The 115,343-nt window shown below is 55.7% G+C and carries 108 protein-coding genes, 1 tRNA gene and 5 pseudogenes (2 of these 114 only partly in view); 86 read left to right on the forward strand and 28 right to left on the reverse strand.

Annotated features, from left to right (window positions below; translation table 11 throughout):
• On the forward strand, nt 1–489 hold the 3' portion of the coding sequence (gene rplJ / locus KI236_RS00800) for a 50S ribosomal protein L10 (RefSeq protein WP_212818499.1). 27 nt of this gene lie to the left of the window's left edge; only the last 489 of its 516 coding nucleotides appear in the window; its start codon lies beyond the left edge, outside the window; it ends in the stop codon at nt 487–489.
• A gap of 47 nt (nt 490–536) precedes the next feature.
• A complete protein-coding gene (gene rplL / locus KI236_RS00805) occupies nt 537–908 on the forward strand; it encodes a 50S ribosomal protein L7/L12 (RefSeq protein ID WP_212818501.1) in 372 nt (123 codons plus the stop codon).
• A gap of 585 nt (nt 909–1,493) precedes the next feature.
• Here rplL and KI236_RS00810 read toward each other — a convergent pair.
• Genes KI236_RS00810 through yedE form a run of 3 tightly spaced genes read right to left on the reverse strand, consistent with a single transcriptional unit; the run spans nt 1,494 to nt 3,074 of the window.
• A complete protein-coding gene (locus KI236_RS00810) occupies nt 1,494–1,724 on the reverse strand; it encodes a DUF3343 domain-containing protein (protein WP_212818503.1) in 231 nt (76 codons plus the stop codon).
• Nucleotides 1,725–1,752: 28 nt separating this feature from the next.
• On the reverse strand, nt 1,753–1,965 hold the full coding sequence (locus KI236_RS00815) for a sulfurtransferase TusA family protein (protein ID WP_212818505.1): 213 nt from the start codon (nt 1,963–1,965) through the stop codon (nt 1,753–1,755).
• Nucleotides 1,966–1,967: 2 nt separating this feature from the next.
• Nucleotides 1,968–3,074: a YedE family putative selenium transporter gene (gene yedE, locus KI236_RS00820; RefSeq protein WP_212818507.1), complete on the reverse strand. Its 1,107-nt coding sequence runs from the start codon at nt 3,072–3,074 to the stop codon at nt 1,968–1,970.
• A gap of 198 nt (nt 3,075–3,272) precedes the next feature.
• Between yedE and KI236_RS00825 the strand changes: the two genes are divergently transcribed.
• A complete protein-coding gene (locus tag KI236_RS00825) occupies nt 3,273–4,187 on the forward strand; it encodes a selenium metabolism-associated LysR family transcriptional regulator (RefSeq protein ID WP_212818509.1) in 915 nt (304 codons plus the stop codon).
• A 358-nt stretch (nt 4,188–4,545) separates the two neighbouring features.
• Here KI236_RS00825 and KI236_RS00830 read toward each other — a convergent pair whose 3' ends face one another.
• From KI236_RS00830 to KI236_RS00905, 16 genes are all read right to left on the reverse strand, one after another.
• Nucleotides 4,546–5,367, reverse strand: coding sequence for a purine-nucleoside phosphorylase (locus tag KI236_RS00830; protein WP_212818511.1), 822 nt, complete (start codon nt 5,365–5,367; stop codon nt 4,546–4,548).
• Nucleotides 5,368–5,745: 378 nt separating this feature from the next.
• Nucleotides 5,746–6,213, reverse strand: coding sequence for a nucleoside deaminase (locus KI236_RS00835; RefSeq protein ID WP_212818513.1), 468 nt, complete (start codon nt 6,211–6,213; stop codon nt 5,746–5,748).
• 12 nt (nt 6,214–6,225) lie between these two features.
• Nucleotides 6,226–6,798 (reverse strand): HD domain-containing protein, encoded by a 573-nt coding sequence (locus tag KI236_RS00840; RefSeq protein ID WP_212818515.1) that lies wholly within the window; start codon nt 6,796–6,798, stop codon nt 6,226–6,228.
• A complete protein-coding gene (locus KI236_RS00845) occupies nt 6,788–7,372 on the reverse strand; it encodes an NAD(P)H-dependent oxidoreductase (protein WP_212818516.1) in 585 nt (194 codons plus the stop codon). The genes KI236_RS00840 and KI236_RS00845 overlap by 11 nt, the downstream gene beginning before the upstream one ends.
• 18 nt (nt 7,373–7,390) lie before the next feature.
• Nucleotides 7,391–8,191 (reverse strand): MBL fold metallo-hydrolase, encoded by an 801-nt coding sequence (locus KI236_RS00850; protein WP_212818518.1) that lies wholly within the window; start codon nt 8,189–8,191, stop codon nt 7,391–7,393.
• 347 nt (nt 8,192–8,538) lie between these two features.
• Nucleotides 8,539–11,031 (reverse strand): ferrous iron transport protein B, encoded by a 2,493-nt coding sequence (feoB, locus tag KI236_RS00855; RefSeq protein WP_212818520.1) that lies wholly within the window; start codon nt 11,029–11,031, stop codon nt 8,539–8,541.
• 193 nt (nt 11,032–11,224) lie between these two features.
• Nucleotides 11,225–11,446 carry a FeoA family protein gene (locus KI236_RS00860; protein WP_212818522.1) on the reverse strand — a complete coding sequence of 74 codons (222 nt, stop codon included), beginning with the start codon at nt 11,444–11,446 and terminating at the stop codon, nt 11,225–11,227.
• A 12-nt stretch (nt 11,447–11,458) separates the two neighbouring features.
• The gene (locus KI236_RS00865; RefSeq protein ID WP_212818524.1) at nt 11,459–11,671 is read right to left on the reverse strand and encodes a FeoA family protein; all 213 of its coding nucleotides are present in this window, start codon (nt 11,669–11,671) and stop codon (nt 11,459–11,461) included.
• A 617-nt stretch (nt 11,672–12,288) separates the two neighbouring features.
• Nucleotides 12,289–13,395: a PTS transporter subunit IIC gene (locus KI236_RS00870; RefSeq protein WP_212818526.1), complete on the reverse strand. Its 1,107-nt coding sequence runs from the start codon at nt 13,393–13,395 to the stop codon at nt 12,289–12,291.
• 79 nt (nt 13,396–13,474) lie between these two features.
• Entirely contained in the window at nt 13,475–13,984 is a 510-nt protein-coding gene (locus KI236_RS00875; protein ID WP_212818528.1) for a transcription repressor NadR, read from the reverse strand.
• 119 nt (nt 13,985–14,103) lie between these two features.
• Entirely contained in the window at nt 14,104–14,988 is an 885-nt protein-coding gene (locus tag KI236_RS00880; RefSeq protein ID WP_212818530.1) for an energy-coupling factor transporter transmembrane component T, read from the reverse strand.
• 4 nt (nt 14,989–14,992) lie between these two features.
• Nucleotides 14,993–15,727, reverse strand: a complete 735-nt coding sequence (locus tag KI236_RS00885) for an ECF transporter S component (protein WP_212818531.1) — start codon at nt 15,725–15,727, stop codon at nt 14,993–14,995.
• A complete protein-coding gene (locus tag KI236_RS00890) occupies nt 15,724–17,397 on the reverse strand; it encodes an ABC transporter ATP-binding protein (protein ID WP_212818533.1) in 1,674 nt (557 codons plus the stop codon). The genes KI236_RS00885 and KI236_RS00890 overlap by 4 nt, the downstream gene beginning before the upstream one ends.
• Nucleotides 17,370–18,269, reverse strand: a complete 900-nt coding sequence (locus KI236_RS00895; RefSeq protein WP_212818535.1) for an energy-coupling factor transporter transmembrane component T — start codon at nt 18,267–18,269, stop codon at nt 17,370–17,372. The genes KI236_RS00890 and KI236_RS00895 overlap by 28 nt, the downstream gene beginning before the upstream one ends.
• A 36-nt stretch (nt 18,270–18,305) precedes the next feature.
• Entirely contained in the window at nt 18,306–19,502 is a 1,197-nt protein-coding gene (locus KI236_RS00900; RefSeq protein WP_228738061.1) for a DUF4430 domain-containing protein, read from the reverse strand.
• 276 nt (nt 19,503–19,778) lie between these two features.
• On the reverse strand, nt 19,779–20,504 hold the full coding sequence (locus KI236_RS00905) for a TVP38/TMEM64 family protein (RefSeq protein WP_212818537.1): 726 nt from the start codon (nt 20,502–20,504) through the stop codon (nt 19,779–19,781).
• 203 nt (nt 20,505–20,707) lie between these two features.
• On the opposite strand from KI236_RS00905, the gene KI236_RS00910 reads away from it, so the two are divergent.
• Both KI236_RS00910 and KI236_RS00915 read left to right on the forward strand, forming a co-directional pair.
• Entirely contained in the window at nt 20,708–21,892 is a 1,185-nt protein-coding gene (locus KI236_RS00910) for an aminotransferase class I/II-fold pyridoxal phosphate-dependent enzyme (protein ID WP_212818539.1), read from the forward strand.
• A complete protein-coding gene (locus tag KI236_RS00915; RefSeq protein ID WP_212818541.1) occupies nt 21,885–22,676 on the forward strand; it encodes an SDR family oxidoreductase in 792 nt (263 codons plus the stop codon). The genes KI236_RS00910 and KI236_RS00915 overlap by 8 nt, the downstream gene beginning before the upstream one ends.
• Nucleotides 22,677–22,795: 119 nt before the next feature.
• Here KI236_RS00915 and KI236_RS00920 read toward each other — a convergent pair whose 3' ends face one another.
• The gene (locus KI236_RS00920; protein WP_212818542.1) at nt 22,796–23,689 is read right to left on the reverse strand and encodes an MBL fold metallo-hydrolase; all 894 of its coding nucleotides are present in this window, start codon (nt 23,687–23,689) and stop codon (nt 22,796–22,798) included.
• A gap of 488 nt (nt 23,690–24,177) precedes the next feature.
• Between KI236_RS00920 and pyrH the strand changes: the two genes are divergently transcribed.
• The 14 genes from pyrH to KI236_RS00990 all read left to right on the forward strand — a co-directional run bounded on the left by pyrH (nt 24,178) and on the right by KI236_RS00990 (nt 40,389).
• The gene (pyrH, locus tag KI236_RS00925; RefSeq protein ID WP_212818544.1) at nt 24,178–24,897 is read left to right on the forward strand and encodes a UMP kinase; all 720 of its coding nucleotides are present in this window, start codon (nt 24,178–24,180) and stop codon (nt 24,895–24,897) included.
• 4 nt (nt 24,898–24,901) lie between these two features.
• The gene (gene frr / locus KI236_RS00930; RefSeq protein WP_212818546.1) at nt 24,902–25,459 is read left to right on the forward strand and encodes a ribosome recycling factor; all 558 of its coding nucleotides are present in this window, start codon (nt 24,902–24,904) and stop codon (nt 25,457–25,459) included.
• A complete protein-coding gene (gene uppS / locus KI236_RS00935) occupies nt 25,459–26,190 on the forward strand; it encodes a polyprenyl diphosphate synthase (protein WP_212818548.1) in 732 nt (243 codons plus the stop codon). The genes frr and uppS overlap by 1 nt, the downstream gene beginning before the upstream one ends.
• Before the next feature lie 25 nt (nt 26,191–26,215).
• Complete coding sequence (locus tag KI236_RS00940) at nt 26,216–27,052, forward strand: phosphatidate cytidylyltransferase (protein WP_212818550.1); 837 nt, start codon at nt 26,216–26,218, stop codon at nt 27,050–27,052.
• A 6-nt stretch (nt 27,053–27,058) separates the two neighbouring features.
• Nucleotides 27,059–28,195, forward strand: a complete 1,137-nt coding sequence (locus tag KI236_RS00945; RefSeq protein WP_212818552.1) for a 1-deoxy-D-xylulose-5-phosphate reductoisomerase — start codon at nt 27,059–27,061, stop codon at nt 28,193–28,195.
• Nucleotides 28,196–28,449: 254 nt separating this feature from the next.
• Nucleotides 28,450–29,514, forward strand: a complete 1,065-nt coding sequence (locus KI236_RS00950; protein WP_212818554.1) for a M50 family metallopeptidase — start codon at nt 28,450–28,452, stop codon at nt 29,512–29,514.
• Nucleotides 29,515–29,577: 63 nt separating this feature from the next.
• Complete coding sequence (gene ispG / locus KI236_RS00955; RefSeq protein ID WP_212818556.1) at nt 29,578–30,615, forward strand: flavodoxin-dependent (E)-4-hydroxy-3-methylbut-2-enyl-diphosphate synthase; 1,038 nt, start codon at nt 29,578–29,580, stop codon at nt 30,613–30,615.
• A 2-nt stretch (nt 30,616–30,617) separates the two neighbouring features.
• Complete coding sequence (locus KI236_RS00960) at nt 30,618–34,565, forward strand: PolC-type DNA polymerase III (RefSeq protein ID WP_228738062.1); 3,948 nt, start codon at nt 30,618–30,620, stop codon at nt 34,563–34,565.
• A 421-nt stretch (nt 34,566–34,986) separates the two neighbouring features.
• Entirely contained in the window at nt 34,987–35,559 is a 573-nt protein-coding gene (gene infC / locus KI236_RS00965; protein WP_212818558.1) for a translation initiation factor IF-3, read from the forward strand.
• 48 nt (nt 35,560–35,607) lie between these two features.
• On the forward strand, nt 35,608–35,805 hold the full coding sequence (gene rpmI, locus KI236_RS00970) for a 50S ribosomal protein L35 (protein WP_021859480.1): 198 nt from the start codon (nt 35,608–35,610) through the stop codon (nt 35,803–35,805).
• Nucleotides 35,806–35,839: 34 nt separating this feature from the next.
• A complete protein-coding gene (gene rplT / locus KI236_RS00975) occupies nt 35,840–36,190 on the forward strand; it encodes a 50S ribosomal protein L20 (RefSeq protein WP_212818560.1) in 351 nt (116 codons plus the stop codon).
• 313 nt (nt 36,191–36,503) lie between these two features.
• A complete protein-coding gene (locus KI236_RS00980; protein WP_212818562.1) occupies nt 36,504–37,844 on the forward strand; it encodes an oxygen-binding di-iron domain-containing protein in 1,341 nt (446 codons plus the stop codon).
• Between the two features lie 143 nt (nt 37,845–37,987).
• Nucleotides 37,988–39,511: a cardiolipin synthase gene (cls, locus tag KI236_RS00985; RefSeq protein WP_212818564.1), complete on the forward strand. Its 1,524-nt coding sequence runs from the start codon at nt 37,988–37,990 to the stop codon at nt 39,509–39,511.
• A 224-nt stretch (nt 39,512–39,735) separates the two neighbouring features.
• A complete protein-coding gene (locus tag KI236_RS00990; RefSeq protein ID WP_212818566.1) occupies nt 39,736–40,389 on the forward strand; it encodes a lysoplasmalogenase family protein in 654 nt (217 codons plus the stop codon).
• Between the two features lie 297 nt (nt 40,390–40,686).
• Here the strand turns inward: KI236_RS00990 and trmB are convergent, their stop codons facing one another.
• Entirely contained in the window at nt 40,687–41,475 is a 789-nt protein-coding gene (gene trmB, locus KI236_RS00995) for a tRNA (guanosine(46)-N7)-methyltransferase TrmB (RefSeq protein ID WP_228738063.1), read from the reverse strand.
• Between the two features lie 252 nt (nt 41,476–41,727).
• Here trmB and KI236_RS01000 point away from each other — a divergent pair, with 252 nt between their 5' ends.
• The 5 genes from KI236_RS01000 (at nt 41,728) to acrA (ending at nt 46,556) form a co-directional block, all read left to right on the forward strand.
• Complete coding sequence (locus tag KI236_RS01000) at nt 41,728–42,507, forward strand: enoyl-CoA hydratase-related protein (RefSeq protein ID WP_228738064.1); 780 nt, start codon at nt 41,728–41,730, stop codon at nt 42,505–42,507.
• Nucleotides 42,508–42,573: 66 nt separating this feature from the next.
• Entirely contained in the window at nt 42,574–43,410 is an 837-nt protein-coding gene (locus tag KI236_RS01005) for a 3-hydroxyacyl-CoA dehydrogenase family protein (protein WP_212818570.1), read from the forward strand.
• Between the two features lie 23 nt (nt 43,411–43,433).
• Complete coding sequence (locus tag KI236_RS01010) at nt 43,434–44,597, forward strand: acyl-CoA dehydrogenase (RefSeq protein ID WP_212818572.1); 1,164 nt, start codon at nt 43,434–43,436, stop codon at nt 44,595–44,597.
• 20 nt (nt 44,598–44,617) lie between these two features.
• Nucleotides 44,618–45,418, forward strand: coding sequence for an acryloyl-CoA reductase electron transfer subunit gamma (gene acrB / locus KI236_RS01015; protein ID WP_212818574.1), 801 nt, complete (start codon nt 44,618–44,620; stop codon nt 45,416–45,418).
• Between the two features lie 16 nt (nt 45,419–45,434).
• Nucleotides 45,435–46,556 (forward strand): acryloyl-CoA reductase electron transfer subunit beta, encoded by a 1,122-nt coding sequence (gene acrA / locus KI236_RS01020; RefSeq protein WP_212818576.1) that lies wholly within the window; start codon nt 45,435–45,437, stop codon nt 46,554–46,556.
• 507 nt (nt 46,557–47,063) lie between these two features.
• On the opposite strand, the gene KI236_RS01025 is transcribed toward acrA, so the two are convergent.
• Nucleotides 47,064–48,956 (reverse strand): C69 family dipeptidase, encoded by a 1,893-nt coding sequence (locus KI236_RS01025; RefSeq protein WP_212818578.1) that lies wholly within the window; start codon nt 48,954–48,956, stop codon nt 47,064–47,066.
• 288 nt (nt 48,957–49,244) lie between these two features.
• Between KI236_RS01025 and KI236_RS01030 the strand changes: the two genes are divergently transcribed.
• The gene (locus KI236_RS01030; RefSeq protein WP_212818580.1) at nt 49,245–49,448 is read left to right on the forward strand and encodes a hypothetical protein; all 204 of its coding nucleotides are present in this window, start codon (nt 49,245–49,247) and stop codon (nt 49,446–49,448) included.
• Nucleotides 49,449–50,001: 553 nt separating this feature from the next.
• Here KI236_RS01030 and KI236_RS01035 read toward each other — a convergent pair.
• A complete protein-coding gene (locus KI236_RS01035; protein WP_228738065.1) occupies nt 50,002–50,604 on the reverse strand; it encodes a TIGR01440 family protein in 603 nt (200 codons plus the stop codon).
• An 85-nt stretch (nt 50,605–50,689) separates the two neighbouring features.
• A complete protein-coding gene (locus KI236_RS01040; protein WP_212818581.1) occupies nt 50,690–51,202 on the reverse strand; it encodes an ECF transporter S component in 513 nt (170 codons plus the stop codon).
• A gap of 104 nt (nt 51,203–51,306) precedes the next feature.
• On the opposite strand from KI236_RS01040, the gene pdxR reads away from it, so the two are divergent.
• The 7 genes from pdxR to KI236_RS01075 all read left to right on the forward strand — a co-directional run bounded on the left by pdxR (nt 51,307) and on the right by KI236_RS01075 (nt 58,964).
• A complete protein-coding gene (pdxR, locus tag KI236_RS01045; RefSeq protein ID WP_212818583.1) occupies nt 51,307–52,782 on the forward strand; it encodes a MocR-like pyridoxine biosynthesis transcription factor PdxR in 1,476 nt (491 codons plus the stop codon).
• Nucleotides 52,767–53,270 carry a GreA/GreB family elongation factor gene (locus KI236_RS01050; protein WP_212818585.1) on the forward strand — a complete coding sequence of 168 codons (504 nt, stop codon included), beginning with the start codon at nt 52,767–52,769 and terminating at the stop codon, nt 53,268–53,270. The genes pdxR and KI236_RS01050 overlap by 16 nt, the downstream gene beginning before the upstream one ends.
• Before the next feature lie 15 nt (nt 53,271–53,285).
• Nucleotides 53,286–53,900: a thiamine diphosphokinase gene (locus tag KI236_RS01055; RefSeq protein WP_212818587.1), complete on the forward strand. Its 615-nt coding sequence runs from the start codon at nt 53,286–53,288 to the stop codon at nt 53,898–53,900.
• 818 nt (nt 53,901–54,718) lie between these two features.
• Nucleotides 54,719–55,741 (forward strand): stage V sporulation protein AD, encoded by a 1,023-nt coding sequence (gene spoVAD / locus KI236_RS01060; protein WP_212818589.1) that lies wholly within the window; start codon nt 54,719–54,721, stop codon nt 55,739–55,741.
• A 1-nt stretch (nt 55,742) separates the two neighbouring features.
• Nucleotides 55,743–56,099 carry a stage V sporulation protein AE gene (gene spoVAE / locus KI236_RS01065; RefSeq protein ID WP_212818591.1) on the forward strand — a complete coding sequence of 119 codons (357 nt, stop codon included), beginning with the start codon at nt 55,743–55,745 and terminating at the stop codon, nt 56,097–56,099.
• A gap of 58 nt (nt 56,100–56,157) precedes the next feature.
• On the forward strand, nt 56,158–56,463 hold the full coding sequence (locus KI236_RS01070) for a metal-sensing transcriptional repressor (RefSeq protein ID WP_212818593.1): 306 nt from the start codon (nt 56,158–56,160) through the stop codon (nt 56,461–56,463).
• A gap of 11 nt (nt 56,464–56,474) precedes the next feature.
• Nucleotides 56,475–58,964 (forward strand): heavy metal translocating P-type ATPase, encoded by a 2,490-nt coding sequence (locus tag KI236_RS01075; RefSeq protein WP_212818595.1) that lies wholly within the window; start codon nt 56,475–56,477, stop codon nt 58,962–58,964.
• A 337-nt stretch (nt 58,965–59,301) separates the two neighbouring features.
• On the opposite strand, the gene KI236_RS01080 is transcribed toward KI236_RS01075, so the two are convergent.
• Nucleotides 59,302–59,934, reverse strand: a complete 633-nt coding sequence (locus KI236_RS01080) for a metallophosphoesterase (RefSeq protein WP_212818597.1) — start codon at nt 59,932–59,934, stop codon at nt 59,302–59,304.
• Nucleotides 59,935–60,198: 264 nt separating this feature from the next.
• Here KI236_RS01080 and KI236_RS01085 point away from each other — a divergent pair.
• Nucleotides 60,199–60,275 (forward strand) — tRNA-Arg (locus KI236_RS01085).
• Nucleotides 60,276–60,391: 116 nt separating this feature from the next.
• Here the strand turns inward: KI236_RS01085 and KI236_RS01090 are convergent.
• Nucleotides 60,392–61,543, reverse strand: a complete 1,152-nt coding sequence (locus KI236_RS01090; RefSeq protein ID WP_212818599.1) for a tyrosine-type recombinase/integrase — start codon at nt 61,541–61,543, stop codon at nt 60,392–60,394.
• A 1,255-nt stretch (nt 61,544–62,798) separates the two neighbouring features.
• Here KI236_RS01090 and KI236_RS01095 point away from each other — a divergent pair.
• Complete coding sequence (locus tag KI236_RS01095) at nt 62,799–68,117, forward strand: terpene cyclase/mutase family protein (protein ID WP_212818601.1); 5,319 nt, start codon at nt 62,799–62,801, stop codon at nt 68,115–68,117.
• A gap of 709 nt (nt 68,118–68,826) precedes the next feature.
• Here KI236_RS01095 and KI236_RS01100 read toward each other — a convergent pair.
• A pseudogene (locus KI236_RS01100) lies at nt 68,827–68,997 on the reverse strand (tyrosine-type recombinase/integrase); the annotation flags it as partial.
• A gap of 261 nt (nt 68,998–69,258) precedes the next feature.
• On the opposite strand from KI236_RS01100, the gene KI236_RS01105 reads away from it, so the two are divergent.
• The 24 genes and pseudogenes from KI236_RS01105 (at nt 69,259) to KI236_RS01220 (ending at nt 89,213) form a co-directional block, all read left to right on the forward strand.
• A complete protein-coding gene (locus KI236_RS01105; protein WP_212818605.1) occupies nt 69,259–70,173 on the forward strand; it encodes a ParB/RepB/Spo0J family partition protein in 915 nt (304 codons plus the stop codon).
• 51 nt (nt 70,174–70,224) lie between these two features.
• The gene (locus tag KI236_RS01110; protein WP_116705169.1) at nt 70,225–70,839 is read left to right on the forward strand and encodes a hypothetical protein; all 615 of its coding nucleotides are present in this window, start codon (nt 70,225–70,227) and stop codon (nt 70,837–70,839) included.
• Entirely contained in the window at nt 70,829–71,092 is a 264-nt protein-coding gene (locus KI236_RS01115; protein WP_212818607.1) for a DUF5720 family protein, read from the forward strand. Before KI236_RS01110 ends, KI236_RS01115 begins: the two co-directional genes overlap by 11 nt.
• 19 nt (nt 71,093–71,111) lie before the next feature.
• Nucleotides 71,112–71,615, forward strand: coding sequence for a hypothetical protein (locus KI236_RS01120; protein ID WP_212818609.1), 504 nt, complete (start codon nt 71,112–71,114; stop codon nt 71,613–71,615).
• Between the two features lie 34 nt (nt 71,616–71,649).
• On the forward strand, nt 71,650–72,432 hold the full coding sequence (locus KI236_RS01125) for a phosphoadenosine phosphosulfate reductase domain-containing protein (RefSeq protein ID WP_212818611.1): 783 nt from the start codon (nt 71,650–71,652) through the stop codon (nt 72,430–72,432).
• Nucleotides 72,433–72,459: 27 nt separating this feature from the next.
• On the forward strand, nt 72,460–73,296 hold the full coding sequence (locus tag KI236_RS01130) for a DUF6017 domain-containing protein (protein ID WP_212818613.1): 837 nt from the start codon (nt 72,460–72,462) through the stop codon (nt 73,294–73,296).
• Between the two features lie 48 nt (nt 73,297–73,344).
• The gene (locus KI236_RS01135) at nt 73,345–73,692 is read left to right on the forward strand and encodes a DUF7768 domain-containing protein (RefSeq protein ID WP_120151307.1); all 348 of its coding nucleotides are present in this window, start codon (nt 73,345–73,347) and stop codon (nt 73,690–73,692) included.
• Between the two features lie 118 nt (nt 73,693–73,810).
• A pseudogene (locus KI236_RS01140) lies at nt 73,811–74,152 on the forward strand (PcfB family protein); the annotation flags it as partial.
• The gene (locus KI236_RS01145) at nt 74,047–75,555 is read left to right on the forward strand and encodes a VirD4-like conjugal transfer protein, CD1115 family (RefSeq protein ID WP_228738107.1); all 1,509 of its coding nucleotides are present in this window, start codon (nt 74,047–74,049) and stop codon (nt 75,553–75,555) included. The pseudogene KI236_RS01140 and the gene KI236_RS01145, both read left to right, overlap by 106 nt.
• Nucleotides 75,556–75,648: 93 nt before the next feature.
• Nucleotides 75,649–75,777: pseudogene (locus KI236_RS01150) on the forward strand (Maff2 family mobile element protein); the annotation flags it as partial.
• Between the two features lie 1,475 nt (nt 75,778–77,252).
• Complete coding sequence (tet(W), locus tag KI236_RS01155; RefSeq protein WP_212818617.1) at nt 77,253–79,172, forward strand: tetracycline resistance ribosomal protection protein Tet(W); 1,920 nt, start codon at nt 77,253–77,255, stop codon at nt 79,170–79,172.
• Between the two features lie 50 nt (nt 79,173–79,222).
• Nucleotides 79,223–80,443: a tetracycline efflux MFS transporter Tet(40) gene (gene tet(40), locus KI236_RS01160; RefSeq protein ID WP_212818619.1), complete on the forward strand. Its 1,221-nt coding sequence runs from the start codon at nt 79,223–79,225 to the stop codon at nt 80,441–80,443.
• 33 nt (nt 80,444–80,476) lie between these two features.
• Nucleotides 80,477–80,623 carry a hypothetical protein gene (locus tag KI236_RS01165; protein WP_434059933.1) on the forward strand — a complete coding sequence of 49 codons (147 nt, stop codon included), beginning with the start codon at nt 80,477–80,479 and terminating at the stop codon, nt 80,621–80,623.
• Nucleotides 80,613–80,816 carry a helix-turn-helix domain-containing protein gene (locus KI236_RS01170; RefSeq protein ID WP_003505336.1) on the forward strand — a complete coding sequence of 68 codons (204 nt, stop codon included), beginning with the start codon at nt 80,613–80,615 and terminating at the stop codon, nt 80,814–80,816. Before KI236_RS01165 ends, KI236_RS01170 begins: the two co-directional genes overlap by 11 nt.
• A 624-nt stretch (nt 80,817–81,440) precedes the next feature.
• Nucleotides 81,441–81,839, forward strand: coding sequence for a plasmid mobilization protein (locus tag KI236_RS01175; RefSeq protein WP_002569238.1), 399 nt, complete (start codon nt 81,441–81,443; stop codon nt 81,837–81,839).
• Complete coding sequence (locus KI236_RS01180; protein WP_002569237.1) at nt 81,811–83,433, forward strand: relaxase/mobilization nuclease domain-containing protein; 1,623 nt, start codon at nt 81,811–81,813, stop codon at nt 83,431–83,433. The genes KI236_RS01175 and KI236_RS01180 overlap by 29 nt, the downstream gene beginning before the upstream one ends.
• Before the next feature lie 185 nt (nt 83,434–83,618).
• Complete coding sequence (locus tag KI236_RS01185; protein WP_002569236.1) at nt 83,619–83,831, forward strand: hypothetical protein; 213 nt, start codon at nt 83,619–83,621, stop codon at nt 83,829–83,831.
• Nucleotides 83,821–84,570 (forward strand): phage replisome organizer N-terminal domain-containing protein, encoded by a 750-nt coding sequence (locus KI236_RS01190; protein WP_002569235.1) that lies wholly within the window; start codon nt 83,821–83,823, stop codon nt 84,568–84,570. The genes KI236_RS01185 and KI236_RS01190 overlap by 11 nt, the downstream gene beginning before the upstream one ends.
• On the forward strand, nt 84,567–85,421 hold the full coding sequence (locus tag KI236_RS01195; protein WP_002569234.1) for an ATP-binding protein: 855 nt from the start codon (nt 84,567–84,569) through the stop codon (nt 85,419–85,421). Before KI236_RS01190 ends, KI236_RS01195 begins: the two co-directional genes overlap by 4 nt.
• Nucleotides 85,418–85,606, forward strand: a complete 189-nt coding sequence (locus tag KI236_RS01200) for a transposon-encoded TnpW family protein (RefSeq protein WP_002569233.1) — start codon at nt 85,418–85,420, stop codon at nt 85,604–85,606. The genes KI236_RS01195 and KI236_RS01200 overlap by 4 nt, the downstream gene beginning before the upstream one ends.
• 111 nt (nt 85,607–85,717) lie before the next feature.
• Nucleotides 85,718–87,328 (forward strand): recombinase family protein, encoded by a 1,611-nt coding sequence (locus KI236_RS01205; protein ID WP_002569232.1) that lies wholly within the window; start codon nt 85,718–85,720, stop codon nt 87,326–87,328.
• A gap of 283 nt (nt 87,329–87,611) precedes the next feature.
• Entirely contained in the window at nt 87,612–87,884 is a 273-nt protein-coding gene (locus KI236_RS01210; RefSeq protein ID WP_002593556.1) for a helix-turn-helix domain-containing protein, read from the forward strand.
• Nucleotides 87,844–88,221, forward strand: coding sequence for a TnpV protein (locus KI236_RS01215; protein WP_212818621.1), 378 nt, complete (start codon nt 87,844–87,846; stop codon nt 88,219–88,221). Before KI236_RS01210 ends, KI236_RS01215 begins: the two co-directional genes overlap by 41 nt.
• A 29-nt stretch (nt 88,222–88,250) precedes the next feature.
• Nucleotides 88,251–89,213 (forward strand): DUF3658 domain-containing protein, encoded by a 963-nt coding sequence (locus KI236_RS01220; RefSeq protein ID WP_005927687.1) that lies wholly within the window; start codon nt 88,251–88,253, stop codon nt 89,211–89,213.
• 61 nt (nt 89,214–89,274) lie between these two features.
• On the opposite strand, the gene KI236_RS01225 is transcribed toward KI236_RS01220, so the two are convergent.
• On the reverse strand, nt 89,275–90,081 hold the full coding sequence (locus tag KI236_RS01225; RefSeq protein WP_005924756.1) for a helix-turn-helix domain-containing protein: 807 nt from the start codon (nt 90,079–90,081) through the stop codon (nt 89,275–89,277).
• Nucleotides 90,082–90,564: 483 nt separating this feature from the next.
• Between KI236_RS01225 and KI236_RS01230 the strand changes: the two genes are divergently transcribed.
• The 28 genes and pseudogenes from KI236_RS01230 to KI236_RS01365 all read left to right on the forward strand — a co-directional run.
• A complete protein-coding gene (locus KI236_RS01230; protein ID WP_005927683.1) occupies nt 90,565–90,753 on the forward strand; it encodes a hypothetical protein in 189 nt (62 codons plus the stop codon).
• Nucleotides 90,750–91,091, forward strand: a complete 342-nt coding sequence (locus KI236_RS01235) for a DeoR family transcriptional regulator (RefSeq protein ID WP_005927681.1) — start codon at nt 90,750–90,752, stop codon at nt 91,089–91,091. Before KI236_RS01230 ends, KI236_RS01235 begins: the two co-directional genes overlap by 4 nt.
• The gene (locus tag KI236_RS01240) at nt 91,084–91,380 is read left to right on the forward strand and encodes a DUF3847 domain-containing protein (protein WP_005927679.1); all 297 of its coding nucleotides are present in this window, start codon (nt 91,084–91,086) and stop codon (nt 91,378–91,380) included. The genes KI236_RS01235 and KI236_RS01240 overlap by 8 nt, the downstream gene beginning before the upstream one ends.
• A gap of 525 nt (nt 91,381–91,905) precedes the next feature.
• Nucleotides 91,906–92,244, forward strand: a complete 339-nt coding sequence (locus tag KI236_RS01245; RefSeq protein WP_003509323.1) for a helix-turn-helix domain-containing protein — start codon at nt 91,906–91,908, stop codon at nt 92,242–92,244.
• Between the two features lie 186 nt (nt 92,245–92,430).
• Nucleotides 92,431–94,005 carry a MobQ family relaxase gene (gene mobQ, locus KI236_RS01250; RefSeq protein ID WP_212818624.1) on the forward strand — a complete coding sequence of 525 codons (1,575 nt, stop codon included), beginning with the start codon at nt 92,431–92,433 and terminating at the stop codon, nt 94,003–94,005.
• 66 nt (nt 94,006–94,071) lie between these two features.
• Nucleotides 94,072–94,716, forward strand: coding sequence for a CHC2 zinc finger domain-containing protein (locus KI236_RS01255; protein ID WP_025544160.1), 645 nt, complete (start codon nt 94,072–94,074; stop codon nt 94,714–94,716).
• Nucleotides 94,685–96,022 carry a virulence-associated E family protein gene (locus KI236_RS01260; protein WP_008394605.1) on the forward strand — a complete coding sequence of 446 codons (1,338 nt, stop codon included), beginning with the start codon at nt 94,685–94,687 and terminating at the stop codon, nt 96,020–96,022. The genes KI236_RS01255 and KI236_RS01260 overlap by 32 nt, the downstream gene beginning before the upstream one ends.
• Before the next feature lie 242 nt (nt 96,023–96,264).
• A complete protein-coding gene (locus tag KI236_RS01265) occupies nt 96,265–96,462 on the forward strand; it encodes a hypothetical protein (protein ID WP_002595176.1) in 198 nt (65 codons plus the stop codon).
• On the forward strand, nt 96,463–98,133 hold the full coding sequence (locus KI236_RS01270; RefSeq protein WP_008394601.1) for a recombinase family protein: 1,671 nt from the start codon (nt 96,463–96,465) through the stop codon (nt 98,131–98,133).
• A gap of 90 nt (nt 98,134–98,223) precedes the next feature.
• Nucleotides 98,224–98,307: pseudogene (locus tag KI236_RS01275) on the forward strand (Maff2 family mobile element protein); the annotation flags it as partial.
• 80 nt (nt 98,308–98,387) lie between these two features.
• Nucleotides 98,388–99,257 (forward strand): VirB6/TrbL-like conjugal transfer protein, CD1112 family, encoded by an 870-nt coding sequence (locus KI236_RS01280; protein WP_021633196.1) that lies wholly within the window; start codon nt 98,388–98,390, stop codon nt 99,255–99,257.
• A 13-nt stretch (nt 99,258–99,270) separates the two neighbouring features.
• Complete coding sequence (locus tag KI236_RS01285; RefSeq protein ID WP_044927047.1) at nt 99,271–99,711, forward strand: XF1762 family protein; 441 nt, start codon at nt 99,271–99,273, stop codon at nt 99,709–99,711.
• 12 nt (nt 99,712–99,723) lie between these two features.
• Nucleotides 99,724–100,155, forward strand: coding sequence for a PrgI family protein (locus KI236_RS01290; RefSeq protein WP_007883202.1), 432 nt, complete (start codon nt 99,724–99,726; stop codon nt 100,153–100,155).
• Nucleotides 100,076–102,481 (forward strand): VirB4-like conjugal transfer ATPase, CD1110 family, encoded by a 2,406-nt coding sequence (locus KI236_RS01295; protein ID WP_212818625.1) that lies wholly within the window; start codon nt 100,076–100,078, stop codon nt 102,479–102,481. Before KI236_RS01290 ends, KI236_RS01295 begins: the two co-directional genes overlap by 80 nt.
• The gene (locus KI236_RS01300; RefSeq protein WP_212818627.1) at nt 102,478–104,187 is read left to right on the forward strand and encodes a C40 family peptidase; all 1,710 of its coding nucleotides are present in this window, start codon (nt 102,478–102,480) and stop codon (nt 104,185–104,187) included. Before KI236_RS01295 ends, KI236_RS01300 begins: the two co-directional genes overlap by 4 nt.
• A gap of 15 nt (nt 104,188–104,202) precedes the next feature.
• The gene (locus KI236_RS01305) at nt 104,203–104,442 is read left to right on the forward strand and encodes a DUF4315 family protein (RefSeq protein ID WP_007883194.1); all 240 of its coding nucleotides are present in this window, start codon (nt 104,203–104,205) and stop codon (nt 104,440–104,442) included.
• Nucleotides 104,435–105,403 carry a CD1107 family mobile element protein gene (locus KI236_RS01310; RefSeq protein ID WP_212818629.1) on the forward strand — a complete coding sequence of 323 codons (969 nt, stop codon included), beginning with the start codon at nt 104,435–104,437 and terminating at the stop codon, nt 105,401–105,403. Before KI236_RS01305 ends, KI236_RS01310 begins: the two co-directional genes overlap by 8 nt.
• Nucleotides 105,400–105,588, forward strand: a complete 189-nt coding sequence (locus tag KI236_RS01315) for a hypothetical protein (RefSeq protein WP_212818632.1) — start codon at nt 105,400–105,402, stop codon at nt 105,586–105,588. The genes KI236_RS01310 and KI236_RS01315 overlap by 4 nt, the downstream gene beginning before the upstream one ends.
• Nucleotides 105,576–106,994, forward strand: a pseudogene (locus KI236_RS01320) (DNA topoisomerase); the annotation flags it as partial. The gene KI236_RS01315 and the pseudogene KI236_RS01320, both read left to right, overlap by 13 nt.
• An 11-nt stretch (nt 106,995–107,005) precedes the next feature.
• On the forward strand, nt 107,006–108,928 hold the full coding sequence (locus KI236_RS01325) for a recombinase family protein (RefSeq protein WP_173738886.1): 1,923 nt from the start codon (nt 107,006–107,008) through the stop codon (nt 108,926–108,928).
• A complete protein-coding gene (locus tag KI236_RS01330; protein ID WP_008371551.1) occupies nt 108,925–109,308 on the forward strand; it encodes a TnpV protein in 384 nt (127 codons plus the stop codon). Before KI236_RS01325 ends, KI236_RS01330 begins: the two co-directional genes overlap by 4 nt.
• 109 nt (nt 109,309–109,417) lie before the next feature.
• Nucleotides 109,418–109,666 (forward strand): hypothetical protein, encoded by a 249-nt coding sequence (locus KI236_RS01335; protein ID WP_005930789.1) that lies wholly within the window; start codon nt 109,418–109,420, stop codon nt 109,664–109,666.
• Nucleotides 109,644–109,952 (forward strand): molecular chaperone, encoded by a 309-nt coding sequence (locus KI236_RS01340; RefSeq protein ID WP_117992063.1) that lies wholly within the window; start codon nt 109,644–109,646, stop codon nt 109,950–109,952. Before KI236_RS01335 ends, KI236_RS01340 begins: the two co-directional genes overlap by 23 nt.
• 247 nt (nt 109,953–110,199) lie before the next feature.
• Nucleotides 110,200–110,769, forward strand: a complete 570-nt coding sequence (locus tag KI236_RS01345) for a DUF6560 family protein (RefSeq protein ID WP_117962074.1) — start codon at nt 110,200–110,202, stop codon at nt 110,767–110,769.
• Between the two features lie 286 nt (nt 110,770–111,055).
• A complete protein-coding gene (locus KI236_RS01350; RefSeq protein ID WP_008371563.1) occupies nt 111,056–111,805 on the forward strand; it encodes a hypothetical protein in 750 nt (249 codons plus the stop codon).
• 387 nt (nt 111,806–112,192) lie between these two features.
• On the forward strand, nt 112,193–113,425 hold the full coding sequence (locus tag KI236_RS01355) for a hypothetical protein (protein ID WP_044998853.1): 1,233 nt from the start codon (nt 112,193–112,195) through the stop codon (nt 113,423–113,425).
• 62 nt (nt 113,426–113,487) lie between these two features.
• Nucleotides 113,488–114,126 (forward strand): CHC2 zinc finger domain-containing protein, encoded by a 639-nt coding sequence (locus KI236_RS01360; protein ID WP_008371567.1) that lies wholly within the window; start codon nt 113,488–113,490, stop codon nt 114,124–114,126.
• Nucleotides 114,050–115,343, forward strand: the 5' portion of a protein-coding gene (locus KI236_RS01365) for a virulence-associated E family protein (protein WP_029677266.1). It continues 71 nt past the right edge of the window; only the first 1,294 of its 1,365 coding nucleotides appear in the window; its start codon is at nt 114,050–114,052; its stop codon lies beyond the right edge, outside the window. Before KI236_RS01360 ends, KI236_RS01365 begins: the two co-directional genes overlap by 77 nt.

Consider the following 115,343-nt stretch of genomic DNA (forward strand, 5'->3'; position numbering starts at 1 on the left):
AAGCAGGCAATCGTGGCCGCGCTGACCGAGAAGATCCAGAATTCCGGCGCCGGCGTCATCGTGGACTACAAGGGCATCACCGTGGCAGAGGATACCGCTCTGCGCGCTGAGTGCCGCAAAAACGATGTGGAGTATTCCGTCATCAAGAACACCCTGCTGCGCTTTGCATTCAACAACTGCGGTCTCAACGAACTGGACGAGCAGCTCAACGGCACCACTTCTCTGGCTATCGCCGCTGACCCTGTGGCTCCCGCTCGCGTGATTGCTGAGTTTGCAAAGAAGCTCAATGGCCGGTTCGAGATCAAGGGCGGCTTCCTGGAGGGCAAGGCCGTGCCCATGGAGACCGTGAATGCTCTGGCATCCATCCCCGCACTGCCCGTGCTGCAGGCTCAGGTCCTGGGTACCATGCTGGCTCCCATTTCCGCTCTGGCTTGCGTCATTAAGCAGATCGCCGAGAAGCAGGGCGCTCCTGCTGAGGCCGCTGAATAATTCAGCCACTGACTACAAAAATATCTTATAATTAGGAGGCTAATACAATGTCTGAGAAAGTTACTGCTATGATCGAAGAGATCAAGGGTTTGACCGTTCTGGAGCTGAGCGAGCTGGTACACGCTCTGGAGGAAGAGTTCGGCGTTTCCGCCGCCGCTATGGCTGCTCCCGCTGCCGGCGCTGCTGCTCCCGCTGCTGAGGAGAAGACCGAGTTTGATGTGGTTCTGGTTGGCTTCGACGCCGCTCAGAAGATCAAGGTCATCAAGTCCGTCCGCGAGATCACCGGCCTGGGCCTGGCTGAGGCCAAGAAGGCTGTTGAGGAGACTCCCACCACTCTGAAGGAAGCCCTGTCCAAGGACGACGCAGAGAACATGAAGAAGGAGCTGGAGGAAGTCGGCGCCAAGATCGAGCTGAAGTAATTCTCCAACGATTCAATTGTGTAAAAAAGAGGATGCCGAGAGGCGTCCTCTTTTTTTGCGTGGAGAAGGGGACGGGGGATGCGGATTGCCACGGGCGCGGAGCGCCCTCGCAATGACAGGGGTTTTTGTAAGGGGTGCGGGGGCGGCGGGCCGATGTGGGGAACGAACTGAGCGCTGCCGGTGGCAGAGGAAGCGAGGTGAGCGAGTGGCCGCGGTCAAAATTTCCAGCGTCCGCCGTAAGGCAGCGCAGAAATTTTGGGCACCGCAACAGGATCATCGGCCCCTACGAAATGGTTTGTAGGGGCGGATGACTCTGTCCGCCCGGGATGGCACACAATATTTTTGTAGGGCAGGGCCCGTGTGCCCTGCCGGGAGTGCGGTACAAGGCCGGGCGGCGGGGGGAGGGCACCCCGCCCTACGGGGGCACAAGAAGCACGGCAAAACGGGGCGTCGAGGACGCCGCCCCCTACGGATGGGGAACGCGTGCCACCGTGAGGATTGCCCCTACGGAGGGGGTGTAAGGGGTAAATGGGCGTAAAAAAGCCGACCTCGGGGGAGGTCGGCGGATGGGGTGGAATGAATGGGTCAAATTTCCAGTTCATATATGCCCATGACTTCGTTGGGATCGGCCAGAGGGACTACCTGCTGACGCAGAGAGGGCTCACACCGCCAGGCCATGCCGCAGTCGGCGGTGATGGACCGGGGCACGGGAACGATGCGCCCCGGCAGACCGGCCTGGGTGCAGGTGCGCTCCAGGGCCATGACACCGGCTGTGGTGTAAAAGGTCAGCAGGAGCCATTTCCTTTTTTCCAGCATTGGTTTCCTCCTATGGCGGGGCCGTATCTTACTTCTTGCGCAGGGTCAGCGTCCACTCGTCGCCATTTTCCAGGGCAGCAAAATCATAACCGTTGTGATGGGCGAAGCGCTGAATATTTTCCACGGCGCAGGGAGCGTCGGTGAGCACCGCCAGCTGGGCGGGATCGGTCTTTTTGATCTCCTCCTGCACCATCAGCAGGGGAACCGGGCAGGAAAAGCCTCTTGTATCTACCGTTACCATAATCAGGCCTCCTTCTTGCGCAGGATGTTGCACAGGGAGATCACCAGCAGCACCACAAAGGCGATGGCCACGGCCACCTTGGCGTTGGTGGTGACGGCGTACTTCACATACGCACCGGCCTCGTTGACACCGGGATCGGCGCCGCTGGCCAGCTTCAGATTATGGGCCAGAGCGGCACCGCCCATCATACCCAGAACGGTGACGGCGCTGTCGCCATTGCCGGAGCCGGCCAAAACCAGCTGACGCAGGGGGCAGCCGCCCAGGAGCACGGAGCCCCAGCCGACGATGACCATGCCCAGCAGGTTCCAGATGTGGTTGGAGTGGGCAATGGGCTGGGACAGGAAGGAGAAGGCGGTGAAGTTGCCCATGATCAGGTTACCCACCAGCACCACCACAAAGATGGCCACGGAGCCCCAAAGCAGGTGGGGATCCTTCAGCATAACGGTGTCACGCACGCCGCCGGCCATGCACAGACGGGAGCGCTGGGCCAGGGCACCAACCACCAGAGCTACGGCGAAGGCTACCAGCACAGGGGCGTGCATGGAGCCAGGGCCCTTCTCGGAGGCATTGAACAGGGTGGGGACCAGCAGAGCCAGGGCAAACAGCACCAGCATGATGACCGGCAGGACAAAGCCCTCGGTCTTCTTGGCCTGGTAGGCACGGCCCAGGTTGAAGCCCTTCTTCAGGAACACGGTGCCGATAATGGCGCCGATGACGAAGCCCAGAAGACCCACGAAGGCGTTGAGGTCGCCGCCGCCCATACGCAGCAGCATACGAAGGGGACAGCCCAGGAACACCAGAGCACCGATCATCACCAGGGCGCCCACGGCGAAACGGGTGGCGGGGGAGGAACCGGCCTGGGCGCGGAATTCCTTGCCGATAAGGGCCATGATGCAGGAGCCCAGGACAATGCCGATGACCTCGGGACGGACATACTGCACCACGGCTGCGCTGTGCAGACCCAGGGCACCGGCAATGTCACGCTCGAAGCAGGCAATGCAGAAGCCCATGTTCTTGGGGTTGCCCAGAGCCTGCAGAAGCAGGGCGGCCAGGCCCACCACAACGCCCGTGACGATTACGAGCCAGTTCTCTTTGAAAAACCTTTTCATTTTATAATGGATCCTTTCTCTCTTTACAGAATGCTTACAAGGCCCATTATATAAGGCGCTTTTTCTCCCGTCCAACGGTCTTTTTCAATGAAATTTTCTATTTATTCAAAAAATCAATAACAATCGGCTGAAATCGTCTGCCTTGACAGAGAATTACGGTTTTTATATAATAAAACTGAAAAAAAGGGGGAGAGAACCATGGTCGAATACACTTTGCGGCAGTTGGAGGTGTTTGCGGCGGCGGCGGAGCAGGAGAGCCTGACCCGGGCTGCGGAGCTGCTGCACCTGACCCAGTCCACTGCCAGCACACATTTGCGCACGCTGGAGCAGTGCCTGGGGGTGCCGCTGCTGCTGCGCCGGGGCCAGGGGGGTGTGACCCTTACGGAGGACGGGCATCGGCTCTATCCTATGGTGAAGAAGATCCTCTCCCAATGCCAAACACTGGAGGCGGCGGCCCGGGACCCGGAGCGTCAGACGGCGCTGCCCCTTTTGCTGGGGGCGTCTACGGTGCCGGGGCAGTATATGCTGCCGGAGCTGATGGCCGCATTTTTGCAGAGACACCCGACCTACCGCTATGAGCTGCGCCATGGCGACTCCGCGCAGGTCCACAAGCTGCTCCAAAGCGGGCAGGTGCGGTTTGGCTTTGTGGGGTCCCGGTCCGAGGGGGATGCCATGGTCTACTATCCCCTGCAGGAGGACGAGCTGGTGATGGTGACGCCCAACACGGCCCGCTATCAGGCGCTGCTGCGTCGGGGAGCCTGGGGACGGGAGCTTTTGGGCGAGCCCACTATTGCCCGGGAGCAGGGGTCCGGCACAGATCGGACCCTGCAGCGGTATATGGCCCGAATGGGATACGATCCCCGGGATCTGCACATTGTGGCGCGGCTGGACGATCCGGAGACCATTAAGCGCATGGTGACCCAGGGAGCCGGGGTGTCGGTGCTGTCGGCCCTGTCGGTGCGGCAGGAGCGGAAGGACGGACGGGCGCTGGTATTCCCCATGGACGGGGAGGGCTTGCGGCGAACCATTTATTTGGCCCATCGGCAAAATTTGGCCTGCACGGCAGGGGAGAAGCAGTTTTTGAGTTTTGTGCAAGGGTATTATCAAAAGTAACCATCAGTTGACAAGGGCAGACATGGTTTTGACGGGCAGAAATACGCCCATACCGCGTCAAGCCCCTTGGAAATACGACAAGTATTCCCTGCGGATCTTTCCTTGTCCGGACAAATTTCTGCGCGGCAAAACTGCTTCGCACCTGCCAGCGATGGATTTCCGAGCGATTTTTGGCTTTTGAGCCGCAGGCGGGCTGGCGCCCGCCAAGGTGAGAAGGGCAAAAAGCGCCGCAAAGGCGCACTGGCAGGCGTGTTTGCCTTTGTCAACCGATGGTAACGAGCAAACAGAAAAAAAGCCCTCCCGTAGGAGGGCTTTTTTGATGCTTGCTGGTTGCCTCGGGCAATGAAACCGTATGGCCTTAGAGGCGGGCAATGACAGACTCGACCAGCTGCCGGAGATGGTGGCTGCTGCGGTTGGCGGCGGCCAGGACCTCCTGGTGGGAGTGCTTCTTTTCGGCGATGCCGGTGGCCATGTTGGTAATGCAGGCGATGCCCAGGACCTCCAGGCCCAGGTAGTTGGCGGCGATGGCCTCGGGGACGGTGGACATGCCGATGGCATCGGCCCCCAGGGCGCGATAGGCGCGAATTTCAGCGGCGGTCTCATAGCAGGGGCCGGGGAAAATAGCGTACACGCCCTCCTTGCAGGGAATGCCCAGCTCCCGGGCGGCGGCCTTAGCCAGATCGCGCAGGCGGAGGGAGTAAACCTCGGTCATATCCGGGAAGCGGGGGCCGAAGCGCTCGTCATTTTCGCCGATAAGAGAATTGGCTCCCAGCATATTGATGTGGTCCGTCAGAAGCATCAGGTCACCGGGCTGGAGGGTGCGGTCGATGCCGCCGCAGGCGTTGGTGAGGAGCAGTGTCTGGACGCCCAGGAGCTTCAGCACATACATGGGGTAGGTGACCTGACGCATGGTAAAGCCCTCGTAGTAGTGGAAGCGGCCCTGAAGGGCGGCTACCGTTTGCCCTGCCAGGCGGCCAATGACCAGGTTCCCGGCATGGCCCGCCACAGTGGAGCGGGGGAAATGGGGAATGTCGGCATAGGGGAGGACGGTTTTATCCTCCATGGAATCCACCAGGCCGCCCAGGCCGCTGCCCAGGACCACACCGCAGGTGGGCCGCAGGGGGCAGTGGGAGAGGATGTAGTCGGCGGAGCTTTGAACGGTTTCGTAAAAATTGGACATGAGTGAGCCTCCTTTGATTGAGATAGAGAAAAGATGAAAGTGGAAAGGAAAAAGATGGGCTTTGAAAAACGGGTTGCATTGTCGGGGCGGAGACTCTGTCCGCCCGCCGGGATTGCACCGCATTTCTTATAATGTGTCATTGCGAACCAGTGACCGATGTCACTGGTGTGGCAATCCGTGCCCCCGTCCCTAAGGCCCCCTTGCCTAAAGGGTTTTTGCAAGAAATGCGGTGTGCGGGCCGATGTGGGCATCGGCCCCTACGGCATGTAAGGGGTGCGTAGGGCGGGCTGCCCTCAGCCCGCTACCTGATAGCCACCGCACCAGCACGGCGGCGTGAGGGCACGCCGCCCTACGGGCGAGTTACAAGGGGTGCGGTGGTCAGCCTTTTTTATGGCTGGCGAAGTAGTTTTCCAGCACTTGCAGGCTCTCCTGGCGGAGGACACCGGGGGTGACCTGGGGGTGCCAGAAGGAATTTTCAAAGACCAGGGCAGAGCAGTTACAGCCCTTATTGCCAAGGATGGTCTCCAGGTCGTCGTTGCTGGCGCCGTAGACCAGGCGGCCCAGCTTCACCCACACCAGAGCACCGCTGCACATGAAGCAGGGCTCGCAGCTGGCGTACATGGTGTACTCGTGCAGATCGGTGATGCCCGTTTGGGCGCAGAACTCCCGAATGAGACCCGCTTCGCCGTGAAAACTGGGATCGTGGCGGGTATAAATTTGATTTTCGTTTTCAAAAACGATCTCGCCGTCCTTTACCAGCACCGCGCCGAAGGGCTCGTTGCCGTGGGCCACGGCGGATTTGGAAAGCGCAATGGCCCGGCGCATGAAAAAATCATCGTTATGCATGCGTTTGCCTCCTTACTTGATTTTCTTTTCCCGGTCGATTTTCTCCTCCGTCTCCCGGCGGATGGCCTGGCGGAGGGCGGTGAGGTAGGGGGAGAAGGCCACATTGCCCTGGGCGTAGGTGAGGTTCAGGCTGTATTCGTTCTCCGTCCAGGTGGAGAGATCGGACTCGTTGTGCTGGATGACCGCCTCCAGCTTGTCCAGGGCCTTGTAGATTTTGGCTTCCTCTGTTTCCAGGGCGGCCATTTCCCGGTACAGCGTGCGCATTTCGGCGGCGTAGGGGGCGGGGAGGGCGTCTACCCACGCATGCAGCAGGCGCTCCTCCCGGGCCTCATCGGCAGGGGTTTTGCTGAAGCTGGGGATGTCGCCGGTGAAGCACTCCCCTAAATCGTGAATCAGGCACATCCGCAGGACCTTGTCCATATCCGCCCGGGGAAATTCATCCCGGAGAAAGAAGGCCATGAGAGCCAGACGCCAGCTGTGCTCGGCCACACTCTCCCGGCGGCCGCCGGAGGTGCAGCAGTGGCGGGTGATGTCCTTCAGCTTTTCTGCGGTGTGCAGTATGAGGAGCAGTTCGTCAGGTTGCATGGCCGTCCTCCTTATCCGTCGTTTCCGTAAGACCGTAGGCTGCCATGGCTTTATGCAAAATGGCCTCGGGGTCACAGCCGTCTATATCCAGCAGCTCCGCCTTCACAAGCTCCGCCTCGGGGATACCGAAATTCTCCGTGGCCATGGCCCGAAGCTGGTCGAAGCCGAAGCGGGGGTCGTAGGGGCCGCCGGAGGTGGAGACATAGTAGAGCTTTTTCGCCCGACACAGGCCCACGGGCAGGCCCGCTTCGCTGTAACGGGTGACGATGCCGGTGACGAAGATGTTTTCCAGGTAAATTTTGAGCTGGGCAGGGAAGGACAGATCCCACAGAGGGGCGGACAGGACGATCTGCTCTGCGGCGGCGAACTGCCGGGCGTAGCGGAACATCTCTGCGCCGTAGTCCTTTTGGGAGAGCAAGGCGTCCCGCAGGGCGATGCGATGGGCATCCATGGGGCGCAGGGGCTCGTCATAGAGCCGCAGCTCCTCATAGGGGCCTAATTTTTGCAGCAGGGCCCGGGCCAGCCGATCCGTGCGGGAGTCGGGCCGGGCGCAGGCATTTACATACAGGATCACGGGTCTGCACCTCCGTTTTTAGAGTTGGATGCGCTCCAGGTCATCGGGGATATAGAGCCCGCCGGCGAAGTATTCGCGGCCCTCCCGGGTGTAGAGCTCCTTGCGCCGGGGGAGATTTTTGTCCTCGGTATGGTAGAGCACCAGATTCTCCACCCCCAGCTCCCGGGCCAGGCGGCAGGCATCGGCCACGGTGGAGTGGTGCTTTTCATAGGGATGGAATACATCAGCCTGGCTGTGCAGGCAGAAGGCCTCGTGGAGGAGCCAGGTACTGCCGCGGACATAGGATTCCTCGCAGTCATGGTAGGGCTCATCGCCGCAGCAGGTGAGCTTTTTTCCGCCGCCTAAATCCATGGAAAAGCCGAACTGGCGGTCCTTGGTGGAGCCGATGTCGAAAAAAGTGGTGCTTCGGCCTATAAGCTCCCGGCTTTCCCCGTCCTCCACCGCCACCAGGTGCAGGCCCTTGTCCAAAAAGCGAAGATGGTTTTCCTGGAGCAGTCCCCGGGCCAGGGTGCGCAGCAGGTCAATGACCTGACTGTGGGCGTAGATGGTGGCCTCCCCTTCGTAGGTGCCCTGGGCCATATTTTGGCAGATCAGGCGCATCATCCAGGCGATGCCGAGGATGTGGTCGATGTGCTTGTGGGTGACGAAAATGGTGCGCAGGTCCCGCCAGTCGATGTGGGCCTCCTGCAGGCGGCGCAGGAGGGTATTGCCTCCGCCTCCGTCCACCAGCAGGTGCTGCTCGCCGCTGCGGAGGACGAAGCAGGTGTTATAGCACCGGGTGACCATGGCACTGCCCGTGCCCAGCATGATAAGTTCCATAGGAGTTGTCCTTTCTGCGTCATTGCAAACATTATAACGCGGATGGGCGAATGGGGCAATAAAAAAATTGTTACCGGGGGACGGATTGCCATAGACGGCGGGCGGGGTAGAACCCCGCTCCGCCGCCCCGGACCACCGGCCTACCTGTTTTGCGTAGGGGAGGGGCTCTGCCCCTCCCGCGGGCGGGGTAGAACCCCGCCCCTACGGATCGTATCAAGAAAAGATTTGCGCCCTCGCAATGACGGTTTTTGCCATAATATAAAAAGGTGCCACGCCGGGGGCTGCGGTCCCCGGCGTGGCGGTTAAAGGAGATATGCGTCTGTTTGCTTATCAGATTTTTGGACTTATCAGATCTTGGCGGAGAGCTTGGTGGCTTCCTTGTAGGGGCGCACCAGCATATAGACCAGGAATACCAGGGCGGCCACGGCAAAGATGAGACCGATGATATTCATGCTGCCGGTAAACAGGCCGCCGAACTGGTTGATCATCAGACCGATGACATAGGCGAAGCCGCACTGATAGCCGATGGCAAACCAGGTCCACTTGTGGTTGTTCATCTCCCGCTTGATGGCGCCGATGGCGGCGAAGCAGGGAGCGCACAGCAGGTTAAAGACCAGGAAGCTGTAGCCGCTGATGCCGTTGAAGGCCTGGGCGATGTTCTGGTACACGGTTCCGTCGCCGCCGCCATAGAGGATACCCAGAGTACCCACGATGTTCTCCTTGGCCACAAGGCCGGTGATGGAGGCCACGGCGGCCTGCCAGGTGCCCCAGCCCAGGGGCTTGAAGATCCAGGCGATGACACCGCCGATGGCAGCCAAAATGGAGGAGTCGATCTCACTCTCATCCAGCATACGGAAGGTGCCGTCCACCCAGCCGAAGTAGGTGGTGAACCAAACAAAGATGGTGGAGAGCAGGATGATGGTACCGGCCTTCTTAATGAAGGACCAGCCGCGCTCCCACATGCTGCGCAGGACATTGCCCAGGGTGGGCCAGTGGTAGGCGGGCAGCTCCATAACGAAAGGAGCGGGGTCGCCGGCGAACATCTTCGTCTTTTTCAGCATGATGCCGGAGACGATGATGGCGGCCATGCCGATGAAGTAGGCGGAGGTGGAGACCCATGCGCTGCCGCCGAACAGAGCGCCGGCGATCATGGCGATGAAGGGCACCTTAGCGCCGCAGGGGATAAAGGTGGTGGTCATAATGGTCATACGGCGATCCCGTTCGTTTTCTATGGTACGGGAGGCCATGATGCCGGGCACGCCGCAGCCCACGCCGATGAGCATGGGGATGAAGGATTTGCCGGACAGACCGAACTTGCGGAACACACGGTCCAGAACGAAGGCGATACGGGCCATGTAGCCGCAGGCCTCCAGGAAGGCCAGCATCAGGAACAGCACCAGCATCTGAGGCACGAAGCCCAGCACGGCACCCACACCGGCTACGATACCGTCCAGGATCAGGCCACTGAGCCAGGGAGCGGTGTCGGCCGCATCCAGGGCATCACCGATCAGCACAGGGATACCCGGGACCCACACGCCGTAGTCGGCGGGATCCGGGGCCTCAAAGCCGTTCTTCTCCAGGTAGGCCACGGCGTCCACATAGGTCATTTGGACCACATCGTCCATCTTGTCGGCGCCCTCGGGCAGAGCGTTATAGTAGGCGGTCATGGTGTTGATGGCCAAGGTCTCCTCATCCTCCACATCCACGGTGGCGGTGGTGGAATCGGGGGTGAAGGCCTTCATATCGGCCAGGGCGGCGCTTGCGTCAAAGTCCTCGGCCTCCGTGTCCAGACCCAGGAAGGCATCCACGGCCTGGATGGCGGCGGTGTACTCATCATTGACCTCGTTATACTCCTTGGAGCCGATGCCCAGCAGGTGCCAGCCGTCACCGAACACGCCGTCATTGGCCCAGTCGGTAGCGGGGGCGCCTACGGCTACCATGGCGATCCAGTATACCAGGAACATCACCGCGGCAAAGATGGGCAGACCCAGCCAGCGGTTGGTGACGATCTTGTCGATCTTGTCGGAGGCGGAGAGGGTGCCCGCATTCTTTTTCTTGTAGCAGCCCTTGATGAGCTCGGCGATATAGACATAGCGCTCACCGGTGATGATGCTCTCGGCGTCATCGTCCAGCTCCTTCTCGGCGGCCTTGATGTCCTCCTCGATATGGGCCATGACATCGGCGGGAATGCTCAGCTGGGAGAGAACCTTGTCATCACGCTCGAAGATCTTGATGGCGTACCAGCGCTGCTGCTCCTCGGGCATGGTATGTACGGCGGCCTCCTCAATGTGGGCAATGGCGTGCTCCACGGGGCCGGAGAAGGTGTGCATGGGGACGGTCCTTCCGCCGTTGGCGGCCCGGACGGCCTCCTCGGCGGCCAGCATGACGCCGGTGCCCTTCAGAGCGGAGATCTCCACCACCTTGCAGCCCAGCTCCCGGGCCAGCTCCTGGGTGTTGATGCTGTCACCGTTCTTCTTCACCACATCCATCATGTTGATGGCCACCACAACGGGAATGCCCAGCTCGGTGAGCTGCGTGGTGAGGTAGAGGTTGCGCTCCAGGTTGGTGCCGTCGATGATATTCAGGATGGCATCGGGACGCTCCTTGATCAGATAGTTACGGGCTACCACCTCCTCCAGCGTGTAGGGGGACAGGGAGTAGATGCCGGGCAGGTCCATGATCACCACATCGTCGTGCTTCTTCAGCTTGCCCTCTTTCTTCTCCACCGTGACGCCGGGCCAGTTACCAACGAACTGATTGGAGCCGGTGAGAGCGTTGAAAAGGGTGGTCTTGCCGCAGTTGGGGTTGCCCGCCAACGCGATCTTGATTTGTTTTTCCATTTGACTCTCCTTTCGGTTAGTGAAGCCTAACCAGTACTTAAAAAATAAAAATAGGGGCCTGAAAAGGGCGGTGCAAAAGCCTCGCAGAGTTTGCGCCCGCAGGCGAAAAAAATGAAATCATTTTTCACCGCCACCTGCGCGCAGCAGACTGCAAGCCCTTTTCCGGAAAATTCTAAAAATTTTCCGGCAGGTTTTATTCTACCTCGATCATCTCGATGTCAGCCTTGCGCAGGCTCAGCTCGTAGCCCCGGACCGTGACCTCCACGGGGTCACCCAAGGGAGCTACCTTGCGCACATAGACCTCCACGCCTTTGGTGATGCCCATGTCCATGATGCGGCGCTTGACAGGCCCCTCACCGTGGAGCTTTACCACCCTGGCGGTCTCGCCGATCTTAACATCCTTCAGTGTTTTCATAGTGCTTTCTCCTTATATCATAATTTTTCTTGCCATTTCTTCGCTGATGGCCACCCGGGACTCCTTCACCTTCACGATGAGGTTGCCACCCAGTGAGGAGACCACCGTGGCGCTGCCCCCGGCTACAAAACCCAGATCCTCCAGGTGCTTGCGGACCTCCGGGCTGCCACCGATGCGGCGAATGATATTTTCCGTACCCATATCTGCCAATGCAAGCGGCATCATTGTTATCCCTCCCAAGGTTTGAGCTATCTAACTATTAAACGAAAAAGAAAAAGGTTAATCACCTTTAACTGCGGATAGTTTAATATCTTTAACCGCATTTGTCAAGACCCTGCATTCAAAAAATATTAAAAATTAGCAGGGTGTCCAAATCTACCGCATGGGGGGGCGGAAATCATCGTTAACGATGTCAAAAAGCCGGGAGGGAGAAAAGTGTAAAGCGGAAAGATGGGGGGTAGGGGCGACCCTTGGGGTCGCCCACCTCACCAGCTACCAAGCTATCCGTAGGGGGCGGCGTCCCCGACGGCCCATTTTACCGCACCTCTTGTAACGGACGCGGGGCGATGTGGGCATCGCCCCCTACAAAATCCTATCGGTAAACACTCCGTAGGGGCGGGGTTCTACCCCGCCCGCCCGGGCATCCACCACACTCCATGGAAACCCTGTCATTGCGAGGCAGTGCGCACACTGGCCGTGGCAATCCGCAACCCCCGTCCTCTTGGCCCCCTTGCCTAAAGGGGGCTGGCACGGCAAAGCCGTGACTGGGGGATTCCCGCAAAAAGAGACCACCCTCTCGGGTGGCCTCAGCGTGGATGCACCTTAACTATAACTATATTGCGTCACAGGTCCAGCTTCAGGTCGTTTTCACCGATCCAGCCCCAGTTGCGCAGAGGCAGGGCGATGAGCCAGCTCAGGATAGCCGGGAGGACGAAGCAGATCAGCACCAGGCCCAGCCAGTCGGTGGCGGTGATGGCGGCCTTGGTCCCGGCCTCAATATCCGCCAGCCAGCCGGTATATACGCCGATCTGACCCACCAGGCCGCAGGTGCCCATGCCGCTGGACACCGCCGCACCGTTCATCTCCATGCGGAAGATACAGGTGGCGATGGGGCCGGTGATGGCGGAGGCCAGAGTGGGAGGGATCCAAATACGGGGGTTGCGGACAATGTTGCCCATTTGCAGCATACTGGTGCCCAGGCCCTGAGCGGCCAGACCGCCCCAGCGATTTTCCCGGAAGCTCATAACGGCGAAGCCCACCATCTGGGCGCAGCAGCCCGCTACGGCGGCACCTCCGGCCAGACCCGTGAGGCCCAGGGCGGCGCAGATGGCAGCGGAGGAGATGGGGAGCGTCAGGGCGATGCCGATGACCACGGAGACGATAATGCCCATGAAGAAGGGCTGCAGCTCCGTGGCCCACATGATGGCCTTGCCCACGGCGCTGGCAGCGGTGCCGATGGGGGCGGCGATCAGGGCCGCCGCGCCGATACCGCTGAGAATGGTGACAATAGGTGTCACCAAAATGTCGATTTTCGTCTCTTTACTGACGGCCTTGCCGATCTCCGCGGCAATGATGGCTACGAACAGCACCGCCAAGGGGCCGCCGGCCCCGCCCATGGCATTGGTGGCAAAGCCCACGGGAATGAGGGAAAAGAGGACCATGGGTGGGGCATTCAGCGCCTGCCCGATGGCCACGGCCATACCCGGGCCCACCATGGCCGAGCACAGGCCGCCGATGGTGTAGCGCACCGCGCCGTCGCCCTTACCCAGGGTGACGATGATGTCCGTTAAAAATCCGATATGGAGCTGGGTGCCCAGCGTGTTGAGAATGGTGCCCACCAGCAGCGTGCAGAACAGGCCCTGGGCCATGGCGCTCATAGCGTCGATGAAATAGCGCTTGGGGGAGAAAACAATGTCCTTGCGGCGCAGGAAGGCCGATACCTTTTCCATAAGTACACCTCGAATAAAAACAGAGTAGTCAGGTGTCTTGACACCGGACTACTCTATTATATAGATTTTTTTGGTTTTGTCAATCCTCCAGGAGCATTCTCTTGCTGCGCAGCACCGCCAGCACCCGGGCAAAGGCATCTTCACCGGGGGCCGAGAGCCGATGGGCATGGATGCCATCAGTTAAAAGGCTCAGGGGTTGGGCGCCGTTTTCCTGCATTTTGCGCACGAACTCGTCTACATCGTAGCGGCAGGAGAGCTGCAGGGGAGCGGTGATCTCGCCGTAGACCGGGTGCTCCACCGTCACATCCAGCACGGTGCAGCCGCCGTCTACCATGGCATAGAGCTCCTCTTGGGTCTGATGGGGGGTGTGCTGGCAGACCACCTGGCGCACCAGGCCCTCCTCCGGAGGGATCAGGTAGCCTCGGGAGGTGGACACGATCTGCACGCCGCCGGCCCGCAGCAGGGCCACATCCCCCACAATTACCTGCCGGCTCACGCCCAGAAGGCCCGCCAGGGCTGTGGCACTGAGAGGGGATTTTCCCCTTTGCAGATGGGATAAAATGGCGTTTCGCCGCTCTTGGGCTGTCATAGTAAAGCTCCTTTCGGTGCAGTTTGGGCGCGGGCGGGGCATCAAGGACGCCGCCCCTACACGGTCACACTATTATACTATATCCAAAACTGCGATACAATAGGGGCCTCAAGAAAAAGTCACAGCGCCGCCTGCTGCAGATGGCGGAACCGACGCGCACCCAGGAGCTCCAGCACCGGGGGCAGCAGGCACAGGGCCGCCCAGGCCGCGTAGAACAGGCAGGACATGGGCGTAATGGGCATCATCACCACCTGGGGGGCAAAGCGGATCATGGTCTGGTCCAGCAGCAGGGCCATCAGCAGCACGCATATCAGGGAGCAAAGACCGATGACAAAGGAGCGGTCCCGGCCATCGAAGCGGTACAGCGAGTAAGCGGTGCGGCCCCGGAGGGAGCAGCCCCGGCAGCGCATGGAGTCGGAGGTGGTCACGATGCCTTCAATGAGCCAGGTGAGGAGGATGCTGCCTCGGCGGAGGGCGTTGCGCATTCTTTGGAAGATATTTCCCTGGCCTTTGCCCCGGCCAATACCCCGCTGGGCCAGCTCAATGCGCTGACGCTGTTTGTTCAGCCGGGGAACCGTGCGCAGGAGGATGGATAAATACAGGGACAAATGGGGGGACACGCGGCCCAGAAGATAGACGATCTTATCCGTGGTGAACACCGCGTGGACGCAGCCCATCCACAGCACCGCCGCCACACAGACCATGGCCCAGGTGCCGCCGCAGAGAAAGGACTCCAGAGTCACCTGGTTGCCGATGAAGTTCACCCCCAGCACGGTGAGGCCGAAGTGGTGGTACGACCCGTACCACAGGGCATACAGCAGAGCAAGGGGCAGCAGGCCCAGCCCCGGAATCAGGGCCCGTAGGCCCCGGAGCTTCAGCAGGTACAGAAAGGCGCACACATAGCTGAGGCACAGAAAAACCGGCTGGCGGAACAGGATGGTCCCCGTAAGCACCGCCGTGAAATACAGGAGATTGATGGCCGGATGATAGCGTGCAAATTCCATGGCGTCAGGGCTCCATCATGCCGTATTTGATCTGGATGCGGCGCAGGCGATCCAGCAGGGGCTTTCCGAACAGGAGCATGGTCAGGGCTACCGCCGAGCCGTGGACGCAGTTAACGGGCACACCCGCCAGATAGATGGCCAGAGGGGAGGAGGCGCTGAATCCGGCCATGAAGAAGGTGGAGGTGTCCAGCAGGGGCCCTACCACCAGGAGAATGCACAAAAAGCCGAATACCGTCAGACCCAGGATGTCCCGCCAGCCGCCGTCACGCCAGGCCCGGGGGGATTTTTTCAGAATGCCGCACAGGGCAAACAGGCCCGCCAGCATCCCGCCGATGCCGTAGGCAAACATCTGCCACGGGGTCCAGGGCCCCTGGCCGAAGATGAAGTTGCTGGCAAAGCCGCTGATGGCTCCGCAGAGAAAGCCCGCCTCCGGGCCGAAGGCAATGCCCGTGAGCATGACAATGGCCAGCATGGGCTTAAAGTGGGGCACAAAGCCGAAGGCTGCCCGACTGGCTACCGCCAGGGCGCACAGCACCGCCAGGAGCACCAGCTCCCGGGCCTGGGGCTTGCGGCTTTCAAAGTGCAGGAAGAAGGCGGCAATGGTCAGGACGATGATGGTCAGGCCCGAGAGATAAAAGCTCTGCTTCAGCCGGGTAAACAGCACCACCGCCAGGGGTACCAGAAGCACCATAATGACCAGGCTCAGCCAAAAGCGCCAGTTTGTTTTTCGCGTGTTCATGTTAAATCGTTCTCCTTCATCAGGGACACCACATCCTCCGCCGTCACCGCCTGGGGGAACAGGTGGCGGCTCATGCGGTTGGCCGCGGTGGTGTAGAAGCTGTTTTGGGCAAAGAAGCGCCGGGGGGTGTTGGTGGTGAGAAGCTGGCCGTCAAAAAACATGGAGACGCTGCTTGCGTACTCTGCGCAGAACTCCACATCGTGACTGACCATGACGATGGTCACGCCCTGCTCCGCCATAAGGCGGTGCAAAAGCCCCGCCAGCTGGCGCTTGAAGAAGCTGTCCAGGCCCTTGGTGGGCTCGTCCAAAAGCAGCAGCTTCGGCTCCGTCAGCAGGACCTTGGCCAGGGCGGAGCGCTGCTGCTCGCCGCCGGAGAGGTCGTAGGGATGATGGTCCAGCAGGGCGGTGATGTCGCAAAGCCGGGCCATGTCCTCAATGCGCCGAGCCTTATCCGGGCAGGAGGCGGGGAGCATCTCCTCCAGGTCCTCCCGGACGGTTTTCTTTACGAACAGACACTGGGGATCCTGGGGCAGCATAGCCAGCTTTCCGTGGAAAAGATCCTTACACTTGGCCGTGTCCTGCCCGTCTACACGGACCTTGCCCCGGTAGGGCTTGCAGATGCCGCACACGGCCTTGAGGGTGGTGGATTTGCCGGTCCCGTTGCCGCCTACGATGGAAAAGAGCGTCCCCTTGGGCACCCGGAAGCTGACGCCCTTGAGAATGTCGGGGCTGTCCTTTTCATAGCGATACCATATTTCCTTCACCTCCAGGGCCGGGTCCTTGATCTCCTCCGGCAGCTCCGGCTGGGGGGGCAGGGTGTCGCGCACTTCCTTCCCGGCGGCCTTTTCCGTAAGCCAGCTGCGGCCCTCCCGCACCGTCAGGGGGGAGGCGGCACCGGTCTCCCCTGCGCCGTAGAAAATGCGTACCGGGGCGGGCATAGCGGTGAACATATCGCTCTTTTGGGTGTAGAGGAGCTGGCCCACCTTTTTGGGCGCATCGTCAGCCAAAATCCGACCGTTTTCCATGACCACGCAGCGGTCGGCGGCGTGGAAGATGTCCTCCAGGCGATGCTCGGTGATAAGCACGGTGGTGCCCAGCTCCCGGTTGATTTTCTTCACGGTGTTGAGAAAATCCGAGGCGGCAATGGGATCAAGCTGGCTGGTGGGCTCGTCCAGGATCAGGACCTTGGGCTGCATGGCCATGATAGAGGCCAGGTTCAGCAGCTGCTTCTGCCCGCCGGAAAGCTCCGCCACATCCCGGTGAAACCAGCCCTGTATGCCGAAATAGCTGGCCATCTCCGCCACACGCAGGCGCATGGTTTTCTGGTCGCAGCCCAGGCTCTCCAGGCCGAAGGCCAGCTCGTGCCAGACCTTATCGGTAACGATCTGACTGTCCGGGTTTTGCATGACGAAGCCGATTTCCGAGGACTGCTTGCGCAGGTCCGCCCGGTCCAGGGGCGCACCGTCGTAGAGGATGGTCCCCTCCCGGTTTCCGTGGGGGGTGAGGACGGTTTTCAGGTGCCGCAGGAGGGTGGTTTTGCCGCTGCCGGACTTACCGCACAGGGCAATATATTCCCCCTGCTCCACTTGCAGGGAAACACCCCGCAGAGAGGGATGCTCCGGGTCTGTGGGGTAGGAAAAGGTCAGATTTTCGATCGCAAACTGTGCCATAGGATAGCCTCCCGAATGGAATAAAAGGTGGGGATCAGTAATAAAACGGCGTAGGCCGCCAGGCCCAAAACAGGCCGAAAACCCCTGACCGGGGCCAGGGAAAGGGCCGGGAAGAAGGCCGCCCGGGCGCTGCCGCCGGCAGCGGCATAAACGGTGGCGGCCAGGGCTGCCAGGATAAGGGCGGCAATCAGCCGGTCCCGGCCGGTGAAGCGGTAGATTTGAAAGGTGGTGCGTCTGCCCTCGGCGCCGTAGCCCCGGCAGCGCATGGAGTCGGCGGTGACGACGCTGCCCTCCAGGGCCCAGCCGGAGAGGGCTGTCAGCACATCCATGCCGCCCTGAATTTTCTCTTTCCGGGTTCCGGCGGCGCTGCGGCCGATGCACTTGCGGGCCCCGGCGATTTGCCTGCCCTTGCGCCAGTAGCCGGGGATCAGGCGCAGGACCATCACCAGCACCAGGGAGATGGATGGGATCATCGCGCCGAAAAGACTGGTGAATTTATCGGAGGTCATGACAATGCCGCCGCAGAGAAACCACAGGCTCACCGCCGCAAACATGAGCCCCGAGCAGAGGCCGTAGCACAGGGCCTGCCAGGTATAGGGGCGGCCAAAGAGGGTGAATAGGACGGTATCCCCCAGGGTGTTAAAAATCGGGTTTACCGCCGCTACCAGCACCAGCGCCAGCAGCAAAAAGCCCAGGGTCTTACCGCAGCGGCTCCGGCGCAGGGCAGCGTAGTAAGCTCCGCCGCACACCAGAGACACCAGCAGATACGCCGGGTGGAACAGCACCACCGTCAGCACGATGGCCGCTGCAAAAAACAGGAAATTCACCGCCGGGTGGCAGCGGGAAAACACATCATACTCTTGCAGGGCCATCGCCTCCTTTGCTTATGATTTTGCAGGTATGGGGGATTACCCCATAAAGTCGGGAGCGCCTACATCGGTGCCCAGGCCCTTGCAGGTGTAGGCCCACACAATGGTGTCGCCGGCCTCCAGCTTGTAGCTGGAGCAGCCGTAGTTGGGGAACCAGCCGTTGACCTTGTACATCCAGCCGGACTGCTGGCCGCAGTCAAACTCATACAGGTTGTTGATGCCCTCGACATAGTAGCTGCCGTACATGGGCGTGTAGCTATACTCGATTTGAATGCCCCGCGCATCGCAGATGCGCTTAAGTACATCGAACACGGTCTCCCCCTCGGTAAAGGTGACGGTGGTGGTGGGGAGGATGGTGCCGCTGTCGGGCACATAGACATCCAGACCCGGCCTCAGATCCTGCTTATTACTGAGGATCGTATCACAGCGGATCTCAATGGTGCAGGAGTAGGTGGGCTTTTCCGCGGGCTTGGTCGTTTCGTCGGGCTTCGCGGAGCTGTCGGGTTCGGGTGTTGTGTCGGTGGAGGTATCCGCCTCGGGCTGGGTGGGCTCGGAGGTAGCATTGCGGCTATCCAATACGGACTTCACCTCGTCGGCATGGCAGACCATGTCCTCCTGACTGTCCAAAATGCACTCCAGGGCAAAGGAGCTGAGGGCCTTGAGATCCAGATCCTGTACGGAGAGCTCTGTACCCACATAGCTGCCGGTCTTTCCGGCGTCAAAGGTGTTGGACCCGTCGCTGACAGAGCCGCCCAGCACATACAGGGTCTCCGACCCCGTGCGGACGGTACACACCAGCACGGCGCTCCGGAGCTTGGTGCTGTGGGCGCCGTAGTGCAGGGTCACGGCGGCATCGCCGGCCTGACAGAAGGCCTCGCCCGTCACCAGGCGCACCTGCATATCCTCCGGCTTCGCGGAGAGGATCTCCAGCTTGGCGCCCTGAGAGAGCGTCAGGCTGCAGCCCCCGACCTTGGCGGACACATAGCCGCTGGTAACAGAGACGGTGTCCCCCTTACGGAGCCGGGTCTCACCGGTGATCTCCGAGGCGATACCGCCGCGGGTGAGATTGGACAGGCCCTTTTGCACCGTGGCGGTGATGGCGGTGGCCTCGCCCTCCGGGGCGGACTTATCGAACCAGCCCAGATGCCGCCCGGCGAAAAACACGGCCAGGGCCGCGATGACGGCGATGGCGGCGATCATCAGGATGTTATAAAGGGTTTTCTTTTTCAGCTTCATTTTTCTCCTCTCCGGGGCAATAGAAAAAGCCCCCAAAACGGGGGCGTAGTATTTCCGTATCGACCGCGGGGCACCCCCCAAGAGCCGCGGGCCGCCTGAACTGGGGAATGTATTCCGGCTCCGAACGCCCGATGCCAAAGCCTTCTCGGAGCTGCGCCCCAATGGCGATGGCGGCCTATGTCCGTCTACGGCGGCTTGGTACCGCTGGGATTGTCCCATTCCGTTCCGTCAGTTCTAAGTAAATATTATAGCATAGTTCACTCCGGGGCGCAACCGTCAATCTTCGGGCTCTTCCGGGTTTTTCCGGGCTTTTTCGTGGTGGCGGCATACGCCCCGGTAAATCAGCAGACCCACCAGGGACAGAAGCAGCGTTCCGCCGAACACCAGGGCCGCAAAAAGGTAGCTTTTTCCACCCAGGGCGCTGCCGCCTACGGTGGAGGTGAGTACCGAGGGAAGCCGCCCTGCGGTACACAGCAGCAGCCAGGTGCCCCAGCGGAGGTCCGTAAGCCCGGCGAAGTAGCACAGCAGGTCCTTGGGGGTGCCGGGGATGGTGAAAATGAGCCAAAAGAGGAAGTTGCGCTTGGGGGAGCTTTTGAGAAAATGCAGCTTATCCAGCTTCTCCGGCGGGAAAAAGATCTCCACTATGGGCTGACCCAGGCGGCGCACCAGCCAAAAGACGGCAACGCTGCCTAAAAACAGACCCAGCATACACAGAATGCTGCCCCATACGCCGCCGAAGGCATAGCCGCCGCAAATCTCCAGGGGCTCTCCGGGGATGATAGCCACCACCACCTGGAGCATACACATGCCCACATACACGGCCTTGCCCCACAGCCCCAGGCCGGCGATCCACTGGCGGAACAGCTCCGGCTCCTTGGCAAAGCGCACCATGGGGCGGCCAACGAACCAAAACACCGCCAGGGACAGGAGAATAAAGAGGAGGAGGATGGCCAGGGCGGCGGCTTTTTTCTGTTTTTGGGTGAGGGTGGGCTTGTTAGGCATAGTTGCCTCCTTGCGGCTTTTTCAAACGGTTTTCCTTAGTATACCATGGATTACCACAGAAATATAAATATTTCGTGAATAAATTGGGAAATTCATGTCACATTTCCGGGTCGGGAAACATTTTATTTGACAAATGCCAGATAGTCTTATTATAATACCATCGGTTGACATAAGACGAAACACCCCCCGAAAAGGAGAAGTATATGGATATTTTTGAAAAGTGCTATGCCCCCTCTCTTGCCACCGACCTGCAGGAAAAGGGCGTGTATCCCTACTTCCGGGCCCTGCAGTCCCGGCAGGATGTAGAGGTGATGATGGAGGGCAAGCGCCGCATCATGCTGGGGTCCAACAACTATCTGGGCCTCACCACCGATCCGGAGGTCATCGAGGCAGGCGTGCGCACCATGGAAAAGTTCGGCACCGGCTGCAGCGGCTCCCGGTTTCTCAACGGCACCCTGGAGCTGCACCTGGAGCTGGAGGAGGCTTTGGCCAGCTTTCTGCATAAAGAAGGGGTCATCACCTTCGGCACGGGCTTTCAGTCCAATGTGGGCATCATCAGCGCCCTGGTGGGCCGGCACGACTATGTGATCTGCGATAGGGAAAACCACGCCTCTATTTATGCCGGCTGCCAGATGAGCTACGGCAAAATGCTGCGCTACCGCCACAGCGACATGGAGGACCTGGAAAAGCAGCTTAGGCGGGTGCCGGAGCAGAACGGCGCCCTCATCGTCACCGACGGCGTGTTCTCCATGGGCGGGGACATTGCAAAGCTGCCGGAGATCTGCGCCCTGGCGAAGAAGTACGGGGCCCGGGTCATGGTGGACGATGCCCACGGCCTGGGCGTTCTGGGCCCCGGCGGCCGGGGCACCGCCAGCCACTTCGGCCTGGAGGATCAGGTGGATGTGTATATGGGTACTTTTTCCAAGTCCCTGGCATCTCTGGGCGGCTACATGGCGGCCGATAAGGCGGTGACGGAGTATGTGCGCCACACCTCCCGGCCCTTTATTTTCTCCGCCTCCATCCCTCCTGCCAACTGCGCCACGGCCCTGGCGGCCCTCCGTAAGCTGGAGCGGCATCCGGAGCTGCCGGAGCGTCTGCGGGATCTGAGCCTGTACGCCCGGAAGGGCTTCACGGACCGGGGCCTTAAAATTCGCGAGTCGGCCCTGTCCGCGCCTACGCCCATCATCCCCATATATACCTATGAGACCATGCATACCCTGGACGCGGCCCAGAAGATTTACGACCGGGGCGTGTATGTAAATCCCACCCTGCCCCCGGCCACTCCGGAGGGGGAGGCCCTGCTGCGCACCAGCTACATGGCCACCCACACCGAGGCCCTGCTGGACGAGGCTATGGACATTATGGCGGAGGTGCTGCTTCATGAGTAAGATCGCTGTTATCACCGGCGGGACCTCCGGCATTGGCCGGGAAACGGCCCTGTACCTGGCAAAAAACGGCTGCACGGTGTATGAGCTGAGCCGCCGTGAAGAGGGCGTGGAGGGCCTTAAGCACATCCGGGCCGATGTGACGGACGAGGACTCCGTCCGCCGGGCGGTGGAGCAGATCCTGCAGGAGGCCGGGCATATTGACATCCTGGTGAATAATGCGGGCTTCGGCATCAGCGGGGCTGTGGAGTTTACGGACACGGAGGAGGCCCAGCGCCAGTTTCAGGTGAATTTCTTCGGCATGGTGCGTATGAACCGGGCGGTCATTGCCGCCATGCGCAGCCGGGGCAGCGGCCGCATTGTGAATCTCAGCTCCGTGGCGGCCCCGGTGCCCATCCCCTTCCAGACCTATTATTCCGCGTCCAAGGCGGCCATCAATTCTTATACCATGGCCCTGGGCAATGAGCTGCGGCCCTTCGGCATCACCGTCTGCGCCGTAATGCCCGGGGACATCCATACCGGCTTTACCGCCGCTCGCCACAAGGTGGGCCAGGGGGACGAGATTTACGCCGGGCGCATCAGCCGCTCCGTAAAGCGCATGGAGCACGACGAGCAGACGGGCATGGACCCGGCCAAGGCCGGTGCCTTTGTGGGAAAGGTGGCCCTGAAAACCAGCCACAAGCCCCTGTACACCATCGGCTTTGCCTATAAAGCGGCGGTGCTCCTGACCAAAATTCTCCCCGCCCGGGCGCTGAACTGGCTTATCGGCAAAATCTACGCCTCTTAAAAGAGCATAAAAGAGCTTGTCTCCGCAGATGCAGGGGACAAGCTCTTTTTGTCTGCCGCAAGGCATTTTCACCCCGCCGGGGCCCGGCGCAGAGGGACGGCTGCGGTGCTTTTCGGGGGTTAGGTACGGTAATATTTTCTGGCGCAGAATTCCCGGCGGATCTCCACCAGACCCTCGTCCTCCATCCAGGCGGTGAAGTTGGAAAAATTGCGCTCCACGATGCTGAACTTCAGCTGATTGTGGGTGCGGACATTCTCCTTTTTGCAGAATTCATAGATCCACTGGTCGAAGGTCATGCCGTCCTGCAGGCAGGAGAGCATTTCCCGGGCCTTATCCCGGATGAAGCGGATGTTTTCTCCAATGAGTTCGGTGATGTCCGTCAGCACCTCCTTGTGGGCCACAATGTAGGCAGGGTAGCGGAGGGAGTAGAGGCTTTGCTTGCTCTCTAAGTCCCGGGCGATGAACATGGAGGTGGGGAGCTTGGCGCCTTCTATTTCCGAGCGGCTGATAAGACAGTCCCCCAGGTAGGCTACCCCGTCGGGGGTGACGATGCCGATGTGACCGGCGCTGTGGCCGGGGAGCTGAAGGATGCCGAACCTCGCGCCGCAGAAGGTCAGCTCTGTGGCGTCTGCGGGGATAATGACATCGGCGGTGAAGCACTCCTCCAGGAAATAGGCCCGGCTGCGGCCATAGGTGAGGGCCACATAGTTGGCCCGATAGGCGTCGGGATTTACGGAGATGCCCGCCTCAATGAGCTGGGCGGCGGCCAAGGCCCCATAGCGCTGCTGCAGATAGCGGACATTGCCGGTGTGATCGAAATGGGCGTGGGAGCAGAGAATGCCCTTGAGATGAAAGCCGTTATCGTCCAGCAGATGGGTCAGGGCGCTGCGGTCTAACTTGGCATAGCCGGTGTCCAGAAGAATAATGTCGGTGCTGTTTAGCTTATAAATGGGCAGCAGGGCGGTGGCGCCATCGGCCACATAGGTGCTGCCTAAAACGGGGCGAAGCTCCATGATGGTTTTTCTCCTTTTTTGAAAAATTTGCTTTTGTAGGAATACGGATTGCCACACCAGTGACATCGGTCACTGGCATCGCAATGACACCGTTAATGCATCCGTAGGGGCGGACGCCTCTGTCCGCCCGCCGACAACGCACCGCACTCCCGGCAGGGCACGCGGGCCCTGCCCTACAAAAACGCTTGTAGGGCGGGACACATGGGTCCCGCCGCACACCGCACTCCTTGCAATGTGTCATTGCCAAGCCAGTGCGCACACTGGCTGTGGCAATCCGCGTCCCCCGTCCCCTCGGCCCCCTTGCCTAAAGGGGGCTGGCACGGCGAAGCCGTGACTGGGGGATACATCGGCTTTACAAGAATAGCCTCAATAATTTTATTATATCCCATGGGCTGAGAAAAACAAGACGGAGCATTTACGAAAATTTCATTTACAAAGGGCGGGAAATATTGTAGAATACTATGAAGAATAAATGAGGGAGGATTCGTATGGACGAGCCGAAATATAAAAGGGTGCTGCTGAAAATCAGCGGCGAGGCCCTGGCGGGAGAAAAGCACTTTGGCCTGGACTTCGGCGTTATGGGTCAGGTGGCGGATGTGATCAAGGAATGCGTGGAGATGGGCGTGCAGGTGGGCATCGTCATCGGCGGCGGCAACTTTTGGCGCGGCGTGAAGAACGGCGAGGGCTACATCGAGCGCACCCGGGCCGACCACATGGGCATGCTGGCCACGGCTATGAACTGCATGGCTATGGCCGATGTGCTGGAGCAGAAGGGCGTAGATGTGCGGGTGCAGACCGCCCTGGAGATTAAAGAAGTGGCGGAGCCCTATATCCGGGCCCGGGCCATTCGGCACCTGGAAAAGGGGCGGGTGGTCATCTTCGGCTGCGGCATCGGCAGTCCCTTCTTCTCCACGGACACCGCGGCGGTGCTGCGGGCAGCGGAGATCGGCGCGGATGTCATCCTGCTGGCCAAGAACATTGACGGCGTTTACAACTGCGACCCGGCTAAGTTTGCCGATGCCAAGAAATTCGACTCCATCACCTATGACGATGTGCTGGCCCAGCATCTGTCCGTTATGGACAGCACCGCCACCAGCCTGTCTATGGATAACCACATCCCTGTTTTGGTATTTGCCCTGAAGGACCCCTACAACATCATCCGCGCCCTGCGCGGAGAAAAAATCGGTACGATCGTAAAGGAGGCTTAACCCCATGCTGAAAGATGAATACAAGATTTACGAAGAGAAAATGAAAAAGAGCATCGAGTCCGTTAAAAACGACTTCGCCGCCGTGCGGGCGGGCCGGGCCAATGCCGCCGTGCTCAACCGTATTTCCGTGGACTATTACGGCACCCCCACGCCCATCCAGCAGGTGGGCAGCGTTGCCTCTCCGGACCCCCGGACCCTGGTCATCACCCCCTGGGACGGGTCCCTGCTGCGGGCCATTGAAAAGGCCATTTTGGAGTCTGACCTGGGCATCAATCCCCAGAACGACGGCAAGTGCATCCGCCTGTCCTTCCCCCAGCTCACCGAGGAGCGCCGCAAGGAGCTGGTAAAGCAGATCCACAAGTACTCCGAAAACGGCAAGGTGGCCGTGCGCAACATCCGCCGGGACGCTATGGACAGGTTTAAGAAGATGCAGAAGGCATCCGAGATCACCGAGGACGAGCTGAAAATGGCGGAAAAGGACCTGCAGAAGATCACCGACGACAACTGCAAGGAGCTGGATAAGCTCCTGGACATCAAGGAAAAGGAACTGATGTCGGTCTGATGGGACTGTTTTCTAAAAAAGTCTCTCATAAGGCGGGGCAGGTGGATAAAAGCCGCCTTCCCCGCCACATCGCTATCATTATGGACGGCAACGGTCGTTGGGCGAAGAAGCGCGGGCTTCCTCGTACTGCCGGACATAAGGTCGGCGCGGAGACATTTCGCAAAATTGCCCTGCAGTGCAAAGCACTGGGCGTGGAATACCTGACCATTTACGCCTTCTCCACGGAGAACTGGAAGCGGCCCGCCGAGGAGGTAAGCACGCTGATGAGCCTGCTTAAAAAGTATATGCAGGAGGCCATTGACACCATGGAGCGGGATAAGATGAAGCTCCGCTTTTTCGGTGATCTCTCGGCTCTGAGCCCGGAGCTGCAGGACCTGGCCTGCCGGGCAAACGCCGTGGCCGACCGGGTGGAGGGCTTCCAGGCAAACCTGTGCATCAACTACGGCGGACGGGATGAGATCCTCCATGCGGCCAAGCTCTGCGCGGCGGCGGGGGAGGAGATGACGGAGGAGAATCTGGAAAAGCACCTCTACTCCGCCGGTATCCCCGACCCGGAGCTTATCATTCGCCCCGGCGGGGAGCTGCGGCTGAGCAATTTCCTGCTGTGGCAGTGCGCGTATTCGGAGTTTTACTTCTGTGATACCCTGTGGCCGGATTTCGGCGAAAGGGACCTGGATGAGGCCATTGTAGCCTACCAGCAGCGGGACCGGCGGTTCGGCGGCGTGAAGTAAGAGATACAAGCGAGGAATTTAAGCTATGAAACAGAGAATTCTGGTGGCGGTGGTGGGTATACCGCTGCTGCTTTTGGTGCTGTGCTGGGCCCCCCACTGGGCTACGGCGGCGTTGCTGGCGGCCCTGGGCATCATCGGAGCCCATGAGCTTTTGGCGGCGGTGTGCGGCCCGGAAAAAACCAAGCAGCTTTGGGTGCTGGCGGGGGCTTTGGCCGTGCTGACGGTGTTTTCCACCTACGCGGGTATGGATGAATATAAGAAAACCGTCCTGGCGGCGGCCCCCTGGCTGCTGTGCGCCGGCGTGGCGCTGCTGTTTTTCCTGGCGGTGCGGTGGTATGGCCGGGAGAATGCCATTGCGTTTCAGGACATCTGCGCGGTGCTGCTGGGCGGTGTGGCCATCCCTCTGGCCATGAGCTGCCTGCTGCGGCTGCGGCTGCTTACCTACGGCGGCGGGCTGGTGCTGATGCCCCTGGTGGCGGCCTTTATGAGTGACTCGGCGGCCCTGTTTACGGGCATGGCCTGCGGCAAGCACAAGCTGGCTCCCAAGGCCAGCCCCAAAAAGACCGTGGAGGGCGCTGTGGGCGGCCTGGCAGGCGGCGTGCTGGGGATGATCGTGTTCCGCATCGTGTTCTTTTTTGTCACGGTGGAGCCGCTGCCAATCGGTTGGTGCATGGTCATCGGCCTGGTGGGGGCGTTTATGGGCCAGCTGGGTGATTTGAGCTTTTCCATTATCAAGCGCCAGTTCGGCATCAAGGACTACGGACGGCTGCTGCCGGGACACGGCGGCGTGCTGGATCGGTTTGACAGCGTTATTTTCGCCGCCCCGGTGGTGTGGATGATCGCTGTGAGCGTGGGAATGTGAGAAAAAATGAGTAAGTGTATTTCCGTTTTAGGCAGCACCGGCTCCATTGGCCGGCAGACGCTGCAGGTGGCGGAGGAGCTGGGCCTGCGGGTGGCGGCCCTCACCGCCGGAAGACAGATCGATTTATTGGAGCAGCAGGCACGGCAGTTTCGCCCGTGCCTTGCTGCCGTGTATGAGGAGGCGGCGGCCCGGGAGCTGCGGGAGCGACTGAAGGATCTGCCCATCCAGGTCATGAGCGGCATGGAGGGCCTTTTAGCGGCGGCGGAGCTGGCGGATGCCGACACCGTGGTCACGGCGGTCATGGGCAGCGTGGGCCTGGAGCCGACGCTCGCGGCCATCCGAAAGAAAAAGCGTATCGCCCTGGCCAATAAGGAGACCCTGGTGTGCGCCGGGGAGCTGGTGATGGCCGAGGCGAAAAAATACGGCGCGGAGATCGTGCCGGTGGACTCGGAGCATTCGGCTATATTTCAGAGCCTTCAGGGCTGCCGGGACAGAAGCGAAATTAAGCGCCTGCTGCTCACCTGCTCCGGAGGGCCGTTTTTCGGCAAGAGCTTTGCAGAGCTGGAGCATATGACGGCGGGAGACGCCCTGCGCCACCCCAACTGGACCATGGGCGCAAAAATCACCATCGACTCCGCTACCCTGATGAATAAGGGCCTGGAGATCATCGAGGCCATGCGGCTTTACGGGCTGCCTCTTTCTCAGGTGGAGGCGGTGATCCACCGCCAGAGCATTGTGCACTCCCTGGTGGAGTTCCGGGACGGGGCCATGCTGGCCCAGCTGGGTACGCCGGATATGAAGCTGCCCATCCGCTATGCCCTGACCTATCCCTACCGGGCCGAGACCCCGGATAGAACCTTGGACCTGCTCTCCTGCGGGCCCCTGACCTTCAGCGCCCCGGATGAGACGGCCTTTCCCTGCCTGCGCATCGCCAAGCAGTGCGCCGCCGCCGGGGGCACCGCCTGCGCCATTATGAACGGGGCCAATGAAGTGGCCGTGGCGCAGTTTTTGCGGGGTGAGATAGGGTTTAACGATATTTCCCGCCGGGTGGAGCAGGCTCTTTCCCGGGTAGCGGTGAAATATCAGCCGAGCCTTGCGGATATACTGGAGGCAGACCGGTTGGGCCGGGAGGCCGCCGGGTAAATCACCGACGCCCGGGGCGTCACAGCGTGTCAAAAAAGCCTCGCAGAGTTTGCCGCCCGCAGGCGGCAAAGAAATAAAATCATTTTCTCTCGCGACATGTGCGTGAGAGAAAATACCGCTCGGGCTGCCAGTGTGGAATTTGTCCGTCACAGACGGGCAAATTATGCGCGCAGCAGACCGCAAACCTTTTGTCGGAAAAACCCGGAGGGTTTTTCGACAGTCACCGGCGCCCGGGGCGTCAGATGGGAGTGACTATGTCCACTGTTGTATATATTTTAATCGCGGTGCTGGTGTTCGGCGTGCTCATCGCCGTACACGAGCTGGGGCATTTTATGGCCGCCAAGGCCTGCGGCGTGCGGGTGAATGAGTTCTCCGTCGGCATGGGCCCGGCTATTTGCAAGAAGCAAAAGGGGGAGACTCTGTACGCCCTGCGGTGCCTTCCCTTCGGCGGATTCTGCGCCATGGAGGGGGAGGACGAGGCCTCCAGCGATCCCCGGGCCCTGGAAAACAAGGGCTTTTGGGCGAAGCTGCTGATCTTTGCCGCCGGGGCGGGGATGAATTTCCTTGCGGGCCTGCTTATTATCCTGTGCCTCAATAGCGGCGTGAAAACCATGGTCCAGCCCGTTATCGGGAGCTTTGCCGACGGCTGCCCCCTGCAGGAGACCCTGCAGGTGGGGGACCGCATCGCGGCCATCGACGGGGAAAAAATCTATGTGTACAGCGACCTGTCGCTGCTGCTGAACCTGAACCAAACGGGGCAGTACGACCTGACCGTGGTGCGGGACGGGAAAAAAGTGGAGCTTTCGGGGGTTTCCATGGAGTGCCGGGAGTACACCGACCAAAACGGCAAGGCCTACACCGGCTACGGGCTGAACTTCACCGTGAAGAAGACCACCCTGGGAGACCGGCTGCAAATGAGCTTTGCCAATGCCGCGGACTTCGTGCGCATGGTGCGCCTGTCGCTGCAGATGCTGGTGACGGGCCAGGCCGGGGTCAAGGACATCAGCGGCCCGGTGGGCATTGTGACGGTCATCACCGATGTGGGCCAGAATAGCGGCTCCACCGCCGCCGCCGTGCGGAATATTGCGTATCTGGCGGCTATGATCGCGGTAAACCTGGCGGTAATGAACCTGCTGCCCCTGCCGGCCCTGGACGGGGGGAAGATTTTCTTCCTGGTCATCAACGCCCTGTGTATGCTGCTTGTACACAAGCGTATTCCGCAGAAATTCGAGAGCTATGTCCACATTGCCGGGTTTGTGCTGCTGATGCTGCTGATGCTGGCGGTGACCTTCCAGGATGTGTGGAAAATTTTCCAATAACGGGCGGTGAATTCTGCGAGGCTTTTTGCGCTTTAGGCGCGGGAGAAAGGAGCGTATGAGAACATGAGTAAGCAAATTCAGGTGGGCAGCGTGGCCGTGGGCGGCGGCGCCCCCGTGAGCATACAGTCCATGTGCAACACGCCTACCCGGGATGTGGAGGCCACGGTGGGCCAAATCCTCCGTCTGGAGGAGGCCGGGTGCGAGATCATCCGGGTGGCCGTGCCGGATGTGGAGGCAGCCCGGGCCGTGGGGGAGATCAGACGGCACATCCACATCCCCCTGGTGTGCGACATCCATTTTGACTATAAGCTGGCCCTTATGTGCGCGGAGCAGGGGGCGGATAAAATTCGCATCAACCCCGGAAACATCGGGTCCAGGGATCGGGTGCGTGCCGTGGCGGACGCCTGTAAGGAGCGGGGCATCCCCATCCGCATCGGCGTCAACGGGGGGTCTCTGGAAAAGGAGCTGCTGGCCAAGCACGGCGGCGTTACGGCCCAGGCCCTGGTGGAGAGCGCCCTGGGCCATGTGCGTCTTTTAAATGACTGTAATTTTGACAACATCTGCATCTCCGTGAAATGCTCGAATGTGCCGGTGAATATGCGGGCCTACCAGCTTCTGCGGGCCCAGACGGACTATCCCCTGCACCTGGGCGTCACCGAGGCGGGTACGCCCACCATGGGTATTTTGAAGTCCGCCATGGGTATCGGGGGCCTTTTGTGCCTGGGCATCGGCGACACCGTGCGGGTGAGCCTCACGGCAGACCCGGTGGAGGAGGTACGGGCGGCGAAACAAATTCTCTCTGCCGCCGGGGTGCGGCGCTTCGGGCCGAATCTGGTCTCCTGTCCCACCTGCGGGCGGACGCAGTACGACATGATCCCCATTGCCCGGGAGGTGGAGCGGCGGCTGGAGAGCTGCGATAAAAACATCACCGTGGCGGTGATGGGCTGCGTGGTCAACGGGCCCGGAGAGGCCGCTGCCGCCGATGTGGGCATCGCCGGAGGAAAGGGCGAGGGCCTGGTATTCCGCCGGGGCGAGATTCTGTATAAGGTGCCGGAGGAGAAGCTGGTGGATGCACTGATGGAAGAGATCGAGAAGCTGTAAGTATGGAGAAAATCGGATTTTTTGACTTTTTTGGGAGCTTCTTGCCGCCCCAGGAGTTTCGGTCTATGCTGACGGGGGCCAAGGTGGTGAGCGGTGAGGTGAATCGGGAGAGCCGCGCCCTGGAGGCGGAGGTGGAGTGCCAGCATTCGGTGCCGGAGGCCGCCGTGACCGCCCTGGAGCAGCTTTTGCAGACCCACTACGACCTGCGCCAGATACGGCTGCGCTTCGTGTCTGCCAGCGGAAAAAAGAGCGCGGAGCAGGTGCTGCTGGGCAAGCCCATCAAGGGTCGACCCATCTCCATGGAGGGGCTGAACCCTAAGATGGGCACCGTGGTGGTGGAGGGCAAGGTATTCTTCTTTGACTGCCACGAGACCCGGCGGCCCGGGGTGTGGGTCCTGACCTTTGACATAACGGATAACCAAAACTCCGTCACCGTCCGCAAGTATATGCAGACCAAGGAGCTGGGCAGCCTGCAAAGCGCCATCGCCCCGGGTATGTGGCTGCGGGTCCAGGGGATCATGGAGCTGACCAGGGACGGAAAGGATATGCAGCTGGCCCCCTTCAACATCGTGAAGATCGGCCACGAGGCCCGGAAGGATACGGCCAGGGAGAAGCGGGTGGAGTTGCACCTGCACACCCGTATGTCCAACATGGACGCCCTAACAGACCCGGCGGCGGTGATCAAGGAGGCCATTTCCTGGGGCCACCCGGCCATTGCCCTCACCGACCACGGGGTGTGCCAGGCCTTTCCCGATGCCTGGCACACGGCCAAGGGAAAGATTAAAATTCTCTATGGCGTAGAGGGGTACTTTATCAACAATCTGGACGATCGGGTGGTGGTACACGGCCCGGCGGACCAGGATCTTGACGATGAGATCGTCTGCTTCGACATTGAGACCACGGGCCTGCAGGTGATGAAGGAGGCCATCACGGAGATCGGCGCGGTGGTGCTGAAAAACGGGGAAATTGTGGACCGCTTTCAGACCTTTGTAAACCCCGGCCGCCGGCTGACCCCGGAAATTATCGGCCTCACGGGCATCACCGACGCTATGCTCAAGGACGCGCCCCAGCCCAAAGAGGCCTTGGAGGCGTTCCTGAAATTCGTAGATGGGCGGCCCCTGGCGGCCCACAACGCGGAGTTTGACATAGGCTTCATTCGGGAGGGGTGCCGCCGGGCGGGACTGGATTTTTCTCCCACCTATGTGGACTCCCTGATTCTGGCCCAAAATCTGCTGCCGGAGCTGAATAAATTTAAGCTGGATGTGGTGGCGGAGCACCTGGATCTGCCCGCCTTTAATCACCACCGCGCCTCGGACGATGCAGGCATGGTGGGCTATATGCTTATCCCCTTTTTCGAGAAAATGCGCCGGGAGCTGGGCATCAGCCGCCTGCAGGAAATAAACGAAAAAATGCTGGAGCTGCGGCCCTTGGGCAATAAGAACCACCGCAGACCCAAGCACATTATTATTTTGGCGAAAAACAAGCTGGGGCTCAAGCACCTGTATCAGCTGGTGTCGGCCTCCAACCTGAAGTATTTTAAGCGCTTCCCCATCATTCCCAAGACCGAGCTGGCGGCCCACCGGGAGGGGCTTATCATCGGCTCCGCCTGCGAGGCCGGGGAGCTTTTCCGGGCGGTGGTGGAGCACAAGGACTGGGACGAGCTGAAGCGCATCGCCTCCTTTTACGACTACCTGGAAATCCAGCCCCTGTGCAACAACGCCTTCATGCTGCGCAGCGGCGAGGCCCGGGACGAGGAGGAGCTGCGGGACTTCAACCGCACCATCGTCCGCCTGGGCGCAGAGCTTCATAAGCCCGTCTGCGCCACCGGAGATGTGCATTTCATGGAGCCGGAGGACGAGATTTTCCGCCATGTGCTCCTGGCCAGTAAAAAATTCCCCGACGCGGACAAGAGCCTGCCCATTTACTTCAAGACCACCGACGAAATGCTGGAGGAATTTTCCTATCTGGGAGAGGAGACCGCCTACGAGGTGGTGGTGAAAAATACCCGGGCCATTGCAGATCTGGTGGAGGAGATCGAGCTGCTGCCTCCGGGACAGCTTTTCCCGCCGCGACTGGAAAATTCCGAGCAGGAGCTTCACGACATGGTGTGGAGCAAGTGCCATGAGCTCTACGGGGAAAATCCGCCCCAGCTCATCGTGGACCGGCTGAATGTGGAGCTGGGCGGCATTTTGGGCAAGTACGATGTGGTGTATATGTCGGCCCAGAAGCTGGTGCAGCGGAGCCTGGAAAACGGGTATCTGGTGGGCTCCCGAGGGTCCGTGGGGTCGTCGCTGGTCGCCTATATGGCGGGCATCACAGAGGTAAACTCCCTGCCGCCCCACTACCGCTGCCCCCGGTGCAAGCACACGGAGTTCATCACCGACGGCAGCTACGGCTGCGGCGCGGATATGCCGGATAAAATCTGCCCCCAGTGCGGGGAAAAGCTGGTCAAGGACGGCTTTGACATCCCCTTTGAGACCTTCCTGGGCTACGGCGGCGGCAAGGTGCCGGATATTGACCTGAACTTCTCCGGGGAATACCAGGCCCGAGCCCACCGCCACGCGGTGGAGATGTTCGGCGAGACCCAGGTGTTCCGGGCCGGGACCATCGGTACCCTGGCGGAAAAGACCGCCTACGGCTTTGTGCGAAAATATCTGGAGGAGCGGGACATCACCGCCGGAAACGCGGAGATGAACCGCCTGACCCTGGGCTGCGTGGGCGTGCGGCGCACCACGGGCCAGCACCCCGGCGGCCTGGTGGTGGTGCCGGACGATATGGATGTGGAGGATTTCACCGCCGTGCAGCACCCGGCAGATGCCGAGGATGCCGAGACCATCACCACCCATTTTGAATACCACTGCATGGAGGACAACCTCCTGAAGCTGGATATGCTGGGCCACGATGACCCGTCCATGATCCGTATGCTGGAGGACCTCACCGGGGTCAATGCCCGGGCTATTCCCCTGGACGACCCGGATACCATGAGCATTTTTACCTCCTCTAAGGTGCTGGGCTTTGAAAATGACGAGCTTCTGGGCCCCACCGGCGCCGTGGCCATCCCGGAGTTCAATACCCGTTTCACCCGGCAGATGCTCATAGATACCCAGCCCAAGGATTTTAACACCCTGGTGCGGCTTTCGGGCTTTTCCCACGGCACGGATGTGTGGCTTGGAAACGCCCGGGAGCTGATCGTGGGCGGTACGGCCTCGGTTCTGCAGACCGTGGGCTGCCGTGACGACATTATGCTCTATCTCATCTCCATGGGTCTGGACCCGAAAATGAGCTTTAAGATCATGGAGGCCGTGCGAAAGGGCAAGGTGAAAAAGGGCGGCTTCCAGGAGGGCTGGGTGGAGGCCATGGAGGAGCACGGGGTGCCCCAGTGGTACATCGAGTCCCTGGCCAAGATCGGCTATCTTTTCCCCAAGGCCCACGCCGTGGCCTATGTGATGATGGCCTTCCGCATCGCCTGGTTCAAGGTCCATGAGCCCTTGGCCTTCTATGCAACCTTCTTCACCATCCGGGCCAAGGCCTTTGACGCGGAGTTTTGCTGCGCCGGAAAGGAGGCCGTGGAGCGAAAAATTCACGAGATCGAGAACAACAAGGACGCCACCGCCGTGGAGCAGAACCTCCTGGTGACCCTGGAGGTGTGCTACGAGTTTTATCTCCGGGGCTTCCACTTTGATACCATCGACATTTACCGGTCCGATGCCTCGAAATTCATCATCACCGAGGGCGGGCTGCTGCCGCCGCTGATCTCCGTCCATGGACTGGGGGAGGCCGCCGCCCAGGACACGGTGGAAAAGCGCAAGGGCAAGACCTTCATCTCTGTGGAGGAGTTTTCCATGTGCTGCAGCAAGCTGTCCAAGACCCATATCGAGCAGCTGAAGGCCCTGGGGGCCTTTGCGGGGATGGCGGACACCAGCCAGGTGAATTTGTTTGACGGCTTGTAAGAAAATTATGTAATCGGACAGCGGGGAAAAGAGCCTCGCAGAGACGGTCCGGGAGCCCATGCTTTCAAGAGGGGAAAGCACGGGCTCCCGGTCGGCTGACTCAGTTGCACTCCTTGGCCTGCTTGTTTTGCTCCTGGTTCTCATTTTTGCCGTTTTTGTTCTGATTCTGATTCTGGTTCTTGTTCTGGTTGTTCTTAGCCATGCTGAGCACCTCCTTTTCCGAACTGTGTACGCCCTTAGTGTGCCATGACCCCGGTGAAATATACAAAATTTTCTCAAAAAAATATTGACATTGCCCCGCCCGGGTGCTACAATACCATAGGAAAAACAAAGAAGGCTGGATGCATCCGCCTCACCTCCCGCCACAGGCAAAGAGGTCAATAGCGCAGCGCCCTCCCGATTTTGGGGCGGTGTTTAGGCTATGCGGGTGCTTTCGGCATCCGTGTTTTTATTTTTGAATGGAGGTGTTTCGGCCATTAGCAAGCTGCAGCATGAATTGAACGAGGAGATCCGCGATAAGGAGATCCGCCTCATCGGTGAGACCGGCGAACAGATGGGCATTGTTTCCGCGGAGGAGGCCCTGCACATCGCAGACGAGCGCGGTTTGGACCTGGTAAAGATCTCTCCGCAGGCTGTGCCCCCTGTGTGCAAGCTGATGAACTACGGCAAGTACAAGTTTGAGCAGAGCAAGCGCGAGAAGGAAGCCAGAAAAAATCAGCATGTGGTGGAGATCAAGGAGATCCGGATGTCCCCGGGCATTGATGTGGGCGATTTCAACACCAAGCTAAAAAACGCCCAGAAGTTCCTGGCAGACGGCAACCGGGTCAAGGTGTCTGTCCGCTTCCGTGGCCGTGAAATGGCCCACACGGATATCGGCCGGGATCTGCTGAACAAGTTTGCCGAGCAGTGCGCCGACACAGCAACATTGGAAAAGGCTGCCAAGATGGAGGGACGGAATATGTTCATTTTCCTCTCCCCTAAAGCAGGCAAGTAATTTATCTTTCCGCCACCGGGCGGAGAGCATACGGAAGGAGTATTTATCATGCCTAAACTGAAGACCCATAGCGGCGCAAAGAAGCGCTTCAATCTGACGAAGTCCGGCAAGGTCAAGAGAGCCCACGCTTTCAAGAGCCACATCCTGACCAAGAAGGACACCAAGCGTGGCCGTCGCCTGCGCTCCGGCACTTATGCCGACTGCACCAACGAGGCGACCATCCGCAAGATGATCCCTTACAAATAATCGACGGAATCGTTAGAATAGGAGGCAAGTACAAATGGCAAGAGTTAAAGGCGCAATGATGGCGCGTAAAAGAAGAAATAAGACCCTGAAGCTGGCCAAGGGTTACTGGGGTGCCAAGTCCAAGCACTTTAAGATGGCCAATGAGCAGGTCATGAAGTCCCTGACCTACGCCTATGTAGGTCGCCGGCTGAAGAAGCGCGACTTCCGTCAGCTGTGGATCACCCGTATCTCCGCTGCCTGCAAGCAGAACGGCATGAACTACTCCACCTTTATGCACGGCCTGAAGGTGGCCGGCATCCAGATCAACCGCAAGATGCTGTCCGAAATGGCTATCAACGACGCCGTGGCGTTCACCGCCTTGTGCGACATCGCTAAGAAGGCCTAAGACTATATTGTATCCGCAAAAAAGTGCAGTCTCCGGGCTGCACTTTTTTTGCTGTCGGAAAATTCCGAAGGAATTTTCCGACAAAAGGTTTGCAGCCTGCTGCGCGCATAATTTTTGCGCCGGGCGCAAAAATTCCACACTTGCAGTCTGAGAGGTATTTTTCCCCACGCACATGTCGCGGTGAAAAATGATTTTAATTTTTTGCCGCCTGCGGGCGGCAAACTCTGCGAGGCTTTTTTCTTTTCTATCTGCCCTTGTCAATCAAAATTTTTTGCAGTATAATAACAAAAAAATATACCGGGAGGGAACCTGTATGTATTGTGTTCGCAAAGTCAATGATGATTACACCTGGATCGGAGCCGACAGCCGCCGCTTGGCGGTGTTCGAGGGCGTGTTCGGCGTGCCGGAGGGCGTTTCCTATAACAGTTATTTGCTTCTGGACGAAAAGACCGTCCTGTTTGACACGGTGGATGCCCAGGTGATCCACCAGTTCCGGGAAAATCTGTACCACGCCCTGGATGGCCGCACCCTGGACTATATCGTGGTCCACCACATGGAGCCGGACCACACCGCCGAGCTGGAGGACATGGTGCTGCGCTTCCCGAATGTGCAGATCCTCTGCACCGCCATGGCCAAGACCATGATCGGCCAGTTCTTCGGTCATGTCTACGACGACCGCATCCGCGTGTGCAAGGAGGGGGACACCCTCTGCACCGGCCGCCATACGCTGCAATTTGTGGCGGCGCCCATGGTCCATTGGCCCGAGGTGATGATGACCTACGACCGTACGGACAAGCTCCTGCTGTCGGCGGACGCCTTCGGCTGCTTCGGCGCTCTCAATGGCCACCTCTTTGCCGACGAGGTGGACTTTGACCGGGACTGCCTGGACGAGTGCCGCCGCTACTACACCAACATCGTGGGTAAGTACGGTCCCCAGGTGAAGGCGGTGCTGGACAAGGCGGCAAAGCTGGACATTGCCATGCTCCTGCCTCTTCACGGCTTCGTGTGGCGCAAGGATCTGGATTACATTCTTCATAAGCATCTGCTGTGGAGCACTTATCAGCCGGAGGTCCAGGGCGTGCTTATCGCCTACGCCTCCATTTATGGCGACACGGAGAGCGCTGCCAATATCCTGGCCTGCCGTCTGGCGGAGCAGGGCGTTCCCGTCACCATGCGCGATACCTCTGTGGTCCCCCTCAGCAGCATTGTGTCCGACGCCTTTAAGTACAGCCACATTGTTTTGGCCTCTGCCACCTATAATATGGGCGTGTTCATCTGCATGGAGCAGCTTCTCCACGATTTGGCGGCCCACAAGCTGGCAAACCGCCGCTACGCCATCCTGGAAAACGGCTCCTGGTCTCCCGCTGCCGGAAAGGGTATGGAGCAGATCATTGAGCCCCTGCACTGGGAGAAGGTCAGCGACACCCTCACGGTAAAGTCTGCCCTGCGCCCCGACCAGGTGCTGCAGCTGGATACCCTGGCTGACCTGCTGGCCAAGGATGTCCGCCGGGCCGAGGAAAAAGAGGAAAAGCCCGCCGGCGGCAAGCGCTATGTCTGCAAGGTCTGCGGCTATGTTTACGAGGGCGATACCCTCCCCGAGGACTATAAATGCCCCCTCTGCGGCGCCGGCCCCCAGTATTTCGCAGAGCAGTAAAAAGGGCAAAGAGACTTTTTTAAGACGCTGAAATGCTGTATTGAAGCACGGCCCTGAGGTGAAAGGTGTATGAAATCCATCTATCTTTTGACAACACACAATGAAAACTACCTTTTTGCGCGGCAGGAGTGGGGAGGCAGCCTATGAAGCGGAGCTATAAACGGATCATCGGCAGCCGCCTGATCGTTACGGCCCTTGCAGTCCTGATACAGCTCACCTGGCTTTGGGGACTGCTGGAATTTCTCGCGCCCTATGCGCTGCCTATCAATATCGTACTCACCGTTTTGGCGGTGCTGTTTGTCCTCTATGTGGCGTCCAAGCGCGACGAACCGGCCTATAAGATCCTGTGGCTGATCTGCATACTTGCCTTTCCCCTGTTCGGCGCGATCTTATATCTGGGCTTCGGTGATAAAAAAACCAGCCGCCCGCTGCACCGCCGCCTGGAAAAGGCCGTTGCCGAGATCGGGCCGCCCAAGGCAGAGGCAGACGCGGCCCACGAACTGGAGCAGGAATCACCTCATATGGCACAGATATTCCACTACGCCTCCCGGCTGAGCCGTTATCCGGTCCAAAGAAACCGGGACGCCCGGTACTATCCGTCGGGAGAGGCGATGTTCCCGGTGATGCTAAGGGCGCTGGAGCAGGCGGAAAAGTATATCTATCTGGAGTATTTCATTATTTCAGAGGGCAAAATGTGGCAGTCCATGCTCGCCACATTGGTTCAAAAGGCTGCCTGCGGCGTGGATGTTCGGATCATTTATGACGATCTCGGCAGCCTGACCACGCTGCCGCCGGGATATGCAGAGTATCTGCGGCGCAGGAACATCAAGTGCGTTTCCTTTAACCCAATGCGGCTTTTCCTTTCCGGAACGCTGAATAACCGGGACCATCGTAAAATTCTGGTCATCGACGGAAAAGTTGCCTTCAGCGGCGGCATCAACCTTGCGGATGAATACATCAACCGCATCGAAAAGTACGGGTACTGGAAGGACGGCGGCTTCCGTTTGGAGGGGCCGGCTGTGCAGAACTATGCGCAGATGTTCGCGGAATTCTGGAACGCCTTTTCTAAAGACCCCCTGACGCTCCCGGATTCCTGCGGCTCCTGCCCCCCTGAGCAGGGGGATGGATATGTCTTGCCCTACTGCGATTCTCCCGCAAACCGGGATGCGGTCAGCAACCATCTGTATATGGAATTGTTGGGGCAGGCGACGCAATATGCGTGGTTTTTTACCCCGTATCTCATGCTGGGCGACACACTGCTGGACGCCTTTGTGCGAGCAGCGCAGCGGGGCGTTGATGTGCGCATTTTTGTGCCCGGTGTCCCGGATAAAAAGCTCGCCTACCGGATGACGCAGAGCTTTTTCCGCCCGCTGCTGGAGGCCGGCGTACGCATCTATACCTACACCCCCGGCTTCCTCCATGCAAAGGCCTGCCTGCTCGATGATGAAATCGGTATGCTGGGAACGGTAAATCTGGATTATCGCAGTCTTTTCCTTCATTTTGAATGCAACGCCCTGTTTTACCGCGCCTCGCTTTTGCGGGACTTGAAGCAGGATTTTGAAGAAACCCTTCCCTTGTGTAAGGAAATTACACAGCAGGATCTGAGGAAGGCCCTGCACAGCCGAATGGTAGACAGCGTTCTGCGAATCATCTCCCCCCTGTGCTGATAAGGGTTCTATGCCGTGAAAGCACTTGCCTACTTCCATCATGAAAAGCGCCGTCTTGGGAATTTTCCCAAGACGGCGCTTTTGACTGTTTTTAAGCTGCCGTAAAATCATATGTTATTACAAGGCCGGGCGTGACGCTCTGCCCTTGCCACGGAGCCTTATTTATGATATACTATTCTTAACGAGCTCTAAACACCCCCACTCACACCGAAAAGGAGACTGTCATGCAATTCATCCTGCTCCCCTTTGCCCTGTGCTTCCTGCTCTATATCCGCCAGGAAAACCGCTATCACTTCTGGGCTGCCACCGCCCTGAAGGTCACCCTGACCCTCACGCTGGCCCTGTGTCTGCTGGTGGCGCTGCTGCGTCGGTATTCCCCAGTATTGCTGGCGGCGGATCTGGGTATGGTGCTGTGTGCCGGAGGTGATTATTTCCTGCAATACATCCGCCGCAGCCCCGGTAAATTCACCTGCGGCATCCTGCTTTTCAGCTTGGGTCATGTGTGCAATCTGGTGGCCCTGTTCCTCCTGGCCCCTTTTCGCCTGAGCGCTCTGGCGGTGCTGGCAGGCCTGCTGGCTCTGGCCCTGGCCCTCAAGGGGATAGGTCGGTGGGATACCTCGGAAAATGAGCCCTGGCTTACCATCTATATTGGCCTGGTGGCCATGACGGCGGCCAAAAGTCTCTCGGCGGCCATCGCCGCCCCCGGAGCCCCGGGAAGCCTCCTGCTGGGTCTGGGCGGCCTGCTGTTCTTCCTGTCGGACATAGTCCTGGGCATTTGGAATTACCAAAAAAATCATATCCTCGTGGCGAACCTGAACTGGCTGCTCTACTTCTCCGGCCAGTTCCTCCTGTGTGCCGGATACATTGCAGCCGCATAAAAAAATACCATCGCATTCCTACGATGGTATTTCAGTGTGTCAAAAAAGCCTCGCAGAGTTTGCCGCCCGCAGGCGGCAAAGAAATAAAATCATTTTCTCTCGCGACATGCGCGTGAGAGAAAATACTTCTCAGGCTGCCAGTGTGGAATTTGTGCGTCTACGACGCACAAATTATGCGCGCAGCAGACTGCAATCCTTTTGTCGGAAAAACCCGGAGGGTTTTTCGACAGTCTCAAATACCATCGCATTCCTACGATGGTATTTTTCTTGCAGAGAGAGTGTCGGCAGGGGAGGGGATCAGCCCTCTGCTGCTGCGGCCTCCTCCGCCGTCTCCGGCTCCGTCCAGTCCACCATGGTGGCCACGCAGCGGTTGATGTTTTTCCCTTCCCCGTAAAACTTTGCCTCGTAGTCGGTCATCACACCCACGGGGCCCTCCCCGTGCAGGTCCCGGGTCACCTCCGACAGGGTGAAGCCAAACTGCGGGATCTCCTCCACGGACCAGTCAAAGAGCTTGTCATTGTCCGTCTTAAAGTGGATCTGTCCGCCCGCTTTCAGCACCTGCCGGTATTTTTTCAAGAAATTTCCGTGGGTCAGCCGCCGCTTTTTTTGGTTGCTCTTGGGCCACGGGTCACAGAAATTGATGTAAATGCGGTCCACCTCTCCCGGGGCGAAGAGCTCCGGCAGCAGCGCCGCGTCCGCGTCAATAAAAAACACATTGGAGAGCCTCTGCTCCGTCACCCGCTCCATAGCCACCACCATGGCGTCCGGCACCTTTTCCACGGCGATGAGCAGGGTGTTCGGCTGGGCCTGGGCGGTTCCGGCGGTGAAGCGCCCCTTGCCGCAGCCCAGCTCTACCTCCAGCCGCTCCGCCTGGGGATACAGCTCTCGCCACCGTCCCCGCATAGCCTCCGGCTCCCGGACCCAGCAGTCCCGGCAGGACTCCATACGGGGCTGCAAATTTTTCTTTTTCCGCATACGCATAGCCTTGTTTCCTCCGCCGATACCCTGCCGCAGCAGGGCAATATTCATTTCATTATACCATAGAATTCCTCCTTGCGCAAACCCATACGCCCCATTTTTTGTCAAAATCCTCCCTCCCGGTTCCTGCCTTGGCGGTTTGCCTTGAAAAGTGTGCAAAGAAATCCGCTTTCTTTTGTGCGATATGTAAAATTCGCAAAATGTGACCGAGAAAGACTTGATAAAAATTAAACGATATACTATAATTGAAGCTGTATGAAAGGGTCCTCTTGCGCCTCCGAGAGAGCAAGTCCGCCCCGTCAAACAAAACCGCCGGGCGGCAGGAACTGCACATCCGGCGGGATAGAAGGAGGAACTATTGTGACCAACATTCTGTTAGAAAAAAAGGGCAGCATTGCCGTGGCCACTATCAACCGCCCCAAGGCCCTCAACGCCTTGAACTCTCAGGTCCTGGAGGATCTGAACGAGCTGCTGGATCTGGTCAATGCGGATGAAGAGATCCGTGCCCTGGTGCTTACGGGCAGCGGCGAGAAGGCCTTCGTGGCCGGCGCCGACATCGCCGAAATGAGCACCCTCACCAAGGTCGAGGGCGAGGCCTTCGGCAAAAAGGGCAACGATGTATTCCGCAAGCTGGAGACCCTGCCCATTCCCACCGTCGCCGCGGTCAACGGCTTCGCTCTGGGCGGCGGCTGTGAGCTGAGCATGAGCTGTGACATTCGCATTTGCGCCGATACCGCCGTCTTTGGCCAGCCCGAGACGGGCCTGGGCATCACCCCCGGCTTCGGCGGCACCCAGCGCCTGGCCCGTTTGGTAGGCCCCGGCATGGCAAAGCAGCTTATCTATACCGCCAAGAATATCAAGGCTGACGAGGCTCTGCGCATCGGCCTGGTGAATGCCGTTTATCCCCTGGAGGAGCTGATGCCCGCCGCGGAGAAGCTGGCCGCCACCATCGCCAAGAACGCCCCCATCGCTGTTCGCGCCTGCAAGAAGGCCATCAATGAGGGCCTGGAGGCAAAGATGGACGACGCCGTGGTCATCGAGGAGAAGCTGTTCGGCAGCTGCTTCGAGACCGCCGACCAGAAGGAGGGCATGGGCGCTTTCCTGGAAAAGCGTAAGCACGAGCCCTATCAGAACAAGTAAGTTAATTAACAGGCTCCGGCCTGATGATTAAATAGTTTTCATTATTATAATAGGAGGAAAACAATTATGAAAATTGCAGTATTTGGTGCCGGCACAATGGGCAGCGGTATTGCCCAGGTTTTCGCAGCAAAGGGCCACACCGCCCTGATGTATGCTTCCAGCGTACAGAGCGCACAGCGCCATAAGGATAAGCTGGCTGCCTCTCTGGCTAAGAAGGTTGCCAAGGGCAAGATGGATCAGGCTGCTGCCGATGACATCATGTCCCGCATCCTGGTGGAGGAGATGGACGCTGCCGCCGATGCCGATCTGGTCATCGAGTGCGTTGCCGAGAATATGGCCGTGAAGAAGGAACTGCTGGCTAAGCTGGATGCTATGTGCAAGGATAGCACCATCTTCGCTACCAATACCTCCTCTCTGTCCATCACCGAGATGGCCCAGGGTCTGAAGCACCCCATGGTCGGTATGCACTTCTTTAACCCCGTTCCCGCCATGAAGCTGGTGGAAGTTATTGCCGGCGGCAACACCCCCGCCGAGCTGGTCGAGTGGACCAAGAACCTGTCTCTGGAGATCGGCAAGACCCCCGTGGTGGTCAATGAGGCCCCCGGCTTTGTGGTCAACAAGATCCTGATCCCCTATTGCAACGAAGGCGTTTGCGTTCTGCAGGAAGGTGTTGCTTCTGCAGAAGATATCGATATTGCTATGCAGCTGGGCTGCAACCACCCCATGGGCCCCCTGCACCTGGGCGACCTGATCGGCTGGGATGTGGTCCTGAACATCATGGATGTCCTCTTCAATGAGACCCACGACAGCAAGTATCGCGCAAATGTCATGATCCGTAAGATGGTCCGCGCCGGAAAATTGGGCATGAAGTCCGGCGAGGGTATCTTTAATTACAAAAAGTAAAATTCGGTAAAGGAGAAAAGAGTATGGATTTCCATCTGACTAAGGAACAGCTGCTCGTTCGCAAGATGTATCGTGAATTTGCAGAGAACGAAGTAAAGCCCCTGGCTGCTGAAATCGATGAGGAAGAGCGCTTCCCCATGGAAACCGTCGAGAAGATGGCTAAGCTGGGTATGATGGGTATTTACTTCCCCAAGCAGTACGGCGGTGCCGGCGGCGATGTGCTGTCCTATGCAATGTGCGTGGAGGAGCTGGCTAAGGTCTGCGGTACCACCGCAGTTATCGTTTCCGCCCACACCTCCCTGTGTGCCGCTCCCATTTTTGAGAACGGTACCGAGGAGCAGAAGATGAAGTATCTGCCCGACCTGTGCTCCGGCAAGAAGATCGGTGCCTTCGGTCTGACCGAGCCCGGCGCCGGTACCGACGCCCAGGGTCAGCAGACCACCGCTGTCCTGGATGAGTCCGGCGAGAACTACATCCTGAACGGCTCCAAGTGCTTCATCACCAACGGCAATGTGGCCGACACCTTCGTGGTTATCGCCGTCACCGGCAAGACCACCGACAAGCGTGGCCGCAGCCTGAAGGAGATTTCCGCCTTCATCGTGGAAAAGACCGACCCCGGCTTCACCCAGGGCAAGCATGAGAAGAAGATGGGTATTCGCGGCAGCTCTACCTGCGACCTGATCTTTGAGGATTGCGTTATTCCCAAGGATCGTATGCTGGGCAAGAAGGGCGAAGGCTTCAAGATCGCCATGAAGACGCTGGACGGCGGCCGTATCGGTATCGCTTCTCAGGCTCTGGGTCTGGGCGAAGGCGCCGTTGAGGAAGCCATCAAGTACACCAAGGAGCGTGTTCAGTTCGGTAAGCGCATCTCCCAGTTCCAGAACACCCAGTTCCAGCTGGCTGATATGCACACCCGCATGCAGGCTGCTCAGTATGTCGTGTACGCTGCTGCTATGAAGAAGCAGAACCACGAGCCCTACTCCATGGACGCTGCCATGGCTAAGCTGTTCGCTGCCGAGGCCGCTTCCGATGTGACCCGCCGCGCCGTGCAGCTGTTCGGCGGCTATGGTTACACCCGTGAGTATCCCGTGGAGCGCATGATGCGCGATGCCAAGATCACCGAGATCTACGAAGGCACTTCCGAGGTCCAGCGCATGGTTATTTCCAGCCACCTGGGCGTTAAGTAAGTAAGGAGGTAAAAGGTAAAATGAAGATTCTTGTAACTGTAAAGCAGGTTCCCGATACCTCCGGTAAGGTGGCAGTGAACCCCGATGGTACCCTGGACCGTGCGTCCATGCAGACCATCATCAACCCCGATGACCTGAACGCCGTTGAGGCCGCTCTGGCTCTCAAGGACGAGCTGGGCTGCAAGGTCGTGGCCTTCACCATGGGTCCCCCTCCTGCTGAGGGTATGCTCCGTGAGCTGATGGCCATGGGCGTGGACGAGGGCGTTCTCATCACCGCCCGTGAGTTCGGCGGCTCCGATACTTACGCCACCTCCCAGATCATCGCTGCCGGCATCGACACCTACGGCGTGGAGGATGACGACATCATCCTGGCTGGCCGTCAGGCTATCGACGGCGATACCGCCCAGGTGGGTCCCCAGATCGCTGAGAAGCTGCACCTGCCCCAGATCACCTATGCAGGCGAGATCAAGAAGGACGGCAACACCCTGACCGTGAAGCGCATGCTGGAAGACGGCTACATGACCGTCAAGGTCAAGACCCCCTGCATGATCACCTGCATCAAGGAGCTGAATCAGCCCCGTTATCTGTCCGTGGGCGGCGCGTTCGACGCTTATTCCAAGCCCCTGGTCACCATGACCTATGAGACCCTGAAGGATCACCCCCTGATCGATGCCACTACCATCGGCCTGAAGGGTTCTCCCACCAACATTCTGACCTCCTTCACGCCTCCTCAGAAGGGCGCCGGCATGATGCTCGAAGGCGCCGGCAAGGAGACCACCGACAAGCTGGCAGGCATCCTGGCCGCCAAGCACATCATCTAAGGAAGGAGATAAGAAAATGGCTTTTAATAGTGCTGATATCGGCGCGTTCAAAAATGTATGGGTATTTTGTGAGCAGCGCCAGGGCAAGATGATGCCCACCACCTTTGAACTGATCTCCGAGGGCCGGAAGCTGGCGGACGAGCTGGGCGTAGAGCTCTGCGGCATCCTGCTGGGCGACAATGTGGACGCCATCGCCCCCGAGCTGGGCAACTACGGCGCCGACAAGGTGTATGTGTACAACAGCCCCCTGCTGAAGGACTACACCACCGACGCTTATACCAAGGTCATCTCCGAGGCAGTGGAGGAGATCAAGCCCGAGATCCTGCTCTTCGGCGCCTCCAACATCGGCCGTGACCTGGCTCCCCGGTGCGCTGCCCGTCTGCACACGGGCCTGTGCGCGGACTGCACCCACCTGGACATTGATATGCCCATCTACAAGAACTTCCTGAAGGAAGCTTCCACTCTGCCCGCCGAGCGCATCGAGAAGCTGGGCACCGTGAAGATCAACGGTGCTGACCACGATGTGTCCCGCGACATCAAGATGACCCGTCCCGCTTTCGGCGGTCACCTGATGGCCTCCATCTTCTGCCCCCGCTTCCGTCCCGCCATGGCCACTGTGCGCCCCGGCGTTATGAAGAAGCGCGAGTGCAAGAAGAATGTGGAGATTCTGCATCCCGCCTTCAACCTCACCGAGGCCGACATCAAGACCGAGGTTGTGGAGGTCGTGAAGGCTGCCAAGAAGCTGGTTGACCTGATCGGTGCGGACTTCATCGTGTCCGTGGGCCGCGGCATCAGCAAGGATGTTGAGGGCGGCATCAAGCTGGCCGAGGAGCTGGCTGAGGTCCTGGGCGGCGTCGTGGGCTCCTCCCGTGCCTGCGTGGACGCCGGCTGGATCACTGCTGACCATCAGGTCGGCCAGACCGGTAAGACCGTGCATCCCAAGGTTTATATCGCCCTGGGCATCTCCGGCGCCATCCAGCACAAGGCCGGTATGCAGGACTCCGAGTGCATCATCGCTGTGAACAAGAACGATACCGCTCCCATCTTTGAGGTGGCTGACTACGGTATCGTGGGTGACCTGTTCAAGGTCGTTCCCGAGCTGATCGAGTCCATCAAGGCTGCCAAGGCTGCGCAGTAAACTCTTTTTACCGATTCAAAAGGGCTGTCCCACTCCGGGACAGCCCTTTTGTCGTCCCTGGCGAAAAATCTCCGATTTTTCTGCCAAAAGGCCCCCAGTCTGCCTCGCGGAGTTTGCCGCCTGCGGGCGGCAAACTCCGCGAGGCATTTTAACGGGGGTGCATTCTCCCTCGTAGGGGCGACCCTTGCGGTCGCCCACCGTCCCACCGCACCACCGTGCCCTCCGTAGGGGCGACCCTTGCGGTCGCCCGCCGTCCCACCGCACTACCATGTCCTCCGTAGGGGCGGGGCTCTGCCCCGCCCCTACGGAAATCCCCTAACACTTGTAGGGGTGACCCTTGCGGTCGCCCGCCCCACCGCACCCCATGCAAGACCCCGTGTCATTGCGAAGCCAGCGCGTACACTGGCTGTGGCAATCCGTAACCCCAACCCCCGCGCCTAAACACAACAAAAGCATCCCGGGCCCTCCCTCCGAAGGACCCGGGATTCATTTTCTACAAGAAGTGTCTCACTTCACCCAAATTTTCTTCTTCAGCATCCAGGCTGCGCCGGTCACAGACAGCACCATGGCCGCTGCCATCATGACCATGTGGCTGTTGTCGCCGGTGGCCGGAGCCTTGACCACCAGGGGGATGGTTTCGGTTTTAGTGGCCTGGCACACCTGGCAGGTGTAGGTCTTTACGCCGGTTTCTGTGGTGGTGGCGGCCTTGGTCACTGTGCCCTGGTCCCAGGTGTGCTCGTCACTCTTGGCCAGCACCTTCGTCTGGGTCGCCTCGCAGAACTTGCAGGTCTGGGTGGCCTCGCCCTCTGCCTTGCAGGTGGGGGCCGTGGTGGTCACCCACTCACCGTAGCTATGTTCGTGGGACACAGTGTGCTTGTAAAGCTCCAGGGTCAGGCTGTGGGCCTGCTTGGCCAGGGCCGCACTATGCTCGGTGGCATAGGCTTTTGCCGCATCACCGCTCATGCCGCTCAGGGCCGACTTCATCTCCAGGGCCTTTTCGTAGCAGATCTGCTGCATCTTCGCCAGCTCACTGTGGATCAGAGCGTTGTCCTCAGCGGAGCAGAGGTCAGACAGTGCGTAGTTGGACAGCGCATCCACGGTCCAGTAGTAGCCCTTTTCCCAGCCCTCAGGCAGCACCACATACTTGGTGGCGTTCTTCTTATAGCTGCCGTAGTTCGTTTCAGGCTTGATGGCGGTAACGGTAGCCTTCTGGCCGCCGAACTTGTAGCCCTCATACATATCCGTGGTCAGAAGAGGGAAGTAGGGAATAGCCACGGTGTACTGCCCGTTCTCCATGGCCAGCCATTCGATGGTGCCGGTCTCCATAGGCGCATCGGATTGGATCTGGAAGATGTGCCACTCCAGGTTACTTGTGTTGCCAATGCCTTTTACCTTGTAGAAATCCACCATATTTTGAACGCCGATCTGGCCCAGCTTGTTCTGAATGTTGGTGTACAGAGCGGTGATCTTGCCGTCTTTTACATTGGAAATGGTGTAGTCCTCCGGTGTCAGGGTGGCCGCCGTCTCGGAGCCGCCGTTCAGGAAGTAGTTGATGCCGTTCACTAGCCGTCCGCTGGGGGTGCCGGATGCATAGTAGCAGTAGGATTTAAAAACATCAATGGTGTTCTCGTTCTTGTCACCCACAAAGGTGCCCGCCTGCTCGGCCACGGAGATCAGGTTTGCGGAGGCAATGACATTCTCCGTGTCGTCCAGATCCACCAGGCCGATGGCGCCCATATTGGGGTTAATAGTGATCATGTGGGAGCTGAGCTTTATGGCGGTGTAGGTGTGGCCGGTGAAGTTCTCCACATACCAGATTTCGTTCTGATCGGCAATGAGTACGCCGGATTTTTCCTCGGCACCTACGGTGTTGTAGATGTTCAGCAGCAGCTCCACGCCCTCCTTGGCCGTGGTGGCCTCGCTGAGGAGGATGGTGGCCATGTCGCTCTCGCACATACCGCCGCCGACCATGTGATCCACACCGGTGACCTTGATGTTGGCCCGCAGCGTCACCATTGCGGAAACGGACACGCCCTTTTCGTTGGTGCCCACCTCCTCCATGGGGGTATGGGGATGGGTCTGCCCGCAGTCGGGGCACACGCCGGAGGTGATGTCATCGGAGGTGGCGGTGTAGGAGTAGCTGTCATGGGTGAAGGTGTGGGTGAAACCGTAGCAGCCCTCGTACACACTCCCGGCCTTGTACTTGCCGTGCTGATTCACATAGGCGATTTTATTGTAGCTGTTGGAGAAGTCCTCACTTCGCGCCAGGAAGGAAGAGCCGTCGCTTGTCAGATCAGAGCCCACATACACCATGGTGCAGGCCGAAGCGCTGATCACGCACAGCAGCAAGGTGGCTGCCATCGTTGCCATCAGGAACCAAATTTTCTTCATCGTTTTCATTTTTGTTCTCCCTTCCTGTGCCGAACCTCCTTTGGCGCTGAGGAACGCACGGTTTTGTGTGATGAGCTTATTATACATAAATATTCATAACTGTCAAGAATAAAGTGCATAAATATTAAGATAAATTGAATATTTAGCATGAATATACGAATGGAATATACAAAAGAGGAAAGCTGTTGTAAAAAACCACCAACGCCCACGCACCCGGAAACCCACAGCGCTCACCCAAATCTTGACGAACGCCTTCTTTTTCGGTATACTATCAAAAAACGGAGGAGGCGTATACTTATGGGAATTGTTGCCATGATCGGGCTTATATTCGGACCCTTTGTCAGCCTGCTGTTTGCGGCCTGGTTCTATGTCCGCTGGCAGAACGAGGAGGATGAGGAGCTGGCCCTGCATAACAAAAAAATATGCTTCCGGGCGCTCATCGCCGCCGCCATTTTGCTGGTGGTATTCGGCATTTTGAAGCTGATCTTCCCCGTTGCATAACCCCATACCATCATAAAGGGCGGGACCCATGTGTCCCGCCGCCCCCGTACCTCATGTTCTCCGTAGGGGCGACCCTCGCGGTCGCCCGCGGGCGGGGCAGAGCCCCGCCCCTACGAAATTCTATCGCTAAATGGTGCGTAGGGGCCGATGTGGCCATCGGCCCGCCCCACCGCGCCCCTTGTAACACATCCGTAGGGGCGACCCTTGCGGTCGCCCGCTGTACCGTACCCCATGTAACCGTCCGTAGGGGGCGGCGGTTGCCCACCGTCGTGCCAACCGATTCCCGGCCACTGTTGTGGCCGCCAATCGGGGCACTTCCTCGAAATCAGCTCGCTTCTTCCGCCACTGGCGGCGCTTCGCCGATTTCCCCGACGCCCCGATTCACAGCACTTCTTGTTATCTGTAGGGGCGGACGCCCCTGTCCGCCCGTTGTAAAATCTCTCAAATATGCGTAGGGGCGGGGTTCTACCCCGCCCGCTGTTCACCCCCACACCACCCCAAAAAAAACGACCGGCTCGCAAGCCGGTCGTTCCCTATTCCAATTCAAAATCCTTTACACAAAATCCGGGTATCCATCCTTCAGGCTCTCGTCGTAAATGGCCCGCTCGCCGCCGATGAACTTGGGCCGCACCCGGGCCGCCAGCACAATGGCGCTGCCAATGTGATTCTGGTCCAGCCGCACCGGCACGGCCACCTTCTTCAGGTGCATCCCGATGAGCGTCCCGCCGATGTCCAGGCCCGCGTCGGCCTTGATCTCCTCCAGAGCCACCGGCTGACGGAAGCTGTTGTATGCAGCGGTGGCAAAGGAACTGCCCGCCTTGGGCTGGGGCTTCACATTCACGATCTCTGCGCCCCGCACCGCCTCGTATTCCACGATCAGCGCCCGGTTCAAATGCTCGCAGCACTGGGCTGCGATGTAAATACCCTGGGGGGCGAACACGCCATTAAGGCCGCTGAAAATGGCCTGGGCGATCTCCGGAGTAGACCAGCTGCCCACCCGGCGGCCCACCACCTCGCTGGTGCTGCAGCCCACCACAACGATCTGCCCTTGGTGCAAATGCGCCGCTTCAATAAGCTGCTGCGCGGCCCGGGCGGCCTCGCTCTGCACCTGCCAAAACAGGTCCTTTTGTTCCAATTCATGCACGGTTCCGGCCATGATCTCAACATCCTTTCTTGTCATCCAACAAAGCAGCGACCGACAGGAGCCTCGCCCCTGCCGGTCTGCTCGTATGCACAGTGTATCACTGCAGAGCCAGTTTGTCCAGTACCTTGCTGCGCTTGAGCAGGAAGAAAAGCACCAGACCGATCACCAGACCCATGGCCGCCTGCACCAGGTTGCCGGGGATGCTGGCTGCCGCACCGATGCCCTTGCCCAGCAGCAGGGCGGCATAGCCGAAGTAACCGGCTACCATGATGACCTCTGCCACCACGCCGCTGACGGCGTAGCCCGCGGCCTTGTTACCCATAGCCTTGGCCAGCAGCGCCGCCGCAATGGCCATGCAGCCCTTGATAACAAAGGTGCCCGGTGCATAGTGGGCGTAACCGTTGAGCAGGTCCGTCAGCATGGAGCCGATGCCCGCTGCCGCGCCGCCCCACCAGGGGCCCAGCATCCAGCCGCTGAGCAGCACACAGCAGTCACCCAGGTTCACATAGCCCTGCATAGGGGAGGGGATCTGCACCACCATGGTGGCCACATAGGTCAGTGCCGCCATCAGGGCCGCAAATACCATTTTACGAATGCGCATATCTTTCATAGAAATTCACCTCTTGCTTTTTGTTGCTGACTGTATTATAGTGTAAATTGGATATATTAAAATATCCATAATGATATTCTTTGATAATACCAGTTGGAGGGGCCATGCTGACCTATACACTTGAAAAAAAGGAAAAAGAGAGCCTCTATGAGCAGCTTTATCGCTTCATCCGGGAGGATATTCTCTCCGGGCGGCTGCAGACCGGGGAACGCCTGCCCTCCAAGCGGATGCTGGCCCAGCATTTGGAGGTCAGCATCATCACCGTGAAGAATGCTTATGAGCAGCTTTTGGCGGAGGGGTACCTCTATGCCCGGCAGCGAAGCGGGTATTTCGTCGCCCCGGTGGAGCGCCCGCCCCAGCCGAGACAAAGCGAACTTTTTGGGTGTCCGAATGTCACCGCTGACGGCACCTTTACTTCACCAAATTTCACCGGAAATGGCACCGATTTCACTGCCGATTCCCGGCCCTGGCTTCTGGATTTTGCCTCCGGGGCCATGGACCCGGCCTATTTCCCCTTTACCGTTTGGGCCAGGCTCATGCGCCAGACCATTTTGGAGCAGGATAAGGAGCTGCTGCGTGCCGCCCCCTATAACGGCGCATCGGAGCTGCGTGTGGCCATCGCCGGGTATCTCCGGCAGTTTCGTGCCATGCAGGTGGACCCGGAGCAGATCATCATTGGCGCAGGCACGGAGCTGCTGTATAATTTGCTGATCCAGCTTCTGGGCCGGGACAAGTGTTATGCCGTAGAGGAACCCGGATACAGTAAGATCACCGCCATCTACGAGAGTAACCAAGTCCGCATTCAGCGCATCGGCATCGACAATGCGGGCCTGTCTGTTCCGGAGCTGCGCCGGGGCGACGCCCAGGTGGTCCATATTTCCCCCACCCATCACTATCCCACCGGCGCCGTTATGCCCATTGGCCGCCGCCGGGAACTGCTGCGCTGGGCGGCGGAGCAGCCGGAGCGGTACATTTTGGAGGACGACTACGACAGCGAGTTCCGCTTCGTGGGCCGCCCTATCCCCACTCTGTATTCCACGGATGAAAACCAGTGTGTGGTCTACCTGAATACCTTTTCCAAGACCATTGCCCCCTCCATCCGCATCAGTTACATGATTTTGCCGCCCCGGCTTTTGGAGCGATACCGGGATAAGCTGGGCTTCTACGCCTGCACCGTCTCCGGCTTTGAGCAGTATACCCTGGCTAAATTTTTACAGCAGGGTCATTTCGAGCGGCACCTGGGCCGTATGCGCACCCGTTATCGGCAAAAGCGCGACCGGGTCATTTCGGACTTTCTCCAGGGACCCCTGGCGGGCCGGGTGCAGATCACCGGCCAGGACACGGGACTTCATTTTTTAGCGGAGCTGCAAACCGCTCTGCCGGACGAAGAGCTTCAGCGCAGGGCTTCGGAGGCGGGGCTGCGCCTGGCCATGCTGTCGGACTATTACCGGCAGCGCTCCATCGCACGCCGCCACACCTTGGTGGTGAATTATTCCGGCCTGGACCTGCAGCACCTGCCCCAAGCCCTGCAAATACTTGCCGATATTTTAGAGGAGGAATCACCGTGTACGACGAATTAACAAGGAGCGACCTGCAAAAAATGCAGGAGGAGATTGACTACCGCACCCGCCAGCTGCGGCCTAAGCTCATTGAGGATGTGCAGACCGCCCGGGCCTTCGGGGATCTCAGTGAAAACTTTGAATATAAGTGCGCCAAGCAGGAGAAAAACCGCAACGACAGCCGCATCCGCTATCTGCAGCGCATGATCAAGACCGCCAAGGTCATTGAGGATAAGTCCGACGAGTCCACCGCAGGGCTCTACGACACGGTGGAAATTCTTATGGAGAGCACCGGCAAGACCCGCCGCATCACCCTGGTCACCACGCTGCGCCAGGACGCGCTCAAGGGCCTTATCAGTAAGGAGTCTCCGGTGGGCCGGGCGGTCCTGGGCCGCAAGGCCGGGGACCGGGTGCAGGTGCAGATGGAAAACGGCAGCACCTACTGGCTGCAAATTCAGAGCGTAGAAAAGGGGACGGACGACGGTTCTATCCCCATCGGCAGTTTTTAACGGGAGGGATACACTATGGAAAAACCTTGGGCCATCGTCTCCGGTGGCAGATTTTCGCCCCTGACGGATTTAGAAAAGTGCGGCTATATCATCGCCTGCGATAAGGGCTATGTATATTTGGCGGAGCGCGGCCTGCGCCCGGACCTGCTGGTGGGGGATTTCGACTCCTACACTGGACCCTTGCCGCAGGAGGTGCCCCGGCTGGATCTGCCTGTGGAGAAGGATGATACCGACACCATGGCCGCCATTCGCCATGCTGTGACCCAGGGCTGCAAAGAAATCTGGCTGTACTGCGCCTTGGGCGGCCGGCTGGACCACCTGCTGGGAAATCTGCAGGCGGCGGCCTTTGCCGTGGCCCACGGCGCCCGGGTGCGCATTTTGGATAGGGAAAACGAGATCACGGTCTTTACCGCCGATACCATCACCGTCCCTCCCCGGGCGGGCTGGTCCCTCTCCGTGCTGGCTCTCACCGACCAATGCACCGGTGTCAGCATCCACGGCACCAAATATGAGCTGGACCAGGTCACCGTGACCAATACCTTCCCCATCGGCATCAGCAACCAGTGGCATGGGGAGGCCAGGATCAGCGTGGAAACGGGGATCCTGGCGATTTTGGAGTCGAGAATGTAAAGGAACATAAGTCGTTTTTATGGCGGGGCCAGGGGCCCCGCCGTTTTTGCGCGTTATGTGGGGGCGGTGGGGGCGGACGACCGCGAGGCGTGCGGGAAAAGAATCCCCCAGTCACGGCTTCGCCGTGCCAGCCTCCTTTAGGCAAGGGGGCCGTAGGGACGGGGGATGCGGATTGCCACAGCCAGTTTGCGAACTGGCCTCGCAATGACAGGGAGCTTTACATGGAGCGCGGTGCAATTCCAGCGGGCGGACAGGGGCGTCCGCCCCTACGGAAGTGTATCTTGCGGTGCGTAGGGGCGGGGCTCTGCCCCTCCCGCGGGCGGGGTAGAACCCCGCCCCTGCGGACGATTCAACGATAGAACTTCGTAGGGGGCGGCATCCTCGACGCCCCAGCGACACCAGCTATCAAGTTTTGCGTAGGGTGGCGTGCCCTCACGCCGCCGCAATGGTGCTATGGTTATCGGACGGCGGGCTGGGGGCAGCCCGCCCTACAGAGCATATAAGGGCTCGAGGGGACGGGAGATGCGGATTGCCACAGCCGGTGTGCGCACCGGCTTCGCAATGACAGGGTTTTTGCAAGGGGTGTGGTGCAAGTCCGGGCGGCGGGCTGGGGGCAGCCCGCCCTACGGAGGGTTACAGAGGTGCGGTAGGCGGGCCGATGTGGGCATCGGCCCCTACGGATGGATTCTTGATGTAGCCATATAGGGCGGGACATATGGGCTCCGCTCTGCATTTTGACCTTTAATTTCATTTTCCATTTTCATATTTTGGGGAAAAGGCGGCACAATAGGGGTATATTTTTATTGGGAGATGAATGTATGACCGCAAAACGCTTAGGCCGCCAGACGGTGGCGCTTTCCGACCCGGTCAGCGTCCTGTCCTTCGCCAATATCGGCGGCAAGCAGGAGGCCCGAGGCCCCCTGGCCGGATATTTCGACGAGCTGAATTCCGACGCTTACTTCGGCCAAAAAAGCTGGGAAAAGGGCGAATCCGCCATGCAGCAGTTCGCCCTGAGCCGGGCAATGGAAAAGGGAGGCATTACCGCCGAGGAGGTGGACTGCGTCCTGGCCGGAGACCTGCTGAACCAGTGCATCGGCACCTCCTTTGGCCTTCGGGACTTCAAAATCCCCTTCTACGGACTCTACGGCGCCTGCTCCACCATGGGCGAGAGCCTGTCCCTGGCGGCGTTGCTCATCGACGGCGGCTTTGCCTCCATCGTGGCCGCCATGACCAGCTCCCATTTCTGTACCGCCGAGCGTCAGTACCGTATGCCCGTGCTCTACGGCAACCAGCGTACCCCCACTGCCCAGTGGACGGCCACCGCCTCCGGATGCTGCATCCTCTCCCGTCGGGGAGACGGCCCCTATATCACCCATGTCACCTGCGGACGCATTGTGGACCTGGGCATCAAGGACGCCAACAACATGGGGGCGGCTATGGCTCCGGCGGCCTATGACACCCTCTCGGCGGTGCTTCGGGAGACCCACACCACCCCCGAGGACTATGACCTAATCCTCACCGGGGATCTGGGGGAACTGGGCCGGGACATCGTTGCCGATTTTTTCCGGGAGGACGGAATCGACCTGGGCCGGCGCTACACCGACTGCGGGCTGCTGCTCTATGACCGGGAGGAGCAGGATATGCACGCCGGGGCCTCCGGCTGCGGCTGCTCGGCGGCGGTGCTCAGCGGCTATGTCCTGGGCGGAATGCGGGCCGGCCGCTGGGAAAAGGTCCTCTTTGCCCCTACCGGGGCGCTGCTCTCGCCCACCTCGTCCTTTCAGGGAGAGAGCATTCCCGGCATCTGCCACGCGGTGGTGATTTCATCGAAAAAGGAGAATTGACATGCAATATCTTCAGGCGTTCCTCTGCGGCGGCGTTCTCTGCGCCGTCGGACAGCTTCTCATCGACAAGACCCAGCTTACCCCCGCCCGCATCCTCACCGGCTATGTGGTGGCCGGGGTGCTGCTTCAGGCTGTGGGTGTTTACCAGGCGGTGGCGGACTGGGGTGGGGCCGGAGCCACGGTCCCCCTGACGGGCTTCGGCTACGCCCTGGCCAAGGGTGTGGAGAAGGCCGTAGCCCAGCAGGGCCTTTTGGGCGCCCTCACCGGAGGCCTTACCGCCGCCTCCGGAGGCGTTGCGGCGGCGGTGGTGTTCGGCGTGGTCATGGCCGTCCTGTGTAAGCCCCGAAATAAGCGTTGACAAATACCATAGGGGGGTATATAATGACCCTTGTAATAAAAATACCCCCAGGAGGTATATGAAGATGGATTGTTGCTGCTGCCATCAGAAAACCAAGCACCGCTCGCCGGAGGAGCAGAAGAGCCTTGTGAACCGTCTCAGCCGTATCGAGGGCCAGGTGCGGGGCCTGCGGGATATGCTGCAAAAGGACGCCTACTGCACGGATATTCTCATCCAGGTCTCGGCGGTCAATGCGGCGCTGAACAGCTTCAGCAAGGAGCTGCTGGCCACCCACATCCGTACCTGCGTGGCCGACGGCATCCGCCGGGGGGAGGACGAGGTCATCGATGAGCTGGTGACCACGCTGCAAAAGCTCATGAAGTGAGAGGTGTTATTATGACGAAGCAATTTGCCGTCACGGGTATGACCTGCGCCGCCTGCTCGGCCCATGTGGAGCGGGCGGTCTCGCAGCTGCCGGGGGTGCAATCGGCGGCGGTGAACCTGATGCTGGGGCGGCTGAACGCCAGCTACGACGAATCAAAAGTCACCTCCGACCAGATCATCGACGCGGTGATCCGGGCCGGGTATGGTGCCCGGGAGGCCGACGCAAACGACCTGGCCCCGGACAAGCGGCAGGACGAAGTGGTTCGGCGGATGGGGCGGCGGCTTTTGTGGTCCGCCGTGTGCCTGGTGCCGCTATTTTACATCAGCATGGGGCACATGCTGGGCCTGCCGGTGCCCGGGCTTTTCCACGAAAATCACCTGGCTATGGCCATAGCGGAGCTTGTGCTGCTGCTGCCCATCCTCCTATTGAACCGGGCCTACTTCACCGTGGGCTTTTCCCGGCTGTTTCAGGGGAGTCCCAATATGGACTCGCTGGTGGCCCTGGGCGCTGCGGCGGGCCTGGTGTACTCCCTTATTGAGATGGGCCTGCTGGTGGCCGGTCATATAGAGGGGATGCCGGACCTGTATTTTGAGTCCGCGGGCATGATCCTTACCCTGGTCACCGTGGGTAAATATCTGGAGCAGCGTTCCCGGAAAAAGACCACCGGGGCCATTTCCGCCCTGCTGCGTTTGGCACCGGACAGCGCTGTGGTCCGACGGGACGGCCGGGAGCTAACGGTCCCGGCGGAGGAGATCGTAGCCGGGGACACTGTCATCGTCCGCCAGGGAGGAAAGATCCCCGTGGACGGTGTGGTAACCGCCGGTGCCGCCACCGTGGATGAATCCGCCCTCACCGGGGAGAGCCTGCCGGTGGAGAAAGGGGAGGGGGCCGCCGTATCCTCGGCCACGGTGGTGCTGTCGGGCTATTTGGAGCTGGAGGCCCGCCGGGTGGGCAGCGACACCACGCTGTCGCAGATCGTCCGCCTCATGGAGGAGGCCGCCTCCTCCAAGGCACCTATCTCCCGTTTGGCTGACCGCATCAGCGCTGTGTTTGTCCCTGTGGTCATCGGCATCGCGCTGGTCTCGGCGCTGCTGTGGTATTTCGCAGGGGGGCAGGGCATCCGTTTTTGCCTGTCCATCGGCATCGCCGTGCTGGTCATCTCCTGTCCCTGCGCCCTGGGCCTGGCTACCCCTGTGGCCATTATGGTGGGCACGGGCAAGGCCGCTCAGAGCGGCATTCTGATTAAGTCTGCCGAGAGCCTGGAGCTTCTGGGCAAGGCCCAGACCGTGGTTCTGGATAAAACCGGCACCGTTACCGAGGGGAAACCTCGGGTCACGGACATTGTCTGCACGGGTCCCACGGAAACGGAGCTTCTCCGGGTGGCGGCCTCTGTGGAAAAGCCCTCGGAGCATCCGCTGTCCGTAGCCATCGGACAGGCGGCCCGGGAGCGGGAGCTGAAGCTCTTTCCGGTGACGGATTTTACCTCCGTCCCCGGCGGCGTTCGGGCCACCCTGGACGGCTCCGTAGTCTGCGCCGGAAACCTGGACTACATGACCCGCTGCGGCGTAGATACCCGGGCGGTTTCCGATATGGCCCGGACCTTGGCTCAGCAGGGGAAAACAGCCCTGTATTTCGCCCGGGAGTCCCGCCTGCTGGGGCTCATTGCCGTGGCGGATGTGGTGAAGCCTGACAGTGCCGCCGCTATTGCCGCCCTCCGGTCTGCGGGCCGGGAGGTGGTGCTGCTCACCGGAGACAATGAGACCACCGCCCGGGCCATCGCCCGGCAGGTGGGGGTAGAGCGTGTCTTGGCCCAGGTGCTGCCTGCGGACAAGGCCGACTGTGTTGCAAAGCTCCAAAAGGAGGGACGCTGCACCGCCATGGTGGGTGACGGTATCAACGATGCCCCGGCTCTGGCCCGGGCGGATGTGGGTCTGGCCATTGGTGCGGGCACGGACATTGCCATTGAGTCGGCGGATGTGGTACTTATGCGCAGCTCCCTGTGGGACATCGTCACCGCCACGGAGCTGTCCCGGTCCGTTATCCGCAACATCCGGCAGAATCTGTTCTGGGCCTTTATCTATAACGCCATCGGTATCCCCGTGGCCGCAGGGATTCTGTACCCGGCCCTGGGCATTACCCTGAACCCTATGATCGCCGCTGCCGCCATGAGCCTCAGCTCCGTGTGCGTGGTGACCAATGCCCTGCGCTTGCGTCTGTGGAAGGGGCCGACCTGCCCTGTAACGCAGGAGAAAATCACCAAAGAAAATCAAACAATGAATCAGGAGGAAACCGATATGAAGAGAATTTTGACCGTGGAGGGCATGATGTGTACCCACTGTTCCGGCCGGGTGGAGAGCGCCCTGAACGCCCTGCCCGGGGTCAGCGCCCATGTGGATCTGGAGAAAAAGACGGCCACTGTCACCGCCGCCCCGGAGGTTACGGACGCTATGCTCCGTAAGGCCGTAGAGGACGCCGGCTACAAGGTCACGAAAATCCAGTGATTTCCGCTGCGTGGCGGGCGGCTATGCTGGCGGTATCGTTACCGAGCGGTGGCCCGGTAAAATAAGCTGCTGAAATGAGAACAGTAAGCCCCGGATCGACGCTTTGGGGCTCACTGTGTTAAAAAAGCCTCGCAGAGTTTGCCGCCCGCAGGCGGCAAAGAAATAAAATCATTTTCTCTCGCGACATGCGCGTGAGAGAAAATACAGCTCGGGCTGCCAGTGTGGAATTTGTCCGTCACAGACGGGCAAATTATGCGCGCAGCAGACCGCAAACCTTTTGTCGGAAAAACCCGGAGGGTTTTTCGACAGGCTAAGCCCCGGAGCATCGCTCCGGGGCTCAGTTCTCTTCCGAGTCAGGCCGGGTAGGCAGGGGCCGGAAATCCGGTTTTCCCGGGAGAAGTCCCTCTCCTTCACGCCGACGCGGAGGAGGGGGCGGGATAAGCGCATCATTTTCACCGCTGTAAAAGGCCCGGTTGTTCTCCACCAGCTGCGCCAGGGTCACAGGGCGATAGAAGTTCACATCCACACCGGCGTTGAGCATTCGGGGCATCTGCCGGAGGATGTCGTACTCCGGGCCCCGGGCCTGGTGCAGGTGGCCGTGTATCATGTAGCCCCGTTTGCGGTAGAGAATAGGGTAGTGGCAGAGAAGAATATGGGTTTCGCCGTCGTCGATCTCGTTGAAGTCGGTGACGGTCTCAAAGTAATCGAAGAGCTTTGGGGCGTTTTCAAACCCGGTGTCGTGATTGCCCCGGATCAGGTGCTTGCGCCCCTGCAGGCGGCCCAGGGCGTCCCCGGGCACATAGCCGCCGTTGTAGCCCACATCGCCCACCACATAGACGGTGTCCTTGTCTGTGACGGTTTCATTCCAGAGTCGTATCATAGCCTCATCCATCTCCTCCACGGAAGCAAAGGGCCGGCCGGGCAGAAAAGGTTTATAATGAAAATGAAGGTCAGCAGTATAAAAAATCATCCCAATACTCCTATTGCGGCTATGCCGACGGTTAAATGAGAGAAAAGCACGGCTGCATTCAGCGTATCAGAAATGGCCCTCTGTGTCAAGGCGGAGGGAATAGCGTGGGCCGAGAGCACTGCAAGCTGCCGGAGCGGACTCTGTACGGAAGGAGGCAGAGGAAAGGCACAAATCTACACAAAAAAATGTTTTATTTTTCTTGAAAAAAATACTTGCATTCTACCCTGAGATATGGTATTATATTCAAGTCGTCAGGAATAATATGCGCCGTTAGCTCAGCTGGATAGAGCGTCTGGCTACGGACCAGAAGGCCGGGGGTTCGAATCCCTCACGGCGTGCCAAAAATCCTCGAAATCGTAAGATTTCGGGGATTTTTGTTTGCATAAGTTGTTGTTTTCTCCCGCTGCTTTTTTCTGACCCAAACGCTGACCCCAACGGGAGCGGATAGCGGAAAGGTCTATACCGCACGGGAGAGGATGCTCCCCATGGTTTGCGCCGCCTTGAGCTGTGCGTCGGTGGTGACGTGGGCATAGGTGTCCAGCGTGAAGCCCGCGGAGTAATGACCGAGCATCGAGGACACGGTTTTTACATCCACGCCGTTTTGCAGCGCCATCGTTGCGAAGGTGTGGCGCAGGTCATGAAAGCGTATCCGTGGCAGTCCTGCCCGTTTCAGCACCCGCTGGAGCATATGCAGGACGCTGTCCGGCGACATGGGGCCTCCGGTGGGCGATGGAAATACCCACTCGCTGCTTCCCACCTTGTTTTTCTGTGCCTTTAGAACATCTATCGCGTCTGCCGACAGCGGCAGCGTGCGGTAGGCGTTTTTCGTTTTCAACGGTGCCTCGACTACTTTGCCGTTTTGCCGGGAAATGGCCCGTTGGATTTTCAGTATGCCATGGTCAAGGTCGATGTCCGTCCATTTCAGCCCCAGCAGTTCGCCCCGCCGAAGTCCGGTGGCGAGGTCAAGGTAGTAGAGCTCGTACACGCCGCTGTCCCTGGCCTCCCGGAAGAAGGCGCTGAGTTGGTCGGAGGTCAGCGTTTTCATCTCCTTGTGTTCGACTTTCGGCAAGGCGCAGCCCTGCGTGGGATTTTTCGTGACGAGGCGCTGTTCCATGGCAAGGTTGTATGCCGAGCAGATCATCTGGTGGATGTTGCGCACCGTTTTGGGAGCCAGACCTTTCGGTTTCTTTTTCGCTTCGATGCGGTCTACCCGGCCACCATCCAGCAGATGCTTATAGAACCGCTGCAAGTCCAGAGATGTCAGGTCTGCCAGCGGAATGCTGCCGATCTGCGGCTTGATGTGGTTTTTCAGAAAGCCTTGGCTGGTCTTGAACGTGGGCGGTCTGAGTTTTACTTTCGCGTAGTTCTCCATCCAGACCTCCAGCCATGTTCCCACCGTGTAGGTCTTGGCCCGTCCATAGTCGATGCCCACATTTTCCTCGATGGCTTTCTTCAGCTTTTCTTTTACTTCCGCTTGCGTCTTTCCAAGAACGTTCTTGATGATGGCTTTTCCGGTTTCCGGATCGTGACCGACTGTGTAGCGGCCCTCCCAGCGTCCATCCTTTCTCTTTCGGATATTCCCTTCGCCGTTTGCTCGTCGTTTTGGCATAAAATCAGCCTCCTTTGTAACGGCAAACCATACCGTAAACAGCAGAGGAAAGCTATGGGGAAGCCACACTATTATCAGAAAGTTATCAATTCTCAACCGCCGCTTATCTTTGTTTATGGCGTAGCAAGATTTGAGCTGCTACGGAGACTTCCGCCGACTACAACGGTATAAAGCGTACCGATTTTCTATCAAAGCGCCGCCGCAAACCGTTGTGACACGGGGCTTTGCGGCGACTTTTCTCGAATTTAGCGTCAAACCGTTCTGGGAACCTCGAAAAAAGCGTCAATTTCCAAAACCCGCAAATCCTTGCGGCAGCTCGCACTGCGGGCTGCTGTGAATAGGCATTGGTGCGAAAAGCGCCAATGCCTTTCTCCTGCTCTGATTTCGGCGCACTGAAAATTGGGCCCAAAACGGGCAAAACTGCCGGGGGGCTATCTTCACCCGCCTGTGTTCCTGCGAGGGCACACAGCGGCTTACGGGGGCAAACACGGGGCTTCTGCGACCTGTGCCGCCAGCTTCTGCTGCACTTGCTGACGCTCTAGCTCGGCCATTTGCCGCTGGTAACGCTGCTCCAAGACATCGTACATAGGGACGATATAAGATATGCACCGGGAGATGTCAAGTCGGGGCGAATGACGGAGGTTTTCTCCATTGCAATATGTCATATCCTGTGCTATAATGCACTTAAACTGAATAACGGGACAGCGTGAGCCGGGTTTATTCCGGCGGCGGAATGGGGTGAGAGGCCCTGCGAGACGGTCACTGTGATGCCGGTTTATTCGGCTAAGTCAGGAACGCAATACGCTGCTCCTGGGCCGCTGCCAGTACCGGGGCCAAAGCTGTTATGCGAACGCTTCACCCGGCTGCTTTTGGCGGCTGGGTGATTTTTTGCCGAGGCAGTACTGCCTCATGCTTTCCATGGAAAGCATGATAGCCATTTCAAGCCGCCGGGGCGGGGGAGGACGGCAGACCTTTCCCGTCCCGCTTTCCAGAAAAATTTTTGCGCTATTTGTCGTTCCTTTCATGCTCCCGAGACCCGGGCCGTGCTGCAAAGAGTGCGGCCCGGGGGGAGGGAAACAGGGGGCGTGAGATATAGGGTATTACGGATTGCCACGGGCGCGGTGCGCCCTCGCAATGACAATTCTCAAGAGGTCTGGCGTGGGCGGGGTAGAACCCCGCCCCTACGGAGGACAGAAAAAATTGTGTGTGATTGCTTCGGCATTTACATAAATAGAAAAATGAAAGGAAAAAAGGAATGAAAAAAAGAATCATTTCTCTGCTGCTGGCGCTTATCATGGCGCTGTTACTGCTTCCCGTGAGCGTGCTGGCGGTGGAGAGCTCGGCGGAGCCGACGATTTCGGCGGACCTGCCGGCGGAGGTGGCGCTGCAGCCGGGTGACAATTTCACCCTCACCGTCACGGCCCTGGGGTCGGGTACGCTGAGCTATCAGTGGTACGCCAACACCGTCAGCGACTACGCAGGCGGCACCAAGATCAAGGGCGCGGAGAGCGCCACCTATGATGTGGCCACCGCCGTGGAGCAGGTGCTGTACTACTATGTAGAGGTGACCAACACCGAGGAGGGGAAGGGCCCGGCCACGGTGCGCTCGGCTATCTGCAAGGTGACCGTCAGCGAGAGCGGCAGCGGCGAGCTCAGCGACATCCCCGAGATCACCAAGGATGTGGTGGACGCGGAAGATGTGGTTCTGCCTTGGCACGCTACAACGCCTCGTGCTTTCGATATAGCTATACGCGACCTGGGTATGACCAAGGTTTCCTACCAGTGGTATAAGAACTCCCAAAAGAGCTACGAGGGGGCGGAGGCCATTCCCGACACCAACAGTACGCGGCTTACTGTTGGGGGCACCACAGTGGTGGGCACTTCTTACTACTTCTGCGTGGTGACCAACACCCTGGCGGACGGGTCCACCAAGACCGCCCGCTCCGCCATCGGCAGCCTGACCATCAAGGCCCCGGCGGAGATGCTTTTCGGTCTGGTGGTGGGACAGGAGCCTGTGGGCAAAGTTTACATCCGCGTGGGCGACAATGTACCCCTACGGGATGACCTGAAAAACGGCATGGGTGAGAGTATCACGGACCCCGGCCCCTACGGAGACCTGGTTATAAATCAAGGCACCTACAGAACGGAGTATATCTATCCATCCGACACTATGATGACCATTATCGCCCGGGCCTTGATCGAGGAAGGCCACCGGCAGGTGGGCGGCGAGAAGGGCTACATCAGCTCCATCATCGCCAACTATGGCACGGAGAACAGCGTAGAGCTCAGCGAGTTCCGCCGTGGCAAGGGCAGTGGCTGGATGGGCACCCTGAACGACTGGTGTACCAACCAGGGCTTTGACAAATATACCGTGGCCAAGGGGGATGTTAGAGACGGTGACAGCATTGATGTAATGTACACCACCGACTACGGCAACGACATCCACTGCGGCTTTGAAACCGCGGATGCGTCCCTGGCGTCTATGGATGTAGGTAGCTGGAAAACCTGGGATCTGACAAACAGCGGTGATGTATATGCTTATGAGGCGGTTGTTAATACTGACGGTACTACTGTGAAGGTACGGCCTCGTGCTTTGGAAAAGCAGTATAAGACCCGTGTATTTGTGGGGGACAAGGAGTATCGAGTGGGCGCAAGCAGCGAGCCTATTCCTTTTGAGGGTAATTCTCTGACAATCACGGTCAAGACTGTGCTGCCCGGCTCCTCCACTACGGCGGAGACCGTGGGCAAGACCTATACTTTTACCATTCTGCGGGACCAGCATATCCTAACCCAAAAGGGCGATGTGACGGTGGACCTGCTGCGCAAGGATGGGACTGTGATGCAGGAGGGAGTTGTTCCCAGCTTCACGGTGTGGAGCGGTGATTTTGCTACAAGTGTTTCGGCCTATACGGCGGACGAGAGCAAGAATACCACCGGCTTTGTGCTGCACCTGCCCAACCTGCCGGAGGGCGTGACGGGCCAGGTGATAACCTCCGGCGGCACCTGCTATGCCATTGAAAACGGCACGGCCACGGTGCAGGGGGAGCTGGCTCGGCACGGAACGATTTATTTCACCATTCGGCTCAATGCCAACGGCGGACGAAGTGAATACGAACTGCGGTTTGCTAAGCCTGCGGCGACCCTGGGCCTTAGCAAGTGCGGCTTTGCCGGAGGCAACCAGGCATATAATGCCGAGAATATCTACAACGGTCAGCCCGAGGGAACCATGTTCCAGGTGAATTCAACGGGGAAAGAGACCGGAGAGACCGGATTTGATGCCAACTGGTATGAGTACAATATCCATGTTACGGAAAAGATTCAAAACCTAAAATCCAACGGATACGCAGGTATAAAGTTGTTGTCCTCGTCCATGGTGCAGGTTAAGGTGAACGACAAAGTACTTCTCGCACCGGCCAAAGCCATGGCTGGCACAGCTCTGGCCTCCCAGCTTATGAATGTCAAAAACCGCATTCAGTTGAGCGGCGAGAAAACAGACCTCTGCATCCGTATTGAAAACGCCAAGGACAGCACGGATGTGGTGACTTACACCTTCCACATCATCCGCCACTCTATCGAGGCTGCGGAGCTGGAGGCTATGATCCAGGCTTTGCCCGAGGCAAAGTATTTTGTGTATGCAACAGACGAGGCATCGGTGCGCCAAGTCAAGAAATTGTACGACGAGTGCAAGGACGAGGTGAAGGCCCAGCTTTCCGACGGGGCCAAGGCTAAAATCGAGGCCCTGTGGGCCGAGCTGGAGCGGCAGTACCAGGCAGGTATGGACTTAACCAGCGCCGTGTTGGCAGAGGTGAACAAGTATAAGGCCGACATCCCCAGCACCGCCACGGAGCTGACGGACGAGCTTTACGCCAAGTACGCCGACGCCATCCGCACCTCCGGCAAGCTGTATGACAAGCTCCAGGACTGGGCGCTGGTTCTGTGGACCAGTTCTGCCTCCAAGGAAAATTCCGTTTTGCAAAATGCGCTGAAGCTGCTGAACAAATACGAAACGGCCAAGGGCAGCACCATCGGCCAGGCCACGGACTACCTGGACGACTTCATGCTTACGGCCTCCGGGTTCAACCTGACCCTGGGCTCCGCTTGGAACGCTTATCCTGTGACCTTTAAGGATATTACTTATTCTAATACCAAGCTGGGCGGCGAGGCGGGCCTGCCCTGGAATGAGGCCGGGCGGCTGCGCTTTGAAATTGACGACCCCAGCATCTTTGAGATTCGGGAAGTGAAGAGCTTCTACGCCGACAAGGGCCTGGGCAGCAACGGCGAGGTGTACGAAAATATCCTCTACTACCTCATCCCTCTGAAGGAGGGCACCACCACCTTCCGGGTGACGCTGACGGACGAGACTGGCACATTCTACGGCCAGACCCCGGAGACCATCGTCCATGTGAACAGCCCGGCGGAGGCCGCCGTGGAGAAGCTGGACCAAAAGCTCACCAACATCAAGAGCCTGCCCCGGACCAGACAGTACGACACCCACTACTACTGGCAGGGCCAGGAGGGCGCACCCTTCACCTTTAAGGTGAACGGCGAAAATGCCAAGGTCTATGTGTGGGACTACCTGGGCGGCGGCAAGAAAACGGCCTATCCCGTGGCCGCGGACGGCACGGTGACCGTCCTTCTGAAGGACGGCTACAACCCCATTGAGGTGACGGCTGACTACGAGGGAAAGACCGTGACCCAGGTGTACGGCCTCAAGGGCAAGGTCATTGACTACACCCTGTCCAATGTGACCCGGCCCGGCCAGGAGCCCCGACTGGGCGACACCATTGACCTGAAGATCACGGGTCTGAGCGTGCCGGTATATAAGATCTTGCGTATCTATAACCCCATGGGGCCGCACTTCGTGTATTTCACGGATGAACTGCCCCAGCAGTATATGCTGAACAGCAACAACGACCAGTATCATATCGGGTCTATGCGCATTGTGCTCACCGGATCGGGGACGATCAACCTAACGGGTGGATATATCTATGAGACCTGGATGGGCAGTAAGCTGGGCTCCGAGCTGACCCAGGGCAACACCGGCGAGATCGCACCCCAGGAAGAGAATAATTTCTCCGTGCTGCCCGACCTGAGCTTCACCGTGGCCGACTACGACGGCTACACCGGCCAGGCGTGGATCAACACAGAGGTGGAGGGCGGCCCCGTGACCAAGGCCGGGAAGACCGTGACCATTAACATGCCCAACATGCCCCTGGACGAGATCGCCAAGAATTACCCCAGCGTCACCAACAGCACTACCGTGAAACTGCAATCGGTGCTGACCATCTTCGGCACCAACATTCCGGGGCTGGAGACGGTGGAGTCCAAGACGGTGCAGAACCCCTTGTCGGGTAAGGACGCCAATTTGACGCCCATCACCTCCATCACCTTTACCGTGCCCGCAGACACCCCCGCTGGGACTTATAAAATCTACGGTGGAACGGTGAAACTGCGGTGCGGCGATCCCAACTACACTATTGCAACAAAGTACCTCTATGAGCGTCAGATCCGGGATGTGGAGCTGACGGTGCTGCCGGAGGTGGACTACAGCGGCATCTACAAGACCACCGGCGACTTCATGGCCACTCTGGGCACCCCCACGGTGAACTCCACCGGCGGCGAGTGGATGGTCATCGGCCTGGCCCGCAGCGGCCGCACCGTGCCCGCCGGGTACTATGACAATGTGGTGGAGTATGTGAAGGCCAAGGCTGACGCCAATGAGCGTCTGCACCCGGCCAAAGTCACCGACAACGCCCGGGTAATCCTGGCCCTGACGGCCATCGGCAAGGACGTCACCAATGTGGGCGGCCACAACCTGCTGAAGGGTCTGGATAACATGGCCTATGTGCAGACCCAGGGCATTAACGGGCCCATTTTCACCCTCATTGCCCTGGATAGCCACAACTACCCCACTATGGGCGATGTGACCCGGGAGAAGCTGATTGAGACCATCCTGGGCGCGGCCTTGGAGGACGGCGGCTGGACCCTCAGCGGCACCAAGGCTGACCCCGACATGACCGCTATGGCCATCCAGGCCCTGGCCCCCTACTATAAGACCAACGAGACCGTGAAGGCCGCTGTGGATAAGGCCCTGGATGTGCTTTCCGGTCTGCAGCAGGGCGACGGCGGCTTTGGCAGCTGGGGCACTGTGAACAGCGAGAGCTGCGCACAGGTCATCGTGGCCCTGACGGCCCTGGGCCTCGACCCCACCTGCGACAGCCGCTTTGTGAAGAACGGAAAGACGCCCCTGGATGCCCTGGCGGGCTTCTTTGTGGACGGCGGCGGCTTCAAGCATGTTGCCGACAAGGGCCGCGACGGCATGGCCACCGAGCAGGGCTACTACGCCCTGGCATCGTACTACCGCTTCCTGAATGGCCAGACCAGCCTGTACGACATGAGCGATGTGGCCGTTCAGACCGCCGGCACCTCCGGCGGCGACAATAGCGGCAACGGCACCAACAACGGCGGCACTCCCGCCACCGGCGATACCGGCGTGCTGGTTTGGGTCATTGCCCTGCCTGTGGCGGCGGTCGCAGCAGCCTTTGTGCTCAAGCGCAAAAAGCGGGAGGAGTAAGGTAAAAGCGAAAACCTAAACCGCGAAAGTAAATAAGCCCCCGGGGCCCCTTGCTATGCGGGGGGCCTCGGTTTTTTCTTTGCTTATAGCATATCAAATTTTGTGCTGCCACATAAATATGACTAATACTGTACCCCAAACGCAGAGTCAAGCGAAGTGTAAATATTCTGTCAAGACGAAAGCGTAATACAAGGAGGAAAGCGTTGATATTAAATGATTTCCTTCCCTCATCATATCTTTACACGCAAGAACGCTCCATTTGGTCGATCTTAACTTGCTGAAAACCATTTTCTGCGCAGAGATTTTCGGCATCCTTATAGACAACGATGGCGCAAATGATATAAATCCGCGGTATTTTCGCACCCTTATATGCTTCGCCAAGAAATGCTTTCAGTTTGTAATCACAAGATCATCTTTGACCCACTTTTGACCCAGAACGGGATAGGAACAGGCAGTTCCGGACGGAAACAACGGAAAATCTACCCACCAAATAGCGTTAAACAGCGCAAAACGGAGCCGAAATGGCTCCGCTTTTTCTTTGGGACAACCTACGGACCAGAAGGCCGGGGGTTCGAATCCCTCACGGCGTGCCAAAAAGACCCGAAACCGTAAGGCTTCGGGTCTTTTTGTTTGCATAAGTTGTTGTTTTCTCCCGCTGCTTTTTTCTGACCCAAACGCTGACCCCAACGGGAGCGGATAGCGGAAAGGTCTATACCGCACGGGAGAGGATGCTCCCCATCGTTTGCGCCGCCTTGAGCTGGGCGTCGGTGGTGACATGGGCGTAGGTGTCCAGCGTGAAGCCCGCGGAGTAGTGGCCCAGCATGGAGGACACCGTTTTTACATCCACGCCGTTTTGGAGCGCCATCGTCGCGAAAGTGTGCCCTTACGGTATAATTACGACAAACCGGAAAAGCCCCGTATATCAAGGGTTTTCGGTTATCTGGCAAGGTTTTTCATCCTTTTCCAAACCGAAAAATCGAGCCGCGAAGTAGTTATATCGTAGGGGGTGTTATAGTAACGACAAAAATAAAATACCGTTTGGGAGGGCTGTCAGCCCGTCCAAAAAATCAGGACATTTCCTCTGCAAAGAAGAAATGTCCTTTTTTTGTACCCAAAATCAGATGCCGACAGGAGGAACACAATGCCTGAAAAAACCGTGCAGAAGGAACCGGGCAAAAAGCCCGCGCCATCCAAAAAGCCGAAACCGCAGCAGGAAGTAGTTGTTCAGATTTCGCTCTCTGAGCTGCATCCGTTCCCGGATCACCCCTTTCAGGTGCGAGAGGATGCGTCCATGCAGGAAACCGCCGAAAGCGTCAAGGAATACGGCGTCCTCGTCCCCGCGCTGGCACGGCCACGGGAGGACGGCGGTTATGAGCTGATTGCAGGCCACCGCCGCAAACACGCCTGCGAGCTGGCTGGGCTGGCCACCATGCCCGTCATTGTCCGCGACATTGACCGGGACGCTGCCACCATCATCATGGTGGACAGCAACCTTCAGCGTGAGAACATTCTCCCCTCCGAACGCGCCAAAGCCTACAAGATGAAGATGGAGGCCATCAAGCGGCAGGGCGCACGAACGGATCTGACTTCGCCGAAAATTTCGGCGAAGTTCCGCAGCGATGATGAAGTTGGTCAGGATGCCGGTGTGAGCGGAGATACCATCCGCAACTACATCGCCTTGACGCAGTTAGTCCCGGAGCTTCAGCAGATGGTGGACGAGAAGAAAATCGCCCTCAGTCCCGCCTATCAGCTTGCGGCGCTGACACCCAAGGAACAAGGGCTGCTTCTGGAAACCATCGACAGCGAACAGACCACCCCCTCGCTCTCGCAGGCGCAGCGGATGAAAAAGCTCAGTCAGAGCGGCGAGCTGAACGAGGACACCATGCTCTCCATTATGATGGAGCAGAAGAAACCGGAGAAAAACGACATCACCCTTTCCGGTGAAAAGCTCCGCAAATACTTCCCGCGTTCCTATACCCCGTTCCAGATCGAGAACACCATCTTCAAATTACTGGACGCATGGCAGAAAAAGCGCCAGCGTGACCAGAGCCGTTGAGCGGACAAGCAGTTTGTTTGTCCGCTATTTTCATGCCAAAAGGAGGACGCCATGTATATCAACACGTTCAAATACACGCCCAAAGATGTGAGCTGCCAGCTCTGTACCGAGTATGTGAAAAAGCTGGGCTGTACCGCCCTGCGCTGCCCGTGGCTGGCCGAGCGCATTGAGGCCGGTGTGGTCGGCTACCGCGAGGCAGTCTTAGAGACATTTCCCCATGAACGCCGCCTGTTCCAGCGCCTGAACCTGCTGATCAAGCATTATCCCGGAAGCCTCTGGAGCAACGAGCAGCATGAGCGCCGAATGCAGTATCAATGTGCCGTGCAGGGCTACCGCCGCCGCAGGGATACCAACGCCTATTATGCGGCCATGTACCTGCTGACCTCCAACGACGACATTTACCGCCGCACGGCAAACTGCTTCTGCAAGGACGGGATTGAGTTCGGCTATGCGGTGTTGAAAAACACCTCGCCGCACAACTACGCACTGTTCATGGCAGCGCGCGACCTCTGCGACAAGACGGAGGCCGTCACGATGGCGGACTTGGCGGAACCGGAGGTCATTGACCCGGAGGCGCTGCGCCTGATCGTCAACGCCACTCTGATCGCCCGCTATGGGCTTGCCGCCTTTCAGATCAGAGCGCGAGGTGCCGAATATGAACGCTGATGATTTTGTCGGCGGGCACAGCATCCTTGCGCTGGAGCGCTTTATGGACGAAACCCGCCACATGATTATTTTTGATGTCCTGTCATGGAAATCTCCTGTGGGTGAAAAGGGCGAACGGCTGAGGTTGTTCCTCTCCGACGTGGGATATGCCAAGGCGCAGGCATCCGAGAGGCGCGGAGAAATCAAAATCCGCAAACAAGCCGCCGTCATTGAGGGGCATATCCTCCCTGACCGGAAAAAGCGGCGTCACTAAAGTGATTGGAGGAATTACCATGAGCAGAGTAACAGAGCTGGAAAAAGCGCTGACCACGCTGTTCCGCAAGGGTACGGAGGTCGGCTACACAGAAACGGAGATCGACGAGTTTCTGGAAAACATTGACTATCACGCCCTGCTGCAAGCCGTTTGGAGCAAGGCCGAAACGGTCTATGCCTATCGCGCAGACGGCAAGAATGCGCTGAGCTTGGACTATCGCAGCGCGGAGCTGTTCAAGCAGCGTGCGACGCTTCTCTATGAGGACGTAGGCGACAGCTATATCGGCGCGGTGTTTGCCGCCCGGTCGATGGAGCTGTGGCTGCTGGAGGATATGGGCTTTGCCGTCGTTGCCAAATTTAGCGTGAACGCCGGAGAAGGCGAATACGTCACCGAGTATCGCGTCTACAAGGGCAGCGATTGGGCAGACAGCGAGATTTCTCTGGATTTGGAGGGCTTGGTGGCCGAGCTTGCCGCCCTGTGCGATCCCTACTACGAACACGAGCAGCCCATCTATGAGCTGTGATGTGGGAAAGGAGTGAAAACGGAGCGGCTTCCCCATGCGGGAAACCATTCAGAACGCAAACGGCAAGCAGTTTCACGCCGTCAGCCTGTCCGGTGGCAAGGACAGTACCGCCATGCTGCTTTTGATGATCGAACGAGGTATGCCCATCGACATGGTGCTGTCAGCGGACACCGGCATGGAGTTCCCGGAAATGTATGAACACCTTGCCAAACTGGACGAGCATCTTTTCCGGGAGCGCGGCATCCATATCACCACGCTGCGGCATCCCAAGGGCTTTGAATACCTGATGTTCGACGAACCCAAGCAGAAGCCCCGCAGTCTGGAAAACCGTGCAAAGCTGGGCATCCCGCCCCACGGCAACGGCTGGCCGGGAATCCGCGTCCGCTGGTGTACCGGGCAGCTCAAAACGCACCTCATCACCAAGGAGGTCAACCGGCTCAAAGGCGAGCTGGGCGCGATCCACTACGTCGGCATCGCCACCGATGAAGCGTGGCGCTGCAAGGACGAGCGGTATCCCCTCGTGGAATGGGGCATCACGGAGGCGCAGGCACTCCAAGCTTGCTATGACCGGGGCTTTGACTTCAGCGGGCTGTATGAGATATACCACCGTGCGTCCTGCTGGTGCTGCCCATTCCAGCGTATCGACGAGCTGCGGAAGCTGCGAAAGCATCACCCGGAGCTGTGGGAAAAGCTGCTGGAGCTGGATCGCCGTGCGCTGGCGCAGTTCGGCCCCGGCCCGCTGAGACAGTTCAAGCAGAACTGGAGCGTGGAGCGGCTGGACGAGCGATTTGCCAAGGAGGACGGTCAAACAGCCTGACCATTCTGCGGAAAGGATTGAAGCAATATGGCTGTATTTCGCGTTGAACGGACGCGGGATTACACGGTGATGTGCAACCATCACCTGAAAGACAGCAATCTTTCCCTGAAAGCCAAGGGGCTGCTCTCCATGATGCTCTCCCTCCCCGACGAGTGGAATTACACCACGCGGGGGCTGGCTACGATCTGCAAGGAGGGCGTGGACGCCATCGGGAAAACGCTCAAGGAGCTGGAGCTGGCGGGCTACATCATCCGCCGTCAGCTTCGCGGCAAGGACGGACGCATTTCCGACACGGAGTACACCATCTTCGAGAAGCCCCGAAAGCCCTCTCCACCGGATACGACTTTACCAGATACGGAAAACCCGTATCTGGATAACCCGGATACGGAGGCACCGGATACGGATAATCCCGCGCAATTAAATACTAAGAAATCTAATACTCAAAAATCAAATACTGATCTATCAAGCACTCATTCATTCTTTCTGCCTGCGGCGGACGGAATGACGGACGGATTTGAGAAAAAAGCGGAGATCAGAGAGCAAATCGAATACGAAATTCTCTGTCAGCAGTATGACCGGATGCAGCTTGATGAGCTGGTGGAGATTATGCTGGAGGTTGCTATGAACCGCAGCCCCACGGTCAAGATCGGGCGGGATGCGGAGTATCCCACCGGCTTCGTGCAACAGCGCTTTGAAAAGATTACCTCCATGCACATCGAAAAGGTCATGGACGGTATCCGCGAGAACACTACCCGCGTTTGGAACACGAAAGCCTATCTCATGGCGGCGCTGTTCAATTCCGTTTCCACCATCGACAACCACTATGCCATGCTGGTCAATCACGATTTTCACGGCGGCCCCTAAAGGCCGCTTTTTTTCATGCCCGATTTTGGGAGAAAGGATTTGATACCGATGAAACGCCCCCTTGCCTACATCACCGCTCCGTGGAGCGAGAATGAGTTTGAGAACACCGAAAATGCCGCCAAGTATTGCAGGGCGGTCTATGACGCGGGCTTTTCGCCCGTCTGCCCCACGCTGTTTCTGCCGCTGTTCCTACGCGATGAGATTCCGCAGGAGCATAAGGACGGCATCGACATGGCGCGGGAGTATCTGCGCCGCGCCCATGTGCTGGTGGTCTGCGGCAGCACCGTGGACGAAAGCGTGAAAAACGACATTGCCGTGGCCGAGCGTCTGCGGATCACCGCCACCACGCTGGACGGCATCCTGACCGTCAAGGGACAGGGGCGCAGAAATGAATAAGCATCTTCTGCACCGGCTGGTGGTACCGCCTTAGTGTCCCGGCATTCTCCCTGCAAATCCAAGGAAAGGAGCGTGATAAGTCATGCAGGAAGAAGTTGAACAGAGAATCGTATCCCTGATGATCTCCTGCGGGAAGCTGGGTGAACAGGAATTTCGTAAGGCCGTTGCCAAGCTGCTGGAGCAGCTAAAAAGCGACCATCAGAAGCATCAGTACAGCAAGGCCAATCCCCACGGAAAAATGACCGTCAAGCAGCTCGCCGCCAAGGATAAGGGATTGCAGAGCATTGAAGTCACCGATCAGAATATCGGCTCATTCAACCGGATCGCCCGGAAGTATGGCATTGACTTCGCTCCATTCAAGGTCAAGGGCGAAAAGCGGTACATGGTGTTCTTCAAAGCGCCGGACGCCGACGCCATGACCGCCGCGTTCAAGGAATACACTGCCAAACAGGTCAGGAAGGCGGAACGCCCCTCGGTGCTGGAAAAGCTGCAACACTTCAAGTCGCTCATTCAGGCGGCAGCGGTTCGGGCAAGACCCGCTTTTGGTTGAAGCCCAATCTGCTCCAATGCACATCAAAAACCTATCCCACCAGCTTCGTCGTCACCGATCCCAAAGGGGACATCGTGGTTTCCTGCGGCCATGCGCTGCAAAAGAACGGGTATCAGATCAAGATTCTCAATTCCCTGAACTTCAAGAAGTCCATGCACTACAACCCGTTCGCCTACATCCACTCGGAAAAGGACATTTTGAAGCTGGTCACGACGCTGATCGCCAACACCAAGGGCGAGGGCAAAGCCGGTGACGATTTCTGGGTGAAAGCGGAAACGCTGCTCTATACCGCCCTCATCGGCTACATCCACTATGAAGCGCCGATGGAGGAACAGAACTTCTCCACGCTCATTGAATTTATCAATGCGATGGAGGTGCGCGAGGACGATGAGGACTTCAAAAATCCGGTGGACTTGATGTTCGACGAGCTGAAAAAGCGCAAGCCAGACCACTTCGCCGTCCGCCAATATGCCAAATTCAAGCTAAGTGCCGGCAAGACCGCGAAAAGCATACTTATTTCCTGCGGCGCACGGCTTGCGCCCTTTGACATTCAGGAGCTTCGGGAGCTGACGGCCTATGACGAGCTGCAACTGGACACGCTGGGCGACCGGAAAACCGCCCTGTTCATCATCATGTCCGATACGGATGATACCTTTAACTTTCTCATTTCCATGTGCTATACCCAGCTTTTCAACCTGTTGTGTGAAAAGGCAGATGATGTGTACGGCGGGCGCTTGCCGGTTCATGTCCGCTGCCTCATTGACGAGGCCGCAAATATCGGCCAGATACCGCGACTTGAAAAGCTGGTTGCGACGATCCGTTCCAGAGAAATCTCCTGCTGCCTTGTCTTACAGGCACAGAGCCAGCTCAAAGCCCTGTATAAAGACAGCGCGGATACGATTGTCGGCAACATGGACTGCTCCATCTTCTTGGGTGGAAAGGAACCCGGTACGCTGAAAGAGCTGGCGGCGGCGCTGGGCAAGGAAACCATCGACAGCTATAACACCGGCGAGAGCCGTGGCCGCGAGGTTTCCCATTCGCTGAACTATCAGAAATTGGGCAAGGAGCTGATGAGCGTGGATGAGCTTGCCGTGCTGGATGGCGGCAAGTGCATCTTGCAGCTTCGCGGCGTCCGCCCGTTTCTGTCCAACAAATATGATCTCACCAAGCATCCCCTCTACCGCTACACAGCGGATTATGACAAGAAATACGCCTTTGACATAGAGCGTTTTCTGTCCCATCGCCTCAAGCTCAAGCCGGATGATGCAGTTGAGGTGTATCAGGCAGACCTTTCCGGTGAACCTGTCGCCTGACGGCGGCAGTCTAATTTGACAACGACTCGATGAAACTTCGTGGAAGAAATGTACCCTCCAAAATCTAAAACATATTTTTCGGAGGTACTATTTATGGCTTTCTTTAATTCTGCTGTTGGTGTTCTTCAGACCCTCGTTGTGGCGCTGGGCGCTGGCCTCGGCATTTGGGGCGCAATCAATCTGCTGGAGGGCTACGGCAACGACAACCGTGCGATGCGTTCCTGACTGAAAAGGTCAGGCACAGGTCGAAGGACGAATGAAGTCCAAAACCTTGGAGAACTGATATTTCGATGGATGAAATGAGGGGGTAACGCCCCGAAGCGTCCACACTAATACTCCGACTGGCATAGGTGCGCAACCGCCGATTGTCAGAAGCTCGGTGAAGTCGGCAGAGAGATGCCGTAGTTTTGGCTGCAAGGCTGAAATCGAAAGCTGTCCAGAGGTGGATAGCGCATCCTATATGCCGGGTGTCAGCCGCACATGGTTAGTATGTATGGAAATACTGACGAACTTCTGAATGTACAAGTCTAAACGTTGATACCATCGAAACGGTGGTACTCCTTATACGGAGGTATTCGTGGACAAGTAAAAATGGTTGTTATGAAAGTCCATGTGCCGTTACAGGCGGCACGATTCGTAAAGAATTGAATACAGGCTTAGAGGAAGAACCTAAATGCGGCCCATGATAGAAATATCGGAACGCAGGAAGCTGAAAACATTTAGCCTGTTGCAAGGCTGCGAGATGGTGGATGGGAATACCTTCGTGAGAAGGCAATAACCATTCTTTGTTTCAGTGAAAGTAGTGGCGTAGTACCTATGAAGCCGTGAAAAAGTAAACGGTGGAGGAAAGGCCACAAGTCGAATTTGGCAAAAGAAGCACACACAAAGTGTCGCAAGCCCTGTATGACCAAATTCGATGGAACGCCGTGTGCGGTGAAAGCTGCACGCACGGTGTGGAGCCGGGGAAAAGCTGGAGATCATATCAAATGCTTACCTATGGCTATCTGGTGCTAATGCTCATGTACGGTAAAGAAGCAAGCAACCGAAAACAATAGATAGACCGCCAGCACTACACTATTCCGAACCAAAGACCAAAAGATAAGCATTTTGAGAAAATCTAAACTTTTGGATTTTCCTACAATGCCGACTACGGCGGAATCCCTCCCACTCCTTATATATTTCTTTCTGTATACATTGAATTTGTATTTAGTAAAATGCAGACAACACCACGGATCGGCTTTTGGCTGGACAATTCCAACCAAACACCGCAGCAGACAGTAGAAACCATTCTGAACGTTAGGAAGCCGGTATGATTGTTACATATAAGGGGAAGAAAAATTTCTTTTAGATACTTGTTTTCCTAAAACTGATGTGATATAATAATTAAACTGATGTGATATAATAATTCAATTCCAGAAAAGGAGTAAAAAATATGCGGCAAGGTATTCTTAAATAAAACTATAATCAAATAGTGGGAACAAAGGATTATGATAGTCCCTTTTGTAGGGGCTTAGTTTTTTGTACCCAATTTAAGAATACTTTTGCCTTATCAATTTTGACATATCCCCAAAAACAGCACTCACAAACAGGTGTATGCTGTATATGTGTATGTCCGCAAATTATCATCCCCAGTGGTAAAAGTATTTTACTGCTGGGGATTTTTATGCCCTTCGGGGCAGTAAAGGGAGGACAATCACATGAAAATAATCAATATTGGAATTCTTGCCCATGTAGACGCTGGAAAGACGACCTTGACGGAGAGCCTGCTATATGCCAGCGGAGCCATTTCAGAACCGGGGAGCGTCGAAAAAGGGACAACGAGGACGGACACCATGTTTTTGGAGCGGCAGCGTGGGATTACCATTCAAGCGGCAGTCACTTCCTTCCAGTGGCACAGATGTAAAGTCAACATTGTGGATACGCCCGGCCACATGGATTTTTTGGCGGAGGTGTACCGCTCTTTGGCTGTTTTAGATGGGGCCATCTTGGTGATCTCCGCTAAAGATGGCGTGCAGGCCCAGACCCGTATTCTGTTCCATGCCCTGCGGAAAATGAACATTCCCACCGTTATCTTTATCAACAAGATCGACCAGGCTGGCGTTGATTTGCAGAGCGTGGTTCAGTCTGTTCGGGATAAGCTCTCCGCCGATATTATCATCAAGCAGACGGTGTCGCTGTCCCCGGAAATAGTCCTGGAGGAAAATACCGACATAGAAGCATGGGATGCGGTCATCGAAAATAACGATAAATTATTGGAAAAGTATATCGCAGGAGAACCAATCAGCCGGGAAAAACTTGTGCGGGAGGAACAGCGGCGGGTTCAAGACGCCTCCCTGTTCCCGGTCTATTATGGCAGCGCCAAAAAGGGCCTTGGCATTCAACCGTTGATGGATGCGGTGACAGGGCTGTTCCAACCGATTGGGGAACAGGGGAGCGCCGCCCTATGCGGCAGCGTTTTCAAGGTGGAGTATACAGATTGCGGCCAGCGGCGTGTCTATCTACGGCTATACAGCGGAACGCTGCGCCTGCGGGATACGGTGGCCCTGGCCGGGAGAGAAAAGCTGAAAATCACAGAGATGCGTATTCCATCCAAAGGGGAAATTGTTCGGACAGACACCGCTTATCAGGGTGAAATTGTTATCCTTCCCAGCGACAGCGTGAGGTTAAACGATGTATTAGGGGACCAAACCCGGCTCCCTCGTAAAAGGTGGCGCGAGGACCCCCTCCCCATGCTGCGGACGACGATTGCGCCGAAAACGGCAGCGCAAAGAGAACGGCTGCTGGACGCTCTTACGCAACTTGCGGATACTGACCCGCTTTTGCGTTGCGAAGTGGATTCCATCACCCATGAGATCATTCTTTCTTTTTTGGGCCGGGTGCAGTTGGAGGTTGTTTCCGCTTTGCTGTCGGAAAAATACAAGCTTGAAACAGTGGTAAAGGAACCCTCCGTCATTTATATGGAGCGGCCGCTCAAAGCAGCCAGCCACACCATCCATATCGAGGTGCCGCCCAACCCGTTTTGGGCATCCATAGGACTGTCTGTTACACCACTCTCGCTTGGCTCCGGTGTACAATACGAGAGCCGGGTTTCGCTGGGATACTTGAACCAGAGTTTTCAAAACGCTGTCAGGGATGGTATCCGTTACGGGCTGGAGCAGGGCTTGTTCGGCTGGAACGTAACGGACTGTAAGATTTGCTTTGAATACGGGCTTTATTACAGTCCGGTCAGCACGCCGGCGGACTTCCGCTCATTGGCCCCGATTGTATTGGAACAGGCATTGAAGGAATCGGGGACGCAGCTGCTGGAACCTTATCTCTCCTTCATCCTCTATGCGCCCCAGGAATACCTTTCCAGGGCTTATCATGATGCACCGAAATACTGTGCCACCATCGAAACGGCCCAGGTAAAAAAGGATGAAGTTGTCTTTACTGGCGAGATTCCCGCCCGCTGTATACAGGCATACCGTACTGATCTGGCCTTTTACACCAACGGGCGGAGCGTATGCCTTACAGAGCTGAAAGGATATCAGGCCGCTGTCGGTCAGCCGGTCATCCAGCCCCGCCGCCCGAATAGCCGTATAGATAAGGTTCGGCATATGTTCCACAAGTTAGCTTAACAGCTTGCAAAAGTCATATAAAATGAGATTTGAAAGGAGAATGTAACTTCATGTTTGCTAAAAATTCAAAGGCATATTCTGTCTACCTGCTGTTCCGATTTGTCTCTTCCCTGGCGGTTTCTATGTCCACAGTGCTTTCCATCGTGTACCACCTGGAGGTGGTGCAGCTGGATGCTTTCCAGCTTGTCCTGGTAGGGACGGTTCAGGAGACCTCCTGCTTTCTGTTCGAGATGCCCACCGGTGTGGTGGCGGATTTGTATAGCCGTCGGCGCTCGGTGCTGATTGGAATGTTCCTCTACGGCCTGGGCTTTCTGATGGAGGGTGCGCTACCGTGGTTCGCGCCGGTTCTGCTGGCCCAGGTTGTCTGGGGTTGCGGTGATACCTTCATCACCGGCGCTCTGGAGGCGTGGATTGCCTCGGAGGAAGAGGACAAACCCATAGACAAGGTGTTCCTGCGGGGCAGTCAAATGGGGCAAATCGGCGGCGTTCTGGGCGTGGTGCTGGGCACACTGCTGGGAAACATAAACCTGCAAATGCCTGTCATCTTGGGGGGCAGTTTGTGCTTGTTGTTGGGGCTGGTGATGGTTCGCATCATGCCAGAAACCAACTTCTCCCCTGCTATTGAGGAACGGCAGGGCTTGCTTAAAGACTTTGTCTGCCTGTTCAAGCTCAACCTGGGCTTTGTGAAAGGCGCACCTGTGTTGCTGGCGCTCTTAGCAATCACACTATGCGGGGGACTTGCCAGTGAAGGCTTTGACCGGCTCTCCACCGCTCATTTTCTGGATGACACGGTAATACCCGTTATCGGGCCGCTGAACAGCGTCACTTGGTTCGGTGTTATCAGTCTTATCGGCAACGGCTTAGGTATTCTGGCTTCTCAGTTGCTCATCGCCCGCATGGAGAAAAAAGGGACTGTCAGCCGAACCAGTGTGGTCATGTCCACCAGCGCCGGGTATATCCTGTTCCTGGTTCTCTTCGCGGTGGGGCGGAGCTTTTGGTTCATGTTGTTGGTGTTCCTGCTGGCGGGGCTTATGCGCACCATCAAGGAGCCTGTGCTGGCCGCCTGGATGAACGACCAAGTGGATGAGAAAATGCGCGCCACAGTCTTTTCCACCAGCGGACAGCTGGACTCTTTCGGGCAGATCATCGGCGGGCCTATTGTGGGGCTGGTAGCCCAGCAGGTGTCCATACCCTGGGGGCTGGTCTGTACCGCTTTCCTGCTGTTGCCCGCGCTGTTCTTAGTGCCGGTGGCGGGAAAGAAGCGGGATTGATATGGCATAGTTAAGTTTACTGACGAGCGGGAAATGATTTACCTGTCCTTTTTCAAGCGTATTCCACAGCACGAAATTGGCAGACAGTACGGGCGCAGCCGCAGCACAGCGGGCTACCATATCCGAAAAGTCCTACGGCAGCTCCAAGCGGAAATGGAGGGAATGGCATATGAGAAATAATAGGCTTCTCCCCTATGAAACAATCGTCCAAGCCACCAGCGGGGAGCCGGAAGCGGTGGGAACTGTATTGCAGTATTACCGCCGCCGCATACAATGTGCCGCCCGTGTGAATGGACGGGTAGACCAAGATACAGAGGACTACATCACCCAGACGCTTCTCACAGCTATTTTCAAGTTCCGCTTTGGGAGATAGCCCTACCGCCTACAACTGAATAACCGCCGCTTCGCCGGCAACCAGAAAGCAGTAAATCTATTCAACAGATTTGCTGCTTTTTTTCGTTCCTGTTTGGCATTTTTGAAAATCCCCAGTATGAAAAAACAAAAGGGAAAATTGCCGCCGCAGTTGGCAAAATCCCTTACTTATCCGTGGAGGGTATCAAAGAAAAAAATACTGCCATTGTCCGCCTTTTTCGGCTTGCGTGGTGTTGTAGGGAATAAGGGGAAATTCTAAAAATCTCCGTCCATTTTGCTTTGCGTGGTGTTGTAGGTAGTGAAAGGAAAATTTTCAAGATATGCCGGAATAGCGGGTAGCAAAGCCCTTTTGAAACGTCTTGTTAGCGGAAAGTACGGAAGCCGGGGAACGCCGGAGTTTTTCAGAGCAAGATTCTACCGCAGTACCAAAATTCGCTTATCGCTCATTTTGCCCCTGCGGGAATCTTGTTGGGGAGTGCCTTCCCCAAACCCTGCTTATGCGGCTTACGCCGCTGGAAAATCCCTCAAAATAATTTTTCGGATTTTTCAAAAACAGTTCCGCTTTACACCCTGTTTTTCTCCTATTAGTGAGAGGACACCACGCACAGCCGAAGGAGGTTTTACCATGCGAAAACGATATAACACGCCGCACCGCAGCCGGGTAGTCAAGACACGCATGACCGAGGAAGAATACGCCGAGTTTGCGGAAAGGCTTTCTGCTTACAACATGAGCCAAGCCGAGTTTATCCGGCAAGCCATAACCGGGGCAGCCATACGCCCCATCATAACCGTTTCCCCCGTCAATGACGAGTTGCTTGCCGCTGTCGGGAAGCTGACCGCCGAATACGGCAGGATCGGCGGCAACTTAAACCAGATAGCCCGGACGCTGAACGAGTGGCACAGCCCCTACCCGCAGCTTGCCGGGGAGGTACGGGCGGCGGTTTCCGACCTTGCTGCCCTAAAGTTTGAAGTCTTGCAGAAAGTGGGTGACGCTGTTGGCAACATTCAAACATATCAGCTCTAAAAATGCGGACTATGGCGCAGCGGAAGCCTATCTCACATTTGAGCATGACGAGTTTACCATGAAGCCCACCCTTGATGAAAACGGGCGGCTGATACCGAGGGAGGATTACCGCATTTCTTCCCTCAACTGTGGGGGCGAGGATTTCGCTGTTGCCTGTATGCGGGCTAATCTCCGCTATGAGAAAAACCAAAAACGGGAAGATGTGAAAAGCCACCACTATATCATCAGCTTTGACCCACGGGACGGGACAGACAACGGCTTGACCGTAGACCGGGCGCAGGAGCTGGGCGAGCAGTTCTGTAAAGAGCATTTCCCCGGACACCAAGCCTTAGTCTGCACCCACCCGGACGGGCATAACCACAGCGGCAATATCCATGTGCATATCGTCATCAACTCCCTGCGGATTTATGAAGTCCCGCTTCTGCCCTACATGGACAGACCAGCCGACACACGGGAGGGCTGCAAGCACCGCTGCACCAACGCCGCTATGGAATATTTCAAGAGTGAAGTCATGGAGATGTGCCACCGGGAGGGGCTTTACCAAATCGACCTCCTAAGCGGCAGCAAGGAACGGATAACCGAACGGGAATACTGGGCGGCAAAGAAAGGACAGCTTGCCCTTGATAAAGAGAACGCTGTCAGAGAAGCCGCAGGACAGCCGACCAAGCCCACCAAGTTTGAAACGGACAAGGCGAAGCTGCGCCGGACGATACGGCAGGCACTTTCCCAAGCTGGCAGCTTTGACGAATTTTCTTCCCTTTTGCTGCGGGAGGGTGTGACCGTCAAGGAGAGCCGGGGGCGGCTTTCCTACCTCACGCCGGACAGGACAAAGCCTATCACAGCCCGGAAGCTGGGGGACGATTTTGACAAGGCTGCTGTCCTTGTCCTGCTTACGCAGAACGCCCACAGAGCCGCCGAACAGAGCAAAGCCATACTCGAATACCCTGCCGCGGTTAAAAAGCTGTCACAAGGGGAAAAAACCACAAAAACCACCCCGGCAGACAACACCTTGCAGCGCATGGTTGACCGGGAAGCCAAGCGAGCCGAGGGCAAGGGCGTGGGCTATGACCGCTGGGCGGCAAAGCACAACCTAAAGCAAATGGCAGCTACCGTTACCGCCTATCAGCAGTACGGCTTTTCTTCCCCGGAGGAACTGGACGAAGCCTGTTCTGCCGCCTATACCGCCATGCGGGAAAGCCTTACAGAGCTGAAGCAGATGGAAAAGACGCTGAACGGGAAAAAGGAGCTGCAACGGCAGGTGCTTGCCTATTCCAAGACCCGCCCTGTCCGGGACGGGCTGAAACAGCAGAAAAACGCCAAAGCAAAAGCAGCCTACCGTCAGAAGTACGAAAGCGACTTTATCATAGCAGACGCAGCCGCCCGCTATTTCAGGGAAAACGGCATTTCCAAGCTGCCGAGCTATAAAGCCCTGCAAGCAGAGATTGAAACCCTTATCCAAGAGAAAAACAGCGGCTACAACGATTACCGGGCAAAACGGGAGGAATACCGCCGCTTACAGACTGTCAAGGGCAATATCGACCAGATTTTACACCGGGAGCGCAAGCCTGTGAAAAGGCAGGAACAGGAACGATAAAAACCGCCCCAAAATGTACCCGAACCTATACAGAACAAGGGGGCTGCCCCGTACCCTATCCGCAAATACCAAAGGATTTTTTAACGGGCTTATAGGGCAGAAAAAACCCGAAAATGATACCGAGATGATACAGAATTACCGCCGATACCGCCACACCAGCGGAAACGGCAGAAAGGAGCGCACCCATGCCAAGAATGAGCAAGAAACGGCGGCTGGAATGGTCTTTTTTCCTGCGGCAAGTGAAAGTCGGGAATTCCACCTGCGATCGTATCACATACAATGACCTCTGCCGGGGCTGTACCCATAGCTGCAAGCAGAGCTTCCGGGCGGTTATCATACTCTGCCCCCACTACTACTCCAAACGCCGGAAAAAGGAGGACAGGGACAATGGCAGATAACCGCAAGTATTACTACCTCAAGCTGAAAGAGAACTTTTTTGACAGCGACTCCATTGTGCTGCTGGAAGATATGAAAGACGGGATTTTATACTCCAATATCCTCTTGAAGCTGTACTTAAAATCGCTGAAAAACGGCGGGAAATTGCAGCTTGACGAGCATATCCCCTACACAGCGCAGATGATAGCGACACTGACCCGCCACCAGATAGGGACGGTTGAGAGGGCTTTAGAGATTTTCCGGCAGTTGGGGCTTGTGGAGCAGCTTGACAGCGGGGCTTTCTATATGACCGACATTGAGCTGATGATAGGACAGTCCTCTACCGAAGCCGAGCGGAAACGGGCTGCAAGACTGGAAAACAAGGCACTTTTACCGCCCCGGACAAAAGGCGGACATTTGTCCGACATTCGTCCACCAGAGATAGAGATAGAGTTAGAGAAAGAGATAGAGATAGAAAAAGAGAGAGAGGGAGAAACGGGACACCCCGCCCCCGCCGCTTATGGCAGATACAACAATGTGATACTGACCGATACAGAGCTTTCCGGGCTAAAAACAGAGTTGCCCGACAAGTGGGAGTATTATATTGACCGGCTTTCCTGCCATATCGCTTCCACCGGGAAACAGTACCACAGCCATGCAGCCACCATTTACAAGTGGGCGCAGGAGGACGCTGCCAAAGGCAAGGCTGCCCCGAAACAGGGCATACCCGATTATTCATGCAAGGAGGGCGAGAGCTTATGAAAAACGGAATTGAAGCTATGATTACGGACATTACAGCCACTACCGCCGAAGCGGAGGACTACACAGGCGAGGACGGGCTTTTATACTGCGGTAAGTGCCATACGCCCAAAGAAGCCTATTTTGCAGAGGGAAAGACTTGTTTCGGGCGTGACCGCCACCCGGCAGAGTGCGACTGCCAGCGGGCAGCCCGTGAAAAGCAGCAAGCCGCCGAAAGCCGACAGAAGCACCTTGAAAAAGTGGAGGACTTGAAACGCCGGGGCTTTACCGACCCTGCTATGCGGAACTGGACATTTGAGCATGACAACGGCAGAAACCCGCAGACCGAAACCGCCCGCTTTTATGTGGAGAGCTGGGAAACCATGCAGGCTGAAAATATCGGCTACCTGTTTTGGGGCGGCGTGGGGACGGGAAAAAGCTACCTTGCCGCCTGTATCGCCAACGCCCTTATGGAAAAAGAGGTTGCCGTCTGCATGACAAACTTTGCAACGATACTGGGTGACCTTGCCGCCAGCTTTGAGGGCAGGAACGAATATATTTCCCGCCTTTGCAGCTACCCTCTGCTGATACTTGATGATTTCGGTATGGAGCGAGGAACAGAATACGGGCTGGAACAGGTTTACAGCGTGATTGACAGCCGTTACCGAAGCGGCAAGCCGCTGATCGCCACGACCAACCTCACGCTGGAGGAATTGCAGCACCCGCAGGACACGCCCCACGCCCGTATCTATGACAGGCTGACTTCCATGTGCGCCCCCGTCCGCTTCACGGGCAGCAACTTCCGAAAGGAAACCGCACAGGAAAAGCTGGAACGCTTAAAGCAACTGATGAAGCAGCGAAAGGAGAGCCTATGACAGAAACGAAACAGACAAGCACCACCAAAACAGACCGCCGCCCGGACTGTGTGACGGAAATCCGCATGGGCAACTCCGTCCTTACCGTTTCCGGCTTCTTCAAGCAGGGCGCAACCGACACCGCAGCCGACAAGATGATGAAAGTGCTGGAAGCGGAAGCTGCTACACAAAAAACGGCGATTTGACCGACCATAAAGAAGCAGATTTGACGCTTTTGCCGCTATACAGACAGCCGCCCCATGTGGTACAATCAAGGTACGGAATAGTGGGGCTGGCTGTCGGAAACGGAGGATTTTATGTTAAGACAGACCAACCAACAACCAATTACCGCCCTTTACCCAAGACTATCCCATGAGGACGAGCTGCAAGGCGAAAGCAATTCCATTTCCAATCAGAAGCGTATCCTTGAAACCTATGCAAAGCAGAACGGCTTTTCCAATCTGCGCTGGTACACGGACGACGGTTATTCTGGTGCGAACTTTCAAAGACCCGGTTTTCAAGCCATGCTTGCGGACATTGAAGCCGGAAAAGTCGGGACAGTTATCGTAAAGGATATGTCGAGGTTAGGGCGAAACTACCTGCAAGTGGGAATGTACACGGAAATGATTTTCCCACAGAAAGGTGTCCGCTTCATCGCTATCAATGACGGAGTGGACAGCGCACAGGGCGACAATGACTTTGCCCCGCTGCGGAATATCTTTAACGAATGGCTGGTGAGAGATACGAGCAAGAAAATCAAAGCAGTAAAACGCTCAAAAGGCATGAATGGCAAGCCCATCACAAGCAAGCCTGTGTATGGCTACCTCATGGACGAGGATGAAAATTTCATTATTGACGAGGAAGCTGCACCCGTAGTCAAGCAGATATACAACCTCTGTCTTGCCGGGAATGGTCCGACCAAGATAGCCCGTATGCTCACAGAGCAGCAAATCCCCACGCCGGGAACGCTTGAATACCGCAGGACGGGCAGCACCCGCCGCTACCACCCCGGCTATGAGTGCAAGTGGGCGACCAATACCGTAGTGCATATCCTTGAAAACCGGGAATACACAGGCTGTCTGGTAAATTTCAAGACAGAAAAACTTTCTTACAAAGTCAAGCACAGTGTAGAAAATCCCCCGGAAAAGCAAGTGATTTTCGAGAACCACCACGAGCCTATCATAGACACCCAAACATGGGAACGGGTGCAGGAGCTTCGCAAACAGCGCAAACGCCCAAACCGCTATGATGAAGTGGGTTTGTTCTCCGGCATACTGTTCTGTGCGGACTGCGGCAGCGTGATGTATCAGCAGCGATACCAGACGGACAAGCGCAAGCAGGACTGTTATATCTGCGGCAACTACAAGAAACGCACCCATGACTGTACGGCGCACTTTATCCGCACCGACCTCTTGACCGCTGGTGTACTCTCCAATCTGCGGAAAGTGACCAGCTATGCGGCAAAGCATGAAGCCCGGTTTATGAAACTCTTGATTGAGCAGAACGAGGACGGGGGCAAACGCAGGAACGCCGCCAAGAAAAAGGAACTGGAAGCCTCCGAGAAACGCATAGCCGAGTTATCCGCTATCTTCAAGCGGCTGTATGAGGACAGCGTGACCGGGCGCATATCAGACGAGCGTTTCACAGAGCTGTCGGCAGACTATGAAGCAGAGCAACGGGAGCTGAAAGAAAGAGCCGCTGCTATTCAAGCGGAGCTTTCCAAAGCACAGGAAGCCACCGTGAACGCAGAAAAGTTTATGAATGTTGTCCGGCGGCATACCAGCTTTGAAGAACTTACCCCTACTCTGCTGCGGGAGTTTGTAGAGAAAATCGTTGTGCATGAGTGCAGCTATGACGAGAACAAGACCCGCAGACAGGACATTGAGATTTATTATTCTTTTGTTGGCAAGGTGGACTTGCCCGAATAACCGCCCGACCTATCCGACACAATGCGCAAGTGCCGGATAGGAACGGCAAAATTTTTTACACTTCTATTACTTCTTTATCGCACATCAGTAAAATCTCAGGGCATGAAGCAGTTCATGGCTAATTAGTTGGAACAAAAAACGAAAGGAAAAGCACAATCCAGACGGTATCAGCGGCAGGCTACAAGAATAAATTGTGATTTCACAAGATTGGTGCTATAATAAGAGAAAAGTTCCTGCCGGGGCAGCCGCCCCGGTGGTATAGATAGAAAGGCAGGAAAACAATATGCACATCAGCTATAAGCCACTCTGGCACACACTGTTAGAGCGTGATATGAGAAAAGAGGATTTAAGGCTTGCCGCTGGTATGACAACAAATATGATTGCCAACATGAGCAAAGAGGGAAAGCACATCAGCATGGATACATTAGCCCGTATCTGCGAAACGCTGAATTGTGAGATTACCGATGTGATTGAGTTAGTACCAGACGAGCCTGCTTCCACAGGAGGTAAGGAACATGAGCGAATTGAAACCAAGAATAACGGAAAACGGAATTGATTATATCCTTGTCGGAGATTATTACATCCCGGACTTGAAACTGCCGGAGGAACACCGCCCTATCGGAAAGTACGGACGGATGCACCGGGAATATTTAAGGGAAGTCCACCCAGCCAGATTGAATACATTGATACTGACCGGGGAATTGTGGACATATCTTGCAGACCTGAACGAACAGGCACAGGAACGGTTAGACGCCATCATGGAGCAGATGAAAACTGCCGAGGGCGTAACCGAGGAATTGAAGCGTACCCACCAAATGGAATGGGTGCAGCGTTGCAATAACATTCATAACCGGGCAGAAGAAATTGTTTTGCATGAGATGATTTATTCATAACGGGAGCAATTAAATCGGAGGTATATAAGATGATTGAAATTGTATTTGGTGAAAGTGCCTGTGGAAGTTTGAAAATTGCCCAAACTTACGGCAAGGGAAAGTATAGAGGAAGTGCTGTTTCAATATTTATGAGGCATGAAGACGGGAGTGTTCCATCTTCAGATGAAATGAAAAAAGCACAGCTTCAAGCACAGGAACAAGAACGCATTGCTTGGGAGAATGCTATTCCATTGGGAGGCAAGAGCTGTGATGTTTATTGTTTTGATATGGCTCTTAGTGTGGGAGATATTTCTGATAATGGAATTGGCGAACAGCGGAAAAATGTTTTCAAGAAAATGCTGTCTGTCTGCTTTGTAGAGGATTTAGATTATCAGGTTGAAGAAAAAATACAGAAAATTAAAACTACATTGACCTCAGTGATTGAACGATATGTAGCTGGGGAAGAAATTCGCATTTGGTATAGCTATAATCCAGATGAGCTTTGTGGTATGTATTGGCTTATGAAACAACTTCAACCCTTAAACTGCCAGACAACAATTTATTTGGTTAAGTTACCTACATGGGAATATGGAAAAGAAAATACTATGACATCCAAAATAGCATGGGGCGAGGTCTCTCCTGGCGAATGGGGAAACTATATAACTCTACAAGAGAAAGCTAATCCTGTATTTCTTTCAGCTTGTGCTATGAAATGGAATCAACTTCAAAATGAAAATGCACCTTTGCGTGCAATGTTAAATGGTAAATTGCAAAGCGTTTCAGAAGATATATATGATAGTTTCATTCTTCGTGAAATTGCGGAACAGCCAGAGCAATTCAAAATGGCTATTGTCATAGGTAATGTTTTAGGAAAATATCAACTTGGAATTAGTGATGTATGGATTTCCAATCGCATTGATAAAATGCTTGAAGATGGTGTGTTGGAAATTATACAGGACGCACCAAAGGGAGAAACAAATTATCGCCGAATATTAAGAAAACGAATGAAGTAATAACCACAGCACAAACCGCTGCTACATGGAATCCAACAAACCATGCAACAGCGGTTTTCCTTTACCGTTTTTTCCTCTGGTTGATAGGCGTTCCCGTTTTCTTTGATTTTTGGAGAATCCGAATAAGCCAGCGAAATTCTTCATCTGACAGATTTTTATAGTTGATACCGAGCTGCTTGCAGTAAAGCACTGCCAGTTTTTCCAAACGGCTGCCCTTGAAATTTTCGACCGCTTCCAGATTTTCTTTCAGTTCATTGGCAACAGTGGTCTGGGGCGCACTCTCACTATCCTTTTTATGGGTTTCCCGAATATCCCGGATAATCAGGTTTAGGTCATCCAGAACCATGTGGCTGAAATATTCATCATCACTGATATGGGCGGCTTGCAGCACTTTCAAATGTGGGTCATCTTCGCCAGGGCGATACCGTTCTATGATTTCATGTCGGACAGTATCGACAAGGGTGTTGAGGTTTTGAATCTGCATGGTGGCAATCCCATCCACATAAATCTCAATGTCCGCAAGAAACTTGATAAAGTCCTTATGGGTGGCAAGTTCGCAGAGCAGACGGTTGTTGATCCGACCGCTTTTCAGAAGTGCAACCATTTCATCGTTCAAATGCAGCTCCGTCAGTGGCGTGTTGATCTGCTCCCTGTTCTCTGTCCGGCACAGCAGATAATCGACGGAAACCCCATAGAAGTCTGCCAGCGTGATAAGGTTGCCATGATTGATTTCCTTAAAATCTTCTTTTTCATAACTGCCAAGGGCTGATTTAGAAATACCCGTTAGTTTTGATAGTTCTTCCAGATTTAAGCCTTTGTCCTTGCGGAGTTCCCAAAGGCGTTCCTGTATGCTTGTTGCTCCTTTCATGGGCACACGCTCCTTTCCAACGGTTTCATTGCTGCCGCTTATCTGGATTATATCACACTTTCCGTAATCGTGGAAATTTCTGATTTTTACCCTTAATTCCTACTTTGTGGACATACGGCACAGGGCACAAAAATGTTCTATGATACAGGTAGTTCATCGATGGATTATTCCAATCGAATGACCAGCCTGTGTGGGATATGCTTCCCCGGCGATGTAGCGCCATGAATTTTGGCAGGGATATGGAGGAACCCTGACCAAAACGAGCGTACCAAAGGGAGCGATACGCCGCTGTGAGATTCAGGGGAGGAACGACACCGGGGAGAACTGGCGAACTGACACCGAAATGATACCGAAACACAACAATCTGATAGGGGGACAGTCTACCCTATCGCTGATACTTCGGGAGATTTTAAGCGGCTCTATGGCTGTAATTTTACCGAAAATCGCCCCGAAACCATACACTAAAACGGGAGGAAGCGCAATATGCCGAGAATGAGCAAAAAGAGGAAGTATGAGCTTTCCTTTTACCTCAATGACCGGGGGCGTGTCACTTACAACGAATTATGCCGGAAATGCCAGCATGGGTGCAAGCAGAGCTTCCGGGCGGTTGTGATTGACTGCCCCTGTTATTTATCCAAACGAGCAAAGAAAAAGGAGGAACACACAGAATGAATTTTGAATTTATGACGATAGACACACCATTGCCGCCCTGTATGCCTTTTCCCAGAGCGTTGACAGGATTTCCAGTCAGCAGCACCGCAAAGGTCATGTACTGCCGGATGCTGGACGCTATGCTCTCCAAAGGGCAGGAGGACGAGAACGGAATCCTCTTTGTCTGCTTCCCTGTCACAGCCATTGCCGCAGTCCTGTCCCGCAGCTCCATGACGGTCAAGCGTTCTCTGAATGAACTGGAAACTGCCGGACTTATCATGCGGGTGCGTCAGGGCATTGGAGAACCAAACCGGATTTATGTGCTGATACCGGGAAAGGAGGACGCTGCCCTTGCCTGATACCTCAAAGCTGGAAAAACTCAATCGGGAGTTGGAAAAAAGCGAAAAGAAACTGCGGAAAGCCATCAATGATGAAAAGGCATTGCAGCACCAGTTGAAACAGCTTACCCGAAAGGAACGGACGCACCGGCTCTGTACCCGTGGCGGTATGCTGGAAAGTTTTCTGCAAGAGCCGGAACGCCTGACAGATGATGATGTCATGCTGTTGTTGAAACTCATTTTTCACAGACAGGACACGCAGGAACTATTGAAAAAACTGCTGGAACGGGAGATGCCGGAACCCCCTTAGTTTACTAAGGGCGCAATTATACACCACCCAAAGGTTGGTGCATTGCGTTCTCCGAAGGCTCCTCGCCGGAGGGCTGTGATTTTCCGCAGTCATGGTCTGCTCCAAATCATACAGGGGACGCTACGCTTCCCCTGCGCTGGCTGTCGCCAGCTACCCTTTTGTGGACTTGCCGCCCGGAAACACCTTGCGCTGCAAGCTGTTCCCGTCCAGCAAGTTTTATCAGTCGAGCTATCCTTATCTACGGTAATTTAGTATAATAAGGTCAAAAAACAGAACGCTATCATTGTGCAACCGATATGCAACTGATAATTGCTTGATAGTTGGTGGTAGCAACACGGTAATTCAGATAGAATAAAGCCAACAAAGAAAGGAGGTCATCCAAATGTTAGTAAACATCATTATGATTGTAGTCGGAATAGTTTTCTCATGTATCTTTGTCGGCTTGCTTATCCTTGTTATTCGTGCATTGCTTAAATATATCCGTACAGAGAAATGAAGCCAACAGCAACATTAGGAGGTGGTCAAATGAAAGTAACCGTATTTATGATAATCGTTGGAATAATTTTCTTATGTATCTTTGTTGGTTTGCTTACCCTTATTGTTCGTGCATTACTCAAATATATCCATTCAAAAGATGTACGGCAGGAAAAATCCGTAGTGAGGAAATCGTTGGGTGAAGCACTCAAAGTACACAGAACACAGTGCAAAATGACGCAGGAATTTGTTGCTGAAACGATTGGTGTTAGCAGGCAGGCTGTTTCAAAATGGGAAAATGGAACATCCGACCCTTCCACATCAAATCTTTTTGCACTTGCAAAACTTTACGGTATTTCTGTTGAAGAATTACTAAAAGAAGTTGAATAATCTTCATGCAGATATTTTATTTCATCATCGGGCCACCCTGACCCGAACTTTCAAAACTGAATACCAGCCGCCCACCGGCGGCACCACCGAGCAGGAAATCTGAAAAGGTCTCCTGCTTTTTTTCTGCCCCAAATGAGGTGGTAAAACGCCACCCCATCCACCAATTACCGAAAGGAGGGACACGAAATGCCCTGTCCACACAACGAAATCTCGATTGTGCAGCGAAGCCAACAGCAGTCTGCGGTTGCCGCCGCTGCCTACCAGAGCGGCGAAAAGCTGTTCTGTGGATACGATCAGGAAGTGAAGCACTACCCGGAAAAGCGTGGTATCGTCCACAATGAAATCTTGCTTCCGGCAAATGCCCCACGGTCGTATGCAGACCGCAATACTTTATGGAACGCCGCCGAAGCGGTGGAGAAGCAATGGAATTCCCAGCTTGCAAGGCGGTGGGTGCTTACCATCCCCAGAGAGATACCGCCCGACCAGTACGCCGCCCTTGTCCGGGATTTCTGCAATCAGCAGTTTGTTTCCAAAGGAATGTGCGTGGATTTTGCCATCCATGACAAAGGGGACGGAAACCCTCACGCTCATGTCATGCTGACTATGCGGGCAATGGATGAACATGGGAAATGGCTTCCCAAGAGCCGCAAGGTTTATGACCTTGACGAGAACGGGGAACGGATAAAACTTCCGTCCGGCAGATGGAAAAGTCACAAGGAAGATACGGTTGACTGGAACGACCGCAAGTATTGTGAAATCTGGCGGCATGAATGGGAGATCATCCAGAACCGCTATCTGGAAGCCAACAACCGCCCGGAGCGGGTGGATCTCCGTTCTTATGAAAGACAGGGGCTTGATATTATCCCTACCGTCCATGAGGGTGCTGCTGTCCGGCAGATGGAAAAGCGAGGGATTCAGACCAACATCGGAAATCTGAACCGGGAAATCAAAGCCGCCAACAGCCTGATGAAGTCTATCCGGCAGCTTATTAAAAATCTCAAAGGCTGGATTATCGAGCTTAGTGAAAAACGAAAAGAACTGCTTGCGGAAAAAGCTGCGGAGGAAGCGGTATTTCTTCCCAATCTGTTGATGAAGTACATGGAGGTACGAAAGGCAGAACGGAGCGACTGGACACGGGCGGGACAAAACCGTGGAACTTCCAAAGACTTAAAGGCAGTCAGCGAAGCCCTGTCCTATCTTCAGAGAAAGGGACTTTCCACCGTGGAGGATTTGGAAAACTTTATAGAAACGTCCGGGAAATCTGCCGCCGACTACCGAAAGCAGATGAAGCCAAAGGAAACCCGCAGCAACGTGATTGACGCTATCCTTGCCGCCCGGACGGACTGTAAGGAATGTAAGCCCGTTTATGAGAAATACCAGAAGATATTTTTCAAGAAAACTAAGGAAAAATTCAAGCTGGAACACCCGGAGGTTGCCCGGTTTGAGAAAGCCAGTGCCTACCTTGCCAAGCACCCGGATGATAAGGACAGCACGAAAAAGGAGCTTTTGCAGGAACAGGCGAAGCTTGTGGGCGAAATCGCAGACTTGAAAGTACCGTTGACCGAGGTGCAGGAAGATTTGAAGAAGCTGCGGGACATCCGCTACTGGGTACGGAAAGCCACACCCGGCACAGAGGAAAGCAAAGATCCGCCCAAGAAGCAGCCCCTCAAAGAAGTCTTGCAGGATAAGGCTGACGAGAAGAAAGCACAGAAAAACGCCCCGGCGCAGACGAAACACAAACAACAGGATATGGAACTTTAACAGGCACTTGCCATTTTCAGATTGAGAATGATAAGTGCCTTTTCTTTTTTACAAGGAGGAATTGATTTGAATGTATTTGAAGCTGTGAAGCAGTCCGTTACGACAAGACAGGCTGCGGAGCATTACGGAATCCGGGTAAACAGAAACGGGATGGCTTGCTGCCCGTTCCACAACGATAAGACCCCCAGCATGAAGCTGGACAAGCGTTTCCACTGCTTCGGATGTGGTGCAGATGGGGATGTGATTGATTTTGTAGCTGCCCTGTACGGTCTGGGGAAAAAGGAAGCCGCCGCACAGTTGGCGAGTGACTTCGGGCTTGCCTATGAGGACTGGAAGCCACCGGGCAGGGCAAGGAAGCCCAAGCCCCGGCAGAAATCCCCGGAAGAACAGTTCCGGGAAGCAAAGGCACATTGCTTCCGTGTCCTTGCCGATTATCTACACCTCTTACGGGTATGGAAAACCGACTATGCCCCGCACTCCCCGGAGGAAGCGTTTCATCCCCGGTTCGTGGAAGCCTTGCAGAAGCAAGCCCATGTGGAATATCTGCTGGATGTGCTGCTGTTCGGGGAGACAGAGGAAAAAGCGGTTTTGATTATGGACTACGGAAAGGATGTGATACAGCTTGAACAGCGAATGGCAGAGCTTGCAGCCGCAGACGCAGCAAGAACTAAAAAACACCATGAACGCCATGCAGCCGCCCCAGAGCGTTGAGGAAGTAAAGGCAACTCTGGAAACCACCGAGAAAGGCGGCGTCCGCCAGAGCATACGGAACTGCCTGACCGTATTCCAGCGTGACCCTGTGCTTGCCGGGGCAATCGCCTACAACATCCTGACCGACCGCAAGGACATCATAAAGCCCATCGGTTTTCACAGAGAAAGCACAGCCCTGACCGATACGGACATGAAGTATCTGCTTCTCTATCTGGAGGAAACCTACGGGCTTACCAGTGAGAAAAAGATTGAAACCGCCATCGGGATTGTGGCGAATGAGAATAAGTACCACCCCATCCGGGATTTTCTGAACAGCCTTGCATGGGACGGGACTGAGCGCATCCGCTTCTGTCTGCGGCACTTTCTGGGAGCTGATGTGGACGATTACACCTATGAAGCCTTGAAGCTGTTCATGCTGGGGGCGATTACAAGGGCATTTAAGCCCGGAAGCAAGTTTGAAATCATGCTGTGTCTGGTAGGCGGTCAGGGGGCTGGCAAATCCACCTTCTTCCGGCTGCTGGCAGTCCGGGACGAGTGGTTTTCCGATGATTTGCGGAAGCTGGACGATGATAACGTGTACCGCAAGCTGCAAGGTCACTGGATAATTGAAATGTCGGAAATGATGGCAACCGCCAATGCCAAGAGCATTGAGGAAATCAAGTCCTTTCTAAGCCGCCAGAAAGAGGTTTACAAAATTCCCTATGAAACTCACCCGGCAGACCGCCCCCGTCAATGCGTGTTCGGCGGCACTTCCAACGCCCTTGACTTTCTCCCCCTTGACCGTTCCGGCAACCGCCGATTTATCCCGGTCATGGTGTACCCGGAGCAAGCCGAGGTTCACATTTTGGAGGACGAAGCCGCTTCCAGAGCCTATATCAGCCAGATGTGGGCGGAAGCAATGGAGATTTACCGAAGCGGCATGTTCAAGCTGTCATTCAGCCCAGCCATGCAGCGGTATCTCAAAGAACACCAGCGGGATTTTATGCCGGAGGACACCAAAGCCGGGATGATACAGGCTTACCTTGATAAGTACACCGGGGAAACGGTCTGCTCCAAGCAGCTCTACAAGGAAGCCTTAAACCACACCTTTGATGAGCCGAAGCAATGGGAAATCCGGGAAATCAACGAGATAATGAACCAGTGCATTACCGGGTGGAACTACTTTTCCAATCCGAGGATGTTTGCGGAATACGGCAGACAAAAGGGCTGGGAGCGTGAAATCCCGGCAACGGACACCGACAACCCGCCCGAAAAATCTATGGACGGTTTTGTGGAGGTCACAGAGCAGATGGAGCTTCCATTCTGAAAATGACAGCCCGTTGCCGACTTCGTTGCTATCCCGTTGCCGAGCCGGTTGCCGGGGAAAATCCCTTATTTCCGGGCTTTTTCCCTCTCTGACAACCAAAACAACAGAAAAATAAAAGAAAAGTATAAATAGTAATCAACGCCAGATTGAGATTGTTTGCAAGGTCTTTTGAAGCCCGTTGCCGGACTTCGTTGCCGACCGTTCTCTGTCTGGCTATTTTCATGTATGGAGGATAACTGCCTATGGCGAAAAATAAGACCAAGATTGAAGTGACAACCGTATTTGACGGGGAACTGGACGCCACCGATGTGTTCGTCAGCCTGATTTCCCAGAAATACGGCAAAACAAATACAAAAGAATATCTTGCTAAAAAGAAAGATTTGAAGTATAATGAAGATGAGGTTCAACAGAGCCAGATACCGTCTGGATTGTGTGGGTAAATGGCTATGATGAACGAAATGGAATACAGAACAATCGGTTCAGCACTTGCCGGGGGCTATCGTGCGGCGGTCTATTGCAGGCTGTCAAAGGACGATGACCTGCAAGGCGAAAGTGCCAGTATCGCAAACCAGCGTGATATGCTGGAAAAATACTGCGAAAAGCAGGGATGGGAGGTTGTGGCAGTCTATCAGGACGATGGCTTCACAGGTCTTAATATGGAGCGTCCTGATTTACAGAGAATGTTGAGAGCCATTGAGCGCAGGCAAATCAACCTTGTCATCACGAAAGACCTCAGCCGACTGGGGCGTAACTATTTGCAAACAGGGCATTTGATTGAGGACTTTTTCCCAAGAAACGGTGTCCGCTATATCGCCATGAATGACGGTATCGACACCCTGCGGGATAACAACGACATCGCCCCGTTCAAGAATATCCTGAACGAGATGTACAGCAAGGATATTTCCAAGAAAGTCCATTCCTCTTATCTTCTGAAAGCGCAGAAAGGACAGTTTACCGGGTGTCTTGCCCCGTTTGGGTATCGGAAAGACCCGGAGGACAAAAACCATCTGCTCATTGACGAGGAAACCGCCCCGATTGTGCGGCTGATTTTCGGATATGCCCTAAACGGTCATGGTCCGAACTATATCCGCAGACGGCTGGAGGAAGAAAAAATCCCCTGCCCCACATGGTGGAACCGGGAACGGGGGCTTCGCAATACCCGCACCAAATGGGAAAAGAAAGACCCGGAAAACGGGCGGTATATGTGGGACTTTTCCGTTATCAAAGACCTTTTGATGAATCCCGTTTACACTGGGGCGATTGCTTCCCAGAAAAAGGACTACCGTTTCAAAATCGGCACGATTGGGGAAAAGAAGCCGGAGGACTGGATTGTAGTGGAAGGACAGCATGAACCGCTGATTGACCGCATGAGCTTTGACATTGTGCAGAACAAGCTGAAATCCCGCCAGCGTCCGGGGCAGACCAATGAAATCAGCCTGTTTGCCGGACTGATAAAATGCGGCGAGTGTGGGAAGTCTCTGACGGTACGCTACACAAACGCAAAACATCCCCAGCAGATTTACTCCTGCAAGACCTACAATGCCTTTGGAAAGAACCACTGCACCCAGCACCGGATTGATTATGACACCCTTTACAGTCATGTGCTGCGGAAAATCCGGGAATGTGCCAGAGCTGCCCTGATGGACGGGAAAGCGGTTGCTGACCGCCTGACCAATACCTGTGAAGCCGAGCAGCGGGAACAGCGGGAAGCAATGGAACGCTCCCTTACAAGGGACGAGGAACGGATTGAGGTTCTGGACAAAATGGTAATGCGGCTTTATGAAGATATGATTGCAGGGCGTATCAGTGAGCAGAACTTCAACACCATGCTGGAAAAGACACAGACCGAGCAGACGGAACTTAAAACAAAAGTGTCCGAGGGCAGAAAGCGGCTGTCCGATGAAGTCCAGCTTGCCAATGACGCAAAACAATGGGTGGAAGCCATTCAGGAATATGCCAACATCACAGAGTTGGACGCAGCCACCCTCAACCGCTTAATCAAAGAAATCGTCGTGCATGAGCGCATTGACGAAGATAAAACAAGACACATTTCTATCGAAATTCATTTTAATCTCAAACCCATCCCGGAGGTGGAACAGGTCACTGCCTGACCTGTCCCGCCGGGACGGTTCTCTTAAAAACACCATATAGATTTTTTGTACGCCGCCGCCCGCCATCGAGCAGAGTTTTACACCTAATTGGGGATAAAACAGCTGATGGCCGGGGGCGGGGTGGCCTTGATTGGCATTACCCTCGTGCCGCTGCTGTCCGGTCTATTCGGCTAATCAGGCAGCTCGTTTGCTTCCCATAAATCCACGGAGGGTGCCGCTTTCTGGCGGCATCCTCCCGAAAGGAGGGCAACCCTATGGATTTCTTATGGGATAAGATCACGGAATGGCTGAAAGAAATGCTCATCGGCGGTATCGTGAGCAATCTGTCCGGGATGTTCGATGCAACCAATCAAAAGGTTGCCGAGATCTCCGGTCAGGTGGGCTTATCGCCGCAGGCATGGAACGGCAGCATTTTCAGCATGATACAAAACCTGTCGGAAACCGTGATCGTCCCCATCGCAGGCGCAATTCTCGCCTTTGTGATGACGCTGGAGCTGATCCAGCTCATTACCGACAAAAATAACCTCAACGACATGGACACATGGATATTCTTCAAGTGGGCGTTCAAGTCCGCTGCCGCTGTCCTGATCGTAACAAACACATGGACGATTGTGATGGGCGTGTTCGATGCCGCCCAAAGCGTCGTTGCCAGCGCCTCCGGGCTGATTATCGGCGACACCAGCATCAACATTTCAAGCGTCATGGTGGGCATTGAGGATCGGCTGATGGAAATGGAACTGGGGCCGCTCTTCGGCCTATGGTTCCAGTCGCTGTTTGTTGGCATTACCATGTGGGCGCTGACCATCTGCATTTTCATTATCACATTCGGAAGAATGATTGAAATATATCTCGTCACCTCTGTTGCCCCAATTCCGATGGCGACCATGATGGGCAAGGAATGGGGCGGCATGGGACAGAACTACATCCGTTCCCTGCTGGCGCTGGGCTTCCAAGCATTTCTCATCATCGTCTGCGTTGCCATCTACGCCGTTCTGGTGCAGAACATCGCGCTTGTGGATGACATCATCTACGCCATCTGGACTTGCATGGGCTACACGGTGCTGCTGTGCTTCTGCCTGTTCAAAACGAGCAGCCTTGCCAAGTCCGTGTTCAATGCACATTAACGGGGGTGATACTATGCTGACACTCACGCCCGTCGCGCTCGCAACAGCGAACGCATTTGTCAATGCGCATCACCGGCACCATAAGGCAACTGCTGGGCATAAGTTTTCCATCGGCTGTGCCAAGGATGGAGAGCTTGTTGGCGTTGCAATCGTAGGCCGTCCGGTAAGCCGGTATCTGGATGATGGCTGGACATTGGAGGTCAATCGTCTTTGTACCACCGGCGAGAGAAACGCTTGCAGTATTCTCTATGCCGCATCTGCGCGGGCGGCAAAGGCAATGGGATACCGCAAGATCATCACCTATACGCTGGATAGCGAGAATGGCAGCAGCCTCCGCGCCGCTGGCTGGAGCTGTGCAGGCATGGCGGGCGGCAAATGCTGGACAGGCAGCCGCAAGCCCGCCTCCGCTTTGTACCCGGCGCAGATGAAACTTCGATATGAAAAGCTCTTGTAAAGGGGGATTTCTATGGCCTATGTCAACGTCCCAAAGGACTTAACCAAAGTTAAGACCAAGGTATTATTCAACCTCACGAAACGGCAGCTTATCTGCTTCGGAAGCGGCGCACTCATCGGCGTACCGCTTTTCTTCTTGCTCAAGGGCAGCATCGGCACCAGCCCCGCCGCCATGGTGATGATGGTGGTGATGATCCCGGCTATGCTGTTCGCCATGTATGAAAAGAACGGTCAGCCGTTGGAGGTCGTCATCCGCAACATCTACCGCGTGTGTTTCCAGAGGCCGAAGCAGCGCCCGTATAAGACCAACAATTTCTATGCCGTTTTGGAGCGGCAAAACCAGTTAGACCGGGAGGTGTATCAAATTGTCCGAAAAGAAAAAGCTGACCCGCGCCGAACGAAAACAGATCGAAGCCGCCATCGCAAGAGCGAACCGAACGGATAAGAAAGAAAAATCGGCGCAGGACAGCATCCCGTATCAGCGTATGTGGCCGGACGGTATTTGCCGTGTGACCGACACGCGCTACACCAAAACGATCCAGTATCAGGACATCAACTACCAGCTCTCGCAGAACGAGGACAAGACCGCCATCTTTGAAGCGTGGTGCGATTTTCTGAACTACTTTGACAGCTCCGTGCAATTCCAGCTTTCCTTTGTGAACCTCTCGGCTTCACAGGAAACCTTTGCACGGAGCATTTCTATTCCGCCCTGCGGGGACGAGTTTGACGGCATCCGCGCCGAGTACGCCGGTATGCTGCAAAATCAGCTTGCCCGCGGCAACAACGGCCTCATTAAGACCAAGTATCTCACGTTCGGCGTTGAGGCCGACAACCTCCGCGCTGCCAAGCCCCGTTTGGAGCGCATCGAAACCGATCTTCTGAACAACTTCAAGCGGCTTGGTGTTGTGGCTGCGCCGCTGAACGGCTATGAGCGTCTGCGCGTCATGCACGATATTCTGCGGATGGATGAGCAGGAGCCGTTCCGTTTCTCTTGGGACTGGCTTGCCCCCTCCGGCCTGTCCACCAAGGACTTTATTGCCCCCAGCTCCTTTGAGTTCAAAACCGGCAGAATGTTCCGCATGGGCAAAAAGCTGGGCGCTGTCAGCTTCGTGCAGATTCTGGCACCGGAACTGAACGACCGGATGCTGGCGGATTTTCTGGATATGGAGAGCAGCGTCCTCGTCAACCTCCATGTGCAGTCTGTGGATCAGGTCAACGCCATCAAGACCGTCAAGCGCAAGATCACCGATCTGGACAAATCCAAAATCGAAGAACAGAAAAAAGCCGTCCGCGCCGGGTACGATATGGACATCATTCCAAGCGACCTTGCTACCTACGGCGCAGAGGCCAAAAAGCTGTTGCAGGATTTGCAGTCCCGCAACGAGCGAATGTTCCTGCTGACCTTCCTCATTCTCAACACAGCGGACACGCCCCGGCAGCTCGACAACAACATCTTCCAGACCTCCAGCATCGCGCAGAAATATAACTGCGCGCTGACCCGGCTGGACTTCCAGCAGGAAGAAGGGCTGATGAGCAGCCTCCCGCTGGGCTTGAACCAGATTGAGATTCAGCGGGGCTTGACTACATCCAGCGTGGCAATCTTCGTCCCTTTTACCACGCAGGAGCTATTTCAGAACGGTTCAGAGGCGCTGTACTACGGCATCAACGCCCTGTCCAACAACCTTATCATGGTAGACCGGAAGCTGTTGAAAAATCCCAACGGCCTGATTTTGGGCACTCCCGGCAGCGGCAAGTCGTTTTCGGCAAAACGTGAGATCACCAATGCGTTTCTCATCTGCCCCAAAGACGACATCATCATCTGTGACCCGGAGGGCGAATATACACCGCTGGTGGAGCGTTTGCACGGTCAGGTCATTAAGCTGTCGCCCACCGGCAAGGGCTACGACGGTTCGCCCTGCTACATCAATCCGATGGACTTGAATCTGGATTACAGCGACGATGATAACCCGCTGAGCCTGAAATCCGACTTCATTTTGTCTCTGTGTGAGCTGATCGTCGGCGGCAAGGACGGGCTTGCCCCTGTGGAAAAGACCATCATCGACCGCTGCGTTCGCATCGTCTACCGGGACTACCTCAATGACCCGAAGCCGGAGAATATGCCGCTGTTGGAGGACTTGTATAACGCCCTCCGTGCGCAGGATGAAAAGGAAGCGCAGTACATCGCCACTGCTTTGGAAATCTACGTCACCGGCTCTCTGAATGTGTTCAACCATCACACGAACGTGGATGTGAATAGCCGCATCGTCTGCTACGACATCAAGGAGCTGGGCAAGCAGCTCAAAAAAATCGGGATGCTGGTGGTGCAGGATCAGGTCTGGAACCGTGTGACCATCAACCGCGCCGCCCATAAAACGACCCGCTACTATCTTGACGAGTTCCATCTTCTTTTGAAGGAGGAACAGACGGCTTCGTACAGTGTCGAAATCTGGAAACGCTATCGCAAATGGGGCGGCATCCCCACCGGGATCACGCAAAATGTCAAAGACCTGTTATCCAGCCGCGAGGTTGAGAACATTTTTGAGAACAGCGATTTCATCTATATGCTCAATCAGGCCGCTGGCGACCGGCAGATTCTCGCAAAGCAGCTCAACATTTCGCCGCATCAGCTTTCTTATGTGACCCACTCCGGCGAGGGCGAGGGGCTGCTGTTCTACGGCAACACGATCCTGCCCTTCATTGACCACTTCCCCAAGGACACCGAGCTGTACCGCGTCATGACCACCAAGCCGCAAGAGGTGGCGTCGGCATGAAAAGAGAACCGCGTTTACAGTTTTCCGACGCCGATCTTGCCGAGCCGAAGCTGGAAAAGCCCATCAAGCGGGTGAAAAAAGCGGAGGCCAAGGCGGATAAGGCACAGGCGAAAATCCCCAAGAAAACCGTGGTCAAAAAGGAACGCGGCTTTGATCCTGCCACCGGCAAGGTCAAAACGCAGCTCCGTTTTGAGGAAGTGGATAAGAAAAAGCCGCCCTCAAAGCTGACCCATGCCGTGCGGGATGCCCCCGCCAACTTTGTTCTCTCTCAGGTTCATCGGGAGGTGCGGCAGAGCGAGGATGACAATGTAGGCGTAGAGGCCGCGCACAAGGTAGAGCAAGCCGTGGAGAGCGGCGGGCGGCTGGTGCAGTCTGCCCACCGCGCCCATCAGCTCAAGCCTTATCGTGCTGCCATCCGTGCAGAGAAAAAGCTGGAACGAGCCAATCTTGACGCGCTCCAGAAGAAAGCAGAGATCGACAGCCCCACCAGCAATCCCGTTTCCAAGTGGCAGCAGAAGCAGGCCATCAAAAAGCAGTATGCCGCTGCCAAGCACAATCAGACGGCGCAGACTACGGCAAAGGCGGCAGAGAATACCGCCAAGGCCGCGAAAAAAGCCGCTGAAAAGGCTGAGAAAGCGGGCAAATATGTGTGGGAACACCGGCGCGGCTTTGCCATTGCCGCCGCAATTCTGCTGATGCTGGCATTTCTGCTCAACGGCCTGTCCTCCTGCTCGGTGATAATGGATGGCGTCGGCTCCGGGATCGTGGCCAGTACCTATCCGTCGCAGGACGCCGATATGCTGGGTGCGGAGGCGCAGTATTGCGCGATGGAGGCAGAGCTTCAGCGCTACCTCGACACCTATGAAAGTACCCATGACTACGATGAGTACCACTTTGATCTGGACACCATCGAGCATGACCCCTATGTACTCATTTCCATGATTACGGCGCTGCATCAAGGGGAATGGACGCTGGATGAGGTGCAGGGTACGCTCCAGATGCTCTTTGACCGCCAGTACATCTTGACCGAGGATGTGGTGGTGGAAACCCGCTACCGCACAGAAACCGACACATGGACGGACGCGGACGGCAACACCCATACGGACACCTATCAGGTGCCGTATGACTACTACATCTGCACGGTCACGCTGGAAAACTTCAATCTCTCCCATGTTCCCGTTTACATTATGAGCGAAGAACAGCTCGGAATGTACGCCACCTATATGTCCACCCTCGGCAACCGTCCCGACCTGTTCCCCAGTTCAGGCTACATCGGCAAGTATGTGGAGGGTAGCTATACCGACTACGACATTCCCCCGGAGGCGCTGGACGATGAGGTATTCGCCGCCATCATCAAGGAAGCGGAAAAGTATCTCGGCTACCCCTACGTTTGGGGCGGCAGCAGCCCCTCTACCTCATTTGACTGTTCGGGCTTCGTCAGTTGGGTCATCAATCATTCCGGTTGGGATGTGGGCAGGCTGGGAGCGCAGGGGCTTTGCAACATCTGCACGCCTGTATCCTCTGCCAACGTCAAACCGGGCGATCTGGTGTTTTTCACCGGAACGTATGATACCCCCGGTGTCAGCCATGTGGGTATCTACGTCGGCAACAATATGATGATCCACTGCGGAGATCCGATCTCTTATGCAAACTTAAATTCAAACTATTGGCAGTCCCATTTCTACCGCTATGGGCGCTTGCCGTAAAGGAGAGTGAACGATATGAACCCGAAAATTATGAAGCTCCGTGGAGAGCTGGAGAAGAACAAAGGCAAAATCTCCGATCTGCAAGGCCGCAACCGCGAGCTGGAAAAGCAGATTCGTGAGCTGGAGGACACCGACATCATCGGCATGGTGCGTGAGAACGGCATGACGATGGAGCAGTTTGCCGAGCTGTTCCGCCGTATGCAGGCCGCGCCTGCACCGGCCACTTCGGAAAAGGAGGCGTTGAACCATGACTAAGAAAGCACCGCGCATTTTTATCAGCCTGCTGCTGATACTCCTGTGTATCGGGATTCTCCCCGTTTCCGCTTTTGCCAGCAGCGGCGACTATCCCGATGATACGCTGCCTGCTGCCGAAAGCAGCGCCGCAGACACGCAGGAAACAAAACAGACCGGCACGGTCACGACCAACGGCGGCAACTTGAATGTCCGCACTGGCGCAGGACTGGACAACACCGCGTTTACGCAGCTCCCCAACGGCACGGTGGTCGATGTGATTGGCAGGGACGGCGATTGGGTAAAAATCCTGCTGCCCGCCCGCGCGGGCTATGTGTACGGCAGCTATCTGACCGTCACCGACGCCGCTGACAGTACCGCGAGCATCGGCAGCATGACGGGCGGCAGCGATGCGCTGACACCGGACGGCAATCTGACGCTGATCGACGATATTGGCTCCAGCACCAAGGCAGGAAAACAGTTCATTACGCTGGAAAGCAAGAACGGCAATACATTTTACCTGATTATTGACCGTGACGATGAGGGCGAAGAAACCGTCCACTTCTTGAATCAGGTGGATGAGGCCGACCTGATGGCGCTGACCGGCGAGGAAGAAACGCCCGCCACTTGCTCCTGCACCACCAAATGCGTGGCCGGTGCGGTCAATACATCCTGCCCCGTCTGCGCGGTCAACATGACCGAGTGCGTGGGCAAGGAGGCAAAGCCCGAAGTCCCCGCTGAGCCGACAGAACCCGCCGCCGAGGAACCGGAGAAAAAGAGCGGCGTGGGCGGCATCCTCGTCGTCCTGCTGATCGTCGCGCTGGGCGGTGGTGCCGCGTTCTACATTTTCAAGCAGAAAAAGGCCAAGCCGCAGACCAAGGGCAGCGCCGATCTGGACGATTATGACTACGGCGAGGACGAATACGAGTTTGAGCCGTATGAGGACGAACCGGAACAGGATACTACGGAGGATACGAACGTATGAGATATTTCACCAATAATCCGCTGGAACGCCTGATGATGCAGAAGCCGAAAGCAGTGCGGGAGGACAGCCCTCCCGACGCTGCCAAGGAACACTTCTGCTACGGCTGCAAGCGCTTCGGACAGAGCTGCGTTCGCCCCTGCTACCGTGACGTAAAGAGAATGGAGGCTGCACCATGCGCCTTGTGATCGCCGAAAAACCCTCCGTGGCGCAGAGCATCGCCGCCGTGCTGGGTGCAAAATCACGGCATGACGGGTATCTGGAGGGCGGCGGGTACATCGTGTCGTGGTGCTTCGGGCATCTGGCAGAGCTGGCCGACGCCGCCGTTTACAATGCCGATGATGCCAAATGGACGCTGGCGGCGCTGCCCATCATTCCTACCTCGTTCCGCTTCATCGTCCGCTCTGAAAAGCAGAAGCAGTTTGATATTCTGCGGGAGCTGATGCGCCGGGAGGATATGACCGAGGTGGTCAACGCCTGCGACGCTGGACGCGAGGGTGAGCTGATCTTCCGCACGGTTTACTGCCTTGCGGGATGCTCCAAGCCGATTCTGCGGCTTTGGATTTCCTCAATGGAGGATGATGCCATCCGCAGCGGCTTCCAGCAGCTTAAATCCGGGCGTGACTATGACGGCCTGCATCAATCCGCCCTCTGCCGCGCCAAGGCTGATTGGCTGGTTGGTATCAACGCCACGCGGTATTTCTCCCTGACGTATGGCCGCACATTGAACATCGGGCGCGTCATGTCGCCCACGCTGGCGCTGCTGGTACAGCGCGAGGCGGAGATCTCCGCATTTGCGGCAGAACCGTTCTACACCGTCCAGCTCGATTGCGGCTTTCCCGCCACGACAGGCCGAATGAAGGACAGGAAGGACGCCGACGCCATCGCCAACGCCTGCAAGGGCAAGGCAGTAACCGTCAAAAGCGTGGAGCGCAAGGAAAAGTCTGAGAAAGCGCCCGCGCTCTACGATTTGACCTCCCTCCAGCGCGACGCCAACCGCGTTCTCGGCTACACCTCTCAGCAGACCCTCGACTATCTCCAAGCCCTCTATGAAAAGAAGCTCTGTACCTACCCGCGCACCGACAGCCGCTTCCTGACCGACGATATGGAGGGCAGCGTCCCCGGCCTTGTTGCCGCTGCTGCCGCTGTCTGCGGCACGGAGAAGCCGCCGACCATCTGCGCCAAGCAGGTATGCAGCAGCCAAAAAGTCACCGATCACCACGCTATCGTCCCCACCATCAGCGTGGAAAAGGTAGATATGGCCTCTCTGCCGCTGGGCGAACGCGAGGTGCTGAAGCTGGCGGCAAGGGGCTTGCTTCGTGCGGTGGATGAACCCCACCGCTATGCAGAAACGCTCATTACGGTGGACTGTGCCGGTCAGAGCTTCACCGCCAAGGGCAAAACCGTTCTTGCTCCTGGCTGGAAGCGCTATGAGCAGGAGCAGACGGAGGCAGCGCCCGCGCTGCCGGTGGTAACGGATAATCAGACGCTTTCCGTATCTGCCGCGTCGGTCAAGACCGGAAAAACCACGCCGCCCAAGCATTTCACCGATGTGATATTTTGTGAGCGTAAGGAGTGGATAGGAATTGAAGAAAGGAGTTCAGCATGAGAAGAAAAAAAGATAGAAGCAATGGCATTACTGCTTTGTATGAAAGACTGTCTCGTGATGATGATAATGCTGGAGAGAGTAACAGTATAGTTCATCAAAAGCAAATGCTTGAAGATTATGCTATGAAACATGGTTTTACGAATCTTGTTCATTTTACCGATGATGGTTGGAGTGGAGCGACTTTTGACAGACCTTCATGGAACAGACTTGTTGAAGGTGTTAAAAACGGAGAAATCACTGCCTGTATCTGCAAAGATATGTCCAGAATCGGCAGAGATCATCTGCAAGTAGGTTTTTTCACTGACATTCTGTTTAGAGAAAAGGAAGTTCGATTTATAGCAATCAATAATGGTATTGACAGTGACCGTCAAGAAACCAGTGAGTTTGCCCCTTTTCTGAATATCATGAATGAGTGGTTTGTCAGGGACACAAGTAAGAAAATTAAAGCTGTACTGAAATCCAGAGGTTCTTCCGGCAACGCTCATACAAGTAATATCCCACCATACGGCTATTTGAAAGACCCCGAAAACCCCGACCATTGGATTATTGATGAAGAAGCTGCTGAAGTAGTCCGCAGAATTTATCGCATGACTATTGAGGGAAAAGGACCTTATCAGATAGCAAGAGAACTTTCAGAAGAAAAAATTGAAAGACCATCTTATTATCTTGGCAAAAAGGGACTTGGAAATCATGCAAGCAACTATGACAAAGAAAATCCGTATATGTGGCGAGGAAATCAGGTTACTACTCTGATTGCCCGACCAGAGTATATCGGAAAGACTGTCAATTTCAGGACATTCAAAAATTCCTATAAGGACAAAAAGACGAAAAGGGCAGATAAGGAAGATTGGGTGGTTTTTGATGATACACAAGAGCCTATTGTCGATGAAGAAACATGGCTGCTTGCTCAAAAGTTAAGACAGAATGTAAGAAAAGCAGATCCTATGGGCGAGCCTAATGTTCTGACCGGAAAGATTTACTGTGCTGATTGTGGTGCGCCGATGTATAATCACAGGCAGCGGAAAGGGCGAGAAAGAATATACTATACTGCCAAAGGCGAAAAAAGGACAAGTTATTCCAATCCGGCAGATTGTTATGAATGTTCCACATATAATCTTGCTTATCAGAAGTATGACCGACATTGTACTTGCCACCATATTTCAACAAAAGCACTTAAAAGCATCATTCTGAAAACCATACAGGAGACTTGCCATTATGTTTCTTTGAATGAGCGGGAGTTTGTTTATTCTCTGCAAGAAGAATCGGCGATGAAAGATATTGCTGTTTCTGAAACTGTAAAAAACCGCATTGAAAGAAATCAGAAGCGAGTTCACGAACTGGATATGCTTATCAGGAAAATCTATGAAGATAATGTGATTGGAAGATTGCCGGACAGACTTTTTCAGAGTATGCTTACTGATTATGAAAATGAGCAGAACGAGCTGAACAAGATTATTGAGACTGACACCGCTGATATGCAACGGATTATAGGCGGTCAAAATAATGTGGAGCGTTTTCTAAAGCTGGTTAAAAAGTATGAGAACATTACAGAACTTACTCCTGCCATGATAAATGAATTTATCGACAAAATACTGGTTCACGAGCCACAAGGAAAAGGTGCAGACCGCACCACAGAGGTGGAGATATATCTTAACTATGTCGGGCAATTTCAAGTACCTGTGGAGCAGCATGAACCAACCGAGGAAGAAAGGATTGCTGCTGAAAAAGAGGCGGAACGACTTCGCAGAAAACGAGAATCCAATCGTAAGTATATGAAAAAGATTCGTGAGAAATCAAAAGAATTTGCGGAGCATGAGCGTATAGCAGAAGAAAAAAGCTCTGATAGCAATGTGTGTGTTGAACAGAACGCCACAAGCAAATCAAATCGGCAAAAAGTGAAAGGAGAAAAAATAGCATGACAGAATTGAAACTACGAATCCATGACGAAAGCAACGGTCTGGACTATGTTCTTGTGGGTGATTACTATGTGCCGGACTTGAAGCTACCGGAGGAACACCGCCCTATCGGTATGTGGGGCAGACTGCACAGGACATATTTGGAGCAGTACCGCCCTGCAAGGTTCTCTGCCCTCTGTTTATCCGGCGAACTGCATACTTACCTTGCTGATCTGAACGAACAGGCAACGGAAAGGTGCAGCCTTATCATTGAGCAGATGAAACAAGCCGAGGGCGTGACCGAAACCATGAAAGCAGACAATCAGATGTTGTGGGTACAGTCCATGAACTCTATCCGTAACCGAGCCGAAGAAATCATCAGACAGGAAATGATTTACTGCTGATTTTATCAAGTCCAAAACCAACAAATTTGTATCGTAAACGAAGCGACAGGTATTTCCTTATGAAGTGTCTGTCGCTTTTCATTTATCAAACTTTAAGGAGGAAAACACAATGAAGATGAACCGGAATGAAATGGAAGCCCTTTATGCCTTTGGCTGTCCGAACCTGAAAGCAACTGTCGAGCGTTTGCGTATGGTAGCTGCCCTTGCACCCGATCCAGTGGCGAAGAAGCTGTTTTATATGCTTTCCGTCAAGCTGAGTGCTGAGGGTGTTGAAAGGTGGTATCGCTGCTTTTACTGCAAGCTGCGTGTGTTGAAAAACCATAGGGAGGGCTGCTATGACGAGACTGACGAAGATTGAGAAAGAAACAATCGTTCTCTTTAATGAGGGCGAGGACAAGGCAAATATCTACACCCACAACGCCGGATTGAAAAAGAGGTTGGCTGCTTTTGCTAAGAAGTACCCTGACCTTTGCCGACTGGAAAAATCCAATGTTCAAGGCGGTGTTTCTTATGAGCTGGCAAAGTCCCGTCTGTCTATCCGTTTCCTGCCGCCTTACAGTGAGGAACGCAGACAGAAAGCCAGTGAATATGCGAAAAAGCATGGGCTGAACAGCCAGCAGGGATACTGTGATAATCAGGGCTGATATGCGGTTAAAATGTCAGGTGCAAACCTGATGTTTTGACCGTTGCCTATCGCCTGTGAGGAAAGTATCGGAGACTATAAATTTTACGGAAATGTGCGTTACAAGGTTTGAACAGGAACTCTGTACACAAAATTTTTTCTTCCATTCTTTAAGTTGATGAAGTATAATGAGATATGAAAAATTGAGGTTTTTAATACTCGATTTCAAATAATCATTTTTATATAGCTGGAACTATGGAGGGCAAAAAATGAATGATTTTTTACGAATGTGTTTGAATATAATTACACAAATAGGCCCCTATTTAGTTGTACTTCTTCTTTTGAAATATCTTGTAAATCTTCAACAAAAGAGAGCTAAAGAACGAGAGGAAGAACAGAAAAAGGGAATAATTAGAACGCATTATACAATAAAAACAGAGAAATTCCTTGTCGTGGCATTTATCGTAGGTACAATATTTTTTGCTTGTTGTACGGCTATGAGTCTTAGGGAAAAAGAAGATATGTTTGTCATTTGTATATTTGGAATATTTTTTTTAGTAGGCATAAGCGGAATAGTCAATATGGTAATGTGGAAACTGGAAGTGAACGGAGATGAAATCACATGGCGGTCAACTTTTGGAAAAAAGAGAACTTTTCGTTTTGGGGATATTACCTACTGCGAGAGAAAAAAAGGTTCTGTGCGTGTATATGTAAATGGGGAAAAGCTATTTACCATTGATAGTAATATCGATAAAGAAGAATTTATGGAAGATATAGAGAGAAGAAGAATCCCTGTAAAATCTTACTGGACAAATCAGCATAAGAAGAATCGTAAATGACATAGATTTTATAACAGTACGATGTTAGACAACTGAATATGACCGTCAAAGTCGGATGAAGAAACCGATGTATTGAGCGTAAAGCGATCATGCGTCGGTTTTTCTTATTTCATGAGCTGACAGAATTCCGACTGTATATCGCCTGTGAGGAAAGTATCGGAGACTATGGATTTTGCGGAAATGTGCGTTATAGGTAAGTAAAAAACTACTTGATAGAGCGTGAATTGAATTGTTCATATCGGTATGATATAATTTACTGAAATGAAGCAAGAAGGTGGACTTTTGTATGAAAAAATTTTTGAAAATATTGCTAATCATTGTAGGAATAGTTTTTTTGATTTTTGCAGCGCTGATATGTATTGGACTGTTTGTTGATTATGATGACCATATTGAAAATGGTCGTTATACTTATGTTCCGGAAGATGACAATAAAGACAATGCATATGTCGAATTCAATTTGAGTGATTACGATAAAAAGGATTCTGAACTCATATATTATAGTTCTGTCGAAGAAGCTATTTTGAATTCTCCTTTGAATGCTGAAAATGAAGAATTTTCTGTTCCAGAAGATTTTCTTAATCATGTTGATGAAATATTGCATATATGGAATGGCAAACAGTATGATACTATTTTCTATCGGGCAGGAAGTGATAACGATCCCGTTCAAGGTTTTGTGATTGCACGCTGCAAAAAAAAGATAGAAAATGAAAGTACACAATATGCGTTTGTAAATGCTACACCAGCTACCACTACACCAGATACCACTTATGGGGGAGACTTCAAAAAATTTATCCATTTATCTTTAACAATAAGTGATATTCAACAAGACTTAAATCCAAATTATCCGGATACCAGATTCGTTTTTGGCTATGCACATGATAAAGAAATTTACTCATTAGAAGTAGAAGGTCAAAAGCCAGATGGGATTATAGAATATGAAGAATATGGTAGAACGATGTATATGTGGTATTATAACGATTTGAAAAGCAATAAAAGAGGCGATTGTCTGAGCTACTCAGTAGATGTGCCAGAGTAATTTTTCAAATTGGCTAATCTGCCACAACTGAATATGACCGTCAAGGTCAGATGAAGAAACCGATGTATTGAGCGTAAAGCGATCATGCGTCGGTTTTTCTTTTTGCAAAATAGTCCGGTGGACTGTTTTGTAAAACCGAAGGAACTGACAGAGCTTGGGATGGGGTGAAGTCAGTTTGTTCGGGCGGGAGTACAGAGGGTGCAACCCTTTGTGCATGGGTACAGGGAATGCAATACCCCTGTGCAGGTCAAGGGCGGCAGCCTTGCCCAGTTAAGTGGCGCTTCGCCACTTAATACTGGGTATTACTTGACGCAGAAAGCCGCAAGGAATCAGCTTCGCTGCCCTTCTCCCCTGTCGGGGAAATCAAAAAGAAAAGGAGGAACTCATGTGAAATTAACAAGACACAATGGACGAGCCGGAAAGAATGGCGTTTATAACCCGAAGCACAATGACCGCAGTTTTGACATTGCCAACAGCGAACACATTGACGAAGAACGAGCCAAACAAAATCTCTATTGGGACTGTTACAATGGCTTTCGCAATTTCAAAAATCCCGAAAAGGAAAATGAGCTGTCTGCCACTTTTGAAGATGTGGAACAGCTTTTTTATCGTCAGCGGTATCATGATTTTGTAACAGGACAGAATGAAAGAAATGTGAAGAACCGACACCCTGAAAGAAATAAGGAAACTGGAGATTTACTCAAAAGCAAAAAGACCTGTCCAGAGGAAACGGTCTATCAGATTGGAACGCTTGACAATCATGTTCCGCCGGAATTGCTCATTGAGATCGTCACAGAATTTATGGAAATCGCAAATGAGCGTTTCGGCTCTCATGTCCATATCCTGAATTGGGCGCTGCACTTGGATGAAAGCACCCCTCATATTCACGAGCGTCATGTGTTCGACTGTGAAAATCAATATGGAGAGATTGCCCCACAACAGGAAAAGGCTTTGGAAGCATTGGGGTTTGAACTGCCGGAACCGGAGAAGCCAGTCGGAAGAAAAAACAACCGCAAGATGACTTTCGATTCAGCTTGCCGAGTGCTGCTGTTTGATGTGGCGAAAAAGCATGGCTTACAACTGGAAGAAGAACCGGAATATGGTGGTCGTGCATATCTGGAAAAACAGGACTATATTCTTTTCAAGCAAAAGGAGCAACTGGCAGCACAGGAGCAAAAGTTGGAAGAACTCACGATGAAGATTGAAGATGTGGAAGCTTTGGTGGACGAGGTTGCCGATATTGCCTATGACAAGGCGGTTGAGGTCGTTGCTGATACTGTAAAACTGGAAACGCACAAGGAGGATATTAAGCTGGTGGAGCAGTCTAAGGCGTGGGTTCTCTCCCCTGAGCGTAAGGCTTCAAAGAAAGAAGTTGAGTATGCAGTGAAACGATTGGATGGCGTGATTGCCAGAATCACAAATGCTATGAAATCAACTATTCAGAAAATCCAAACTACGCTGATGAAACCGGAGGTCAAAAAAGCCGGAACGGAGCAAATCAAGAAGAAAGCCAAAAGTTCCATTATAGAGCAGTTGAGCCGCAAGAAGAAGGAAATGGCAGAGCGTGAAGTCAGCCGGACAATTCCGGCGAAAAGCAAAAAACAGGATATGGAACTTTAAGGCACTTGCTATTTTCGTTTTGAAAATGACAGGTGCTTTTTTCGTTTCTGGAAAGGAGTCACATGAATGTATTTGAAGTTGTAAAAGAAAATGTTACTGCCCGACAAGCCGCAGAAGCCTATGGCTTGAAAGTGGGTCGCACTGGTATGGCGTGCTGTCCGTTTCACTCGGATAAGTCCCCCAGTATGAAGCTGGATGAACGCTATTACTGTTTTGGCTGCGGAGCAACTGGAGACGCTGTTGATCTGACAGCGAAGCTATTCGGTATCGGGCTGAGGGAAGCTGCTGTCAAACTTGCTGAAGATTTTGGTCTTAACTATGACAGCCGACAAAAGCCCAGTATTCGCCCTCGTATTCGTGAGCCGACACCGGAACAGAAGTATCAAAAAGAAGAAAATCATTGCTACAAGGTGCTGACGGATTATTTTCATCTTCTTAGAGAATGGGAAAAGAAATACGCTCCTAAACAGCCGGATGAGGAATGGAATCCCCTGTTTGCAGAAGCACTGTATAAGAAGAACTATATCGAATATCTACTTGATATTCTTCTGTATGGTTCATTGGAGGAACGAAAAGCACTTGTGGCAGAACAGAGAAAGGAGGTGTTAAAACTTGAACAGCGAATTGCAGAACTGTCAGCAGACAGAACCATGCACAGTAGAAGAAATCCGAAACAGCTTAGAGCAGAGCGAGAAAGGTAAGGTTTATAATACTGCCGCAAATTATAAGCGTGTTCTGCAATATGACCCACTTTTGAAAGGGGCTATCCGAAAAAATCTTCTGACCGAAAGAATCGACATTGTGAAGCCCCTCGGTTGGTATCGTGACAGCCCGACATTGACGGATGTGGATGTGAAATATCTGCTCCTATATTTTGAAGAAAACTATGGATTGACCGTAGAGAAGAAAATCATAGACGCAGTTGCGGTTATTGCCAATGAAAATCGTTACCACCCTGTCTGTGATTTTCTCAATGCCTTGCAATGGGACGGAACAGAACGCATACGCTTCTGTCTGCACCGCTTTCTCGGTTCTGATACAGATGATTACACCTATGAAGCATTGAAGTTGTTTCTGCTGGGTGCTATCTCACGAGCTTTTAAGCCGGGGTGCAAATTTGAGGTTATGCTCTGTCTTGTGGGCGGTCAGGGAGCCGGAAAGTCCTCTTTCTTCCGTTTGCTTGCGGTCAATGATGACTGGTTCTCTGATGACTTGAAAAAGCTGGATGATGAAAATGTGTACCGCAAAATGCAGGGGCATTGGATTATTGAAATGTCGGAAATGATTGCAACCGCCAACGCTAAGAGCATTGAAGAAATCAAGTCCTTTCTGAGCCGCCAAAAGGAAACCTATAAGATACCCTATGAAACACATCCGGCAGACAGAAAAAGACAATGTGTGTTTGGTGGTTCTTCTAATACCCTTGACTTTCTTCCCCTTGACCGAACAGGCAACCGCCGCTTCGTTCCGGTTATGGTCTATCCTGAAAGGGCTGAGGTTCATATTTTGGCAGATGAACAGGCTTCCAGAGAGTATATCAATCAGATGTGGGCAGAAGCTATGGAGATTTACAGAAGTGGCAATTTCCGTCTGAGATTCAGTCCGGCTATGAACGCTTATCTGAAAGCCCACCAAAAGGACTTTATGCCGGAGGACACAAAGGCAGGACAGATTTTAGACTATTTGGAACGCTATTCCGGCAGCATAGTCTGCTCTAAGCAGCTTTACAAGGAAGCACTGGGGCATGATTATGACGAACCGAAACAATGGGAGCTGCGAGAGATCAACGACATTATGAATAACGCTGTCACAGGCTGGAGGGCGTTCAGCAATCCGAGGTATTTTCCAGAGCCTTACCGCCGACAAAAGGGCTGGGAGCGTATCAGGAATGACAACGAGCCTGACAACAGCATGGATG

The sequence above is a fragment of the Vescimonas fastidiosa genome (assembly GCF_018326305.1).
Classification (GTDB): Bacteria; Bacillota; Clostridia; order Oscillospirales; family Oscillospiraceae; genus Vescimonas; species Vescimonas fastidiosa.

Excerpts from the sequence above, each read along its gene's own strand:
- rplL (WP_212818501.1), top strand. The coding sequence starts at position 537 with ATGTCTGAGAAAGTTACTGCTATGATCGAAGAGATCAAGGGTTTGACC.
- KI236_RS00810 (WP_212818503.1), bottom strand. The coding sequence starts at position 1,724 with ATGCTGGAAAAAAGGAAATGGCTCCTGCTGACCTTTTACACCACAGCC.
- KI236_RS00815 (WP_212818505.1), bottom strand. The coding sequence starts at position 1,965 with ATGGTAACGGTAGATACAAGAGGCTTTTCCTGCCCGGTTCCCCTGCTG.
- yedE (WP_212818507.1), bottom strand. The coding sequence starts at position 3,074 with ATGAAAAGGTTTTTCAAAGAGAACTGGCTCGTAATCGTCACGGGCGTT.
- KI236_RS00825 (WP_212818509.1), top strand. The coding sequence starts at position 3,273 with ATGGTCGAATACACTTTGCGGCAGTTGGAGGTGTTTGCGGCGGCGGCG.
- KI236_RS00830 (WP_212818511.1), bottom strand. The coding sequence starts at position 5,367 with ATGTCCAATTTTTACGAAACCGTTCAAAGCTCCGCCGACTACATCCTC.
- KI236_RS00835 (WP_212818513.1), bottom strand. The coding sequence starts at position 6,213 with ATGCATAACGATGATTTTTTCATGCGCCGGGCCATTGCGCTTTCCAAA.
- KI236_RS00840 (WP_212818515.1), bottom strand. The coding sequence starts at position 6,798 with ATGCAACCTGACGAACTGCTCCTCATACTGCACACCGCAGAAAAGCTG.
- KI236_RS00850 (WP_212818518.1), bottom strand. The coding sequence starts at position 8,191 with ATGGAACTTATCATGCTGGGCACGGGCAGTGCCATGGTCACCCGGTGC.
- feoB (WP_212818520.1), bottom strand. The coding sequence starts at position 11,031 with ATGGAAAAACAAATCAAGATCGCGTTGGCGGGCAACCCCAACTGCGGC.
- KI236_RS00860 (WP_212818522.1), bottom strand. The coding sequence starts at position 11,446 with ATGAAAACACTGAAGGATGTTAAGATCGGCGAGACCGCCAGGGTGGTA.
- KI236_RS00865 (WP_212818524.1), bottom strand. The coding sequence starts at position 11,671 with ATGATGCCGCTTGCATTGGCAGATATGGGTACGGAAAATATCATTCGC.
- KI236_RS00870 (WP_212818526.1), bottom strand. The coding sequence starts at position 13,395 with ATGGAAAAGGTATCGGCCTTCCTGCGCCGCAAGGACATTGTTTTCTCC.
- KI236_RS00875 (WP_212818528.1), bottom strand. The coding sequence starts at position 13,984 with ATGACAGCCCAAGAGCGGCGAAACGCCATTTTATCCCATCTGCAAAGG.
- KI236_RS00880 (WP_212818530.1), bottom strand. The coding sequence starts at position 14,988 with ATGGAATTTGCACGCTATCATCCGGCCATCAATCTCCTGTATTTCACG.
- KI236_RS00885 (WP_212818531.1), bottom strand. The coding sequence starts at position 15,727 with ATGAACACGCGAAAAACAAACTGGCGCTTTTGGCTGAGCCTGGTCATT.
- KI236_RS00890 (WP_212818533.1), bottom strand. The coding sequence starts at position 17,397 with ATGGCACAGTTTGCGATCGAAAATCTGACCTTTTCCTACCCCACAGAC.
- KI236_RS00895 (WP_212818535.1), bottom strand. The coding sequence starts at position 18,269 with ATGGCCCTGCAAGAGTATGATGTGTTTTCCCGCTGCCACCCGGCGGTG.
- KI236_RS00900 (WP_228738061.1), bottom strand. The coding sequence starts at position 19,502 with ATGAAGCTGAAAAAGAAAACCCTTTATAACATCCTGATGATCGCCGCC.
- KI236_RS00905 (WP_212818537.1), bottom strand. The coding sequence starts at position 20,504 with ATGCCTAACAAGCCCACCCTCACCCAAAAACAGAAAAAAGCCGCCGCC.
- KI236_RS00910 (WP_212818539.1), top strand. The coding sequence starts at position 20,708 with ATGGATATTTTTGAAAAGTGCTATGCCCCCTCTCTTGCCACCGACCTG.
- KI236_RS00915 (WP_212818541.1), top strand. The coding sequence starts at position 21,885 with ATGAGTAAGATCGCTGTTATCACCGGCGGGACCTCCGGCATTGGCCGG.
- KI236_RS00920 (WP_212818542.1), bottom strand. The coding sequence starts at position 23,689 with ATGGAGCTTCGCCCCGTTTTAGGCAGCACCTATGTGGCCGATGGCGCC.
- pyrH (WP_212818544.1), top strand. The coding sequence starts at position 24,178 with ATGGACGAGCCGAAATATAAAAGGGTGCTGCTGAAAATCAGCGGCGAG.
- frr (WP_212818546.1), top strand. The coding sequence starts at position 24,902 with ATGCTGAAAGATGAATACAAGATTTACGAAGAGAAAATGAAAAAGAGC.
- uppS (WP_212818548.1), top strand. The coding sequence starts at position 25,459 with ATGGGACTGTTTTCTAAAAAAGTCTCTCATAAGGCGGGGCAGGTGGAT.
- KI236_RS00940 (WP_212818550.1), top strand. The coding sequence starts at position 26,216 with ATGAAACAGAGAATTCTGGTGGCGGTGGTGGGTATACCGCTGCTGCTT.
- KI236_RS00945 (WP_212818552.1), top strand. The coding sequence starts at position 27,059 with ATGAGTAAGTGTATTTCCGTTTTAGGCAGCACCGGCTCCATTGGCCGG.
- KI236_RS00950 (WP_212818554.1), top strand. The coding sequence starts at position 28,450 with ATGTCCACTGTTGTATATATTTTAATCGCGGTGCTGGTGTTCGGCGTG.
- ispG (WP_212818556.1), top strand. The coding sequence starts at position 29,578 with ATGAGTAAGCAAATTCAGGTGGGCAGCGTGGCCGTGGGCGGCGGCGCC.
- KI236_RS00960 (WP_228738062.1), top strand. The coding sequence starts at position 30,618 with ATGGAGAAAATCGGATTTTTTGACTTTTTTGGGAGCTTCTTGCCGCCC.
- infC (WP_212818558.1), top strand. The coding sequence starts at position 34,987 with ATGCGGGTGCTTTCGGCATCCGTGTTTTTATTTTTGAATGGAGGTGTT.
- rpmI (WP_021859480.1), top strand. The coding sequence starts at position 35,608 with ATGCCTAAACTGAAGACCCATAGCGGCGCAAAGAAGCGCTTCAATCTG.
- rplT (WP_212818560.1), top strand. The coding sequence starts at position 35,840 with ATGGCAAGAGTTAAAGGCGCAATGATGGCGCGTAAAAGAAGAAATAAG.
- KI236_RS00980 (WP_212818562.1), top strand. The coding sequence starts at position 36,504 with ATGTATTGTGTTCGCAAAGTCAATGATGATTACACCTGGATCGGAGCC.
- cls (WP_212818564.1), top strand. The coding sequence starts at position 37,988 with ATGAAGCGGAGCTATAAACGGATCATCGGCAGCCGCCTGATCGTTACG.
- KI236_RS00990 (WP_212818566.1), top strand. The coding sequence starts at position 39,736 with ATGCAATTCATCCTGCTCCCCTTTGCCCTGTGCTTCCTGCTCTATATC.
- KI236_RS01005 (WP_212818570.1), top strand. The coding sequence starts at position 42,574 with ATGAAAATTGCAGTATTTGGTGCCGGCACAATGGGCAGCGGTATTGCC.
- KI236_RS01010 (WP_212818572.1), top strand. The coding sequence starts at position 43,434 with ATGGATTTCCATCTGACTAAGGAACAGCTGCTCGTTCGCAAGATGTAT.
- acrB (WP_212818574.1), top strand. The coding sequence starts at position 44,618 with ATGAAGATTCTTGTAACTGTAAAGCAGGTTCCCGATACCTCCGGTAAG.
- acrA (WP_212818576.1), top strand. The coding sequence starts at position 45,435 with ATGGCTTTTAATAGTGCTGATATCGGCGCGTTCAAAAATGTATGGGTA.
- KI236_RS01025 (WP_212818578.1), bottom strand. The coding sequence starts at position 48,956 with ATGAAAACGATGAAGAAAATTTGGTTCCTGATGGCAACGATGGCAGCC.
- KI236_RS01030 (WP_212818580.1), top strand. The coding sequence starts at position 49,245 with ATGGGAATTGTTGCCATGATCGGGCTTATATTCGGACCCTTTGTCAGC.
- KI236_RS01035 (WP_228738065.1), bottom strand. The coding sequence starts at position 50,604 with ATGGCCGGAACCGTGCATGAATTGGAACAAAAGGACCTGTTTTGGCAG.
- KI236_RS01040 (WP_212818581.1), bottom strand. The coding sequence starts at position 51,202 with ATGAAAGATATGCGCATTCGTAAAATGGTATTTGCGGCCCTGATGGCG.
- pdxR (WP_212818583.1), top strand. The coding sequence starts at position 51,307 with ATGCTGACCTATACACTTGAAAAAAAGGAAAAAGAGAGCCTCTATGAG.
- KI236_RS01055 (WP_212818587.1), top strand. The coding sequence starts at position 53,286 with ATGGAAAAACCTTGGGCCATCGTCTCCGGTGGCAGATTTTCGCCCCTG.
- spoVAD (WP_212818589.1), top strand. The coding sequence starts at position 54,719 with ATGACCGCAAAACGCTTAGGCCGCCAGACGGTGGCGCTTTCCGACCCG.
- spoVAE (WP_212818591.1), top strand. The coding sequence starts at position 55,743 with ATGCAATATCTTCAGGCGTTCCTCTGCGGCGGCGTTCTCTGCGCCGTC.
- KI236_RS01070 (WP_212818593.1), top strand. The coding sequence starts at position 56,158 with ATGAAGATGGATTGTTGCTGCTGCCATCAGAAAACCAAGCACCGCTCG.
- KI236_RS01075 (WP_212818595.1), top strand. The coding sequence starts at position 56,475 with ATGACGAAGCAATTTGCCGTCACGGGTATGACCTGCGCCGCCTGCTCG.
- KI236_RS01080 (WP_212818597.1), bottom strand. The coding sequence starts at position 59,934 with ATGATTTTTTATACTGCTGACCTTCATTTTCATTATAAACCTTTTCTG.
- KI236_RS01090 (WP_212818599.1), bottom strand. The coding sequence starts at position 61,543 with ATGCCAAAACGACGAGCAAACGGCGAAGGGAATATCCGAAAGAGAAAG.
- KI236_RS01095 (WP_212818601.1), top strand. The coding sequence starts at position 62,799 with ATGAAAAAAAGAATCATTTCTCTGCTGCTGGCGCTTATCATGGCGCTG.
- KI236_RS01105 (WP_212818605.1), top strand. The coding sequence starts at position 69,259 with ATGCCTGAAAAAACCGTGCAGAAGGAACCGGGCAAAAAGCCCGCGCCA.
- KI236_RS01110 (WP_116705169.1), top strand. The coding sequence starts at position 70,225 with ATGTATATCAACACGTTCAAATACACGCCCAAAGATGTGAGCTGCCAG.
- KI236_RS01115 (WP_212818607.1), top strand. The coding sequence starts at position 70,829 with ATGAACGCTGATGATTTTGTCGGCGGGCACAGCATCCTTGCGCTGGAG.
- KI236_RS01120 (WP_212818609.1), top strand. The coding sequence starts at position 71,112 with ATGAGCAGAGTAACAGAGCTGGAAAAAGCGCTGACCACGCTGTTCCGC.
- KI236_RS01125 (WP_212818611.1), top strand. The coding sequence starts at position 71,650 with ATGCGGGAAACCATTCAGAACGCAAACGGCAAGCAGTTTCACGCCGTC.
- KI236_RS01130 (WP_212818613.1), top strand. The coding sequence starts at position 72,460 with ATGGCTGTATTTCGCGTTGAACGGACGCGGGATTACACGGTGATGTGC.
- KI236_RS01135 (WP_120151307.1), top strand. The coding sequence starts at position 73,345 with ATGAAACGCCCCCTTGCCTACATCACCGCTCCGTGGAGCGAGAATGAG.
- KI236_RS01165 (WP_434059933.1), top strand. The coding sequence starts at position 80,477 with ATGATTTACCTGTCCTTTTTCAAGCGTATTCCACAGCACGAAATTGGC.
- KI236_RS01170 (WP_003505336.1), top strand. The coding sequence starts at position 80,613 with ATGAGAAATAATAGGCTTCTCCCCTATGAAACAATCGTCCAAGCCACC.
- KI236_RS01175 (WP_002569238.1), top strand. The coding sequence starts at position 81,441 with ATGCGAAAACGATATAACACGCCGCACCGCAGCCGGGTAGTCAAGACA.
- KI236_RS01185 (WP_002569236.1), top strand. The coding sequence starts at position 83,619 with ATGCCAAGAATGAGCAAGAAACGGCGGCTGGAATGGTCTTTTTTCCTG.
- KI236_RS01190 (WP_002569235.1), top strand. The coding sequence starts at position 83,821 with ATGGCAGATAACCGCAAGTATTACTACCTCAAGCTGAAAGAGAACTTT.
- KI236_RS01195 (WP_002569234.1), top strand. The coding sequence starts at position 84,567 with ATGAAAAACGGAATTGAAGCTATGATTACGGACATTACAGCCACTACC.
- KI236_RS01200 (WP_002569233.1), top strand. The coding sequence starts at position 85,418 with ATGACAGAAACGAAACAGACAAGCACCACCAAAACAGACCGCCGCCCG.
- KI236_RS01205 (WP_002569232.1), top strand. The coding sequence starts at position 85,718 with ATGTTAAGACAGACCAACCAACAACCAATTACCGCCCTTTACCCAAGA.
- KI236_RS01210 (WP_002593556.1), top strand. The coding sequence starts at position 87,612 with ATGCACATCAGCTATAAGCCACTCTGGCACACACTGTTAGAGCGTGAT.
- KI236_RS01215 (WP_212818621.1), top strand. The coding sequence starts at position 87,844 with ATGAGCGAATTGAAACCAAGAATAACGGAAAACGGAATTGATTATATC.
- KI236_RS01220 (WP_005927687.1), top strand. The coding sequence starts at position 88,251 with ATGATTGAAATTGTATTTGGTGAAAGTGCCTGTGGAAGTTTGAAAATT.
- KI236_RS01225 (WP_005924756.1), bottom strand. The coding sequence starts at position 90,081 with ATGAAAGGAGCAACAAGCATACAGGAACGCCTTTGGGAACTCCGCAAG.
- KI236_RS01230 (WP_005927683.1), top strand. The coding sequence starts at position 90,565 with ATGCCGAGAATGAGCAAAAAGAGGAAGTATGAGCTTTCCTTTTACCTC.
- KI236_RS01235 (WP_005927681.1), top strand. The coding sequence starts at position 90,750 with ATGAATTTTGAATTTATGACGATAGACACACCATTGCCGCCCTGTATG.
- KI236_RS01245 (WP_003509323.1), top strand. The coding sequence starts at position 91,906 with ATGAAAGTAACCGTATTTATGATAATCGTTGGAATAATTTTCTTATGT.
- mobQ (WP_212818624.1), top strand. The coding sequence starts at position 92,431 with ATGCCCTGTCCACACAACGAAATCTCGATTGTGCAGCGAAGCCAACAG.
- KI236_RS01260 (WP_008394605.1), top strand. The coding sequence starts at position 94,685 with ATGAACGCCATGCAGCCGCCCCAGAGCGTTGAGGAAGTAAAGGCAACT.
- KI236_RS01265 (WP_002595176.1), top strand. The coding sequence starts at position 96,265 with ATGGCGAAAAATAAGACCAAGATTGAAGTGACAACCGTATTTGACGGG.
- KI236_RS01270 (WP_008394601.1), top strand. The coding sequence starts at position 96,463 with ATGGCTATGATGAACGAAATGGAATACAGAACAATCGGTTCAGCACTT.
- KI236_RS01280 (WP_021633196.1), top strand. The coding sequence starts at position 98,388 with ATGGATTTCTTATGGGATAAGATCACGGAATGGCTGAAAGAAATGCTC.
- KI236_RS01285 (WP_044927047.1), top strand. The coding sequence starts at position 99,271 with ATGCTGACACTCACGCCCGTCGCGCTCGCAACAGCGAACGCATTTGTC.
- KI236_RS01290 (WP_007883202.1), top strand. The coding sequence starts at position 99,724 with ATGGCCTATGTCAACGTCCCAAAGGACTTAACCAAAGTTAAGACCAAG.
- KI236_RS01300 (WP_212818627.1), top strand. The coding sequence starts at position 102,478 with ATGAAAAGAGAACCGCGTTTACAGTTTTCCGACGCCGATCTTGCCGAG.
- KI236_RS01305 (WP_007883194.1), top strand. The coding sequence starts at position 104,203 with ATGAACCCGAAAATTATGAAGCTCCGTGGAGAGCTGGAGAAGAACAAA.
- KI236_RS01310 (WP_212818629.1), top strand. The coding sequence starts at position 104,435 with ATGACTAAGAAAGCACCGCGCATTTTTATCAGCCTGCTGCTGATACTC.
- KI236_RS01315 (WP_212818632.1), top strand. The coding sequence starts at position 105,400 with ATGAGATATTTCACCAATAATCCGCTGGAACGCCTGATGATGCAGAAG.
- KI236_RS01325 (WP_173738886.1), top strand. The coding sequence starts at position 107,006 with ATGAGAAGAAAAAAAGATAGAAGCAATGGCATTACTGCTTTGTATGAA.
- KI236_RS01330 (WP_008371551.1), top strand. The coding sequence starts at position 108,925 with ATGACAGAATTGAAACTACGAATCCATGACGAAAGCAACGGTCTGGAC.
- KI236_RS01335 (WP_005930789.1), top strand. The coding sequence starts at position 109,418 with ATGAAGATGAACCGGAATGAAATGGAAGCCCTTTATGCCTTTGGCTGT.
- KI236_RS01340 (WP_117992063.1), top strand. The coding sequence starts at position 109,644 with ATGACGAGACTGACGAAGATTGAGAAAGAAACAATCGTTCTCTTTAAT.
- KI236_RS01345 (WP_117962074.1), top strand. The coding sequence starts at position 110,200 with ATGAATGATTTTTTACGAATGTGTTTGAATATAATTACACAAATAGGC.
- KI236_RS01350 (WP_008371563.1), top strand. The coding sequence starts at position 111,056 with ATGAAAAAATTTTTGAAAATATTGCTAATCATTGTAGGAATAGTTTTT.
- KI236_RS01360 (WP_008371567.1), top strand. The coding sequence starts at position 113,488 with ATGAATGTATTTGAAGTTGTAAAAGAAAATGTTACTGCCCGACAAGCC.